A 115,343-nucleotide genomic window follows, 5' to 3' on the forward strand; every position below is an offset into this window, starting at 1 on the left:
CAGGGCGGTTCCGGCAAGCCCAACGAGCAACGGCGTGAGAATGCCCCCGAGACGGACCAAGCGCCCGAAAAGGAAGGCTGAGGTCAAAGCCGGCCTGCCCGCCCGGAGCGCTGTCTCGTTTTTCTAGAGCCAGCGGGGCGGGCGGGCCGGCGTTCATGAAACTGACGATATCATCGACGGAACGTACAGGGATTCAGATACGTACAGGGATTCAGATACGTACAGGGATTCAGATACGTACAGGGATTCAGATGCTCAAAGAAGACTGCCGTCTTCGGCGCGGCGTGCAATACGGATCGAAGACATCAAGCATTGGCGAGCTGCGTTACCCGAAGACGGTGGTGGTCGCTACCGGCATAGCCGTGCTTGCGGTCACGGCCCAGCCTGCTTTTGCGGGCGAGACCAGCGTCACACTGCACGAGGTGACAAAAGACGGGTTCAGCAAGGAGATCGGACGGGTGCAGCTCGAGGACAGCGAGTACGGCCTCCTGATCACGCCGGATCTGACAGGGGTAGAACCCGGGCTGCACGGCCTCCATGTCCATCAAAATCCGGACTGCGGACCGGTAAACAAGGATGGCGACGTGATTCCCGGGGGCGCCGCCGGCGGCCACTACGACCTGAAGGACACCGACCAGCACACGGGCCCCTACGGGGACGGCCATCTGGGTGACCTACCGAACGTGATGGTCGAACCTGATGGCTCCGTCTCGATCCCTGTCCTGGCGCCGCGCGTCAAGGTCGCGGACGTGAAGGGGCGCAGCCTGATGATCCACGCGGGCGCAGATCGCTACAGCGGCCACATGCAGCATTCGCACGGCAAAGGCGGCACCCGCATGTACTGCTGCGGCGTTGATCGAATAGACGGTTAGGCCGCTGAAGGTTTCCAAGGCGCCCTGGAACTGGAGAAAAGGTATGAGAAGCCTGCTCGCAATTCTTTCCGTTCTGACGCTAGCTGTGTTTGCGGCGATCTTGATGCCGGCCGGCGCGCATTCCATCAAGGACAAGGGCGAGCTCGACCGGCTGATGGGCGACAAGGAGAAGTACTTCCAGCCGCTCGACAAGGAGGCGCCGGACTTCACGCTCCTGGATGCCAACGGGAATGCGGTCAGCCGGGCTGATCTGCGCGGCAAAGTCACGGTCCTGCACTTCATCTATGCCGGGTGTCCCGATGCGTGCCCGCTGCACGCTGACCGGATCGCCGAGAGCCAAGAGATGGTGAACCAGACTCCGATGAAGGATCACGTTCAGTTCGTCACGATCACCACGGACCCCAAGAACGACACGCCCGATGTGCTGCGCGACTACGGTCCGGCACATGGACTCGATCCAGTGAATTGGGTGTTCTTAACGACGAGACCGGAGCAGCCGGAAGACGCGACCCGCCGGCTGGCCGAGGCCCACGGCCACAAGTTCACCACAACCGAGGACGGCTACCAAGTACATGGCGTGGTCACTCACATCTTCGACAAGCGGGGCCGCTGGCGCGCCAATTTCCATGGGCTGAAATTCGAGCCGACCAATCTCGTTACGTACATAAATGCCCTCACGAACGAGTCGGATGCCCCTCCGGGCCACGGTCATGTCGAGCAGAGCCTGTGGGACAGGGTGATGGGCCTGTTGTCATGGTGAAAAGCCCCGAACGCGCCAAAACGGAGACAGTCGCAGCACCAAAGCTTCGACAACGAAACCTTATGGTTCTCGCAGCCGTCCTCCTCGTACCGATGGCGATGGGCACGCTCGTCTACTACTCGGTGCCGCTCTATCGGCTGTTCTGTGAAGCCACGGGTTTCGGCGGAACGACGCGGACAGCGGAAGAAGGCTCCACGACCGTCATAGATCGGGAGATCACTGTCCGCTTCGACGCCAACGTGGCGTCCGGCTTGCCCTGGCGTTTCACCGCGCCCGAGCCGGTGACGCTTCGTCTCGGCGAAGAGCGCGTTGTCGCGTACAGAGGCAACAACATCGGCAACGAACCTTACCTCGGCACGGCGACCTTCAACGTCACGCCGTTCAAGACGGGTGAATACTTCAACAAGATCGAGTGCTTCTGCTTCACCAAGCAGCTTCTCCTCCCCGGGGAGGAGAAGGAATTCACGGTGAACTTCTTCGTCGACCCCAAGCTTGTCGAAGACTCCAACGCGAAGGAAGTTGCGACAATCACTCTTTCTTACACCTTTTTCGATCAGGGCAGGGAGGCCCGCGATCGATACATGCGAAAGCACAATGTCTCATATGTGCCGGGTTCGGCGAGCGACGACACAGCATCGGCATCTCGGAGGGCAACTGGCATTACTGCGGCCGCATCGATTCGGAGCGAAGGATCTCGCGATGCAGCGCCAGCTCGGCAATAGGCAAGCAACAGGTTGAGTAAGATTGAAGGATCGGCAAGCATGGAAATGACCTCGAGGCGGGCGGTGCCGAACGTTCTCGCACCGATTTTCGGCGGCATCCTTCTATCGCAGGCCGCGACATTGTCCGCCGAGAGCGACGAGCTCGCGCCCTCGCCTTTCGAAGGACATGCGCACGCGTTTGCGATCCACTCTGAAACGGGTGAGCTCCTTCTCCGCGCACGGCCGATCTGTTGCATCCGCGACGGCGGCGAGAGCTGGCACCTGTGAACTGATATCATGAAGAAGCCGAACCCGAAAAGCAAACGATCCAAGGCCACCAAGAAGGCTGCTGCAGCCCAAGCACCCGGCGGGCCGCCGGCCGCGAGCAGACATAAGTCTGTCCTCGCCGGTCTGGCCGCTGGCACCGTTCTCATCGTCGCTGGCACGCTCGGCTACGACGCGTTGACAGGCTTTCTGGTGCCGCAAAGCAGGACTCCGCCGCCGGCGGCGGATAGCGGGGCCGCATACATCGAGCAAGCCAAGGTGCACATCGTCAAGGAGGAGCGCGAGCTCGGGACGATGCGGGTTTCCGACGAGCGGACCGCTGAATTCTTCCTGCCTAACATGGGCGGCAAGCCTCTCGAGCTTTCTCAGGTCCGCACCTCATGCATGTGTACCTTCGCGCAGGTTGTCATCGACGACGAGAAGAGCCCGCTCTTCAACATGGAGATGCACAACGCGCCTGCCATCCAGAGCTGGAAGGGCGTTGTTGAGCCCAGCCTCACCCCGACCGTGCGGGTCATCTACAGGCCGTCCCTGATGCCAGTTGAGGGGTCGGTCGCAAGAAACGTGAAGTTCAACACCAACGACCCGAGCCGCCCGGATGTCGAGCTGGGTGTCCACGCCACGGTGCAGTGAGGCATGGGTGGGAAACATGGAACACAAGAGGAAACGGCCATGAGCCAGACCGCGGCAACGTCGTTCGATCCCCGCCTCAGACGGCGGTTCGGCGCAGCCCTGGCGGTCCTCCGAGTCGCGTTGGGCGTGTTCCTTCTCGTCTGGGGGCTCGAGAAGTTCATCGTGACGGAACGCAGCGTCGCGATCTTCGACTATTTCTATGGCGTGTCCGCCTCGACGGCTGCGACCTATGTCCTGGGCGCGCTCGAATCCGTCCTGGCCGTCGCGATCATTGTCGGGGCATTCCGGCGCTGGAGCTATGGCATCGGCCTGCTCGTCCACGCAGCCACGACGATCGTCTCGGCCCGCCTGATCATCGATCCCTGGGGCTTGATCTCGGGTGAGCCGCAGCATCTGTATCTTGCGGCCGTGCCTATCCTCGGCGCCTTTGCCGCGCTCTATCTCCTCCGGGATCTGGACTCCTTCAGCTTCGATGAGTGGCGGGCCGGTGCCGGGCAGCGCGTACCGGGGACTGTCTGACCATGAGACAGTCGCGTAGACACCTCTCCCTACCGCTGCTTCTCGTGCCGCAAAGCGCGAATCGCCTCTCTAGCGCTCGCTTAACTGAAATGGGTGAATGAAATGCCTACCGTCATCGTGAAACTGGCCCGCCAACTCGCCACGATCGTCATGGCCGCATCAGTGCTGGCCGGTCTTCAGGCTGCGCAGGCCGCTGGGGGCATGGATCAGGCGGTGAGCGCGCTTGCCTCTGCGCCGCAGACGGAGACCCTGTACAAGTCCGACGGACAGGCGCTGTACCGCGGTAATGGCGGCGGCAAGCAATGGACGAAAGTGCCGCTCGCAGCGCAGCCTGACGGCGGCAGGGTCGCGGCGGTCGCTGTCTCGGTGGGCGAACAAAGCCAGCTGTACGTGGCGGGCATCGGGCTAGGCGTGCTGAAGAGCGTCGATGCCGGCAAGAGTTGGAGCCACGTCGACCAGGGGCTCCCGGGCCGCGACGTAGTCGCCTTTGCGGCGCACAGCACCGCGCCCGATACTCTCTTCGCCGTGGTCGCGGGAGAAGGCGTCTACCGCAGCGAGGACGGCGGCGCTCAGTGGCGCATGGTGGACAAGGGGCCTGAAGCCGATATTCGGCGGCTCATCCATTCCAACCTCGAAGGCAGCATGCAATCCGGCTGGCTCTTCGCCGCCACCGACAAAGGCGTCTATCGCTCGATGGACTGCTTCTGCGGCTGGCGCCCTGCCGGCAGCTTGCCGGGCTCGGTCTCAGCCGTTGCGTACGACCCCAAGCAGCCGATGGAGCTTTATGCAGCCACGGGCCGAGAGGTGTTCCGCACCGTCGACGGTGGCGAGGAGTGGCAAGCGGTCGGCTCGCCGGGCGCGCAGGTCAATGCGCTCGCATATTCGCCTTCGGGCGTGCTCCATGCCCTGTTGTCCGATGGCCGTGTCGTGCAAAGCCGGGACAAGGGCAAGCAGTGGGAGTGAGTGGATGTGTGAGGTCATTGCTGAAAGGTGCCGTGATGCTGTTGGCGCTTAATGCGGGTGGTGTGCTGGCGGATGGCGGCCCGCCCCCGTTGGACCCTGAACGAGTAGAAGCGGGACGCAGGGTGTACCAAGAGCACTGCGCATCCTGCCATGGACCCCGCGGCGAAGGTCAGGCGAATTGGGAGAGGCCGAATGCCCGGGGTGAGCTGCCGGCGCCACCCCATAACGCGAAGGGCCATACCTGGAAGCATTCCGACGCCTTGCTGTACCGGATGGTCAGCGAGGGCTGGCGGGATCCCTTCAACAAGACCCGGCACCTCACAATGCCCGCTTTCCGAGACGAGCTCTCACCAGATGAGATCCGGAACGTCATTACGTATTTGAAGACTCTTTGGACATCGGAGCAGCGGCAGTTCCAGTGGGAAGAGACTTTGGTTCGCGGGGGGCTTCCCAGCGCCAAGCGCCACGTCGTCAAGCCACTCGGATGGTGGGAGGGAAACGAATGCGGACTAGGTCTCTCCGCCCCGTGGGCGTCATGATCGGCTTGCTCCTGGTGATGGCCGCGGCTCTCTCTATTGTTGCGAACTCTGTGACGGCGCACGGTGGGGAGGTAACGCTGTGACACCGTTGAAGATTGTTGGTTTGGGTTCCCTTGGAGCTGTGTTGGCCATCGGTGGATGGATTGCACTCGATATAGCTGGCATCGTCCTGACCGGAGGCCCTCGGCAGCAGGGGGACGAGTTTGAGCAGCGTGTGCGTAATTACCTGGTCGAGACCCCGCAGGTTCTTGTCGAATCGCTTCAGCGGGTGGAGCAGCAGCAGCGCGCGATGCAGACCGACGAACTCGGACGGATCATTTCGGCGCGTAGCGATGAGATTTTCAATGATCCTGAGACTCCCGTCGGCGGCAATCCCGAGGGTGATGTCAATCTCGTCGAGTTCTTTGACTACAACTGTCCCTATTGCCGGGGTGTGGCGTCGACACTCGTCGAAATCGAGAAAGGCGATCCCAAGCTTCGCTTCGTCTACAAGGAGTGGCCAATCCTCGGCCCGAACTCCGAGTTCGCGGCGCGCGCGGCTTTGGCCTCGCGGAGCCAGAGAAAGTACGTCGCGTTTCACAAGGGCTTGATGCTGGCCAGCGGGCTTATCAACGAGTCGAAGGTGCTCAAGGTGGCAGCGCAAGTCGGTCTCGACGTTGAGCGACTGAAGCAGGACATGGAGGCGCCGGAAATCAAGGCGGCGATCGAGCGCAACCGGGAGCTTGCCCGGGCGCTCCGGATCACTGGGACGCCGAGCTTCGTGATGGCGACGAGATGCTCCGAGGCGCCGCGGATGCAGAGGCCATCCGCGGGCTCATCCGGGCGGCAAGAGAGAAATGACACGGAACGAGGTGGTGAAGTCACGGAGCCCATGCCCCGAAGCGGCCCTCGCCGTTTCGAAGAAGAGGAGGCAGGCGGTTAGCCTGCAGGGTGATAGTCATGAATACCGGAGAAATCGCCAAAAAGAGACACGAATCCGGCAGTGAAACGCGCCGCGACTTCCTCTATGTGATGACCGGTGCGACGGTGGCCGTGGGCACGGGCGCTGCGCTGTGGCCGTTCATCGACAGCATGAATCCGGCAGCGGATGTCATTGCACTGTCCACAATAGAAGTGGACCTGGGGCCGATTGAGCTAGGCCAGCGGATAACGGTGAATTGGCGCGGGCAACCGGTCTTCATCGATCACCGGACGCCCGAGCAGATCGCAGCGGCACGGGCCGACGACGGCGCCGACCTGCGCGATCCGGAGCCGGATAGTGCAAGGGTGATCCGGCCGGAGTGGCTGGTGGTCATCGGGATCTGCACGCATCTCGGATGCGTGCCGCTGGGGCAGAACACCGGCGACCCGAAGGGCGGGTGGGGCGGCTGGTTCTGTCCCTGCCACGGCTCCCACTACGATGTCTCGGGCCGCGTCCGCAAGGGCCCCGCTCCCCGCAATCTGGTCGTGCCCCCGTATGCCTTCCTCGACGATGCGCGGATTCGGATCGGCTGACGATCAGATGGCGTGGCACTTCGATGACCGAGGGCGAAGGGCGAGCATTGGAAGAAAGGAGTGATCGAGCGATGAACATTGGAGCCGTTGCGGAGAAGTCGGGCGTTCCGCCCAAGACGATCCGCTACTATGAGAGCATTGGCCTGATTCCTTCGGCGGACCGTCGTCCGAACGGCTATCGCAGCTATGACGACATCGACATGCATACGCTCAATTTCATCAAGCGTGCGCGCGGCCTGGGATTCTCCGTCGACGAAGTGCGCGACCTGCTCGATCTATGGCACAACAGGCGCCGTTCCAGCGCCTCTGTGAAGGCGCTGGCGGTCGAGCACCTGGAGACGCTCGACCGCAAGATCGAGGAGCTGAGGTCGATGCGCAGGACGCTCGCCACCTTGATCGAACGGTGCCGAGGCGACAGTCGGCCCGATTGTCCCATCCTCGCCGATCTGGCAGACGGCGAGAAAATGTCGGGCGCGCGATGATCGCCCCGTCGCTCCTCCTAGTGGATTGAACCCGACAGTGGAGTCCCGATGGGGATTCCCATTGTCGGTTTTGGGTGCGAGTCTGCGGCATGCGCACGGGTATCAGCTTCGAAGTTTCTCCGGATGACCGCTGTCGTCTTGAGGCGCTCGTCCGGGATCGGAACGCCCCTCAGAACCATGTCTGGCGAGCCCGGATCGTCCTCTGCACGGCCGACGGTTTCGGCACCAACGCGATCATGCGGGAGACTGGCAAGTCCAAGACGTGCGTCTGGCGCTGGCAGGAGAGGTTCGCCGAGCAGGGCGTGGACGGGCTCTTTCGCGACAAGACGCGGCCGCCGGGCATCCCGCCGCTCGGTCAGGAGGTGGTCGACCGGGTGTTGGCACTGACCTTCGAGCCGCCGCCGAAGGAGGCTACCCACTGGACCGGCACGATGATGGCCGCGGCCAGCGGAATCAGCGTCAGTTCCGTGCAGCGTATCTGGCGTAAGCACGGCCTGCAGCCCCACCGCGTCCGCCAGTTCAAGCTCTCCACCGATCCCGAGTTCGCCGACAAGCTGCGCGACGTCGTCGGCCTCTACATGGACCCGCCGGCGCACGCGCTCGTCTTCTCGGTCGACGAGAAGAGTCAGATCCAGGCGCTCGACCGGACCCAGCCAGGGCTGCCGCTCAAGAAGGGCCGCGCCGGCACGATGACCCACGACTACAAACGCCACGGAACGACCACGCTGTTCGCCGCGCTGAACAGCCTGCCCCGGACCCGATCCGGGGTGCTCGACGGCACCGTCATCGGGCGCAACATGCAGCGTCACCGCCACCAGGAGTTCATCCGCTTCCTCAACCTGATCGAGCGTCACACCCCCGCCGACAAGAGCATCCACCTGATCCTGGACAACTACGCCGCCCACAAGCACCCGAAGGTCCGCGCCTGGCTCGCCCGTCATCCGCGCTTCACCTTCCACTTCGTGCCGACCTCCTGCTCCTGGCTGAACGCCGTGGAAGGCTTCTTCGCCCGGCTCAGCAAGCGCCGCCTGAAGCGCGGCGTGTTCCACTCTCTGGTCGACCTGCAGGCCGCCATCAATCGCTTCGTCGCCGAGCACAACCAGGCGTCCAGGCCGTTCGTCTGGACCGCCGATCCCGACCGGATCATCGAAGCCGTCAAACGCGGGGACCAAGAGTTGGATTCGCTCCACTAGACCGTTCCGCATTTAGATTGAAGCGTATCCGGCGTTTCGGATGTAGTTGGCGCATTCCCTTGCAGTGAGGTTGTCGAGGGTGTTTGCGATGGCGTTGCACAGGGTATCGCAGGTTCTCGCCTGCTGCCGGCGAAGCCAGTGCTTGAGCTTGGAGAAGAGCTGCTCGATGGGGTTCAGGTCGGGACTGTAGGCGGGCAGGAAGAGCAGGTGCGCGCCGGCGCGCCGGATGGCTTGCCGGACGGCCTTGCCCTTGTGGCTGCCGAGATTGTCCATGACCACGACATCGCCGGCCTTCAACTTCGGGACCAATGCCTGCTCGACCCAGGCGCGGAAGCGTTTTCCGTTGATCGGCCCGTCGAACAGGCAGGGCGCCTCGACGCGGTCGCTGCGCAAGGCGGCAAGGAAGGTGTAGGTCCGCCAGCGCCCATGCGGCGACTTGCCGATCAGCCGCTCGCCGCGTTGGCCCCAACCCCGGAGCGGGGCCATGTTGGTCCTGACGTGACCCCCTGATTTTCCTCCAATCTTGATTAGAGTCCGGCCCTTGGAGAAGGACGGACGAGATGAAGAGAGCGAAGTTCACGGAAGAGCAGATCATCGGGGTGCTGAAGGAGGCTGAGGCTGGCGCGAAGACCGCTGATCTTGCCCGTAGGCACGGCGTATCCGAGGCGACGATCTATAACTGGAAGTCGAAGTATGGCGGGCTTGAGGTCTCGGACGCGCGGCGTCTGAAGGCCCTTGAAGGCGAGAATACCAAGCTGAAGAAGATGCTGGCGGAGCAGATGCTGGACAATGCTGCTCTGAAGGATCTGCTGTCAAAAAAGTGGTGACGCCTGCCGCGAAGCGGGAAGCTGTCGCCCATCTCCGATCCTGTCACGAGATGAGCGAACGGCGGGCGTGCCGTGTGATCAATGCCGACCGCACGAGCGTGCGCTATCTGTCCAGGCGCGGTGATGATGCCGAGCTTCGCAGCAGGCTGCGGGAACTGGCGAACCAGCGGCGGCGGTTTGGCTACAGGCGGCTGCACATCCTGCTGCGGCGTGAGGGCGTGATGATCAACCGCAAGAAGACCCAGCGGCTCTATGTCGAGGAAGGACTGGCTGTCCGGCGGCGGCGCAGCCGCAGACGTGCTGTCGGGACCAGGGCGCCTGCTCCTGTAATGGCCCTGCCGAACCAACGGTGGAGCCTCGACTTCGTCCACGATCAGATGGTCTGTGGCCGACGGTTCCGCGTGCTCAATGTCGTCGATGACGTGACCAGGGAATGCCTTGCTGCCGTGCCGGACACCTCGATCTCCGGGCAGCGGGTCGTGCGCGAGCTCGACGCACTGATCGCACGACGCGGCAAGCCGGGCATGATCGTGAGCGACAATGGGACCGAACTTACCAGCAACGCCGTGCTGGCGTGGTGCAGCGAGGCGGATGTCGAATGGCATTACATCCAGCCGGGCAGACCCATGCAGAACGGCTATGTGGAAAGTTTCAACGGACGGATGCGCGACGAGCTGCTCAACGAGACGCTGTTCCTCAGCCTGGCCCACGCCCGGGTTGAGATTGCGGCCTGGGCGGAGGACTACAATCGGGAGAGGCCCCACTCATCCTTGGGATACGAACCACCGGCGGCCTACGCCGCTGAACTGGAAAGGCAATGGCCTGCTCCGCTGCGCCCTTCGGGCTCCGCTACGCAGCCCATTGCTTCAACCGCGCCTATGCGCAACAAACCCGCCCGGCTCTAATCCTGGTTGGTAGAAAGTTCGGGGTCACGTCAGTCCTGGTCCAGGTCTCGTCGACAAAGACCAGACGGGCCGGATCGATGCTCTTCTGGTGGCGTCTCCAGCGAACGCGGCGGCGTGCGATCTCAGGCCGGTCCTGCTCCGTGGCGAAGGCGCTTTTTTTTGAAGCTCAGCCCCTCGGCGTGCAGGAAGCGACGCACGGTGTCTTCGGCAACCACGATCCCCCGCGCGGCAAGATCCGCCCGCAGTTCCCGGACCGGCCGGTCCGGCCAGGCGGCGACCAGACCGCGGATCAGATCGCGGTGCGGCTCAAGAACAGGACGGCGGTGGCCTCCGTACCGATCCGGCGCGACATGGCCGCGGGCCCGCTGGCGCTGTCCCCAACGCACAACCGTCGCGACGGAAAGACCGAACCGGGACGCAACGGCACGGCAGCTGCCACCGGCTTCAAGGGCCGCAGCCACCCGCTCGCGGAGATCAAGAGAATAAGGTCGAACCATCACATGCTGGCCTCCTTCTCCAGCCAGCATGTTGAATCAGAACCCGACCGATCTGGGAATCCCAAATCGATTCAATCAAAACACTGAACGATCTAGTGACATGGGACTCGGAACTGCATTTGAATGCTTGAGCTTTCCAGCATCGGCGTCCTGACCGCCTTCGCCGCCGGGGCGATCTCCTTTCTGTCTCCCTGCGTCCTGCCCCTCGTCCCCGGCTACGTCTCCTACGTGGCGGGCGAGAGCCTGAATGGTCCGCGGACGCAGCGCGTTTCGGCGACGAAACTTCCGGCTCTGGGCTTGAGCATGCTTTTCGTGCTGGGCTTCAGCACGGTGTTCGTCGTCCTGGGAGCGAGTGCCACGGCGCTCGGCCAGCTGCTCCTCCAGTACCGCTATGAGACGAATATTGTCGGTGGCGCCATCATCATCGCCTTCGGGCTGTTCATGACAGGACTGCTCAATCCAAGTTGGCTCCACCGCGAATTCCGGTTTCATGCGAACATCCCGGGAGGCCGGCCGGTCGGCGCGTACGTCCTCGGCCTGGCCTTTGCGTTCGGCTGGACGCCCTGCATCGGACCGGTCTTAGGCGCGATCCTCACGGTCAGCGCGGCCACGGCCACCATGTCCCAAGGCATCACCTTGCTTGCCATCTATTCGCTCGGTCTCGGCGTTCCGTTTCTGCTGGCAGCAGCGTTTACGGGGGGCTTCCTCGCACAGATGCGCGTCATGCGCCGGTTCGGCCGGCCCCTGCAGATCTTCGCCGGCCTGGTCATGGTGGTGATGGGGGTCGCAATGATGACAGGCTATCTGGCGGCCTTCTCCTATTGGCTCCTCGAGACCTTCCCGGGATTGGCGACGATTGGATGACAACACCCATCGATCGAACGGCATGTCTCGTGGGGCATTCAAACCCCCATCGCCCGAGAACTTAGAGCCTGGGCCGTTGCAGTCGCCTGGCGGAGTCTCTTCGGTTGCGCAGAAAGCCGCGCCGCCGCAGCGCCGATCGGGGCAACGGCGGCTCCTGCATGTGTCGCTCGCGCTTCCGGTGACATTGGCAATCGTGGGTGGGGCCGGGCTCGGCCTCCTCCTTATCGGCGAGATGGAAGCGGAGATCTCGGTCCGGGCGTTCGAGGACGTCATCCTCGCCTGGGGACATTGGGGTGTCCTTGCTTCGATCGGATTGATGGTCATTCACTCCTTCGTGCCCTTCCCGGCCGAGCTCGTGGCCCTCGCGAACGGCATGCTCTACGGGCCGGTCTGGGGTACGGTCGTCACGTGGATTGGGGCCATGCTGGGGGCCTTCCTTGCGTTCGGCTTGTCGCGCAGTTCGTCGAGGTGATGGTGGCCCGCCGTCACTGGCAGCGGCTCGATGACTGGACGGGAAAGCATGCGGCGCAGATGGTCTTCCTCGCCCGCTTCCTGCCGGTAATCTCCTTCAACCTCGTGAACTATGCGGCGGGCCTGACCCGGATCTCGTGGTGGACGTTCGGATGGACGACCGGCCTCGGCATCCTGCCGATGACCATCCTCATGGCTGCGATGGGCGACCAGGCGGGAAGAATGCCCTGGCATTGGTGGCTTGCTCTCATGGGGGCCGCCGCACTTGCCTGGGTTCTCATCCAGCGATGGCTGCGCCGCCGCCGCTGCAGCGAACAGATCAACGACTAGGAACCCGCCCTCGAAGCTCGTCCAACGCCCGGCCGACGGCCCGACGCGCGGCGGGATCGAAAGACGGCGTGCTCGCAAGTTCTGCCGCCCGTTCGTAGGCGTGCAGCGCGCCCTTGCGGTCACCCAGCACGCGGTAGGCCCGGCCGAGCCGCATCCAGCCGTCGTAGTCGTCCGGCTCTGCGGCAAGCCGCGCAGCCAGACGGTCGACCATCGACCGGATGAAGGCGGCGCGCTCCTCATCGCTCATCTCGGCAGCTGCCGCGAGAGCCTCCTCCGAGGGTGGAGCAAGCCCTTTCTCGACGGAAGCCATTGGGATATCAGCGGACGCAATGCCGAGCTGGTCCGCGACCCTACGAATCTGCGCCTCCAGCGCGGCGCGCCAGGGCGCGGAGGCCGGTGTATCCGCGGCGAGTGCCAGCCATGTATCATAGGCGGTCCGCGAATCGCCCGCCTGCGCTGCCGCCAGCCCGAGATAGTAGCGCGCCCAAGGGTTGCCCGGATCGTCGGCCAGGGCCGTTTCAAAGGCGGCGCGGGCTTGGGGGGTGACCACACCTTGAGCCGCGGCGAACAGCGCCTCGCCGTAGGCTGCCAGAATCTCGGGCTCGCGCCCGCCGAGGTTGATCGCGCGCTGGTAGGCGCTGACGCTGTCGGCGAAGCGCCCGAGGCGTTCATAGGAGCGCGCCAGCAGCAACCAGCCGCGGGGATCGGAGGGGTTCGCCTCCATCCGTGCGGCCAGGCGGTCGACCAGAAACGTCAAGTCCTGCGAATGTTCCTCGGTTGGCGACCCGCGTTCGGCCAGCGGCGCGCTGGGGAGCCCAAGGGTCCCAAGTGCGAGATACAGGCCGATAGCGCCGATCATTGTCAACGAAACGAAGGCCATGGCATAGACCGGCCGACGCGCCAAGCTGCCTTGCTGATCCGGTGCCTCATCTTGGGTTGTCGCCAGGTGGGCATCGCCGGCCTTGAGGATCCGCCGTTCGATCTCCGCGCGGGCGGCTTTGACCTCGCCATCAGAGATGAGGCCCGACGAAAGATCCCGCTCGAGCTCTCTGAGTTGGGCGTGATAGACGGCGAGGTCGGGTCCCGTCATCGACGGAGCCTTGAGACGGTGACGCCGAATCAGAGGGGCGGCCAGGAAGACGGCAGTCAAGACGGTCATGGCCGCCACGATGATCCAGAGACTCATGACCTCGGCTCGCGGTCAACCAACTGAGCAAGCCGGGCGCGCTCTTCAGCGCTTAAGGGGACGGCTTCACGGTCCGGATTGTCACGCTCGCGGCGTACGATATAGAGCGCCACACCAGCCGCCAGGAAAAGTGCGAGAAATGGCCCGAACCAGAGCAGTACTGTCTTCAACTTCATGGGTGGCCGCAGCAAGACATAATCACCGTAACGTGCCACCAGGTAATCGAGCACTTCCTGGTCGCTATCGCCTGCCTTGAGTCGCTCGCGCACCAGGATGCGCAGGTCGCGCGCCAGATCGGCGTTGGAAGTATCGATGGACTCGCTCTGGCACACGAGGCAGCGGATTTCTTTGAACAACGCCCGAGCGCGCGTCTCCAACGCCGGGTCCGCAAGTTTCTCACCGGGCTCGATCGCTGCCATGGCCGGCGGAGCGGTAAGTAGCAAAATCAAGAGAAAAGCGATTCTCATTTTTCAATCCATCAGACCGATCAATCTCTATGCAGTCGTGGCCGTCGGCTTCAAACGCCGGAGCGGCGTCCCGACCCGAAGCCGGCGGTCGCTCAAGGAGAAGGCGCCACCGATGACCATGAGCGCGGCGCCGGCCCAGATCCAGGGTATCCCCGGCTGATGGTAAAGCCGGACGGTCCATCCGCCCTTGTCGTCGCTCTGACCAACGACCGCGTAGAGGTCGGCAAGGCCTGTGGTGTGGATCGCCGCCTCCGTCGTCTCGCGCTGCTGCACGAGATAGGATCGCCGCTCGGGTTCGAGAACGGTGACCGCACGTCCGTCCGTGGTAACGGTGAACGTGCCCCGGTCGGCGGAATAGTTCGGGCCCTCCACGCTTCGAACGCCATCGAACTGGTATGTGTACCCTCCGACCTCGACCGTTTCGCCCGGCCGCATCACGCGGATCTCTTCGACCTTCCAGGCGGTCGACGCGATCATGCCCGCGATCGCGACGCCGAGCCCGGCATGCGCCAGCGTCATGCCGTGTGCGGCGCGCGGCAACCCGGCTGCGCGCGCAAGACTGTGTCGCACCGGCACACGGAACAGCTTGATTTTCCCGGCCCACTCGACGAGCGCTCCGATAAACAGCCAAGCTGCCAAACCCATCGCGAGCACGGCCAACACCGAGCCACCGTCCGTCACGTAGGCAACAGTGAGAGCAGCAAGGAGGGTGATAATCGCCACTATCTTCAAACGCTCTGCCACACCTACCAGATCGGCGCGCTTCCATTGCAGGAAAGGACCCACGGCCATGACGGCGACGAGCGGCGTCATCAAGGGCACGAAGGTCGCACTATAGAAGGGCGGTCCAACGGAGACCTTGCCGCCACCGACGGCATCAAGAAACAGCGGGTACATGGTGCCGAGGAAGACGGTCACGGTGGCCGTGACCAGAAGCAGGTTGTTCAGCACCAGCCCGCCCTCGCGGCTGACTGGCGCAAACATGCCTCCCGGCCTGAGCAAAGGCGCACGCACCGCGAAGAGGATGAGCGAGCCGCCGATTGCGACAGAGAGCAAGGCTAATATGAAGACGCCGCGTTCCGGGTCGGTGGCGAAGGCATGCACGGAGGTCAACACGCCCGAGCGCACCACGAAGGTGCCGATGAGACTGAACGAGAAGGTCAGGATCGCGAGCAGCACGGTCCAGACCTTGAGCGTGTCGCGCTTCTCCACGACGATCGCCGAGTGCAGCAGCGCGGTGCCCAGCAGCCATGGCATGAACGAGACGTTCTCGACCGGGTCCCAGAACCACCAGCCACCCCAGCCGAGTTCGTAATAAGCCCACCAGCTCCCGAGCGCGACGCCGGCGGTCAAGAATATCCAGGCGATGAGTGCCCAAGGCCGCACCCAGCGCGCCCAGGCCGCGTCCGCCCGCCCCTCGATCAGACCGGCAATGGCAAAGGAGAACGCCATCGAGAAGCCGACGTAGCCGGCGTAGAGCATCGGCGGGTGGAATGCGAGACCGGGATCCTGCAGCAGGGGATTGAGGTCGTTGCCGTTGGCCGGCGGCGGGAACACGCGCAGGAACGGGTTGGATGTGAACACCGTGAAGGTGAGGAACCCTGCGGCGATCCAGGCTTGCACGGCGAGCGCCCGGGCTTTGAGGGTAGCCGGCAGGCCCTGTCCGAACAGGGCGACCGCGGCGCCGAAGCCCGCGAGCATCAGGATCCACAACAGCATCGACCCCTCGTGGTTCCCCCACACGCCGGTGATCTTGTACAGCATCGGCTTCGCGGAGTGCGAGTTCTCGACCACGTTCACCACGGTGAAGTCGGAGACGACATAGGCGTACATCAGGCTCGAGAAGGCGGTGCCGACGAGCAGGAACTGGGCTATCGCCGCCGGTCCGGCCACCGCCATGAGGGTGTCGCTCCGCCTCGCGGCGCCGATTGCCGGGAGGCTGCCCTGCACCGCGGCAACGGCGAGTGCGAGGATCAGGGCAAAGTGGCCGACTTCGGGGATCATTCAGGACTCCGTTGATGTCGCAGCGCGACGGATTCGATCCGAGGGGCTTGCCTAACCGCGTGGTTCTTCGTTCGCCCGCGGGGGGCGGTTCCAATTCGTTCGCCCGCGGGGGGCGGTTCCAAACGAAAGATCGACTATCCAGCTACTGGAATGTCAACGCCAAGTTCGCTATTCCGCCTCGCTCCAGTTTCACGAGATCGAGAGTGATGCTGGTGCCAAGAGCTCCGGGGTGGCGACCTGATACCTGATTAGCAAGGGTGCCTCCACCAAGTGACGTTCCGCGGCGAGCCCTGGCGACTAAGTTGCAAGTTGCGTGGCCTGCTCTCGTGCTTGACCTTCCAGTCGCTGGAATCCCTATGTAGAAGGAGCGAAAGGTGCCTAAAAGAGGTTAGCGGCGTCTTCAGTGAGGCCAATCGCCGCCTACGAAGGACATGACATGAACGAAGCCAGCACTGCCACCCGTAAGCGGGCCCGGGACCCGATTTGCGGCATGGACGTCGATCCGGCGAGTGCCGCGCATCGCGTCGATCACGACGGGACGACGTACTACTTCTGTGGTAGGCGCTGCGCCGAGACGTTCCGCAAGGATCCTGATGTAGCGCTTGCGGAGCGCGCCAAATCCGCGCCGGAGAACCGAGACACGAGCATCCGTCCGACAAGGAAAGGTCCAAACAAATATATATGCCCGATGTGTCCGGGTGTAGAGAGCGGGGGGCCGGCGGCCTGCCCGAAATGCGGCATGGCGCTCGAACCCGCGGCCCCAATGCCCGGGCAGCGGCAGGTCCAGTACACCTGTTCAATGCATCCTGAGGTGGTGCAGGATGAGCCGGGCGAATGTCCGAAATGCGGCATGGCGCTCGAGCCGATGACCGTATCGGACGAGGACAAGAACCCCGAGCTCGTCGACATGACGCGCCGTTTCTGGGTCGGTGCCGCACTGACGGTACCGGTCCTCGTTCTGGCCATGGGCGGCTTGTTGCCGGGGCTCGGACCTCTCTTGGAGCGTGTCGTCCCGCGCGAGCTCTCCCATTGGCTCGAGCTCGCTTTCGCGACGCCGGTCGTGCTGTGGGCCGGCTGGCCGTTCTTCCAGCGCGGCTGGAAGTCGGTGATGACGTGGAACCTCAACATGTTCACGCTGATTGCGATCGGTGTCGGGGCGGCCTTTGCCTATAGCGCCGTGGCGACCTTAGCGCCCGGGATCTTTCCAGTGGCGTTTCGCGGCCCATCCGGCGAGATCGGCGTCTACTACGAGGTGGCCGCCGTGATCGTCGTGCTGGTGCTCCTCGGCCAGGTGCTGGAGCTGCGCGCCCGCGAGCGGACGGGAGGGGCCTTGCGCGCGCTTCTCGACCTGGCGCCGCAGACCGCCCGGCGGATAAGCACGGGCGGTGACGAGGACGAGGTTCCGCTCGATCAGGTCCAGCACGGCGACCGCCTGCGTGTTCGCCCCGGCGACAAGGTACCGGTCGACGGCGAGGTGCTCGAAGGGCACAGCGCGGTCGATGAGTCAATGGTGACGGGCGAGCCCATGCCCGTGGAAAAGACCGCGGGCGGCAAGGTCATCGGCGGCACAGTCAACGGCACCGGCAGCTTCGTGATGCGGGCCGAGCGCGTGGGCAGCGAGACCATGCTGGCGCAGATCGTCCAGATGGTCGCCGAGGCGCAGCGGTCGCGCGCGCCGATCCAGCGGCTTGCCGACGTGGTGGCGGGCTACTTCGTGCCGGCCGTGGTGGGGGTCGCCGTGCTTGCCTTCATCGCCTGGGCGATCTTCGGGCCGGCGCCGGCCCTGGCGCACGCGCTGGTGGCTGCTGTTGCGGTGCTCATTATCGCGTGCCCCTGCGCACTCGGCCTGGCGACACCGATGTCGATCCAGGTCGGTGTGGGCCGCGGCGCGCAAGCCGGTGTCCTGATCAAGAATGCCGAGGCCCTCGAACGCTTCGAGAAAGTCGACACGCTGGTCGTCGACAAGACCGGCACGTTGACCGAAGGCAAGCCGCGTGTCGTCGCCGTCGAGACCGGCGACGGGATCGGCGAGGACGAGTTCCTGCGCCTCGCCGCAAGCCTCGAGCGGTCGAGCGAGCACCCGCTCGCAGCCGCCATCGTCGAGGCGGCGAAGGACCGCGGGCTCAAGCTTTCCGATACCGAAGGCTTCGACGCGCCCACCGGCAAAGGCGTCGTCGGCACAGTGGAGGGACGGCGGGTCGCGCTCGGCAATACGCGCCTTCTGGACGACCTGAGCATCGAGGCTGGGCGCTTCGGCGAAAAGGCGGACGAGCTGCGCCGCGACGGCCAGACGGTGATGTTCGTCGCGGTGGATGGCACGGTCGCGGGCCTGATCGGTGTGGCGGACCCGATCAAGGAGACGACGGCAAAGGCCATACAGGAACTCCGCGCGGACGGCCTGCGGATCGTCATGCTCACGGGCGACAACCGCACGACCGCCGAGGCTGTCGCCCGCAAGCTCGGTATCGATGAGATCGAAGCCGAAGTGCTGCCGCAGGAAAAGGGCGAGATCGTCAAGAAGCACAAGGCCGAAGGCCGCGTCGTTGCGATGGCCGGGGACGGCGTAAACGACGCGCCGGCTCTGGCGGAGGCCGATGTCGGCATCGCCATGGGCACCGGCACCGACGTGGCGATCCAGAGTGCCGGCGTTACCCTGATAAATGGCGATCTTTCCGGCATCGTGCGCGCGCGGCACCTGAGCCGCAGCGTGATGCGGAACATCCGGCAGAACCTGTTTCTCGCCTTCGTCTACAACTCGCTCGGCGTGCCGATTGCCGCAGGCGTGCTCTACCCGGTTTTCGGCCTCCTGCTGAGCCCCATTATCGCTGCCGCAGCGATGAGCTTGAGCTCGCTTTCGGTGGTCGGCAATGCGCTCCGACTGAGAGCGGCCAAGTTGTGATGAGCCAATACAATGGCTCTTCTGGCGAATGTTCGCCGTTGCGAACTGCAGACCGTTGCATCCAGTGGTTTGCGGACAACTCATGCAAGGTAAGGAGATACCATGTCACTACGCCTTAATGCCGACGCGCCGGACTTCACGGCGGAGACGACGCAGGGAACCCTCAACTTCCACGAGTGGATCGGTGACGGCTGGGCCATTCTCTTCTCTCACCCGAAGGACTTCACGCCAGTCTGCACTACGGAACTCGGATACATGGCCGGGTTGATGCCCGAGTTCCAAAAGCGCAACTGTAAGATCATCGGACTCAGCGTCGATCCGATTGGCGATCATACCCGCTGGTCCAAGGACATCGAGGAGACGCAGGGCCACGCGGTCAACTACCCGATGATCGGCGATCCGGATCTGAAGGTCGCTAAGCTCTACGACATGCTGCCCGAGGACGCGGGCGACCGCGCCGACGGACGGACTCCGGCGGATAATGCCACCGTGCGCTCGGTGTTTGTGATCGGGCCGGACAAGAAGATCAAGGCCATGCTGGCCTATCCGATGAGCACGGGGCGCAATTTCGACGAGGTGCTCCGCTTGCTCGATTCCTGCCAGCTGACGGCGAAGCACCAGGTGGCGACACCGGTCAACTGGCAGCAGGGCGAGGACGTCATCATCGTCCCGGCCGTCTCGGACGAGGAGGCGAAGCGGAAGTATCCCGAAGGCTGGAGGGCGCCCAAGCCCTATCTGCGCATCGTTTCGCAGCCCCGGGACTGAAGACACCCGGCCTAAGGTCAAGCGGCCTCTCTTTGCCCGCTGGTCGGGAGGTGACGACAAGCCCCGCTTTCATCGGCCACCTCCCGACGGCAGAGGCTCATGCTTCTTCATGGCAGGAGGGATGAGTGCTCAGCGATCGCGGCAGATCCGCCGCATCACCATGTGCCGACAGAACAGTGATGGCCGCGATCCCGAGGGTGCCCACCGAGTTTGGAAGAAGGGTATGAGAACCGATGATGCCGACTCTCAGGAGAGGGCAGAGGGTCGGGCCTCATTCGATCGACGCAAGGAAGAACATGATTGAGTCCTATTCAAATTGGCTGCAATTGTGGCCCTACGCGATCCTGATGATCGTCATCGCGTCGTGGGTGCTCTACCACTTCGTGGCGCCGGCAAGCTGGCGGGACTGGACCGGCGCGGGGCTCGTGCAAACCTTCATCATCGCGCTCTACGCCGAGATGTACGGCTTCCCGCTCACGATTTATTTCCTCACGAGCGTGCTGCCGATCGAGATTCCCCTGGTCCATCACAGTGGCCATCTCTGGGTGACCCTGCTGGGCTACGGCCAGGTCGGCGCGGTACTCGAAATGGCAATCGGCTACGCCTTCGTAATCACCGGATTGCTCATGATCGTCAAGGGCTGGATCAAGGTCTATTTCTACGGCAGCCGGCTGCTCACCGACGGCATTTACAGTGTCATCCGGCACCCTCAATACACGGGCATTTTCCTAGCCGTGTTCGGACAACTCGTCCATTGGCCGACCATCCCCACCCTGGCGCTTGGGCCGGTGATCGTCTTGGCTTACGTGCATCTGGCACGCCGCGAGGAGGCGCAGTTGATCCAGCGCTACGGCGACGCCTATCTCGCCTACCGGCAGCAGGTGCCCATGTTCTTTCCTCGATGGCAGGCCATCCGCAAGCTGCTCGCAGTCCAATGAGGCCGGCTCACCGCAGCGGTTCCTCGCAAAAATCCGTCGCTCGAGACACGCGTTCGGGCTCGACCAATCACGGTACCGGCGCGACGCGAGTAAGCATAGCGAAGGAAAGCGCACAGATCGCACGCATCGCGCCGCTCGTCTCGCGCCTCGTGGCGCTTTCGGTACTCGCGCTCTCCTTCGCGCTACCCGCATTTGGGAAGGAGCCGGTACTGCTTGCCGACCCGGCGGCGCCCCTAGGCGAGGCGTGGACGCACCAGAAATTCAACTCTGCTACTCAATACGACAGGGTCACAGTCAAGGGCGTCGCGGCGATCCGTGCCGTCGCCCGCGACTCCGCATCGGGGCTCTATCGCGATGTCCGCTACGACGTCGCTGAGCATCCCTGGCTCGCCTGGACGTGGCGGGTCGACCGCCTGCAGCAAACGGCGGATATCCGAATCAAGGCTCGCGAGGATTTCGCGGCGGCCATCTTTCTGATCTTCGGGCGCCCCAGCCTGCTCAACCGCGATGTCCCCACCCTCGCCTATGTCTGGACGGGTGGACGCTTCCCCGAAAACGCGGTCGTCGACAGCCCCTATCATCCCGGAACTGTCCGCAGCATCGTCGTGAGAAGCGGCAAAGAGCGCCTCGGCGAGTGGACACAAGAGCGTCGCAACGTTATCGATGACTTTCGCCGGGCATTCGGGCGAGAGCCACCGGAGACCGTCGAGGCCGTGGCCCTCTTCACGGATAACGACCGGACCGGCGAGCCGGCCGAGGCGTTCTACGGCGCGATCCGCGCCCTCCCGCGCTAGGATGACCGGCCCCGTGTCGCGTCCCTGCTAAACCCTCAGATGACGTTCAGCTTGTCACCGGCCGAGCCGCGGTGCTGCGCTTCCAGCAAGATGTTACGAGCGATCGGCGCGGCGGTGCGCGAGCCGCTGCCGGATCGCGCAGGAAGCGGCGCACCGTGTTGCGCGACACGCCCACCTCGCGCGCAATCTCCCGCACGCCCTTCCCATGCCTGACCAACCCCCGGATCTCCATCGACAACTCCACTCCGATCATCCGGGCCCTCCGCCATGCGCGTCGGGCCCAGCCTAACGGGGTGGATCAGTTCTCAAATCGGCACCCGAGTCAGTTTTGCAGCGGCGGCTACACCTCTGCCGGGCGGCGCGCTCGAACCATCAGGTAGAGCCCCAGAAGGACCATCGGGGCCGACAGGACCTGGCCCATCGTGATCGGGCCGAGGATGAAGCCCAGTTGGGCATCGGGCTCGCGGAAGAGCTCGACGAACGTCCGGGCCAAGCCGTAGCCGACGAGGAAAACCCCCGTAAGGAACCCGGTCCGGGCTCGCATCCCGGGACGACGGGCCAGGATTGCCAACACGGCGAACAAGACCAGGCCCTCGAGGAAGGCCTCGTAGAGCTGGCTCGGGTGCCTCGGCAGGTCGCCGCCGTGCGGAAAGATTACGGCCCAGGGCACGTCGGCTACGCGACCGAAGAGCTCGCCGTTGACGAAGTTTGCCACGCGGCCGAAGAACAGGCCGATCGGCGCCGCCGCCGCGACGAGATCGCCCATCGCCAGCGGCGAGAAGCCGCGTCGCCAGGAGAAGACCGTGATGGCGACGAGCACGCCGAGGAGACCGCCGTGGAACGACATGCCGCCGTGCCAGACCATCAGGGCGTCCAGCGGGTTCTCCAGATAGTAGGCGGCATTGTAGAAGACCACGTAGCCGATGCGGCCGCCCAGTATGATCCCAAGAACCGCCCAAACCACGAAGTCATCGAAATCGTGGGCGTTCGGCCGGATCGTGTCGCGTCTGGCAAGACGGAGACAGTAGCGCCAGCCGAACAGGATTCCGGCTATATACGCTAAGGCGTACCAGCGTATCGCCAAAGGCCCAACCTCGAAGGCGACAGGGTCGATGTTGGGGAACGGGATTCCTAGCATTCACGAGGTCCTATCTGCTTCGATTCAAAGGCTCCGCACCGCCCTCGCTGGAGCATCTGCTGCGCGTTCGACGCACCGAATTCCTGCAGCTCCAACGGAAAGAGGACACTATTTCTCGTCAGCTGGCCGCACCGAAAGCTAAGTTGGTGAGAGACATACACGTTCCAGCCACCGGAAGGTCAAGCCAGCGAACCAGCCCGCGCCAGTGCAGCGTTTGCCGTCAGGTCATCCTTGACCTTTCTGGAACTGGAATCATTGGCCTGACGCATTAGCTCGGGGCCGGTGCTGTCGAGAAAGCCCAACCGTCAGGCCGCGAGAAAGCACCAGCGGAGGCCAGGAAAGTGCCAGATCAAGGACGAGCGAACCACGCGTGCCACGAACTCGCGTCTGGGCGTGACTACCGCGTCACGAGACGGCCGGACTGCTCTCGAATATGAGCAGTTCAGACTGAGTCCGGCGACCATACAATAACCTTCTCAGCAGCATCGCCGGCACGTTTACGCTCAAACATGGCAGGTTTCTGTGGCCCGGCTATCGCCAGCCGTCATCGGAGACAGATAACTCCCCTGCGCCGGTCCTTCTCAAGCAACGCCGGAAGAGCTCGTCAGCTGCCTGGTTGCGGTCACCGCCGGACTAGGCACCGAGGCTGGCCAGTTTTCGCGCGCGCACCCGAACTCCGCCTCGATCAGCCCCGGCAGCCTGCCTTCACCAAGCTCCCGGGTCTCGTCCTTGCGGGCGAGAAGGTCGCCGATCACAGGCCGCACCTCTGCCGGTAGGTCGCTTTCGTCGACCAGCGTCCCGAACGCCATGGGCACGACAGCTTCGCCCGGGTGGTGGCGCATCCAGCGGAGCGCGATCGCCGGGCGCAGGACGTAGAATACCTTCTTCAGCGAGACGCTCTCCCTCCCTTCGAGGCTGCGCCGGTACTGGCGTTCGCCGAGATGGAGGTAACGGTTCGCGATCGCCGCGGGCTGCACGACCTCGCGCGCCAGGGCCAGCAGTTCGTCGCGGAAGGCGGGATCGCCTGCATAGGCATAGGGCGAGGTCAGCCATTCGATGACGACGGCATTGCCCTTGAGCAGCAGCTTCAGGGCTTTCTGGAGGTCCCAGCCATTGACGTCGTAGATCCCGTCCGGCGGGTACTCGATGACGTCCCGCTTCGGAAACAGACTCAGATAGTCGTCCCGGGGGCGGACATAGATGAAACGGCAGTCGTAGTCGCTGTCGGGTGAGGCAAAGCCCCAGCCGCGGCTGCCGCTCTCGATCGCCAACAGAATGCGGACGCCATGGTTGGTTTCGACCTCGCGCAGCTTCGCGTCGATGCCGGCGACGACCGCCGGGTCGAAACCCGGACTCAGACTGCGCAAGGTCGCCATCCGAATGCTCCATTCTCTGCCGGGTCGGGACCCTACTACGACGCCCCGAATGGCTTCCTTGGAGCGGCAAGTCCACTGCCAATAGCAGGGCCATGCGTCTCTCCCCAGCCGATTATCAGCTCAATCCATCGCCGCAGGCATGACTTGCCCGACCAGTTCCTTGATCTGGCGCTCCAGTTCGGGCGGAAGGGATTTCATCGCCTGCCACTCGTGCGCGAGACGTTCGCGCTCGGTCTCGATCTGTCTGGCGCTTTCACGCATGGGAAGGGCTGCGTAGCGCATCAGCGCCGACGTCATATCCTGGTCCGTCCACTGCAATCTTGGCGGCAGGCCGAGGTTCAGAACCTGGGCCAGGAGCAACCATCCCGATCGACCGGTCGCGATCGATGAACCGGACCTGGTCGCGCCATATCGGTCCGCATGAGCTGCCCGGTGAAGCAGGTGGGCGCGAAGAGCGATCCGATGGGCGCATCGCCGGGCCTCGGCGGCCGAAGAGGGGCCAATGACGCGCGCGTCCAGCGTATTGGGGTCGAGGATCACGTCGTCGGGATGCGGCAGAAGCTCGGGTTCGGGTTTGCCGCTTCGCCCGCAGGCCGCCAGAACCTGCTGCCCGTCTCGTTTGGCAGCTTCGAGGCGCCGGTATCGTTCGATCTTCAACTGCTGGCGGGCCGCCTCCTTCTGCTCCAGGTGCTCGATGACATAGCGCTGAGAAAGACGATTGCCCTTGAGCGCGGACATGATCGCGGAGCGGACGACGGCCTGGGATGCCGGGAGTTCCACTTCTTCGCCGTTCTCCCGGAACCTGAGCAAACGATAGGCCTCCTGTTCGAGGAAGTAGTCGGACGGCGCATCGGCAAGCTCGATGGGTCTCGGCTTCGGCTTTTTCGGCCGGCCACGCGGGTTGCCCGACTGGCCTTTCCGGAATTGCGTCGACCTGGGTGGCTTGCCGAAGCCGACCTCGTAGTCGTCGCCGTCGCCGTCGTCCCGGCGATCGCCTTCCGGCCTGGCACGGCCGTCATCCCCGGACCGTACATCGCGCTTCTGCGGACGATGCCGGCGCACCGGCCGCGCGCCCTTCCGGTCTTGACCGCCGCTCATCTGCCGCTCTCCGTCTCGGCGACGGCGGCCTGTGGGAGCGCCTCTTCCGCTTCGCCCTCTTGGGGCGCGTTCATGTCGGGATCGGGATCTTCCGGCCCCATCTCGGCCAGGCGTTCCTCCTCGACATCCTCGAAGTGCTGGCCGGTCGCCGCGAGGGTCGCGTGCTTGCCGGTGACGCGTTCCCAGCGCCGGACGATGGTGTCGCAATAGGCCGGGTCGAACTCGAGGAGCCGGGCCTTGCGGCCGACCTGGTCGGCGGCAATCAGGGTCGTGCCCGAGCCGCCGAAGCCATCGAGGACGATGTCGCCTCGTCTGGAGCAATCCCGGATCGCGTCCGCCACCAGGGCCACGGGCTTGACCGTCGGGTGCATGGCGAGGTCGGCGTCCCGGCTGACGCCAAAGCTGTTGATGCCGGCATAGTCCCAGACATTGGTGCGGTAGCGCCCGGTCTCGCCGAGGCCGAAGCTGTTCACATGGGGCCCGGTGCCCACCTTGAAGACGAAGACCAGCTCGTGCTTGGAGCGATAGAAGGCGCCCATGCCGCCATTGGTCTTGTTCCAGACGCAGAGGTTCTTCATCTCGTCGAAGACCGTGCGTCCGGCCGCCAGCAGTTCGCCCATGTGCCGCCAGTCCATGCAGACAAAGGCGATGGCGCCGTCGCGGCAGCGGTCGGCCGCCGCGCCCAGCGTCTCGGTCAGGAAGGCAATGAAGGCCTCCTCCGACATCTCGCCCGAGGCGAAGGCGAACTCCCGGTGGCGCACCTTGCCAAGCCCGGAGACATGGCCGTCGATCGGCACGTTGTAGGGCGGGTCGGTGAAGACGAGATCGACCTCCTCGCCTTCCAGCAGGAGATCGTAGTCGGCGGGCGACCTGGCATCGCCGCAGAGCACGCGGTGACGCCCGCAGCGCCAGAGATCGCCGGGCCGGCTGATCGCCGTGGTCGGCAGGTCCGGGATCTCGTCCTCGGGCCCGGCCGGGCCGGGCACGTCGCGTTCGCTCGCGGCATCGAGGGTAAAATCGATCTCGGCCAGCGAGAAGCCGGTGATCTCCACGTCGAAGTCGAGATCGACCAGGGCCTGCAGTTCGATCGCCAGCAGCTCCTGGTCCCAGCCCGCATTGAGCGCGAGCTTGTTGTCGGCCAGGATGTAGGCTCTGCGTTCGGCCTCGTTCATGTGCGAGAGGCGCACGGTTGGCACCTCTCTCAATCCCAGCTGCTTCGCCGCCAGTACGCGGCCATGGCCGGCGATGATGGTGTCGTCATCGGCGATCAGCACGGGGTTGGTGAAGCCGAAGCGGTCGATGCTGTCGGCGATCTGGCCGATCTGCCGCCTGGAATGGGTCCGGGCATTGCCCTGATAGGGGCGAAGCTCGTCGATGCGGCGCTCGGCGATCGTGGACGCGGCCTTCTCCCGGCTGCCGCCCCGGGTCTGGCGCGTCCGCCTGGCGCCGCCCGCGCGGCGCTGGGTTCTCGTGGTCATCTTCGGGGTCTCCGACATTGCGCTGGCGTTTTCGGAGCATGGCCGGTCACGTTCTGTTCCGGCCGCGCCCTTCATCCACGCTGTCGCTATCGGAGCTCGATTGTCAAAGCGGCTGATGCAGAATCCGGCGAAAATCTTTCAAAGACTTCTAATAGACTCTGATAGATGCAGCCCTCCCGCCGCTGCATGACTTTCCAATCCGCAAAAAACCGCCTCTTAAAAATGGCCAGAACGTTTTAGAGCCTTTTAAAAGCTTATCAGAACCTTGTCGGCGCATGTCCCCGGGGGTTGCCTGCAAGAATCGAAACCGTCCCCCGATTCCGACTGCAACTTGCTGGCATCGAGCGCCAGTTTGGCGAATCACCGGGTGAGGCGGTGCGATCGGCAGGCGTTGGAACCGCTCCTCGGGCAGGCTCAGTTGCCGGGATTCGGAGGTTGAACGGCTAGTTCCGGCCCGCCATGAAACAACCAACGGAGTACCGCGTGATCCTGATCTCTTCGAACGATGTCTCATCGAAGGTGGTCACCGTTGATATTTGAAGAGTGAGCGATAGACGTACTACGTCTATTGATCCCTGCGCTCATCATAACTGCAACGATCATCATCTTTTTGAATAAAATCGCTGCAAGGCACTATTGTCATTGGTCTTCGGATCGCTATTTTCCCGGCAAGGGTAAGCAGGCCTTTAAAATCCACAAGTGTCCCGACTGTCTTCGGGCCAGATCAGAGAGTGAGTATTGATGGACAAGAACGACGCCGCGAACGAGCCAACCAGCCGCCAGGACCTGATGGAGATGACCTCCGAGATCGTGTCGGCCTATGTCGGCCACAATGTGGTCCCGGCCGATGAACTGCCGAACCTGATCCGGCGCACCTTCGACGCCCTGGACGCCGCGGACAAAGGCGAAGAGGCGGCAGCTGTGGAGCCACAGAAGCCGGCGGTCAGCGTCAAGCGCTCCGTCACGCCCGACCACCTGATCTGTCTCGAGGACGGCAAGAGGCTGAAGATGCTGAAGCGTTATCTCCGGACCAATTACGACATGACCCCGGAGCAGTATCGCGCGAAGTGGAATCTGCCGGCCGACTACCCGATGGTCGCGCCGAACTACGCGCAGAAGCGCGCCGAGATGGCGAAGTCCATCGGGCTCGGCCGCAAGGGACGCCAGGCCAAGGCCGCCAGATAGGTGTAACCCAAGGCGCTTCGATTTCGACCGTATCAATCCACCATGACAACCCCGGCCGGCGCTATAGGGCGCTGGCCGGCTTCCTGCCCGACCGGCTGGCGAACCGACGGTCAATTCCGTCCCGCGCCCGTCCCGGAAATCGGCAGATCCGTCCCGCAATCATCGATTTCTGTCCCGAATCGCCCTGCCGCCGTCCCACTTCCGTCCCGCCATCGCGCGAAGCTGTCCCACTTCAGGCCCCTCCCGTCCCACATCCGTCCCGCTTCAGAGGTCGCCCGTCCCGGTTCCGGTGGCGCTTGTCCCGCATCCTGCGGTCGGCCAGCCTCGGCCGCAGATCTTTGGAATGGGCGAACCGGTCATCCGCGGAGAGGCCCCATGCGCCCCCAGCCGCTGCCGGAATCCCACCGGCTCACGCATGGCGCGGGCCGGCCGCCGACACCGGCGCTGCTCCGGGCCCGCGCCCGCGCACGGCATCATCGTTGGCGTCAGCCCGAAGCGCGGTGGACCAGGGGTTCGACGGGAATTCCCTGGGGAATTCGCTGATCCTGAAAACAGCGTTCCCTGCATTCAGTGTCGGATTCCCTGCCCGCGGATTCCGGTTCCCTGTTCCGGGACTTAAGTTCCCTGTTTCTGGTCACAGGGAAATCGCGCGAAAAGGAACCGGATTTCAGGGGGTTACGGCAACAGAAAGCGCCCCGCCAGGCCCGAAAAAGACGAAATTTCCCTGTTCTTCCCTGTAAACAGGGTAGCGATGCACGAGACCCGTTCGACCGGGACTGGCTACACGACCAACTCGTCTCCGCATTTCAGCAGCCCCGTCAGCCCCGCACCGGAACGCCGGAGTTCCGGGACTTTCGGGCGCTTTGGAGACGAATTTCCACCACGAGAGACAGTGAATCCGGCTCATTTCCCGCCCGTTTCGGCGAGCGTCTCTTTCGGGCCATTTCGGTAGCCCCACCATCGTTTGGCCGGCGGACAATTGTAGCCGGACACATGGTTCCGGAGTCGCGGACAGATGGTTTTACCGGAAGCGGTCGCCGTGTGATTGATCAAGCGAAGCCCAGCGCCTTCCGCTGCTCGGCCCAGTCGAGGGGGCAGCCCGGCCATGCGCTTCAGGCGATGCGCGCTCAACTCGGAAGGCTGTCGCCCATCGAGGATGGCCTCGGTGATGTCGGGGGCGAGATAAGCCAGCTGCAGCACGCGACCGATCTCGCTGCGGTCGATGCCTGCCTTGGCCGATAGTTCCTGGAGCGAGCCCGCCTCCCCGGTCGCCAGCATGTTGTTCCAGCGATGGGCGCGCGTGATCAGCCGCACCAGCGCTGCATCGGGCGCTCCGGCGTTGGCGTTATCGCCGGCCAGCACGATACGGCTTTCGACGCCGCGGCGGGCGACCCGAACCGGCAGTTCGATCGAGAGCTCTTCCGACCCTGGTTCGGCCTGTTCATCCATTGTCGCCCGGTCGAGTACCGATCGCGGTTCGGCACCGCCGGCCGGGGCTCTGCGCTACATCAAGGCTCCGCCCCCCGGCCTCTTGAAATCCATACTGACCCAAGGTCAGATCACACGAGGACACTACCTACGGCTGGATAAAAGTTGGGGTCACGTCAGCAATGCTGATTTATCGGTCTCTTGAGGCGACGATCAATGCGTCAAGGCTTGCTCTTGTCGCACGGTTCTTCCCGCTCAAGACGAGGTCCACGCTTTCCATGGAGGCCGACGGTCCAGCTGCTCCGTCCGCCATGATGGCATAGGCAAAGCCCTCATCGAAAGCTGGGTCAAATCGATAAAATCCGCCCAAGGGCACCATTGCAGGGTGAAGCGCATTCACTCGATATTCCCACGGCATGTAGCCCCTGACGGCTTCGCTGTCGGTGGCGTAGCAGCTTTCATCTTCAACGGGACGAGCGGCGTCCTCTTCCGTGCAGGGGCGGCTGTAATTTCCGGCCGAGATTAACTCGCGGCCCGCAGCCAAGGCCCGCCTACCCGCTTCTGCAATACGATCGGTGTCGTCCGCTTTCAGGGGTACGCCCGTGAGCGGGTGATAGGCGAAACGACAATCGACAAGGGGCAGGCCGCGGCGGAAGCAGTCTGGCAGTTCGACTGGAATCTCTTCGGTTATCGGACCGGGTTCACCGAAATAATCCGGCGACTCGACCTCCTTCAGGTCGACCATGATCACCGTCGCGAGCCGATGACCGTTCTCCGTATTGAACCGAATCCCGCTCACCAGACCCATGCACAATGTCGCCTTCGAGAAACCGCGGGAAACATATGCGTCCAGGAAGTCGTCGGAGACCGAAATCAGGTTCCCGCCATCACCATAGTAGAAGCACTTGTTCGGGAGCTCGGGTTCACCCCGGTAGGGTCCGTAATTGGCTTCCATGAGACCCAACTGCCGCTGCGACTCGACATCGCTCAGGAACACCGGGTAACGCGGGTCCGCCGGCGCCGGCTGGTCCCTCTCCACGTACTGCCAGAGTATCCCCCACAGCCAACCCTCCATCACGTCATGCTGATCGGCTCTGGTAGATTGTGCAGAAAGCAGAATGCCCACAACGGCAAGCATGAATGAGGCAAATTTTCGAAAGGCCGGCATGGGCGCTGCTCCGGAATCCGGTTCTGTTGTGTCGGACGGGTGCCGATGTTCGGGGAACTCACGGCTGTCGCCTGTCGGCGCTGGCGAGCCCTGACGGACCTGCTCTAGTTCAATTCCAACCGGTCTTCAATCTCGCCCATCAGTCCGTGTTCGATCCCGTGCTCCCGAAGAACGCTGAAATCGTCTGACACCAGCAGCGGCCAGGTACGGCCGCCGACGACCGTCCCGCGATGCTTCAGATAGATCGCCCGGGCATCCTCGGTCTTTCCCGACAACATCAGGGCATGGGCGCGATTCAGGGCGTAGGCCGCACTATCCGGCCGGAGAGACGTGGCTTCCCCGGCCGCAGCCAGGGCCCTGTCCGGCGTGCCAGCGAACAAGGCGTACCAGGCAACATTGTTGAGCGCAGCGGCCAGGTTTTCGGCCAGTTCGCCGGACTCGCGCAGGTCTTCGGCGTTCGTTTCGGCGACTTCGAGCGCTCCCCCGATGTCGCCGATGCTGAACCGCGCCAGCGACAGTTTCTGCGCCGCGCGTGACGCGGCATCGAGCTGGGTGGTACGGCCCGTAGCAGCGTTGGCTACCGAGCGCGCAACTTCGTAGGCCCTGGAAAAGCGTGCCTCGGCTTCCGTCACCGCGCCGGCGCGCCAGTAGACCTGGCCCAGCCGGTCCTCGCTGACCACCAGGTCCTCGGCCCACTCGACGCGGCCTGGATCGGATTGATAAAGCCGCCGCGCAATCTCCGCATCCGCCTGGAAGAAAACGAGCGCACCCTCCGCGTCGTTCTGGACAAGCCGGAGTTCTCCGATCTTCTGGTTGATCACCGACAGGTCACGCGACAGCCTGGTGTTCGACGGATCCTGGGCCGACAGTGTCCGGGTGATCGACAAGCTGCGCACATAGGCCTCTTCCGCAGCCTGGGCGGCCTGCCGAGCCAGGTGTGCCTGTCCGACCTTTTCCAGCACGACGGCGAGGCCGCGGCCCTCCGGTTCATACCTTTCGCGCAACGCCAGTGCCCGGCCGTAGTTTGTCAACGCCTCTTCAACGTCCTTGTCCCGCAAGGCCAGCGTGCCGATCTTTTCGAAAGCGACAGCGAGATTCAGGCCGAGCGCCGGGTCGTCGGGCCGTGCAAGAACCAGATCCTGGTTAAGGGCAAGACTTTCGGCAAAGACCGCCTCAGCCTCGGACCTGCGATCAAGCGACAGCAGGATATCCCCTAACCGGTCCAGGCTTGCAGCCCTGTCTATCCGCCATTGTTCTTCTTCGGGCTCTGCTGCCGATAGCGCCGCAAACCCTGACGCAGCATCTCTCGCAGCCGACAAGGCGGCCTCAAGGTCTCCCTGCCGCGCGAGGGTCACCGACATCTCCGTCAACGCAGCCGCCTTGCTTCGCAGCAGGTCAGGCCGGTTTTCGCCTTCCAGCGCCAGTTGATCGACGAGTCCGCGCGAGCGTTCCAGGATGTCCCTGACCAGCTCCTGGGGAATGCCTTCCCGGTCCCGGAATCTCTGCGCGAGATCGAAGACGAGGTCGTTGGCGGTCTGACTTCCGCGATCCAGAATTGTCTCTGCCCGGTCGCGTTGCTCGGCGGCCACCTGGCGGTTGAACTCCGCGAAAATGCCGAGGCCGATGGAAAATGCGGCAACCGAAAATGCACCGACAAGCCAGTTTCGCTGCCGCCTGTTCGCCGCGGCGCGGCTGACAGCGATCCACTCGCGGTGCAGGGCAGTCGGCGTTGGCGCGGTATCGGGTTGAACGGAAAGCCATGTCTCGGCCTCGCTGAGTTCATCTCCCCGCAGGATGCGGGTCCTCGACGATTTCCCTGCACGGTCCCATTCATGGGCGCGCTCACCGAACTTCGTATGGTTCCGAACCCAGTCGATGTCGGTTGTGCAGGCATCGCGAACCAGCAGAATTGCCGCATCAAGATCTCTGTCGGGCGTGGCAAAGATGTAGTTCAGCTTCTCGATTTCTGGCGGTACGAGCGAATTCTCGACATCGTCGATAACCAGGGGAATGATTCTTTTGTTCAGCCCGACCGCGGTTTCGATTTCCCAGGAACATACTTCTGAACGAACCGAGTTGGGTGACATCACAAAGACGATGCCGTCGGCTTGGGTGATCAGTCCCTTGAGACGCCCGCGCCAGTCCTCGGCCGGCAGGATTTCCTCCGTGTCGCGGTAGACCGTCAGGCCGACCGCTTCCAGGGCTTCATAGATCCCTTCTGCTCGCGTCTTGTCTCGACGGGCATAGGAGAAGAAAATTCTGGCGTCGCTCAACTTGTTCATTTCAAGAGAGGTTTAATGCCTGATTGGGCCTTGTCAGAGCAAATTCGGAGCGCATCCGGTTCGCGCCCGTTAGGCTGGCCGAATGCGCAATCCATTCCGCTATGAAAGCGGCATTGTCAGACCAATCCGGAACCGGCGTGTCAACGGCCGGTTTCCTTGACCTCAGGCTGCCAGCTGACGCCGCGCAGGTGGTCATCGAACAATGGCGCCGTCGCTACAACACGATCCGACCGCACAGCCGTCTCGGCTACCGACCACCGGCCCCGGAGGTCCTCATTCCGCCAGGCCGGCCGTCAGGCTCCGCTCCGCTTCTCCAGCCGGCCGGCCTGGCGGCAAAGCCGCCCATGCATAGACATCCCACCCGGACCAATCGCTGGGGGCTGGTCACGGGTATCTAGCTCCCAGGCTCAGTGCCATTTCTAATAAGAATCGCCCGCTCCTACCCAACCCCGAACTGCCCATACTGGCCCAACATACCATAATGGACGTCAGGCAATCAGATGCGTGCCCAGATTCGCCCGTCGTCGAACACCTGGCTCCGGGGAACGCAGCGCAGGGCCAAAATCATTCCGATATCGCACTAAATTCAAACAAATTGATACCATAACTTTCGATATTGTTATAATCTATGCTGCAACCCATCGGCCAGTGCCGCCCACGCAGTTGAGTTCTCTCCCGGGGGTTTTCGGGTGATCGCACCAATCGAGTGAGAAGGACCTTGAGCCTCAGGATCGGCCTATTTTATCCGAACTTCTACGCTGATCATGCGCTCTCCGGCGCGGTGGCGCGCGCCAACATGAAGCTGGAGGACTTCTCCACACACCAGGCCGTCGCACAGGCGTGCGAGGAAGCCCAGCTCGATTACGTCTTCATGGCGGACGGCTATGCTCCGTACGGGAAGAAGTCTCACGCAGCATGGATACGCGATCCGCTGCTGATGGCGCCTCTGCTGGCAATGACGGTACTTGGCGCGACGCGCCGGCTGCGCTGCATCACGACGCTCCACACGTCGTGGCATCATCCCCTGACGATCGCGCGGATGGGGGCAACTCTGGATGCGATGAGCGCTGGACGGTGGGGGGTCAATATCGTCACGGGCGCCGGCTCCTTCGGACCGCCGCTGGACCCCGACTTCATCGGACGCTTCGACCACGATGCGCGCTACGAGCGAGCGGCCGAGGCGATGGAAATCATGACTCAAGCCTGGTCCGGCGAACCAGTGGATTTCTCCGGCGAGTATTTCGAAGTTCGCGGCCAGGTGGTTCATCCCGTCCCGGTGCAACAGCCGCGCCCCTTGGTGGTCAGCGCTGGGGCCTCCGACGCTGGCCGCGCATTCGCCGGGCGCTACGCCGATTATACCTTCCTGCCCGGGCGGACCCAGAAGGACGAGCTGATGCGGCGCGTCGCCGACATGCGGCGAGTAGCAGCCGATAACGGTCGCGGCGACGAGGCCGTTCGCGTCCAGATTCATGCCAGTATTTGTGTACGCGAGACCGAGGAGGAGGCTAAGGAATACTCCGACTGGGTGGCGGGTTCGGTCGACCTCGATCTCGTGGTCGAATATCTCAACGCCGTACGATCCCAAATCAGCACATACGACGACATCTACGCCCAGATGGGCGACCTGCAGATGCGGGAGATCGGTTCGGTCAGCGGCGCGCGCCGGATTCACGGCTCCGCCGACGCGGTGGCCGACGAGATCGAGATGCTTTACCGGGACTACGGCGCCAGCGGCCTTGTCATCACCCTGCCCATCTGGTCGCCTGACGAGATCCGTCTGCTGGGCAGCCTGTTGATGCCGCGCCTCGCCGAACGCGGCATATGGGAACCGCCCGAGATCCGGGGGTATGGCTGGTGAGTGGTGGCCGACCTTGCGCGAACAATTGATACAATGATTTAATGCCATGGTGACATTGTCACCGGATCAGACGCTTGGGGAGACGACCGATGAACCAGCATGCGATGGAAGCGAAACGCGGCAAACCCGCTGAAGGCGACATCGAAATTCGCAGGCTTGCGCCGGCGCTCGGAGCCGAGATCCATGGTATCGACCTCGGCGCCGGCGTCGATGACGCCACCTTTGCCGTCATCCACGCAGCGCTGATGGAGCATCAGGTCGTCTTCTTCCGTGATCAGGACCTCTCGGTCGAACGACAGCTCGAACTATCCCGGCGGTTCGGCAACCCCACCTATTCGAAGAAGCTTCCGAAGTACGACGGTTACGATCATGTCTCGCTGATCCAGAGCGACGGCAGCAAGGTCAACGTCGGCGGCCGCTGGCATACCGACAACACCGATTTCGAACAGCCGCCGATGGGCGCCGTGCTCTATGCGGAGCAGACGCCAGAGATTGGCGGCGACACGCTGTTCGCCAGCATGTACGCGGCCTACGAGACACTGTCGCCGGGCCTGCGGCAGCATCTCGACGGGCTTGTCGCACAGCACGACAACAGCCTGACTGTTCTGAGGTTCGCGGGGACAGGCAACGTTAGCGCCGGCGGACTCGAGGTGGGGGCCCCGGTAGAGCATCCAGTCGTCCGCCTCCACCCGGTCACAGGACGGCGCGCGCTCTTTGTCAACTCCAGCTATACTCGCCGGATTGTCGGCGTGCCAGACGTGGAAAGCCGGCATCTCCTCGCCATGCTGATGGAGCATGTCATGAATCCGGAACTGCAGGTCCGATTCCGCTGGAAGGCGGGCAGCGTGGCGATCTGGGACAACCGTTGCACGCAGCATTTCGCGCCGAACGACTACACGGAAACCAGGCGCATGCGCCGCGTCCAGATCGACGGCGACATCCCGCGCGGGGTCTCCGGCTGATCCTCAATTGGCGGTACCGTCGCGCACGGGCACCTTTTCGGCCCGTTCTTTCAGAGCTTCAATCGCCATGTCGCGCAGCTTGAACTTGCGCACCTTGCTTGTCCCCGCAGTCAGTGGGAAATCCTCGACCTCGAAGACATGAGCCGGCAACTTGTAGGATGCCAGCCGGGGCTTGAGGAAGCTGCGGAGGGCCGAAGCATCGACCCGGCGGCCTTCCCTGGGGATGATGAAGGCGACCCCTATCTCGCCCGCCAGGCGGTCAGGCAGACCGACGACGGCCGCTTCGGCGACATCGGGATGATCGGCAATTGCCTTTTCAACCTCCGGCGTCGAGACATTGAAACCCTTGTGCTTGTAGCCGTCCTTGATGCGTCGCAGGAAGACCATGTAGCCCGTCGGCGTCATGTAGCCCAGATCGCCCGTTCGGAAGAACCCATCATCGGTGAAGACGGCGGCAGTCTCCTCCGGCTTGTTGTAATAGCCGATCATGATGCTGTAACCGCGGACGCAGATCTCGCCTTCCTCCCCTGCAGCGAGTTCAGCACCTGTGTCGATGTCTCGGATGGAGACCTCGATATCAGGCAGGGGCTTTCCGTGCGTCGTCTGGCGCACCTCGGGCGCGTCGGTGGAGTAGCAGCGCGTGACCGCCGAGGACGTCTCCGTCATGCCGTAGCTGGTGAAGTAGCCGGGCATATCGAGATCTTCGGCGACCCGCCGCATGACCTCGGTGTCGGTGCCGACAACTATTCCCGTTCGCAGGGAGCGTATCCGATCGGGCCGATAGTCCGGGTGCCCCAGCACCTGTTCGATCATGATGGGAAACAGATACGCCATCGTGCATCTTTCGCGCTCGATGATCTCGATAGCGCGGCCGGCATCGAAACGGCGCTCCAGCACCACGCAGGAGCCTCGGCTCCAGCACGTCAGAACACCGTTGATGTTGGCGAGAATGCCAAATAACGGCACCGAGAGGTACAATCTGTCATCCGCCGTCTGCTCGAAACGTTCGCCATGGTCCCAGGCCTTGCGGAAGCCGGCATGATTGAGCATCGCGCCTTTCGGAAGCGCCGTCGTACCGGAGCTGTAGGCAATCATCCCCGGCGCATCTGGATCGGTCACCAGGGGCGGAACAGCAAGTTCGGGGGCAACCGAGTCGGTCCACCGTTCGATGCCCGCCGCATCTCCCTTGACCGGATCCAGCGCGACAACGTGACGAAGCTTGGGAAGCCGTTCGCCGCCGTTTACTCCTAGCGGTCCGTCACAGAGTTCGGGACAGAGCCGTATTAGGTCTCCGACGAAATCATGGAACGCACCATCGCCCGGGACGATTGCCGCCACGCTCTCCGACTGGTCGATCTGGTAGGCCGCCTCGTCGAGGGCGAGGCGCGTGTTCAGCACAACCGGCACGATGCCGATCTGTGCGGCGCCCAGCCAGTACCAGATGAACTCGGGGCGGTTGGGCATCCAGATCGCCACCTTGTCGCCGCGGACCAGACCGAGTCGTCCCAGCCTTGCCGAAGCCCGGTCGATCTCGGCACGAACCTCGGTGAAACTCATGCGACGGTCCTCGAATACAAGCGCCTCGCGGTCACCAAATTGTTCGGCCATATAGTCGAGCGCCGGCCCGTAGCTCATGCCCTTGTAGGGGTTCATCGCCTTTCTCCTTCCGGCAACCGGGCGTAGATTGTTCCTATTCAAGGGTGCCCAAATCCATTGCATTGACCGCAAAGATGCTTCAGAAACACCCTATCCTCATGATTCGGCTGCAATCCGTCACCTATCCAACTTGTCAGCGTAGACCCATGCGGCGCCCGTACCAGAGATATTCGGCGGTCATTGGCAAGCTGCCCTGAAATGTCAGTTCGGATAGATGAGACCATAGCGGCCAGACAATGCTACTATGATCAGAGGCAATTTTGGGGTCAATAAGAGGATGCCAATAGGTACAATGCTAGGATTCCTGAATGTGGATGCCTGACATATCCCAGGAGAAGGGGCCAACATATCTGGCGGTGGCTAACGCCTATGCGGAAGCCATCGAGCGCGGAGACCTGCCCGCAGGGACGAGGTTGCCGCCGCAACGCGATCTCGCCAAGGAACTCGGCGTGACCGTCGGCACGATCAGCCGAGCCTATGCGCTGATGAGTAAACGGGAACTGGTCAGCGGTGAGGTCGGACGGGGTACATTTGTCCGCGGCACGCGCCAGGACGCGCCATACACCGATTTCTCCAGCGAGCGAACGGTAAGCAGAGCTATCGATCTCGCATGTTTCCGTGCGCCGGTTAGCAGCATCAACGCCATCATCGCCGAAGCTGCGGTTCAGGCCGCGAACCGGAGCGGCCCGCATCCGATGCACAAGTATCCGCCAGCCGCCGGGCTGATTTCGCATCGCAATGACGGCGCCGAATGGCTGAGCCGATACGGGCTAAAGGTCGGCGGCGATCAGGTACTGATATGCGGCGGTGCCCAGTTGGCGTTGAACGTTGCGCTCAACACCTTCATCCGGCGCGGCGAACGCGTCCTTGGGGAAGCGATCAGCTACGCCGGGTTGCGGGCGATCTGCGCAATCCACGAAATTGAGCTGCAAGGCCTGGAGATCGACGAGAACGGGCTCGTTCCGGCTGCGCTCGATCAAGCGTGTAGAGCGGGGCTCGGCAGCACGGTGGTCGTTCAGCCCACACTCCATAATCCGACCACGGCGCTCATGCCTCTGGAGCGGCGGCGCGAAATCGCCGAACTGGCGAAGAAGTACGACTTGCTGCTCATCGAAGATGACACCGCCGGCGGCATGCTGATGGACCGGCCGCCGCCGATCGCCACCCTTGCGCCGGATCACACCATCTACATCAACAGCGTTTCCAAATGCATGAGCCCCGCGCTGCGGCTCGGCTACATGGCGGCACCGCGCCAGTTGGTGGATCGGTTGGAGCGCGTACTCCACACGCTGTCACTCGGAGCGCCGCCCCTGGTCTCGGACGTGATGTCCGTCCTGCTTTCGTCGGGCTCGGCCGACAGAATCATCGACATGAACTTCAAGGAGACCCTGCAACGGCAGTCGATCGTCGCGGAAATACTGGGCCACAACGACATCCGCAGCCGTCCGGGAGCGTTCTTCGCTTGGCTGCAATTGCCTAGCTACTGGCAGGCCCACGAATTCGTGGCAAGCGCACTGCGCGAGGGGGTCAATGTCACCGACGGCGACAATTTTCTGGTCGACCGCGGAATTCCGTTGAATGCCGTACGAATCTCTATCGACGGCGCGCCGGGCCAAGATACGCTGCGGCACGGTCTCGAGATCCTTTCGCGGCTCTTGCACCAGGAACCAAAGGCCTGGATGGCGGTTGTCTGATTGGTCCATGGCGCGCTTCAATGCACGCCGAGGCTGCCCACAAAGAGATCGTTGACCCGGTCGGCGGCGTCATAAGCCACCCAGTGGCCCGCGCCTTTGACGATCGTCGTTCGCATGGCCGGGAACTCCCGGTTGAGGCGGCCCAGGCAGGCGGCGACGTTAGGCTGCAGATAGCGGTCGCGGTCGCCAGCGATCACGTGGGCCCTGGACGCGATATCCGGCATGACGTCCAGGGTCGCCGACGAGTCGGAAATCGGCATGCCGATCAGCCGCCGGCGGCGGGACGTCAGACGGAACTGGATATCGACGGCCAATTCATCGACCTGTGAGGGAACGCCGATCATGCTGACCCCGAGGTTGTGGCGAACGACTGCGCGCTGTTCAGCAACGGAGGCCCTGTAGGGGCGGCGCAGCATCCCTTCGCTATTGTCGGCCCAGCCTGCTCCCAGGCCCGCTGGTCCCAGCAGGAATACCTGTCGGACATATGTCCCCAGCGCCGCCGCGGCATGCGCCGTGATTACCGAACCGAGCGAGAATCCGCCGAGAACAAGGTCGCCTTCAGGCGCCAGTTTTCTGATGCCGGACACGACAATCTCCGCCAGGCGCGGGGCGTCTACCGGCGGCGAGAGGGGATCGGAATCGCCCAGTCCGGGAAGGTCTCCAGCGATGACCTTGCCATGTTTCGAAAGAGGCCCGATGTTGCGGATCCAGTGTTCCCAAGATCCATGGCCGCCATGCAGCAGCACGATCGGTCGACCCTTTCCCCATATCCGCCAGACCATTTCGCCGTCGCCGCAGGATGTTCCGACACGCTCGGCTTCCGAACCGAGACGAGCAGGAAGTTCCTGACCGGTCGTCAAGGGCAACTCAGAGACGGCCGTCGACAGCCGGCCCCGATCCCTCGACAAGTTCCACCTCCCATTTTAGGTAACGGAGCATGCCTTCCTTGCCCTGCTTGTAGGGCGGCAACACGTAGTCGTCGCCGCCATAGGTTTCGCCCGGCTCGCCTTTTTCGATCGCGCCTCCGGCCTTCTCCCAGGCGCGCGTTCCACCGCGCAGCACGGCGACGTCGCGATAGCCCTCGGCCGCGAGTGTGGCCGCCGCATAGGCGGCCTGGCCTTCATCGCGCGCCGTCACCAGCAGCGACCGGTCGGGCGCGGCGATCTCGCCGACCTTCAGTTCCAGCCAACCCCGTGGCAACCAGCGCGCGCCGGGAAGATGCCCGCCGGCGTACTGACGGCTCGGCCCGACATCGATGACCACGGGAGCCGCCTCACCCTTGAGCGCAGTCCGGGCATCGACGGGATCGACGAACCGCGCGGCCTGCCGGGCCTCCACCAGGCCCAGCGGTTCCGGTCTCGGTCGGCCGGTCTCGAGCGCCCGCCCTTCCCCGCGCCATGCGGGTACACCACCGGCAAGCCGGGCCACGTTGAGATAGCCCATCCGCCGCAGCCAGTAGCCCGTCATGGCTGCCCGTGCATCTCCGTCATCCACCAGCAGGATCTCACCCGACGGGACCGCGAAGAAGTCGTCCGCGCGCTGGATGGCCTGGCCGCCGGGTAGCGCCGAAGTGCCCGGGATATGCCCCTCCATGTAGGTAGCCAGGCTGCGGACATCGAAGGCGTACACGTTGGACGTCCCCCGCTTTCGCAATCGGCTGGCCAGGTCATCGGTCGACAAGACTTCGACACCCGCCTCGCCGGCCAGGCGCTCGGCCGCGTCGCGGGCATGGTGCAGCGACTCCTCGCTCGGTTCTTCCAGGCTGCGATGTCTGTCGCTCTCCAGCGACAGGTCTTCCAGCAGCCAGCCGGACGTGCCGTTCTCCATCGCATAGACATTCTCGACGCCGAGCAGGTGGAGCGTACGCGCTGCGATGATGCTTCGCGTGCGCCCGGCACAATTGACGACGACGGTCTCGTGTTTTCGGCCGAGGTCGAAGGCATTGAGGATCAGATCGAAGGAGGGCGCCTCGACGCCACTCGGAATATGGCCTTCCCGGTACTCCTCCGGCGTTCGCACGTCGCAGATGATCAGGTCCTCGCCGTCCTCCATGCGCCGCCGGATATCGGCGGCGGTCAGGGCCGGCGGATGCTCCTGCGTGTGAACCCGTTCGCCGAACGCCTTCGACGGCACGTTCGAGCCGGAAATGACGGGCTGTCCCGCAGCACGCCAAACGGGCAATCCACCCGTCAGAAAGCCGGCCCGGGCATAGCCCAGCCGCGACAGCGTCTCGGCGGCGAGACGGGCACGTCCGTCGCCGTCATCGTAGACGATGATCGTCGTATCGCGGGCCGGGACCAGATCACCGATCCGGTACTCCAACTGCCGACGGGGTAGCGAGGTGGCTCCGAAGATGTGGCATGCGTCGGATTCGCCGCGCTCCCGCACGTCGAGCAGGGCCCAGTCACGAGTCGCCTCCGCGTTTCTCAACTCCGCCAGTTGCTCCACCGAATACTCGATCATCGTCGTTTCCTCCCCGATAACCACAGTCTTGCGCCTGGCAGCATGCAACACGGCTACCCCGGCCAGTCCCTGCAGGATAAATGTCGTAGGTACAATTTGTATCATTATTGCTTGCATCATTGTGCACAATCAAGCCAGACTTGGCGTAACAACAAGTGAGACCGTCCCCGAGTTGCAGGGCCCTTCCCCGGATAGCCAAGCTGACCGGAATCTTGCGTGCGGACGGATCGTAAGGAGTAAACGGGAACCCGATGGACAAATCGTTGCTGGATGAACTGGAAGCCCGCCGGCGTGAGGGTAAGGCCATGGGCGGGCCCGAGAAGCTCAAAGCACATGAGGCCGCCGGAAAATTGAATGCTCGCGAGCGGCTCGACATCCTGCTCGATCCGGGAACGTTCGTGGAAATTGGCGTCCTCAACCGCAGCCAGACTCCGGAGCTCCACTCGCGCACGCCGGCCGACGGCCTCGTCGCGGGATACGGCAAAATCGATGGCCGAACAGTCTACGTCACTTCAGAGGACAAGACGATCCAGGCGGGAACCCGCGGCCGGGTCGCGGAAAAGAAGAGCAAGCGCATCCGCGAACTCGCGGTCAAACACGGCGCGCCGTACATCACGCTGATGGAGGCTGGCGCCGGGCGTTTCCAGGAAATGAGCGGCGCCCTGGCTGCCGATGTCGGTTACCGGTTCCTCGAGCACTACAACATGTCCGGCCGGGTGCCACAGTGCGCCGTGTTCATGGGCGCATGCTTCGGCGGTCCCTCATTCACGGCAATGCAGTCGGATTTCGTCAGTATTGTCCGCGGAATGGGACATATCGGCATGTCAGGACCACCGCTGGTCCGCGTCGGTCTGGGCCGCGAAGTCACCATGGAAGAACTGGGCGGAGCGACAAAGAGCGCCTCCGAAACTGGCCAGGCCGATCATCTGGCCGAAGACGAAAGAGAAGCACTTCAGTCCATAAGGGATTTCCTGTCCTTCTTCCCGTCCAATTCCGGGGAACTGCCACCGCCCGCTGAACCGGAACCGGCGCCCATTGATTCCGAACAGGGCCGGACCCGTATCACGGAGTTGGTCAGCGAAGACGGCCGCAAGGCCTATGACGGTCGCGAGTTGGTTCGGCTCGTCACCGATGGAGGCCGCATCTTTCCCTATCGGGCCGATTACGGCCGCAGTCTCGTCACAGCCTGGGGCCGCGTGAATGGCGAGTCGGTTGGGTTCGTCGCCAACAATCCGATATTCCTGGCCGGCACGATCGACGACAAGGCCGCGATAAAGGTCAGAAAGTTCGTGGATCTCTGCGACGCCTTCCATATCCCCATGGTTTTCTTCATCGATTGCCCAGGATTCATGGTGGGCCCCGAGATCGAAAGCAAACGCATGGTCAGCCATGCCTCGCGTCTTCTGAACTCCATGATCGGCGCGACGGTCCCCCGGGCGACAATCGTGGTCCGCAAAGGCATTGGCCTCGCCTATCTGGCCTTGGGTGGACGGCCCGTAAACCCGGATGTCATCGTCGGCTGGCCGACAGCACATTTTGATCCGATGGGGCCTCTGGCTGGCGTTGAACTGGTTCATGCCCGTGCCATCGCCCAGGCCGAGGACCCCGACGCCCATCGTTCCGAGCTGATCGAAAAGGCAAAGAAAGACGCTCTCGGTTACCGGGCCGCGGAAATGCATCTGATCGACGACATCATTCACCCCGCTGAGACCAGGGACGTGATCGCGGGAATGATCGAACGGGCGAAGGCCGACCGCCGGACCGGCTTCAAGCACCGCATCGATCCCTGAACGCTCCGGGGGAACCACGAGATCGGCACGAATGATCATGGAAGTCGACCAAGACGATAGCGCCTGGACACGAACGGTCGATGTCGCGGTCGTTGGCTTTGGCGCCGCTGGCGCCATTGCGGCGATTGAAGCTGCAGATGCTGGCGCCACCGTCGAGGTTCTCGAGAAGATGCCGTTCCCGGGCGGACTCTCGGCGGTTTCGGCCGGAGGACTTCGATATACGACCGACGCGGATGCCGCGTTCACCTATCTGCAATCGACCTGTGGCGGGAAAACGCCAGACGACGTTCTTCGCGTTCTGGCCGATGGCATGCTCGGGCTGCCAGACTATCTGGACGGACTTGCGGCAGCCTGCGGCGCGACGGTGAAACGGATCTCCGCGGTCGGTAACTACCCCTTTCCCGGCTACGAAACCCTCGGATTCTGTCAGGTTGACGAAGTGCCGTCACTTACCGGGGCGACGGCGTGGCACGCCGTCGAGGGCCCCCGTGACGGCGCAAAGCTGCTGGCCATTCTGGAAACGAACATGGCCTCGCGCCGCATCGCCACCCGCTTCGGCACGGCCGCGCGGCGGCTGATCCGCGACGGTTCGGGCCGCGTCCTCGGCCTGGTTGCCGAAAGAGGTGGCGAGACAGTGCGCATTCGCGCCCGCGGAGGCGTCGTCCTTGCCTGCGGCGGCTTCGAGAACAACCCGGCGATGCAGGCCCAGTATTTCGAGACGGGTCCGGTCGTGCCCGGCTCGTTTCTGGGCAACACGGGCGACGGCATCCTGATGGCGCAGGAGGTCGGCGCCGACCTCTGGCACATGTGGCATTATCACGGTCCCTACGGCATGCGGCATCCGGACCCTGAATACCGCCTGGGCTTCTTCATGAAGGCACTGCCGATGTGGACGCCGGGCCGAGACGACGCGGTCTCGAACCTGGGCGTCACCGACGCGGAAGGCCAACCCTCCCAACAACGGGCAGTGGTCGAGATTCCTTGGATACTCGTCGATCAGGACGGCCGACGATTCATGGACGAGTATCCGCCTTACATGAGCGACACAGGCGTCCGGCCATTCGATACCTTCGACCCAGTGAAGCAGCGCTACCCCAGACTGCCGGCTTTTGCATTGCTCGACGAACCGGGCCGGAAGCGCATCCCCATCGGCCGCGCGGTGGCCAACGACCTCGACCACCGCTATCGCTGGAGCGGTGACAACAGCGCCGAAATAGAGCTCGGTATCTTGAAACAGGCGTCGACGATCGCCGCCCTGGCCGAACGGATCGGTGTCCCGGCGGCGGCGCTCGAAAGGACGGTGGCGGCCTGGAACGACGCTTGCGCTCGGGGCGAAGATGACGCCTTTGGTCGCCGCGACGATACAATGGTACCGATCGTCACGCCGCCGTTTCTCGCCGCCGAGGTCTGGCCAATGGTGATCAACACCCAGGGCGGGCCCGTCCACGACAGCCGCCAGCGCGTGCTGAATCCGTTCGGCGAACCGATCCTGGGGCTTTATGCAGCGGGCGAACTCGGCAGCGTTTTTGGCCATATCTACCTGGCCGGGGGCAACCTGGCCGAATGCGTGGTTGGCGGCCGTATTGCCGGGCGCGAGGCCGCCCGCCTCGCAGACCACTAACCGCCATCCACCTCGATCACTCCGCCATTGACGAAACCCGCCGCGTCAGAGACCGCAAAAAGAACAGCAGCCGAGACCTCCGCCGCCGTGCCAAGCCGCCCGAGAGCGTTGGAGCTACGGATTCTCTCTGCCGCCGCGGCGTCGTCGCCGTCCGACGAAGCGGCCTGGACCGCCGCCAGCCGAGGCGACTGGATGACGCCGGGCGAAACCGCGAGCACCCTGATCCCCTCTCGGCCATAGACGCCTGCCAGACCGCGGACAAGGAGATTGACCGCAGCATTGACGCTGGAGCCCGGCAGGTGAACGTCACGGGGTATACGGCCGCCCTTTCCGGTGACGCAAACGATGCGTCCGCCGCCACGCGACCGCATGAGCGGCACCGCGGCACGAATCGCGCGGACATATCCCAGATACTTGGTCTGCAGGACCTCTTCCCAGTCGTCATCGGAAAGCAACAGGAAATCGCCAAAGGTCGGCACGGTCGTGGTGTTCACCAGGATGTCGAGTCCGCCGGCCGCGTCACCGATATAAGACGCGGCCCGGTCGACGCTTTTCCGGTCGGTGACATCGACGGCGAGGCCATGCACGCCACCTGGACCGTCGATGCCTTCGAGAGTACTGGCGATTTTCGCCTCGCTTCGCCCCGAACAAAAAACCGTCGCGCCGGCCGCGGCCAGATCGAGCGCCATCCGCGCGCCAAGCGTCCCGGTGGCGCCAACAACCCAGGCTATTTTGCCTTCCAGTCCGCGTTCCAGGGGGAGCCCTCCAGTGCGATCCGCCACGGCTACCTCTGCATTGTCGAGTCGAACTCTTCGCCGAGTTCGGCCTGACCGATAATCTGCGCCGTCCGGTCATGGCCGGCGTGCTGGATATGCGTCTGCACGTTGGCGATCGCCCGACCCAAAGGGAATTCCTCGAACAGGGCGGTCGAGCCTGAGGCCATCGTTACCTTCTCGCAGACGTCGAGCGCCACGCGCGCGGTCGTGAACTTTGCCGCCATCGCGAGCAGTTCCGCCTCGACCACGGACTTCGTCTTCCAGGCGCGGATCGCGTCATGGAACAGCGACTCGGCGTTCTGCAGGGCGATCTTCATTTCGCCGGCGCGCAGCAGGACGATGGGGTCCTTGCCCTTGCCCTTCTTGGTGATGTAGCCGCGGAACCACTCGTAGACGCCTTCGGCCACGCCCAGATAGTTGGCTGAAAAGCCGAGATGGAACTTGCCCTGCCAACGCTGGCGCGGGTAGTCGCCGGCGCTGCCGAGAACGTTTTCCTTCGGCACCTTGACGTCCTTCAGCGTCACCAGCGAACTCACAGCGGCACGCATGCCCATCGGGCGGTACCAGTCATCGTCGATTTCGACGCCGTCCTGGCCGGGCTCAATCAGGGTCATGAGGTGATTGTCCGCCCAGTGCTCGATCCCGTCGATCGAGGTGAAGACGATCGCCACCACCATCATCGGCGCATTGGTCGCGTAGTTCTTGACGCCGTCGACCACATAGCCGCCACCGTCCAGCGGTCGGGCCTTTGTCGTCATGATGTACATGTGGCGGCGATTTGGCTCGCTGCCAATGCCGGTAACGAGCACCGGACGTTCGGTCTGCGGCTTGATGTAGCGCTCGTGCTGGTCCGGCGTGCCGATCTGTTCCAGCATCCAGTTGTTGTGATTGTTGACCTGCAGGCAGTGGGCAGTGGAGCCGCAGCCCCTCGCAGTCACCCGGATAGCCTGGAGATAGGTCGCCGGATCGTCGGTATCGAGATTACTCCCCTTGCCACCAAGTTCCTTCGATACGGTAGACAGCAGATATCCGCGTTCAAAGAGATCGCGGATGTTCTCCTCGGGCATCCTGCATTCGGGCTCATAGCGGATACCGCGCTCCCGGAACGTCGACATGGCTAGCTCCGACAATTCCCGAATGCCGGGAGCGTTGAGCGCATCAACCGGATCGATGAACGCACCGGCGACTTTTTCGCCGGGTTTCGAGTATGTCATTTCTTCTCCTCCCAAGATGAGCTCCGCCGCCACCCCCGGCAGCAATTCAGGTGTCGGCGACCTTCTGCTCCACCAGACGCCGGGCCTCTTCCTTCAGTTCCAGTCGCCGCACCTTGCCACTGCCTGTCATCGGAAACGCGTCGACGATCCGGACATGTCGGGGCACCTTGTAACCGGCGATATGCTCACGGCAGTGCTCAATCAGGGCATCCGCGTCGACCGACTGGCCCGGGCGCGGCTTCACGAAAACGAAGGCGGCTTCGCCAAGCCGGCGGTCAGGCACACCGACGACGAAGGCTTCGCCGACGCCGGGATAGCGGTTGACGAAGTCCTCGATTTCCAGCGTCGCGACGTTGAAGCCAGAGGGCTTGATCATTTCCTTCAGCCGGCCGCGGAAGACGAGGTGGCCGTCGTCCGTCATCTCGCCGAGATCGCCGGTCCTCAGCCACCCTTCCTCATCGAACGCAGCCGCATTTTCCTCGGGGCGATTGTAGTAACCCGCCATGACAGTGTAGCCGGAAACGCGAATCTCGCCGATGGAGCCAGTCGGCATCTCGACGCCGGATTCAGCATCGACGATACGGACGGATACCCCCTCGACAGGCAACCCGTTGGTGTCCGCGCGCAAGTCGAGAGGTTCGTACCACCACGACCGGGCGATGGCGTTGGAGGTCTCCGACATGCCGTAGACGTTGCACATCTCGTCCGCGCCGAAGGCCTCAACGACCCATCTGAGACCGGCGGGAGAGAGAGGCCCTCCCGCCCCGGTCCGCAAATGCGTGTAGTCATAGCTCCCCAAGGCGTCGAAATCCTGGAGATCCCGAACCATGGTGTCGACGAAGAAGGTGAAAGTGATCTTCTCGTCCTGCAGAAGCCGGCAGAAACTCTCCGGCGTGAACCGCCGCCCGATTACGAAGGCGCCGCCCGCGAACAGGGTCGAAAGAGTGTAACCCGTCCCTGTGGCCGTGAAGAGTGGTACGGGCGCCAGAAACCGGTCGTCCGGGCCGAGCCTCAGCCGGTCGACCGTGTTGCGGTTGTTCTGGAGCAGAGCTCCGTGGCGAACCATGGCCCCTTTGGGAAGGGAGGTCGTCCCCGACGTGTAAAGAAGCTGGGCAATATCGTCGGGACGGACGCTTTCACGGCGGCTTTCCAGAAGGTCGTCTTTCGGAAGCTGTTCTCGTCCCAGGGCCTCCACCTTTTCGAACGGGACCATGCCTGGCGGCAGGTCGGCACCCAGCCCGACGACTTTCCGCAGCCGGGGGAGTTCGGAGACGCACCAGCGATCCGGCAACTGATCGCGCCAGTCGGGTACAAGCCGGGCCAGGATCGCGAAATAACTGATGTTCTCGAAACCATCCTCGACGATCAGCATGACGCTGTCGGATTGCTTCAGGATGTAGCCGGTATCGGCGTCGCGAAAGCGCGTGTTGAGCGGGATGAGCACGGCGCCGACATAGGGGACGGCCCAGCGGGCCACCATCCACTCGATGCGGTCCGACATCCACAGACAGACATGCTCCCCCGGCTCGACACCCAGATCGACAAGGCCGCGTGCGAAAGCCCGGACCCGTTCGGCCAGTTCGTCATATGTGATCCGCTGGCCTTCGCAGACCAACGCTTCCCGCTGGCCGTGAACCTCGGCGGCCCACTCGATCGCGTCCGCGAAGACTGCATTGCGCCAGATTCGCGAATCGGAATCGTCATGGACGGCACGTGCCGAGTTGTCCGTGGGATCGAATTCACCGGATTGACTGGAGTCCACAGCGCGGCGCTCAGGCGGCTCGGGCACGGGCGGCGACGCGGGCGATGTCAGCGAAGAAGCGGCCCATGTCGTCGACCTCTTCCACATGCATCAGCCGTGAACGCAGGGCTCCCGCACGGGCATCGTCAAGCGGATCGACGCCCCGGCCCGTACAGGCGCGGAACTTCTCCTCCAGGTCGATATCGGGTAGCGGCGCCTCTGGCGTACCCGGAAGATGGGCGACGTGCTCGCGCAACACGCGACCGTCCGTCGTTTCGATGACGACGGTGGCGGGCGCCAGCAAGGTATCCAGTTCATCATCGACCACGACCTCGATACGGCCGATCATCTCGCCGATGTCTGGGTCGAACATCGCCGGCGGCAGGATGTCCTCAACGCCGAGCCGGCCCCGCTGCAGAACGGATGCGATCGAATAAAAGATGTTGAACTGGGCATCGACCTGGGGCGTGTCGCCGGGCCGGAAGGGGCCGCCGGTGATCTGCTGCATGTAGGGCGTGATCGTGGCCGTCGCCCGCGCGATGTCACCGGGGCCGAGACGGTTCGAACGCACGATTCTCAACGCGGCCTCGGCAGCCGCATGGTTACAGGCGCAGCTCGGGTACTTCTTGAGTCTGATCTCGGCGTTGAGGTACCGCTCTCCGAGACCATCGAAGAGTGGTTCCGGGTCGCCCGCCTCGTAGAGATTCCAGATGCCGCATTCCCCCTCGAATATGGCCGCCGGACCCGTGACGCCGGCGGCGGCCAACAGGGCCGACTGAACGCCGCTCTGGGCGGCGAACGCCGTCTGCATGCGTTTGGTGAAGCGGCGCTCCAGGTTGGTTTGCCGACTGCCGCCCGTGCTGCTCAGGGCAATGCCCATGGCATTGCGTATGCCATCGGCGTCCAACCCCAGGAGCTTGCCGGCCGCAGCGGCAGCTGAGATGCCGCCATACAGCGAGGAATAGAACCACCCGCCGTTCTCACATGTCGTCAGCCCGAGGCGGCAGGCGAGGTCGTTGCCAAGCACCAGGGCCTCGAGAAATCCTTCGCCGCTGCTCTGTTCGCGCTCGGCAACCGCGAGAACGGCAGGCAGGATAGCGATGTCGCAATGCATGACCGACGGTTCGTGAAGGCAGTCGTAATCCAGAGCGCCCGCGAGTGTGCCGTTGACCAGCGCGGCCATGCCGGCTGGCACTCGGTCGCCGAACGCGAGCAGGGTGGCATCGGAGGCCCCGCCTTCCCGGGCTGCAAGCTCCCTCAGTTCTGCCGAACCCGGCGAGTCCGAAGCTGCCCAAGCTACCGCCAGGGTATCCAAGGCCACACGTTTCGCGGCATCGACAGCGTCGCGCGGAAGATGGCGTAGCGAAGTCGTAGCCATGTGCTCCGCCAGCCTGTGTGCATGGGTGGCTTTCGGATCAATTCGCTCTCGTGCCACTGACACCTCCCCGTCCGACCCGAAATTGAATCAATGTCGATTCAATTTGCACGATCCAATATTGATACATTATGTGCCAATTTCCCGCGGATGCAAACCCGAAGTATGCAGCAGCTGCCTCAGGCCAGTGCTTTGACTGACCCGGCTTCGATCAGCGTCACCGCCCGTTCGAGAAGTTTGGATTTCTGGACCTTCTGAGTGCCGGTCAGCGGCCAGTCTCCGTCGAATACAATGAAGCGCGGCACCTTGTACGAGGCCATGCCCGCGCGGCAGAGAGCATGGATACGGAGCGCGTCGGCATCGGCTCGGTCGGATATATCGATGAAGGCGAACGGAACCTCGACCAGACGGGCATCCGGCACGCCCACGACCGCCGCCCGCGAAACGCCGGGACAGGTCTCGAGAAAGGCCTCGATTTCCGCCGGTGCGATATTGAACCCGCCGACCTTCAACATTTCCTTCACGCGGCCAACGTAGACCAACTCGCCATGCGCGTTGATCATACCCAGATCGCCGCTTTTCAGGCGCCCGGCTTTGTCGAAGGTCGCCGACGTCTCCGCCGGCTTGTTGTAATAGCCGGGCATCACCGTGTAGCCGGAGATCCTGATCTCGCCGACTTCTCCGGGGTCGAGAACGGCCTCGGTCTCGGGGTCGACAATCGTTATCTCCACATCCGGCTGCGGCGGCCCGTTTGAACGCAGCCGCACTTCCCGCGGATCTGCACTGCGGCCGCGGGAGATGACGTTGGACGTCTCCGACATTCCGTAGATCAGCGTAAGTTCCCGGACGCCCAGATCGTCGACCAGGTACTGGACCGAAACATCTGACAGGGGGGCACCCGAACCGGTCCGCAGCGACGACAGGTCGAATGAGGCCAGCTTTGGAAAATTGCGGAGATCATAAACGATCGGGTCGGCGAAGAAGGCGGTCGTGACCCGTTCGCGTTGGACGAGATGGCAGAAACCCTCCGCGCTGAAGCGATCCATGAGCACCAGCTTCGCACCGTGCGTCAGGCACTGGCAGCATGCGGCCACACCGGACGCGCTGAATGACGGCACGGTCAGAAGATAGGCGTCGTTCGGCGTCATGGCCGTCCGTGAGGCGGAATGGTAGTTGTTTTCAAGGAGGGGCCCGTGACGCACCATCGCTCCCTTCGGCAGCGACGTCGTGCCGGAGGTGTAAAGAAGCTGCGCGACGTCGCCGGGCGCGACGGCGGCGCTCAGATTCCGGAAGGGCGCCCCGTCGCCTCGACGCGCGGCGCCGTGGGCCAGAATCGCGTCGAAGCTGTACATCGCGCCCCTTTCACCGCCGTCCCGCGCTATGATCGAGCGCTTCAACTTGGGCAGCCCGGCGGTCCGCCAGTCGCCGGGATTCTGAACGGCGTAGTCGGGCACGATGTGGGAGAGGGTGGCTAGATAGTCGTGGCCGCTGTGGCAGGCGTCCATGATCAGCGTCGATGCGTCCGACTGGTCCAGGATGTAGCGCAGTTCCTCTCCCCGCAATCGCGTGTTCACCGGTACCAGCACAGCGCCAAGGCTGGGCACGGCCCAACGCGCTACCATCCACTCCAGGCTGTCGGTCATCCAGAGCGCAACCTGGTCGCCATGGCAGACGCCGATCTCGTCCAGCCCGAGCGCGAAGGCTTCGACGCGTGCGAACAACTCTCTGTAGCTCAGGCTTCCGTCGACCGTGACGATCGCGGTCCTGTCGCCATGATGACCGGCAGCCCAGGCCAACGCCTGGGGAAAGGTCATGTCCCGCCAGCGAAAAGCGCTTTCCATGATATGCAGTCCTCCGGCAGAGGCGCCCGCGCGATCAGCGGCTTCGATTGAACTTGGGATCCAGCCGGTCCCGAAGGACGTCGCCCAGCAGGTTGATGGAAAGCACTGTGATCATGATCGCAAAGCCGGGGAAGGTGACCGTCCACCAACCGAGTTCGACGTAGGGACGGCCTTCAGCGACCATGGTGCCCCAAGTCGGCGTCGGCGGCGGCACGCCGACGCCGAGAAACGAGAGCGTCGACTCCAGCAGGATCGCGGCGGCGATCTGAAGCGTCGCCATCACGATGATCGTGTTTACCAAGTTTGGCAGCACGTGCAGCCAAAGCAGCCGGATCGGGCTGCATCCTACGGCATAGGCCGCCTGGACGTAGTCCAGTTCCCTGAGCGACAGGGCCTCACCACGGACCATTCGTGCGAACTGGGCCCAATAGATCAGACCGATAATCAGGATCACGTTCGGCAGGCTCGGGCCGACCGTGGCCGCCACAGCCAGGGCGATCAGAACGGCGGGTAGCGAGAGAAACAGGTCTGTCAGGCGCATCACCGCCTCGCCGAACCAGCCGCCGATCATGGCAGACATGATGCCCATGAAGACGCCGATCACGAGCGCCACACCGACGGAGCTGATTCCCACCAGCAGAGACACTCGCCCGCCGTGCATCAACCGGCTGAACACGTCGCGACCGAGGGCATCCGTGCCCATGAGATATTCGCCACCCGGTTCAGACAGAAATACACTGAGGTTGTGGGCGTTGGGGTCGAATGGCGCCAGCACATCTGCGAAGATCGCCGACAGCAGGATCAGAATGAGGAAACCACCGGGCAGGAGCGTGCGCACCGACAGTCGAGCGCGCCGCAGGCCAATCAGGCGACTGACGAGTGGCGGACGTGTGGTCGTCGTCATGCTCATTTCTTCAGATAACTGATTCGGGGGTCGAGCAGGACGTAGAGAAAGTCGACCAGAAGGTTCATGATCAGGAACACCACACCCATGAACAAGACGGCCGCCTGCACGAGCGGAAAGTCTCGGGCGTAGACGGCATCGACCGCGATCTTGCCAACGCCTGGCCAGGCGAAGACGGATTCGGTCACCACTGCGCCGCGCAGGATCGTCGCGGCCTGCAGTGCCGTAATTGTCAGGATCGGTATGGCGCCGTTCTTGAGTGCATGCACCATGACAACCCGCCATTCCGAAACACCCTTGCTTCTTGCCGTCCGTACATAGTCGGCTTCGAGCGCATCAAGCATGGAGGATCGCGTCACTCGCATGATTGAAGCCGCCACAAACCCGCCGAGCGTTATGCTTGGCAGCACCAAGTGTGCGGCGGAGCCGTACCCCGACGTCGGGAAGATCGGCACGTAGAGAGAAAAGACGAGAATCAGCAGGATACCGAACCAGAAGGTCGGCATGCTCTGCCCTGTCAGGGCCACGACCTTCCCGACATTGTCGAACCAGGTGTCCCGCTTGACGGCGGAGAGTATCCCGACAGGCAAGGCGAGCAGCAGGCCGAATATCATCGACGTGACCGACAGCAGTATGGTGGCCGGAAAGCGGTCAATGATAATTTCCGCGGCCGAGCTGTTCCATTTGATCGATGTGCCGAAATCGCCTTGGGCCGCATTGCTGACGAAGCGCCAGTATTGCACGAGGATCGGCTGATCGAGGCCGAGCTTGGCCCGCAGCAGGTCGAGCTCCACCTCGGAGGCCTCCGGTGGCGCCATGATCGCCACCGGATCCCCGGAGATCCGCGCGAGCGCGAAGACGATAACGCTTAGCAGAAGGATGGTAAGCAGGGTCTGCACCAGCCTCTGAGCTACGAAACGGCTGGACATGCCCCGCTTCTCCCCCCTCTTCCTCGTTGACCGTCAGTCGTTCAACTGCAGATTGTTGAGATTCATGTGGTAGCCGCTGCCCAGGCCGAGTTCCCAGTTCTTGATCCGCGGACCGACCGCGAACGGCGTCCCGCACCAGAAAAGCGGCACCGCACGATGGTGTTCGTCCTCGAGTTTCAGGAACTCCTGAATGATGGCCTCGCGCTTCGCGAGATCTGTTTCCACGAGTTGCCGATTGTAGATGTCCACATATTCCGGAACATCGACGTTGCCCGAGGACCATACCGAACTCGGAAGGAACCAGCCGTCCATTGTGAGCGATGCATCGTCGGGAATTGACGACGGACCGTAGAAGATGTCGGGCTGCTTGCCGCCACGATAGGTCTGCAGGAACGAGCCGGTCTCCATCGGCTTGCGATCAACCTTGAAGCCGACAGCTTCAAGATTGCCGGCAATGGCCTCCAGCGCTTGCGGCGCATTGGGCAAGGAGCCGAAAGATTCGGTGTGCAATACATACGTGACCTCGAACCCGGGTTCGATGCCCGCTTCCTTCAGCAGAGCCTTGGCCTTGTCCGGATCGTAGGGGATCTGTTCGAGCCCATCCAGATATCCGAACGTGCCCGGCGTCGCGATGCTGGTGGCCGGTTCGCAAACGCCACCCAGAACGGTCTCTGAAATCTCCTGGCGATTGAGTGCGTGGCCAATGGCGAGTCGAACCTTCGGATCCTGGGATTCCGGGAACGTCGTCTTGTTGAAGTAGAGTGCCGAGGTCCCGCTGTATTTCGCGGACACGATCCGGACATCGCTGTTGCCGCGGATCCGTTCGAGCAGCGGACCGGTAATGCCCATGACCACGTCCGCCTCGCCCTTGGTCAGCATGGCGTAGCGAGTGAATGGCTCCTTCACCAACACCTTGCGAACCTTCTGCACGTCGGGAGCGCCATTCCAGTAGTCCTTGTTGGCCGTGAACTCGGTCCATTCGCCGGCCTTCAGTTCCGCGAGCTTGAATGGGCCGGTGCCGACGGGGGCCTTCTGGAAGCCTTCCGCGCCCACCTTCTCGTAGTAGTTCTTGGGCGCGATCGAAATCAGCGCGTTGCGGGAGCCGGTGAACAGACCCGGCCAGGGCGCCTTGAGCACGAAGCGGGCCTCGTGCGGGCCCAGAACCTCGACCCCTTCCAGGGCAGCCTGGAAGGGCTTCCGGTAGGAATGCGTGCTATCCGGCGAGAGGAGTTTCTCGAAGGTGAACTTCACGTCCTCGGCCGTAAAAGGATCCCCGTTGTGGAACGTCACGCCCTCGCGGAGCTTGAAGTCCACATGCTTGCCTTCGTTGGAAATCGTCCAGCTCTCGGCGAGCGCCGGTGTGATGCCATCCTCGGTCAGATTCATCAGGCCATCGAAGAGCATGTCCTGAATAAGGAAGTCCGTCGTCGCCACGACTGCAGTTGGATCGAACTGCTGCCGGAGAACCGGCTGGGCAATGACGATTTCGCCTTCCTCGGCGATGGCCGGCGCCTCGGGCGCAGCCAGAACGGCCCCGCCAATAAGGACCGCGCCAACGGTCAAACGGAATCTATGCATTGAACTCCTCCCCTTTGTAGCAACATCTTATTTTGACACAATCTACATCTGCATGATGCATTTTTGCACCTATTGCATCCATCACAATGCAGCAAAATGTTATCATTTGTCAATCTATGTATAGAGTCGATTGTGCGCTAGGTTTCAGGGTGAAGTGCCCGCAACGACCTAGATCGCGGACGTTGTGCGGTTGGGTGCCAGGGGGAGGATCGGCTATTGACCATTGGGACAATGCAGCGGCCCGAGGCGGCCACAGGCGCGGCGAACGACGTGGTTCTGGAGGTCAGCGACCTTGAGACCCATTTCTTCACGCGTCAGGGAATTGTACCTGCCGTGGACGGTGTATCATTCAAATTGCACCGCGGTGAAGTGCTCGGGATCGTCGGCGAGTCCGGTTGCGGGAAAAGCGTCACTTCGCTTTCGATCCTACGGCTCATTCCGCCACGGTCAGGAAAGATTGTCGGCGGGACGATTCAATATGGCGACCGTGACCTGGTCCGCGCCAGCGAAGCCGAGATGCGCCGAATTCGTGGCAACGACATCTCCATGATCTTTCAGGAACCCATGACCGCACTCAATCCGGTCATGACCGTAGGGCAACAGATCATCGAGCCCCTCCAGCTGCACCAGGACATGTCTCTCAAAGAGGCGCGGAACCGAGCGGTCGAGATGTTGAAGCTGGTCCACATTCCCGAACCTCTGAAACGGGTCGACGCCTATCCGCATGAGCTTTCCGGCGGCATGCGGCAGCGTGCGATGATCGCCATGGCACTGTCGTGCAATCCCAAGATCCTGATCGCCGACGAGCCGACGACGGCGCTCGACGTCACAATTCAGGCTCAGATCCTGGAATTGATCCAGGAATTGCGCGACGTCCTGGGAACGGCGGTGATCATGATCACACACGACCTTGGCGTCATCGCGGAAATGGCACAGCGGGTCGTCGTCATGTACGCCGGCCGGAAGGTCGAGGAAGCCGAGGTCGGAGAGCTGTTTGAAACGCCCCTACATCCCTATACGCGCGGCCTGCTCCGGGCAGTCCCGCGCCTCGGCATCAAGGATGAGGGAAGGCATCGCGCCAGATTGCAGACTATCGAGGGCACCGTCCCTGCGCTCAACAATCTGCCTCCAGGCTGCGCGTTCGCGCCACGTTGCGCCAATGCGACCGACTTGTGCCGCGTCCAGCGGCCGGAACTGGAAGACAAGACGAATGGCCACATCGCAGCCTGCTGGCACAGCGGGTCGGTCGCGGCCGTGTGACTGCTGGGGAGATACAGATGGAAAGCCAAAAGACGATGCCCCTGGAGGCAGAAACCCATCCATTGCTCGCGGTGACAGGGCTGAGCAAGCATTTTCCCCTCCAGCAAGGTCTGCTGCCTAGTTCCAAGGAATTCGTCTACGCCGTCAACGACATCACCTTTCACGTCGACAAGGGGGAGACACTCGGGCTGGTCGGCGAATCGGGTTGCGGAAAATCCACGGTGGGCCGCTCGGTCCTCAAGCTGATCAATCCCACGGCTGGTTCGATCCGGATCGGCGGAGAAGAGATATCCAATCTCTCGAGGCGTCAGATGAGGCCATATCGGCGCCAGATGCAGATCATATTCCAGGATCCTTATTCATCATTGAATCCACGCATGACAGCCGGCGATATCGTGGGTGAACCGCTGGCGGTCCACGGCATCGCCAAGGGCAAGGAAAAGGATGACCGCGTCGAGGCGCTTTTCCGGAAAGTGGGTCTGCGCAACGACCAGATCACGCGGTTCCCGCATGAATTCTCGGGCGGACAGCGGCAACGTATCGGCATCGCCCGGGCGTTGGCCCTCGAACCCCGGCTCATCGTCGCCGACGAGCCGATTTCGGCCCTTGATGTCTCGATCCAGGCCCAGGTGATCAATCTGTTGATGGACCTGCAGGACGAGTTCGGCCTGTCCTACCTGTTCATCGCGCATGATCTGTCGGTCGTCGAGCATATCAGCCACAGGGTGGCGGTTATGTATCTCGGGCACATCGTCGAGCTGGCCGAGCGCAAGTCGCTGTTCGAGACACCGCAGCATCCCTACACGGAAGCGCTGCTCTCGGCAGTCCCGGTCGCCGATCCGAAGCGCAAGCGCGGGGATCGCATCATTCTAACGGGCGATGTGCCCAGCCCTGTAGCGCCGCCAAGCGGCTGCCCGTTCCACACACGCTGCCCGGTAGCCGTTTCGGAATGCAGCGTGACCCAGCCGGAATTGCGAGAGGTGCGCCCCCGTCACTGGACGGCATGCCACCTGCGCTGACGCCATCCCAACGACAACAGGAGCAAGACCAAGATGGCCAGATTGCCCTTATTGAGCGATGTCGATCTGGGACTCGCACACGATCCGCACCTCAACGCGAACTACGGGGTCTTCCGCACACTGAGCCACAGTCCCGGAGCCGCCGCTGCTTTCTGGGGGCCTGTCCGCTACGCCCTGCACGAGAGCGCAGTGGACGCGCTGGTCCGCGAAATCGCAATCCTGACCGTCGCCTACGTCACCCGGACCGCCTATGCCTGGTCCCATCATATTCGCGTCAGCCGGAACGCCGGAATACCTGACAGCGACATCCGGGCCCTTGTCGACTATCTGGAAGCGCGGCCGAGCGCGCTGGACGAAAAGAGCAAGGCCGTCGCGGATGCCGCGCGGGAAATGACGGAGACAGTGCGGCTGTCGGACGAGACATTCACCCGCCTCGAAGCCGTATTCGACGCTGCCCGCCTCGCCGATGTGATCTTCATCATCGGGAACTACAACGCAGTCATGCGCGTGCTCAACGGACTGCAGGTCGACACCGAACAGGATTTCCTGGGCTATCTTGAGGAGTTCCCGCTACCTCCCGCGGACTGACCGTTTCGGCGGACGAGACCATTCGGCGAAAGCGGGAAGCGGAAGCCAGCCGGTTTATGATCGAGTTGCCGGCGCCGCGGCGACGCCTCAAACCACCCGCCGCACCCGCACCGCGCCCGATCTGGCGGGCGAGGAAGACGACATTGGCGGGGCCGAGGACGCGGCGGCGCGGTTCGGGCGCTTCAACCACCGGACATGAGCATTCGCTGATCCGGCATTCGTTCTTCCCTGCTCTTCGCTGATCGTTCCCTGTTGCGCGCGAATGAATTCCCTGTTCCGGGCGCAGGGAATTCGCGCCCGAACCCCCAGAAATCTGCGGCTTCCCAGGGCAAGTCGAAGGCCCCTGAACCCCGAGAACGAAGGATTTCCCTGTAAATTCCCTGTAAATCAGGGACCGGGATGCAGGAGACCGGTTCGACCGGGACTGGCTACACGACCAACTCGTCTTCGAGAATCGTCGGCGCGGCGCTGTCAGAGCCCAGTCTTCGCCGGTGAAATTGGCTGGCTGGATGCGCAACCCCTTGGTTCTGGAAGTCCATGTCACCAGGACGCGCGATCGCAGGGGTGGGCCGGCCTTACTGAGGCGAGCACTCAAAAGGTTCGGTTCACCTCGCATCATCGTCACCGACCGCGTCCGCTCCTGCCGTGCGGCCCTTTCAGTGCTGGGCATCCGCGGCCGGCAGGACACCACGAATTGGCTGAACAACAGGGCCGAAAAATCACATCAGCCGTTCCGACGACGGGACCGCTCGATGCAGCGCTCGCTGACCGGCATCGTCTGCCAGTCTGAAATCGGGCACACCGCCCGTTGGCGCGCCCGACCCGGAATGGCCTGACAATGCATCATCTTGTTTTCCTCTTTGCCTTGAGTGAACTGGTTGGTGTTTCGGTTCAGAGTCCAACGGGGCGGCAGCTCAATCGACGGTGCCGAGTTCGCCGGCCTCATGAGCGGCGATCACTTCTGCCAGTTGGTCGGCGTTACTCATCGCGAAGGGGCCTTTTTGCACGAAAGGTTCGCGCAAGGGGGTGCCGCCGAGGAGCACGGCCTGGCCGCCTTCATCACTCAGCAGGCGGATCTCGGCGGCGCCATGGGCGGCCAGCGCTGCGTCGCTGCTGAGCCGGTAGCGGGTTTCGTCGAGTTCGACCTCCATCTCACCGCCGATGACGTGCAGCCAGGTGGCGTCTCCGAGATCGGGGCGATGGGTGAAGCTGCCGTTGGCCTGCAGGGCGACATCGAGGATGGTGAACGGCAGAGTGGGCGGGGTGGCGCCGACGACGCCATTGGTTTCGCCAGTCATCACCCGCACCCGATGGCCCGGGCCTTCGATCGCCGGCATTTCCGAGGCGGGTACATGTAGCGCACTGGGCACCTCCAGCTTCTGTGCTGCCGGCAGGTTGACAAAGATCTGCAGGGCGTGAGTGCGCGAACCGGGGGTGGGCGCCTCGTCATGTACCGCGCCGCGGGCGGCCTTCAGCCAGTAGAGATCGCCCGGGGCCAGTTCGATGTCATTGCCCAGCGAATCCCTGTTGCGGAAGCTCCCAGTGCTGTCCTCGAAGAGCACGCTCACCGCCGAGATCCCGGCATGGGCATGGGGTCCGAAGGTCGGCTCGGTCATGGTGAAGTGATCGACCATGATCAGCGGGTCCATCAATCCGTCAAGCTGGCGATGGATGAAGCTGAGCGCTTCGAAGCCGTCGCCTCTGGTCATCTTCTCCCCTTGCTGGAATTTTGTGATGACGGCCTGGGGACTTGTGGGCTCGAACTAGGTGTTGAACGGTCATATTCGCCTCCTTTGCTGAATATGAACCTATGGCCAGAACGACACAGGGAAAATTCGTTGATTCTGGAACTCTGCGTTCTGTATTTGGAACAAATGCCTCAAGGAAATCGTCGGACCATGGACCTCAATCAAGCCTATTACCTGGTGAATGTCGTTGAGAAACAGGGGTTCTCGGCAGCAGCGCGGACACTGGGCATTCCCAAATCGCGGATCAGCCGGCAGGTAAGAAACCTCGAAGAGGCCCTTGGCACGCGACTCGTGAATCGGGATTCAAGACGGATGTCGCTGACGGAGGCGGGCGAAGCCTATTATCGTCATGCCAAGGTTGCGCTGGAATGCATGATGGCCGCCGAAGCTGCAGTGCGCAAAGACAAGGACGCGCTGGAGGGTACCGTCACACTGTCCTGTTCGATCGGCGTTGCGCAGTTCGCGCTCAGCCCGATCTTGCCGCGTTTCCTGTCCGAGAACCCTCGCGTCGTTCTGCGACTTCAAGCCTCCAACGACTATGCCGACCTGATCAGTGACGGCATCGACCTGGCCATTCGGGGACATGTCAGGTTGCTGCCTGACTCGGGGCTGATCCACCGGCACCTTACCGAAGTCCCGTGGCACCTGTTCGGCTCACCCGGCATTGCGCAACAGATCGGTGCATCGGCGTCACCGACCGAACTCGAGGGCCAGCCCGGACTCGCGCTTGGCTGGCGACCCGGGGGCAACTCCTGGTTGTTGCAGGGGCCCGGCGGAAGCAGTGCCTCCGTTCCTTTCGCTGCGCGAATGCGCAGCGATGACATGGTCACCTTGAAACAGGCGGCCGCGGCGGGGCTCGGGGTGGTGGCTCTGCCGGCCTATGTCTGCGCTGAGGATGTCGCGGCAGGACGGCTGAGCCGCCTCTTGCCGGAATGGATCGCCGGGTTGCCGGAGATCAGCCTTCTGATGCACGAGAGGAGGGGGAACCCGCCACAGGTCGACGCCCTCGCAACCTTCCTGCGCCGCGAACTGCCGGATGTAATGAACGGTGTCAGCAACTCCTAGCGCGGCGTTGTCAGAGCAGATTCGGGGCGGATATGAACTACTCCCGGTTCAAGGAATACTCGTAAATACAGGCGCCGGCAAATGCGGCTCTCAGGCGGCGCGCTGTGACGTCTGAAGGCCCGCGACGCGCTCGATGTCGTGCAGCAGCGCGATCGCTTCCGACGGCGTCAACCAGTGCTGCAGCGCGGTCAGGTCGTCCGCCAGTTCCGCCTTGGCGCGCGCCACCAGCGCTTCGGCATCGAAGGCCGGATCCACGGCCCCGCCCGGCAGTTGCGCAAGGTGCCATTGGCGCAGCGCCGCATCGTCGGCGAGTCTCTGGAGCGCAGGGGCCGCCGGGAAATTCTCCCGAAACCCGGCGTGACGCTCCACCTCGGTCAGGATCGCCGGCCGCGCCGGCCCCTCCTCGGGCGTCAGCAACAGCCCTGCGCGGCGCAACGCGCTGCCGAGGCGTACGCTGCCGCTCGCCCACTCGAGCACTCCCGCGGAGATCAGGCCGCCGCTTACCGGCGCCAGCCAGAGCAGGAGATCGGGATTGAGCTGGAAGGCCAGGGCGCCCAGGCCGGCGCCGGCGGCGATCTGCAGGCGATGCGCCTTCAGCGCCGCTGCGAACGGGACCCGGCCGTCGTCCCGGCGCTGCGGCTTCCAGCCGCTGTCCCGACCACTCAGCACCTCCGCGACGAGACGGCTCTGCGCGATCATCATCACAGGCGCGTAGAGCGCCGAGAGAACGGTCTCCGCCAGTGCGCCGCCGACCAGCCGGAAGGGGCCGCCGAAGGCCCGCCGCTGGCCGGCGTCGAGCAGGGCGACGACGACGCCCATCGCCTTCGGCGCAAGCAGGATCGCGGTCGAGAAGAGAAACAGTTCCACCGCGCGTTCGGAATCGAAGACCGGCCAGACGGGAAACAGGGACGGACCGGCGAAATAGCCCGGCTGACCCACCAGGGCCTGGGCCGCGAGCACCAGACCGACGACAACCAGCATCAGCCATAGCGGCGAACTGAGATAGGCCATTATCCCGGACAGGAGATGCAGCCTCGACGGCAGCACCAGCCCCCGCGCCGGCAGAAACCGCGCATGCTGCAGGTTGCCCTGGCACCAGCGGCGATCGCGCACGATCACGTCCTGCAGCGCGGGCGGGGCCTCCTCGAAGCTGCCGGCGAGGTCCGCGTCGAGACGGACGCCATAGCCCGCCCGGCGCAGCAGCGCGGCCTCTATGAAGTCGTGGCTGAGCACGTGCCCGCCGAAGGGCGGGCGTCCGCGCAGTTCCGGCAGGCGCGCCGCCGCCGCGAAGGCGCGGGTGCGGATGATCGCATTGTGGCCCCAGAAATTGCCGTCGCGGCCGTGCCAGGCCGCCAGGCCGCGGGTCACGACGGGGCCGTAACAGCGGTTGGCAAATTGCTGCATGCGGCCGTAGAGGCTTTCGGCGCGCCATACCGCCGGCGCGGTCTGAAGCAGGCCGAGACCGGGATCGGACTCGATCCGCCGCGCCATCTCCACCAGCGTCTCCGGCGCCATCACGCTGTCGGCGTCGAGCACCGCCATCGCCTCGTAACCGCCGCCCCATCGCATCACCCAGTCCGCGATATTGCCGGCCTTGCGCTCCGTGTTCCGGCGGCGATGACGGTAATAGACAGGGCAGCGCGGATCGGCTTCGCGGACCAGCCCCGAATAGACGACTTCCTCCTCGACCCAGGCGTCCGGCCGGTTGGTGTCGCTCAGCACGAAGACGGCGAAACGATCCGGCGCCGCGGCGGCCAGTCCGCGGGCGATCGCCCCGATCGAAGCCGCAACACGGCCCGGCCGTTCGCAATAGACCGGAAACAGCACCGCGGTCCGGATGCCGGGGAGCGCCCCGCCAGCCGCGCGGCGCAACCGCCGCGGCGCCGGTCCGAGCAGCGCGATGAAGCCCACCACGGCCTGACAGCCGGCGAAGCTGATCCAGGCGAAATTGACCGCGAAGAGCGCAAGAAACAGCCACTGCAGGCTGGTGACGCCGTCGGTCGCCAGAACCCGGTACATCTCGTGGACGCCGAATGCCGTCAGCGCCACCGAGCCGGCCGCGACGAGAACGCGGGCCAGGAAGACGGACAAGGTATTGCGCCAGCCGCCGACCCGCGGCGCCCGCGTGCCGTCAACCGCCTGGCGGGGCATGTCGAGACGCTGCTCCGGCGGCAGGGCGGGCGCCGTCTCCGGCGCCTCGGGCTCAACCTTCGGCCGTCCAACGGTAGAGCCAGGTCTCGCCGACAGGGACATCATCGCGCTTTGGCTGGACACGGATTTCGCTCAGGGGCTGTCCGGAGGGATCGAACCGGACGGCAGCCCTGAGCCCGCCGGTGATCTCGTTGACGTGGACGGTGGCCTGCCGCAGGACACCGGGGGCGCAGGTAACGTCGAGGCTCAGACCCGCCGGATCCAGACCGGGCACAGGCGCGTAGTCGATGACGATCTCGCGCTCATCGGATTCGAAGGCCATGCCCTGGGCGCTGCGGATGACGCGGGCCAGGCCCGGCGGCGGCGGAACGTCGTCGGGGAAGCTCACCTGCCAGGAATAGGCATAGGTCTCCCCTTCCAGCAGCGGCTCGGCCGGGCGCCAGTAGGCGACGATGTTGTCGTTGGCCTCCGAGTCGGACGGGATCTCGACCAGCACGACATGCCCGCGCCCCCAGTCCCCGACAGGCCGGACCCAGGCCGACGGGCGGAGTTCGTAGCGCGCTTCCAGATCCTGGAACGCCTCGAAGCTGCGTTCCCGCTGGATCAGGCCGAAGCCCTTCGGCGACTGGTCGACGAAGGCGGCGATCTGGAGGGCGCGCGGGTTGGCCAGGGGCCGCCAGATCCGCTCGCCGCGGCCCGTCAGCATCGCCAGACCGAGCGAATCATGCACCGCCGGCCGGTGGTCGGGACGGCTGTCCATGTCCATTGGGCCGTGCATGAACATGGACGTCAGCGCGCCGAGCCCGACATGCTCGACCGTCCGGCGGGGGAACAGGGTCGCCTCCACGTCCATCGTCGTCGGATCGCCGGGCCGGACCGTGAAGTGATAGGCGCCCGTCAGGCTCGGGCTGTCCAGCAAGGCGTGGACGACGACATGGCTGGCGCCCTTCTGCGGGCGCTCGATCCAGAAGCGGCGAAAGGTCGGGAACTCCTCCCCGCCGGGCTCGGCCACGTCGACCGCGAGGCCGCGGACCGACAGGCCATAGCGCTGATCCCTGGATACGGCGCGGAAATAGCTGGCGCCCTGAAAGACGATAAACTCGTCCGCATAGTCGTCGCGGTTGATGGGATAGTGCACGCGGAAGCCGGCAAAGCGGCGCACCCGATCGAGCAGCGCCGCGATCTCCGGCGTCGGCGTCTCGAAGGTCGCGGCGCTCGCGGCAACCGGCAGTGCGACGCCCTCCTCGACGAGGAACAGGTCGACACCCTCGTTGTAGAGGAACCCGGGCGCAAAGAGCTCGACGGAGAAGCGCGAGGGCGCGGTCGCCCATATCGCCTCGCTCTTGCGGAAGCGGATCCCGCGATAGGTCGAGTAGTCCAGCCGCGACAGCGCTTCCGGTATGCGCTCGGGCGGCGTGAAGTCCCGCCGCGCCAGGGCCGCGGCTTCCTCGATCACCACCTGCGGCGAGAACGCCGCCTGGCTGGCCAGCGCGCGCGGGACGGCAAGCAGGCTGAGACCGGCCGAGAGCGCGGCGAGAAAGTCGCGCCGCGTCGACTGCAACAAGGAAACTGGCATCGGATGGGTCTCGTCGATCCCTGGAAGGCCGGCGGACTTCAGCCACGCACCGGCACGGCCGCCGCCGCGGTCCATGCCGGCTTCCGGGTCGATCGGCTTTTCCGGATTGCCTTCCTGCCGCGTGGCCGTAGAGGCCCTCGGCGCGCGCTATAACATGGTCAGACCGCGCCGCCTTGCAAGAGGGTTGTGCGAAACGCCGCGGCGTCACGCATCGACCTCTCATCGGCCGCCCGGTGGCACAGCGGACAAGCAAAACCAGTTCCCGATAGCAGGTCACTACCGCCGCAAGCCGGCCGGTCAGAACTTGATGCCGTGGTGCAAGCCGTCATCCGCGTCCCTCGCATGGGTCGTATCGGAAAACAGGCACCTAAAGATGTATTTCTGCCGAGAGAATTCCTGCTAGCCTGCATGAATATTCTGAATAACAGAGCCAGAATTTACCGGGTGAGCACATCACCACACCGTTACTGGACGCAATAGCGCCGCAGAACGTCATTGGAGATCGGAGCATGGTCGCGACGCCACGACCCAAGGTGCCAGCGAGTTCTCCGACGTCCCGGCGTGGCTCGGCCCCATCGGACCTTCCACAGCGGACCCGACGTAGCGCAAATCAGCTCAAGAGCATCGTCGACAGTATGCCCGGCTTCATTTTCCGCCGCGTGCAGGGGCCGGACGGATCGGTGACATACCCTTATGTCAGTCCGAATTTCCACGAATGGTGCGGGGTGGCCGCGAACAGCAAGGCTCGGCCCGCGACGTCCGTGCACGATTACATTCATCCCGATGATCGACAGCGCTACCTGGATGCCATGGCGCTGTCCGCGAACGAGATGACACCTGTCGAGATCGATGTTCGTCTCGATACAGCGGAAAACGCCGTGAGATGGGTGCGTACAGTGTCGTATCCGCACGAGCTGCAAAACGGCGATATTCAGTGGGATGGCATAGCGCTCGACGTCACCAAGGCAAAGGCCCTGGAGACGCACCTGGCTCACCACGATCTGTTGACCGGACTGCCCAATCGCACTCTGTTCGTCGACTGGTTCGGCCATGTGCTCGAACGACCCAGGCACACCCAATCTCCGGCTATCGTCATCGCCCTGGAACTGGCCTCTCTCGCGGATATCCGGGAGAATTCCGGCTTCGATGCCGGCGACGCCAGCATCTGCGAGACCTGTGCGCGGCTGCAAGGTTCCATACAGGGCGGCGACACGGTTGCGTATATCGGTGGCGGCGGCTTCCTGATGGTCCTGATGGGAAAGCGGAAGGAAAAGGACTTCACTGCGCCAATCCGCTCCATCATGCGACAATTCGAAAGGCGTTTCGAACTGGAAGGCCAGGACTATCCGCTGGACGTCCTGATGGGTATCAGCGTCGCACCCGCCGACGGAAACGATGCGGAGACACTCATCCGCAACGCGACGACCGCGCTCAACAAGGTCAAGGATGCGCCCGAGCGCCCCTATCAGTTCTACGATGCGCAAATGACCGAGAGTGCGGTACAGCGGCTGGGTATCGAGTCCGACCTGCGCCGGGCGATCGACAGGAACGAACTCATCCTCTTCTTTCAACCGCAGTACAGTACGCAGACGCTGGAAATCGTCGGTATCGAGGCCCTGATCCGCTGGCAGCACCCCGAGCATGGGCTGATCCCGCCTGACGACTTTATTCCGATCGCGGAAGAGAGCGGCCTGATCGCGCCGATCGGAGAATTCGCCTTGCGGCAGGCCTGCACCCAGGTGCGCGATTGGCAATGCCGCAACGTGTTGGATGTTCCGATAGCCGTCAATCTCTCGGCCTGGCAGCTCGTCGAGAAGGACCTCGGCGACCGCATTCTCGCCATCCTCGAAGAAACCGGCCTCGCGCCCGACTGCCTCAAACTGGAGTTGACGGAAAGCTCCATCCTTCGCGACGTCGAAACGGTCACGCGTACGATGGGACAATTGGCCGATGCCGGCGTGCGTTTCGCGGTGGACGATTTCGGCATCGAGCATTCCGCCCTCAGCCATCTGAGCCGGCTTCCTATCGAGACGCTCAAGATCGACTACTCGTTCATTGCCCTGATGACGAGCGATCGGGTACATGCCGCTCTGGTTCAGGCCATCATCATGATGACACACGCCATGGGCATGGTCGCCGTTGCCGAGGGCATCGAGACTCCGGAGCAGTTCAGCTACCTGCGAGCCTATCAATGCGATGCGCTGCAAGGCTTTCTTTTGAGCAGACCGTTGCCGGCCGGGCAACTGGAGGCACTGATCAAACGCGAGAAGACGAAGCACGGCAGGGCATCCAGCGCTGCCGCAAGACTCCTGTCGGCGACTGCCTGAAGGCATTCAGTGGATCGCGCTTGCGCCTGACTTGACCGCAGCGCCCAGCCGCGACGGCTTCACCTCCTGTCAGGCGGCGGCCGCCAGGCTCGGCCCGGCGCCGTCATCTCCACGCCAGGCGCAGATCAGGTGCGGGGCAGAAGCTGGGTGGTTTCAATCAACCGGCTGTCGGCCAGAGCCGCTGCACGGATGGGTGAAATCGCCCGGTAGTCAGGGTCATTCATCATCTCGACGAACTGCCGCCTGGTGGGATAGCGCACGAGCATGACCACGTCCCAGGCCTCATCGCCGATCACGGTCCGGCCGCTCCGCCCCATCCAGATCGGCTCGACGCCGAAACGCGGATTCAGCTTCATCAGGCGACGTCCGTAGACATCGAACGCCTCCCGGCCGCTGAGACCGTCCACGCCATGACCCGGTTCCGCTACATCGCGGTAGCGCAGCAGGTTGAGCATCACCACGGGCTCGTCCGGATCGCCACCTGACATGGCCTCCAGCGCCGCCGCATCGAAATCCACCAGTCCCACGTGCCCGTCCCCCTAGTCGTTCCCCCTCGTCCGGAAACGACGATAGGAGGATAATTCGGGGCCACCAAGACAATGCGCGCCGCCGCTGCGCTGCCACCGCCCGTCGGAGCGGCCGCCGGCGCCCTGGCCTGACGGCGCCCCCTACCCCGCCTTCCGCTTTTCCGTTTCGTACTCGTTCAGCTTCGCCTCGCGCGTCATCTCGAACAGGTCGACATTGCGGTAGGGGAAGTTGACGGTCACGCGGCCCTTGTCGTTGCGGTAGTAGGTCTGCATTCCCGGATGGGTCCAGACCATGTTCTCGTGGGCCTTCTCGACATGCGCGTTGTAGGCGTCGTGGACATCCTTGCGGATCTCGGCCGCGCCGATGTCCTTCTTCGTCATCTTGCGGATCAGATCCATGATGTAGTTGATCTGCATCTCGATCACGAACAGCAGGCTGCCGCCATGGCCCGGCTGCGTGTTCGGCCCGTAGAGAATGAAGTAGTTGGGGAAGCCCGGGACGAGCGTGCCCATGTAGGCGCGCGCGTCGTCGTCGTCCCAGACCTCGCGCAGCGACTTCCCGTCCCGGCCCCGCGCTTCGTAGGTGTTGATGAAGCGCAGCACGTCGAAGCCGGTGGCGATGATCAGGACATCCGCCTCGCGGCGCTCGCCGTCCTCGGTCACCAGCGCATTGCCGTCGATCTTGCCGATCCGCTCGGTGACCAGTTCGACCTTCGGATTGCGCAGCATCCGGAACCAGCCATTGTCCATCAGCATGCGCTTGCCGAAGGGCGGATAGGGCGGCACGACCTTCTCCAGCAGGTCCTGGCGGTCACCCAGTTCGTCACGGATGTACTTGGTGAAGTACTTGCGGTGGCCGTCGTTGATGGCGTTGAGCGAGCGCTCCTGATCGGGCCAGGCCGGATCCTTCTGCAGCGCCGGGTGAACCCGGTCGTTGAACGTCCAGCCCAGGCGGCAGCGGTACCACGCCTGATAGAGCGGCACTTCGCGGATCAGGAAGCGGAGCGCGTCCGGCACCGGCTTGCGGAAATGCGGGAACGGCGCCGCCCAGTGCAGGGACCGCTGGTAGATCGTCAGCGATCCGACGGTGTTCTGTATCTCCGGGCAGATCTGCATGGCGCTTGCGCCGTTGCCGATGATCGCCACCCGTTTGCCCTTCAGGTCGAGGTCGTCGGGCCAGCGCGAGGTATGGAAGGACGGCCCGTCGAAGTCGTCGATCCCGGGGATGTCGGGAAAGACCGGCGGGTTGAAGATACCGGCGGCGCTGACGACGATGTTGGCGTACTCGACCGCCTCGCGGCCCGAGGGATCGCGCGTGGTCACCTTCCACTGCTGGCGGTCCTCGATCCATTCGGTCGAGACGACTTCCGTCTGGAAACGGATGTGGTCCCGCAGTCCGAAATGATCGGCGACATGATTGAGATAGGCCTTCAGTTCGTCGCGGAGCGCGAAGAACTTCGACCAGTCCCACATGACGAAGGAGAAGGAATAGAGGTGGTTCGGCGTGTCGACGCCGGCGCCGGGATAGCGGTTCTCCAGCCAGACGCCGCCGACTTCCGCGTTGCGTTCGATCATCTCGAAGGGAATGCCGGCCGCCTTCAGGTGCACGCCCATGCACATGCCCGAGGCGCCCGCACCGATCACCAGCGCGCGGAAGCCTTCCGGCACCTCGATCGGCGCCTGTTCCACCGGCCGAAGGCCCAGCTGCGCCTTCGTCATCTCGCCATATTCCTCCGGCACCGGCTCGCCCATCGAGATCGACAGCATCTTCACCAGCAGTTCCGGGTCCGGATCGGGCAGCGCCACCGGCTTGCCGGCCCGCCAGTCGAGAATCGCCTGGAGCGACGCCTCGCGGATCTCCCGCTGAACGTCCTCGGGCAAGCCGCCGCTATCGTTGTCGTCGAGGCCCTGCCCGCGCGACGGCCGGTAACGCGGCTCCAGCCAGCCGAGTTCGCCGGTGAGCTGCACCAGCACCATCAGCAGCGTCGGAATGTTGGCGACGGCGACCGCCTCCTCGAACAGACGGGCTTCGTCGGTGTTGCGTTCCATACTCGATGACATGATCAATCTCTCCCAGATGTGCGGGCTTGAATCCGAAGGGCGCGGCGCGGCCCTAGGCCGAACTGCGGGCCGTCCCGCCTGAATTCGCGTCGCCGCGCGCGAAGCGGTGTCCGCGTACGCGCATTCCGGCCGCTTCCCTGTCGAAGGTGTCCGTGGTGACACCCTGTTCGCGCAGCACGACCTTGCGCACCTTCATGGTCGGGGTGCGCGGCAGTTCGTCGACGATGCGGACATAGCGGGGCACCATGAAATGGGCCATGCGCGGCACGAGGAACTTCACCAGCTCGGCTGGCTCGAGTTTGCGGCCCGCGGCCGGAATCACGACCACCATGACTTCGTCCTCGCCATGCTCCGAGGGCACGGCGATCGCGGCGGCCTCCTGCACGTCCGGGTGGGCCGCGACTTCCGTCTCCACCTCGTACGAGGAGATGTTCTCGCCCCGGCGGCGGATCGCGTCCTTCTTGCGGTCGACGTAGAAGTAGTCGCCGTCGGCGTCGCGCATCACCGCGTCGCCGGAGTGGAACCACCCGTTCGTCCAGGCCTTCGCTGTCGCGTCCGGGTTCTTGTGGTAGCCGGAATTCAGCGCCCAGGGCTCGTCGTCACGAATTATCATCTCGCCGACCGCGCCGGCGGGGAGTTCGTTGTCGTGATCGTCGACGATGCGGACCTCGGCCCCTTCGCGGAGACGCCCGCAGGTGCCGGCCTTCTCGGGATTGCGCCGGGAGATCAGCGGCACGCTGATCTCCGACATGTTGAATGTGGTGTACCAATCGACGCCGACCCGCCGGGCGAAAGCGATCGCCTCGGTCGTAAGCGGCGCCACAAGCATCGATTTGAGCGGCGTCGCGCGTTCGTCCTCGGTTTCGGGCAACTTGGCCAGAAGGGACGCCATCGACCCCATCATCAGCGTGTAGGTCACGCCCAGCCGGCGGATCATCGGCCAGAATTCCTCCGTCCGGAAGGAATCGACGACGGCCAGGGAGCCACCGGTCTGCAGGGCGCGCGTCGTCAGCGACGTTCCCGAAATGTGGAACATCGGCAGGTTGAGCAGAATGCGGTCCGAACCGTCGAGCCAGTAGTAGAGCACGGCCGACGTGATCGCGAGTTGCTTGCCGGACGACAGCACACCCTTCGACGGCCCCGTGGTCCCGGACGTGAATATCAGGCACTGGGTGTCCCAGACCTCGATCGGGCGATCGAGCGGCGGCGGCGCTTCGCCGGCGGACGGTTCCTCGCCGGGGGTCAGCGCATCGCTCCCCAGGACATTCAGTCCCGGCACGTCCCGGGCCGGCCCGCCCATGGTGACGACGGTCTGCAGTTCATGCGGTTTCACTTCGCCGAGGCGGTCGAGCAGGTCGGCGTGGACGACCGCGACCTTCGCGTCCGACAGCCACACCACGTGTTCCAGCAGGCCGCCGCGGTAGGCCGTATTGAACGGGACGTAGACGGCGCCGAGATAGCTGACGCCCAGAAAGGTGCGCAGGGCATCGGCCCCCGTCGGCTGCCAGGAGACGACGTGATCGCCCTGCCCCACCCCCAGCGCGGCAAGCCCGCGGGCGACGTGCACGGCCTTCGCCCTCAGATCCGCATAGGTCCAGGCGCTGCCATCATCGAAGACGGCGAACACCCTGTCAGGATGTTCCGCCGCGCGGCGGTCGATCAGTTCCCGGAAGACGATGTCCTCACGGGCCTTCGGATATGGAATTTCCAGCTTCAACGGGATCTCCCATTCAGTGCTGCGCTACAGGAGGCTTCCGGGCCGCCCCCGAGACTGACTCGGGCGCGGCCCGGACCGTTCCTCAGAGTCCGTAGGTCTTCGGATCGATCTTGCTCCAGACTTCGGTCCAGAGCAGTTCGCCGAACGCCTGCGGGTCCGTGCGGTCGATGTCGGCCGTGAGCTTCTTCCACTTCTCGATCAGAGCGAGATAGCGGTCCGCCTTGGCCTGGGCGTTCTCGAGCCCGGTCGTCCGCTCCGCTTCCTCAAGACCGAGTTTCACGTCGGTCGCGATATAGGCCTCGGATGCCTTCTTCAGTTCCTCGGAAGGCTCGACGAGTTCGATGCCACGCTCCTTCGCGACTTCCCTGGCTTTGTCCTCGTCGCGGACATAGCCGGTGACGATGGTCGCCACGCCATAGGGCGCCACCCGCAGGATGGCGGCGCGCTGATCGTCGGTCAGGTCCGCCCACTGGGGCGCGCCGAAGCTGAAGGGCGAGTTGCCGTTGAAGACGCCCACCGGCAGCATGTTCACGTGGGTGTTCACCTCGGCGAGGTTGAGGTTGAAGAACTCTGCCAGCGCAGCAAGCGTCACGTCGATGGTCCCCGTGGAGATCGCCTCGAACGCCTCGGTGCCCGAGATGGCCACGCGCACCGCGCCGAAATGCTCGGCCCAGCGGCCCTGCGCCGCGGTCGCGGTCCGGACTTTGGTGCCCCTCAGTTCGTCCAGCGTCCTGTAGGCCTTGCGGCCCTGGCCGTAATAGGGCGTCGCCGAGTAGGAACCGAGATAGACGTGCCCGTGGCGGGCATGCTCGGCGAGGCACGGCTCACAGGTGGTGATGTACTCGTGGATCGCGCCGGTCATCGCCAGCGCATCGTCGCCGACGATCGCCATGTTGGCGGCCAGATTGAATTCAGGAAACTCCGCCGGGAAATAGGGCGGAAGCAGGAAGCCGACATCGCCGACGCCGTCCGGCAGGCCGGACAGCATCTGCAGCGGGGTCAGCAACACGCCGCCGTGGAGTACCTGCACGGTGACCTCGCCGTTGGTTTCCTTCTCGACCTGTTCGGCAAAGTAGTTGTAGCCGTCGGCCCCTGCGCCCTGGGGCGCCAGGATGCTGGACACCTTCAGTTCTGTCGCGACCGACGTTCCGGCGAACAGGCCGGCCGCCAGCGCGGTTGAGGCGATCATACGTCCGAGTTTCATTGACGTTTCTCCCAGTGTTTGAGCGGTTGTGTGTTTCGTCCGATCATTCGGCTTCGCGTTATTCGATGAGGCTTGGCAGGAAGAGGACGATCTCCGGGAAGGCCATCAGCAGGCCCACCACGATGAGATCGGCGAGCAGGAACCAGAGAACGCCCTGAAAGATGCGTGTCGTCGTCGTCAGTTCGCCGACAACGCCCTTGATGACGAACACGTTCAGGCCGACGGGCGGCGTGATCATGCCGATCTCCAGGAACTTGGTCAGGACGACGCCGAACCAGACGAGGCTCAGTCCGGTCGAATCCATGACCGGCAGCAGGATCGGGATGGTCAGCAGCATGGCCCCGATCGGCTCCAGGAACATGCCGAGCACCAGGTACATCAGCGCGATTCCGAGCATCAGCATGAGGGGATCGGCGCCGAGCGAGATCACGTAGGCGGACAGGAACTTCGACGCGCCCGAGAGTGTGAGAAAGCGCGTGAGCAGGCTGGCGCCGATGGCGATGACGAAGATGGCGGCCGTGGTCAGAGCCGTCTCCCTCAGCGCGTCGCGGAAGGCGGTCCAGGTCAGCGTCCGCTTGAAGGTGGCGATGATCATCGAGAGCAGCGCGCCCGCCGCCCCGGCCTCGGTCGGCGTGAAGATGCCGCTGAACAGGCCGCCGAACACCCCGGCGATCAGCAGCAGGACCGGCCAGACCTCGCCCAGCGCCCTGATACGCTCTTCCAGGCTGACACGTTCCTCCACCGACGGCGCCATCTCCGGCTTCAGCAGGGCGACTGTGACGACCACTGCGACATAGCCGACCGCCGTAAGCAGGCCCGCCGCGATGCCGCCCAGGAACAGCTCGGTGATCGGCACCTGCGCAAAGATGCCGTAGATGATCATGATGATCGAAGGCGGAATGAGCGCGCCGATCGTGCCGGCGGCGGCGACAGTGCCCGTGGCCAGCCGGCTGTCGTAGCCGTAGCGCATCATCTCCGGCACGGCGATCTTGCCCATCGCCGCCGCGCACGCCACGGACGATCCCGTCACTGCCGCGAATCCGGCCGAGCCGAAGATGGAGGCGATGGCCAGCCCGCCGGGCAGCACCGACAGCCACTTTCGGGCGGCGTCGAACAGGCCGGTGGTCAGACCCGCCTGGTAGCAGAAGAATCCCATCAGCAGGAACATCGGCACCGATGTCAGCGCCCAGCTGGAGGCGAAGTCGTAGGGGATCGCCGTGAGGATTCCCCAGGCCGGCCGCGGGCCCAGGAGCATCCAGATGCCGCCGAAGGATACGGTGATCAGGGAAATGCCGATCGGCACCCTGAGCAGGATCAGTACGAGCAGGACGGCGATCCCGCCCAGGCCGATTTCGGTACCCATGCGCGCGGCCGCCTAGCTGCGCTTCGCGCCGGCGGATTCCGCCGGCCCGTCGCCCGTTTCCAGGCCCAGATGGTCGGGCTTCCGGAACAGGGTGATCGCAATCTTGTAGAGGAGCACGAGCGCGATCGCCGCGAAGCCGACCGGCAGCACATAGTACGAAGGCCAGGTCATGAACTGGTAGCCGAAGTCCAGTTCGAAGGCGCCGATCCGGGTCTTCTTCAGCGCGTCCAGCAGGGTCTGATAGGCCAGCGTCGCGAAGACCGCGGTCGCCAGCAGCCAGGCGAAGACCTCCAGCGCCTTCTGCACGCGGCGCGGCATCACCTGGGTCAGGACCTCGACGCTGATGTGGTTTCCCCGCCGTTCGGCCATCGCCAGCGGCAGGAAGACCACGGCCGGGAGATAGTACTTGGAAACGAGAGTCAGCGTACCCGGCACCGAGATGCCGAAGACGTAGCGCATCATCACCTCGAAGGCGATGTGCAGCATCATCAACGCCACAAGCGCGTCCGCCACGATGGCGAGACCGGATGTCAGATAGCGCAGCCAATGTCCCAGCTGCCGCGTCATCTTCCGGACCCGCCTGCCGTGACACCGCAGACATGCGCCGGGCCTCTCCTCCACCGTCTCGCTGACATCGCATCCTCCCCGTAACGACCGCAGCAACGTCATCATAGGTATGCGCGCCAAAATATCCAATGATTTAATCTTATAAGAATTTTAGAGTGAGACCTCGCAGCGGGCCCTCGCCGTCTTTACGTTCGCGGAACCACGCGGTAATGGGCGGCAGCCCGACATCGCCGGAAGCTGGCGCAATGGCGCGAAACAGGTTGGAAGCGGGCCGAAGAGAGGCGTCTTGACGGATATTGGCAGGATAGAGGCCAGAAAGGGGTTCGAGACCCTGGCCGAGGAGCTGCGGGAGCAGATGCTGGACGGGCGGATCGCCCCGGGTCAGGTGCTGAACGAGCGCGAGATCGTCGAGAAATCCGGACTCAGCCGCGGATCGGTGCGCGAGGCCTTCCGCGTGCTGGAGACCGAAGGTCTGGTATCGACCCGCCGCGGCCGCCATGGCGGCCGGGTCGCGCTGCAACTCGACGGCGACGTCCTCAGACGCTCCCTCGACCTGTTCATCCGCGGCCAGCAGGTGCCGACGTCGGTGCTGGCGGAAACCATCCAGGTCTTCGAGCCGGCGCTGGCGGAACTCGCTGCCCGGCATCGCAGCGACGAGGACATCGCCATCCTAGAGGATCTTCTCGAAAAGCTCGACCGCGCGGCCGATTCGCCGCGTTTCGTGCGCGGCAACATCCAGTGGCACCTGGCCGTCGCGCGCGCCAGCCACAACCCGATCCTGGCCTCGATCTACCAGGTCATCGGTCCCGACCTGCTGACACCGAAGCCCGAGGGTTTCGCCAACAGGCAGATCCGCACCGACACCATCAACGCCCAGCGCCGCGTCCTCGACGCCATCATCGAACAGGACTGCGCCCTCGCCCGCCGGCGGATGGAGAAGCACATCATCGCCTACAACCAGCAACTCGAGCTGAAGTCCGCCTGATTCGGGAGGCCCGCCTCCGCCGCCCGCCCCGCCGCGCTCTGCCCTCTCGGGCCGGGGCGGCATCTTCATACCTCAGGGATTGTGTCGACCGTCACATTTCCCGACAGGTCCGCGCCCAGGCGGAAGTTTCTGCCGCCGCGTGCTGGATCGCCCGGGAGCACGCGTATAGGATGCGCGACGGGGAACGGGCGTGGGCGGCGAAGTGGCAGACCAGACCGAAAAGAAGGACGAGACCGGTACGCCGGTCCCGCTCGGGGCCGGTGCTTTACCGATGTACATCCCGACGGATCCGCTGTTGGGAGAACAGATCCACATCGTTCCGGGCGACTATGACGACGTCGATATCAACATCACCGACATCTGGGACGAGTATAGAGGTACCGGCATCGTCATCGGCATCGTCGACGACGGCGTACAGTGGGACCACCCGGACCTGATCGCCAACTATGATACGACAATTGATTATGACGGTTACGGAGGCGACGACGACGCTGCAGCGGAGGGGGAAGACTGGCACGGCACTGCTGTTGCAGGCCTGATTGCCGCCGACGACAACGGCTTCGGCGTTGTTGGTGCCGCGCCGGACTCCACTATCACTGGGTATCGATTGAGTTTCGGCGAAGATGCCACACACGAAATGTATCTGGAGAGCCTGTTTCTTCAGTCACAGGTCGATATCTCTAACAACAGCTGGGGCTTCCCCTTCTATTTCCATGACAACTTCAATGATCCGGTGTTTTCAGAGTACGAAGTTGCCCTTCGAAACGCAGTCGAAAACGGGCGTGACGGGCTAGGAACCATTTGGGTATTCGCAGCCGGTAATGGCCATCGTATCGGTGACGATGCAAATTTCCATAATCTGGTAAACTCGCGCTACACCATCGCGGTCAGTTCCTCGTCGGAGGATGGCGGCGGCTCAGTGGAGGGCAACCAGGGCGCGCCGCTGTTTGGCGTGGTGCCGGTCGACGGCGGGTCATTCGGAATAACCAAGACAACCGACAGAACCGGTGTTGACGGAATCAACACCGATGCGGATGGCGACTACATAGAGTTCGGCCACTCATCTGGCGCAGCGGCGGTGACCAGCGGCGTCATTGCGCTGATGCTCGAGGCAAATGGGGATCTCGGGTACCGGGACGTCCAGGAGATCCTGCTCTACAGCTCGCATCGGTCGGAGCATTATTCCACCTTTTTCGGCCGGGACGAGCAGTTTGCCGTAAAGGACTGGAACGGTGGGCGTCTCGGTTGGCACGGTGAAACCGGGCCCGGGGTGATTGATGCCCATGCTGCCGTGCGGTTGGCCGAGAGTTGGCAGAAGCAGTCAACCCTGGCCAATGAACTTTCCGTCGAAGCAAGCGACGACACCTCAAGGTCAATTCCAGACCATGGCTGGAGTCAAAGTTCACCCTCCGGACGAATTGAGCCGTCCGTCATCATTGAAGACAGCTTCCGGGTTCAGTGGGTCGAGGTCGTGACCAGCCCCCAGCGATTGGTCCGGGTGGAATGTTAGTGCATGGGCGGCTTTGCCGCCAGGCCGGCCGGCTGGTGAAGCGGAGCGGAGCCTGACGGCCAGCCTGGCGGAATGATGACCTCCGGCGCCGGTGGTCGGTAGCCGAGACGGCTGTGCGGTCGGATCGTGTTGTAGTGACGGCGCCATTGTTCGATGACCACCTGCGCCTCCTTCAGCGTGTAGAAGATTTCCCCGTCGAGCAGCTCGTCCCGGAACCGGGCATTGAAGCTCTCGATAAAGCCGTTCTCCCAGGGTGAGCCCGGCTCGATGAACGCCGTTCTGGCGCCCACCGCTGATATCCAGCGCCGCACGGCCTCGGCGACGAACTCGGGGCCATTGTCGGAGCGAACGAAGGCCGGTGGACCGCGGAGAATGAACAGGTCCGTCAGGACGTCGATCACATCGACCGACGAGAGCTTCCGGCGAACCCGGATCGCCAGGCTCTCGCGCGTGAACTCGTCCAGCACGTTCAAGGTCCGGAAGGTCCGGCCATCATGTGTCCGGTGGTGGACGAAGTCATAGGACCAGACATGGTTGGGCCGTTCTGCCCGCAGCCGCATGCAGGATCCGTCGCCCAGCCACAGCCGCCGCCTCTTCGGCTGCCGGGCCGGTACCTTCAACCCCTCGCGCCGCCAGAGGCGCTCGACCCGCTTGTCGTTGATCTGCCAGCCGGCCTCCCGAAGCAAGGCCGCGATCCGGCGATAGCCGTATCGGCCATACTGACGGGCCAGCTCGATCATGTCCGCCACCAGCCGGGCCTCGTCATCACGTCCACGCGGGAGATGGCGCTGCGTGGAGCGGTGCTGGCCGAGAACCCGGCAGGCCCGGCGCTCCGATATCCGGAGACGCCGGCGGACATGATCGATGCAACGTCGGCGGCGCGAGGGGCTCAGAAGTTTCCCTTCGCAGCTTCACTCAGAATCTGCTTGTCCAGGGTCAGGTCGGAGACCGCCCGGCGCAGCCGCTCGTTCTCCTTCTCGAGCTCCTTCAGACGCCGCAGCTGATCGCCGCTCATCCCGCCATATTCCCTGCGCCATCGGTAGAAGGTGACTTCGCTGATACCCAGCTGCCGGATCGCATCCGCCATCGACATGCCCTGGCTGTGCAGGACGTCCGCCTGGCGGAGCTTGCCCACGATCTCCTCAGGCTTGTGACGCTTCCTTGCCATCTCTGATCCTCCTTGTTCCAAAACATCAGGATGGACCAATTCAATGGGGGAGGCTCAGTCGAACTGGATCTCAGCCATGAATGGCTCGGCGACCTGACAGTATATCTTCGTGACCCGGATGGCATCGCCTATCATCTTTTCCACCGTCCGGGCGACAGCAGCCTCCTTGAAGGCGGCCTGCCCGGAATGGATTTACAGTTTACGTTCACCAGCAACAGGCATTGGGGCATCGACAGTGCTGGTGAGTGGACGCTTGAAGTGCTCGATTCCGAGCATCTCTATACGGGTACCCTGAACAGCTGGACGCTGCGATTGTTCGGTGAGCAGGCAACCGGCGACGACGATCTCATCTACACGGACGACTTCGCCTACGCTTACGAGCGGGCGAGGGCTCACAGGACCGACAACGACCGCGCTCATATCCGCGATTCAGGTGGCCATGACCGGATCAACACGGCGGCGGTGAGCAGTGATGTCGTTCTCGACCTGCGAAGCGGCGGCAGAATTGATGGCGTACTCGTCCATGTTGAAGACGGAACAGTCATCGAGGACATATATGCGGGCGATGGCTCGGATCTACTCGTTGGCAACGGTTCCGCGAACGCCATAACCGGCGCGCGCGGCGACGATACCATCGACGGCGGTTTCGGCGACGACACGTTGACTGGGGGTGCCGGTAGCGACCTGCTCCGTGTGAGGGTGGGCGACGAATTCGACAGCGCACGCGGGTTCAGCGGCCACGATGTCATTGCCGGACTGAGCGGCGGTGACGACGTTGTCGAGATCGACGCCTCGGGCTTTGCCGATCTGAATGATTTTCTCGATGCGGGGCAGGAAACGTCGGACGGATTCAGAGTCGACCTGGCCGACGGCGGCTCCGTCACGTTTGCAGGCCTGACACGCGCCGAGGTGGCGGCGGCCGACATCCGCATGACCGATCAGTACCGGTTCTTCAGCGATTCCGGCGGTGACAGTCTGTCGGGCACCTCAGAGGGAGACCGTTTCTTTGGCGGCGCAGGCGACGATGCGTTTGCTGGAATCGAAGGTGACGACGCGCTCCTTGGTGGGGCTGGCAGCGACCGGTTGTTTGGCGGCACGGGCCTCGACACGATCTATGGCGGCGAGGGCGACGATTTCCTCGCGGTCTACGCTGCTGTACCCGAATATTACGGCGACAGCTTCGGTGCCCTGATGGATGGTGGAGATGGCCAGGATACGCTGAGGGGAGGTGACTTCAACGACTCGCTTGCCGGTGGTGGTGGCGAGGATTGCCTGAAGGGTGCCGCCGGCGCTGATACTCTCGTTGGCGGCGCCGGCCATGACCTTCTCCTGGGCGAGCGCAATGACGACAAGCTCTACGCCGATGGCGGCGATGTGCTCGTTGGCGGCGAAGGAACCGACAGGCTGTACGGCGGCGCGGGCGCGACCGACATCTTTTACGTCACCTCCGGTACGGACGTGATTTACGGCTTTGAAAGCAACGGCATACACGCCGATCTGATCGACCTGTCATTCTACCAATCTCTCGCCGGTTTCGATCAGCTCATGGGTAGCGCCCGTCAGTCGGGGTCGAATCTGGTCCTGACCCCGGACGGCACTGACAGCATCGTCATCGTCGATAGAACCGCCGACCAACTCACAGCTTCGAATTTCGTGTTCCATCAGTCCGGCACAGACTCGCGCTTCTGGGAAAGTATCCAACTGGAAGGTGGCGCGGGACCTGATCATCTCATGGGCTGGATGGGCAGCGACACGCTCTATGGCGGCGATGGCGAGAATGTCCTGCTGGGCGGCCACAGCTTCGATCGCATCTACGACGGAGCGGGCGCGGGCTATCTTGATCTCAGGAATGGATACGGCCACCTGTTCGGCGGCGATGGCGACGACACCCTCGTGATGGGCGAAATGGGAGGCAGCGGAGAAGGCGGACTTGGCGACGACCTGATTGTACTGAAGGGAACGGGTGAGGGCGTCGAGGGAGGAGGCGGTCAGGACATGTTCCGGCTCACGGAAGGGTTCGCTCAGGCAAAAATCTACAGGTTCGAATTTGACAGGGACCGTGTCGACATCTCCGAACTCGGCTTGTCCGCGGACGATATCCGCATCGAGAACGTATACAGCCGCAACTGGTCACTGTCTCTCGGCGACACCGCGACCCTGAATTTGGATCAGGTCTATGGCGACGTGCCCGATCTGGACGAGATCATTGCCAAGGTGCTCATCTTCGACGCGCCTGCGCTCGAATTCCCGCCTCTGGTGCTCGGAGGCGCATTTGCCGACAGCCTGTCAGGATCGAACGATGCAGAGCGTGTGCTGGGCTTTCTCGGCAATGATACGCTTGTCGGCGGAACCGGCGATACTCTGGACGGCGGACTCGGCAACGATCACCTCGATGGCGGCGACGGGGCGCAGACGCTGTTCGGCGGGGCGGACAACGACATCGTTTTCGGCGGAAACGGCAACGACATCGTCGCCGCCGGCAGCGGCGACGACAGTCTCTACGGCGGCGCCGGCGACGATATCTTCTTTCTCACCGGCGGCAACGACGTCATTGGCGATTTCGAGGACGGAGACAGGATCGACCTGTCGGCCTTCGAGGGTATGGCATCGCTCGCGGCCGTTCAGGCCATAGCCCGGTCAATCGGTGGCAACCTCGTTCTGGAGATCTCGGAGAACGCGGAGATCACCATTGTCGGCTCGGGGATCGACGATCTGTCCGAAGGGAGTTTCATCTTTTCCCGGCGCGGCGCCGAAGAGGCGGACTGGCGCGACGAACGTCATGAACAGACGCCGGGCAATGACCTCGTCAACCTGATCGCCGGGGGCGATACCGTGCTTGCCGGCGATGGTCATGACACCGTCAATGGCAGCAACGGACGTGATTCGGTCTACGGTGGCGATGGGCACGACGTCCTCGCAGGCGGCGAACTGAGCGATACACTGGATGGCGGTGACGGCGAAGACACACTGTCCGGCGGCGCAGGCGTCGACTGGCTCTATGGCGGCTACAAGGAAGATGTCCTGCTGGTGACCGACGGGGCCGACCGCCTCTACGGCGGCGAACATGATGATGTGCTGGACGCCTCCGGGGCCATGTCACTGGCCGGCGGCTATCTGATTGAGATGTATGGAGGCGACGGCAACAACAGACTGATCGGCTCGCGGTTCGACGACTCGCTGTCGGCCGGCGTCTGGCACGACATTCTCTACGGCGGCGACGGCGACGATACGATCGAAGCCGATGTCGGTCACTACGGCGGGTTTGACCTCATTTTTGGCGGTGGTGGCGATGACTCCCTTAGGGGTGGTGACGACGCGGATTACATCGCCGGCGGCGAGGGTACTGACATTGCCTGGGGCGGCGATGACGCCGATACATTCGTGGCGGACGGCGTACTTGTCATGGACTTCGATCCCGGCACCGATGTCCTCGAGTTCTCCAGAGACGATACAACTTCGGCGGACCTATCCATCTCGGAGACAGAGGAAGGTCTGCTCATCGAGGCCGACAGCAACCACTGGGCATTGCTTCGCGGCGTTTCGGCATCCGAGTTCTCCTTGAACTACATCACAGGGCTGCAGGACACGCCGGTAGTCGTCTACGAAGGCACCGATGAATTCGACGTTCTGCCCACTCGTCGCTTCACACGAGAAAGCGTTCTTGGCGGCGGTGGAGACGACTACCTCGTGACCCACGAAGGCGACGACACGGTGTTCGGTGGCGCCGGCGATGACCGGATCCTGCTCGAGGATGGCGGTCGCGACTTCGCTGATGGGGGCGAGGGGAATGACAGTATTCAGGCATGGGAAGGCTCGACGACGCTGATTGGCGGCGCGGGCGACGATACGCTCCGCGTTGAATTCGGCTTCAATTCTCTGGATGGTGGGGTTGGGGCCGACACCATCATTGGCGGCTCTCACGATGACACCCTGTTCGGCGGCGGCGACAATGACCGCATCATCGGCAGAAGCGGTCGTGATCTGATTGAAGGTGGCGCAGGGGACGACAGTCTGGAGGGTCAATACGGCCCTGATACGCTAAGGGGCGGTGAGGGTGCCGACAGTCTCTATGGCGACTGGGGCAGCGACTTGCTCGATCCCGGCCGAGGAGGTGGCGTAATCGATGGCGGCGACGGCGTCGACACGGCCGATTTTTCCTTTGCCGATAATGCAGTTCTCTCCGATGACGGCCAGACGGTGACTGCCGACGGCGACATCTATCAGATCACGAGTATCGAGAATTTCATCGGTCTCACGGACCCCATTACCGACAATGCCGACACTATCGCCGGCTCCGACGCCGCCGACACCATAGACGCGCTGGGCGGTGACGATGTGGTCGACGGGCTTGGCGGCGACGACAGCCTGCTGGGCAATGACGGCAATGACACGCTGAACGGCGGCGCGGGCGCCGACAGTCTTTATGGCGGGGCCGGCGACGACATGCTGAACCCCGGCGCGGGCGGCGGGCTGGTCGACGGTGGCGAAGGCGTCGACACGGCCGATTTCTCCTTCGCCGCCGAGGCGATCTTCGATCCCCTGACGAACACGGTCATCGCCGATGGCGAGACCTATACGCTGTCGGGGATCGAACATCTCGTCGGCACGGAGCTCGCCATCAACGACGCCGCGAACCTGATCGACGGCACGGAGGCCGGCGAAGCGATCGACGGCCTGGGCGGCAACGACACGATCGACGGTGCGGGCGGCGACGACACGCTGACCGGCGGCGCGGGCGACGACCTGCTGCGCGGCGGCGGCGGCACGGACACCGCCATCTTCGCCGGCGCGGTCGGGAACTATGTCATCGCAGCGAACGCGGACGGTTCGCTGACGGTGACCGACACGGTCGGCGGCGACGGCAGCGACACGGTGGCGGCCGACGTGGAAACCGTCCGCTTCGGGGCCTGGACCGCGCGAACCGACGGCCAGACGGGCGGCGGCAATCACCTCCGCGTCGGCGGCGCGGGCGCCGAGACGCTCACCGGGGAGGCCGGCAATGACAGCCTCTCCGGCGGTGCGGGCGACGACTGGCTTGCCGGCGGGGATGGCCCGGACACACTGGATGGCGGCGACGGCATCGACACGGCCGACTATTCCGGCGCGCCGGGCGCGATCTTCGTCAACATGTTCGGTGGCCAGGGCGGCGGCGGCGACGTGTTGTTCGGCATCGAGAACGTGGAGGGCTCGGCCGCCGGCGACACGGTCTATGGCGGCAGCGACGGCAACCGGTTCCGCGGCAATGACGGCTGGGACTTCATCCTGGGCCGCGGCGGCGCCGACGAGCTTCACGGCGACGGCGGGCGGGATTCTCTCTACGGCCAGGAGGACAACGACATCCTCTATGGCGGCGGTGACGCCGACTATCTCCGCGGCGATCAGGGCGACGACCGGATGTGGGGCGGTGCCATTCTCGATTTCATCTATGGCGGCGGCGGCGCGGACGAGATCTTCGGCGGCGACGGCAATGACCGGGTCCAGGGCGGCGACGGCGCCGATACGCTTGCCGGCGAGGCCCACAACGACGTCATGGCCGGCGAGGCCGGAGCCGATACGCTTTTCGGCGGCGCCGGCGGCGACCGACTCGACGGCGGCACCGAGAACGATCTGCTCGACGGCGGCGACGGCGGGGACCTGATCTGGGGCCGCGACGGCGACGACACGCTCGATGGCGGCGCGGCGCTGGACCGGATGTACGGCGGCGCGGGCCACGACCTGATCCGCGCAGGCCTGGGGAACGACTACCTCCGCGGCGGCGCGGGCGACGATACGCTGGAAGGCCAGTTCGGCGGCAACGTGTTGCAGGGCGAAGAAGGTAACGACCTGCTGACGGGCGCCGAGGGCATCGACATCATGGAAGGCGGCACAGGCGCCGACACCTTGAGCGGTATGGCGGGCAACGACCGACTCTACGGCGAGGACGGCAACGACATCCTCGATGGCGGCGACGGCATCGACCGGCTCGACGGCGGCGCCGATGCCGACAGCCTGAAAGGCGGCGGCGGCAACGATGACGTGCTGGGCGACCTCGGCGCAGACACCCTCTCCGGCGGCGACGGGTCCGACCGCCTGTTCGGCCAGCAGGGCGACGACCAGCTGTTCGGCGGCCTGGGCCTGGATCGGCTTGACGGCGGCGCGGGCAACAACCTTCTCTCCGGCGGCGGTGACAACGATGTCCTGATCGGACGCGCCGGGGCCGACACGCTGGCAGGTGGCGGCGGCGACGACCGGCTCTATGCCAATGAGGGCATCGACAGCCTCGACGGCGGCGATGGCGACGACCTTCTCATGGCCGGCGATGACGGCGACGCGGCCCATGGCGGCGCGGGCGCCGACGGTGTCTACGGCGAAGCGGGAGACGACACGCTGGATGGCGGCGCCGGTGACGACCGGGTCGATGGCGGAACCGGCAACAACCTGATCTCCGGCGGGCTGGGCAATGACACGCTGATCGGCCGCGACGGGCTCGACACGATCGACGGCGGCGACGGCAACGACCGCGTCTATACAGGCGGCGGCGACGACAGCGCCTCGGGCGGCGCCGGCAGCGACTGGATGGTCGGCCAGGCGGGCAATGACACGCTGCACGGCGGTGATGGTGATGACGGACTCGAAGGCCGCGCCGACGACGACAGGCTCGACGGCTGGATCGGCAATGACAGCATCTTCGGTGGCGACGGCGCCGACACCTTGATCGGCCGCCACGGCGTGGACGAACTCTACGGCGGCGCCGACGCCGATCTGTTCTATGGCGGCCTCGATGCCGACACGGTCTATGGCGGCGCCGGCGACGACCGGGCTGTGGGCGACCAGGGCGACGACCTGCTTCTTGGCGAGGCGGGCAACGACATCCTGGAGGGCCGAGACGGCGACGACACGCTCACAGGCGGCAGCGGCGCCGATCACTTCCGCTTCTTCACCGCCGATGGGGTGGAGAGCAACGACGTGATCACCGATTTCGCGGTCGGCGAAGACGCGCTCTGGCTCACCGACATCGCCATCCAGTCTCTCGCCGCCGCGGACGCGGACGGGGATGGACAAACCGACGACACGATCATCACCTTCTCCAGCGGCGCCACCGCCGCCCTGCTCGGCGTCAGCGGCGTGGACGAAGCCGACCTTTTCTGAGCCCCCTCCCCGGTCGCTGCAAACGCCTCGCCGTACATCAGCCGGCCTGCTGCCGGGCCGACGACGCATTCCCCGCGCCATTTGATACAGGTCAAGTCGGGCCGTCCGGAGATGCGTCACGATCTGCGGGCAATGCCGCGATGAACCGGCCAGCGGAGGAGAGTGAGATGCAAGCCGCAGATGTCATGACGCCGAACGTCATTACCGTATCGCCGGACGCCACCGTCCGGGAGATCGCCGAACGGCTGCTCGCCAACCGGATCAGCGCCGTCCCCGTTGTCGACGCCGACGGCGGGCTCCTCGGCATCGTCAGCGAAGGCGACCTGATCCGCCGCGCCGAGACCGAGACCGAACGCCGCGAGAACTGGTGGCTGAGGGTCTTCGCCACCCAGGACGAGGAAGCCAGCAAGTACGTCAAGGAACACGGCAGGCTGGCCCGGGAGGTGATGACCCGCGACGTCGTCACCACGACGCCGACGGCGACGCTGCGCGAGATCGCGGACCTTCTCGAACGTCACCACGTCAAGCGCCTGCCCGTCGTCGACGGCGGGCGTCTCGTCGGTATTGTCAGCCGCGCCAATATCCTGCGCGGGCTGATCGCCGCCCCGGACCCCCAGATCAAGACCGCCTCCGATGACCGCAAGCTGCGCGAGGACGTGCTCAAGGCCATCTCCGAACAATCGGGCCTGGTGATGCCGACGATCGACGCCATCGTCCATGACGGCGTCGCCCAGCTCTGGGGCCTGGCCAGATCGGATGCGCGCGCAAAGGCGGCTGCCGTCGCCGCGGAGAACGTGCCGGGGATCCGCAAGGTCGAGAACCACGTGCGGCACGTGCCGGGCTGGTACTACGGCCTGTAACACCGGAGGAGACGGCCGGCTTCGCCTTCCGCAGGACGGTGTCGCCGCTGGCCGACGGGAATTGCCGGGCGTAGAATGAGCCTGATCACGCCCCGCCGGGGACGGGCTGTGGGAGGGGATAGCTCGGCATGGAAGCGGAACAGGAACCCATCAGTGAGTCGCCGATCCGTCTGGAGGTCGGCGTCGCCACATTCTCGGACGTCCGGGGCGCGCTTGGCGCCGGACTCCGCGATTTCGCGCGACGGCCCGCGCTCAGCCTCTTTTTCGGCCTCGTCTACGCCCTGTTCGGCGCCGCCCTGATCGCCGGTCTCACGGTCTTCGACCAGATCTGGATCGTGATCGCCACCGCCGTGGGCTTCCCGCTGGTGGCGCCCTTCCTTGCCGCCGGGCTCTACGAGATGTCACGCAGGCTGAAGCTCGATGAAGCCTTCACGGCGCGCGACATCTTCGGCGTGATCTTCACCCAGCAGCGCCGCGAATTCGGCTGGATGTCCTTCATCGTCCTGTTCGTCTTCTGGATCTGGGCCTATCAGGTCCGCCTCGTGCTCGCCCTGACGCTCGCCTATCAGGGTTTCCGTTCGCTGGATCACCTGCTCTCCGTCCTGTTCACCACCAGTGAAGGCGTCACCTTCCTGCTCGTCGGCTCCGCGGTCGGCGCCGTGCTGGCGACCATCCTCTTTTCGATCACGGTGATCTCGATGCCGCTGCTGCTGGACAAGCGGGTCGATTTCGTCACGGCAATGATCACCAGCGTGAAAACGGTGATTCAGAGCCCTGTGGTCATGCTGGGATGGGGTGCGGCAGTAGGCGCGCTGACGCTGCTCGCCATCGCGCCCCTGTTCGTCGGCGTCATCTTCGTCTTCCCCCTTCTCGGCCATACGAGCTGGCATCTCTACGAACGGCTCGTCCGCGAGAAGTGATAGAGGCGCCTCGGCGCGCCGGGCCGCCCCACGATCGCCTCCATTCCGATATGCTGCCGCTGTCGGCCGGCACGGCCCGGACCGACCGGAATGCGGGAGAGAATCATGCAGAAACCGATCTACGTGCTGAACGGCCCCAACTTGAACCGCCTGGGAACGCGGGAGCCCGAAATCTACGGTCGCGACACCCTGGCCGACATCGAGGCCATGTGCCGCGAGGCGGCCGGCGAGCGGGCGGTCGAGTTCCGCCAGACCAACATGGAGGGCGAACTGGTCAGCTGGGTACAGGAGGCCATCGACGAAGGCGCCGGGATCGTGGTCAATCCGGCGGCGTATACGTTCACCTCGCTCGCCCTACTCGACGCGCTCAAGATGTTCCCCGGCCCGATCATCGAACTCCACATCTCCAACATCCACCGGCGCGAGGAAATCTACCACCGCTCCTACGTCTCCCGCATCGCGACAGCGGTCATGGCCGGGTTCGGCGCTCAGGGCTATCGTCTGGCGATCGAAGCGATGCAGACCATGCTTGCCGCGCGTGGCGAATAGCGAAACAGTGTGGAGGAACGGGAGAGCGGAGAGGACATGGACTGGATGGACGGCTTCAGACCGAGGGATCGGGCGCATCAACCGCCAGCCCTTCATCCGGCCTACAGGACCAGCCTGACGCGTTCGCCCCGCCATCCGCCGGTGGCGGTCCCCACCGGCCTGACAGAGATGACCGGCCCGGTCTTCGGCGCCGCCGGGATCGACGCCCTGGAGGCCGATCTGCTTCGCAACGGCCGGGTCGACGGTGACCCGATCGGCGAACGCGTCCTGATCCACGGTCGGGTCCTGGACGAGGACGGGCGTCCTCTGCGCCGCAGCCTGGTGGAGATCTGGCAGGCCAATGCCGCGGGCCGGTATCGCCACGTCAACGATTCCTACCTGGCGCCAGTCGATCCCAACTTCACCGGCGGCGGACGCTGCCTCACCGACCAGGACGGCCGCTATGCATTCATGAGCATTCGGCCGGGCCCCTATCCCTGGCCCAACGGCCCCAACACCTGGCGCCCTGCGCATGTCCACTTCTCTCTCTTCGGCGAGGGGTTCGCGCAGCGCCTGGTCACGCAGATGTATTTCGAAGGCGATCCCCTGCTGCCGCTCTGCCCGATCTTCAACTCGGTGCCCGACAAGGCCGCGCGGGACCGGCTGGTGGCGACGCTGGACATGGAGGCGGCGAAGCCCTTCGACCATCTGGCCTACCGTTTCGACCTGGTGTTGCGCGGCCGCGCCGCCACGGTGTTCGAAAGCCGGCAGGAAGAATGACGCCATGAACCTGAAAGAAACCGCGTCGCAGACCGCCGGTCCGTTCGTGCACATCGGGCTGGCGCCGGAAGCCGCCGGCATTCCGACCGGCCGCAATGCGCGCGAGAACCTGATGGCCCAGCCGGGTTGCCAGGGGGAACGCATCCGCATCGAAGGCGTTGTCACCGACGGTGAAGGCAACGCGGTCAAGGACGCCCTGATCGAGGTCTGGCAGGCCGACGCCGAAGGATGCTTCCACCACCGGGATTCCCCCGGGAGGGCCGATCCGAAGGTCAGCAACTGGGGCCGCTGCGCTGCTTCCTTCGAGGACGGAACCTGGTCGTTCACGACCGTGAAGCCCGGTCCGACGCCAGCCGCCGACGGGCGCCTCCAGGCGCCGCACGTCGATCTGCTGATCCACGCCCGCGGCATCAACTTCCACCTCATGACGCGCGTCTACTTCGCCGACGAGGCTGTGGCCAACGCCGAGGATCCGCTGCTGCAACTGATCGACGACGAAGACCGCCGGGCGACGCTGATCGCCGGGCGCTCGAACCGCGCCGGTCAAACGGTCTACCGCTTCGACATCCGACTCCAGGGCGAAGGCGAAACCGTCTTCCTCGACTTCTGAGCGCCCGGACCTTGACCACCTCCCCCCTGGACAGCGCAATCTATGGCGACCTTTTCTGCGACCCGGCGGCGAGACGATTGCTCGACGACCGGGCGCAGATCGAGGCCATGCTGCGTTTCGAAGGCGCCCTCGCCGAGGCCCAGGGGGAGGTCGGCGTGATCCCGCAGGACGCCGCCGCGGCGATCGCGCGCGCCGCGTCCTCGCTGGCAATCGAGCCAGCCCGCCTTGCGGCCGAAACCGCGCGCGACGGCGTGCCCGTACCGGCGCTGGTCGCTGCGCTCAGGCAGGCGACCGGGGGCCAGGCGGCCTCCTACGTGCATTGGGGGGCAACGTCGCAGGACGTCATGGACACCGGGCTGGTCCTGCGCCTCCGGGACCTGCTCGACCTCTATCGTGAACGCATGGCGGCGACGGCTTCCTCGCTCGCCGCGCTGGCGCGCCGCTACCGCCACCAACCAATGGCGGGCCGCACGCGCTCGCAGCAGGCCACGCCGACGACTTTCGGGCTCAAGGCGGCGGGCTGGCTGGCGCCAATGGTCAGGCACCGCGATCGCCTGGCCGAGCTCCGTCCCCGCCTGCTCCGCCTCTCCCTGGGTGGGGCGTCCGGCACGCTCTCGGCCATGGGCGAGCGGGCGCCCGCTGTGGAGAAGGCCCTGGCCAGGCGGCTGGACCTGGGCATCGCACCATCGCCCTGGCACGCGCAGCGGGACGCATTGCTGGAACTCGGCGGCTGGCTCTCGCAGGCGACCGCCAGCCTCGGCAAGATGGGCCTCGATCTGACGCTCCTCGCCCAGAGCGAGGTCGGCGAGGTCCGGCTGGCCGGCGGCGGTTCGTCCACCATGCCGAACAAGGCGAACCCCATTTCGGCGGAAACCCTCGTGTCCCTGGCCCGGTTCAATGCCGGCCAGATTGGCCTGCTGCACCAGGCGGCGCTGCAGGAACATGAACGCGGCGGCCCCGGCTGGGCCCTGGAATGGCTCACCCTCGCCCCCATGGCCGCGGCGACCGCGGGCGCCTTCTCGCAGGCTCTCTCGTGCCTCGAAGGCCTCACGGTCCGCCCCGGGCGCATGCGCGCCAATCTGGACGCAGCGCTGAGCCTCCCACTGGCCGAGGCCGCGAGCTTTGCGCTTTCGGTCCACCTGCCGCGGGAGGAGGCGCAGCGGCTGGTCAAGGCAGCGTGCGTCCGGGCGAGCGATGAGGAACGCGATCTGTTCGAGATACTGCCTGAGCTCTCCGATGCCCCCATCGACTGGAAATCGCTGGCCGATCCGGCAGGCGCGCTGGGCATGGCCGACGCCTTCGTCGACCGCGTTCTGGCGGCTTGGGAAGAAACGTGGAAAGGAGGAGCCAGCGATGGCGCTTCGCAGTGACGCCGCCATGGTGCTGTTCTACGACATCGAGGGCGACAGCGCCGACCACGACGACTGGCACAGCAACGAGCATTTTCACGAAAGACTCTCTGTGCCGGGCTTCATTCGGGCGACGCGCTGGGTTTCGACCGGCTCGGCGCCCCGGTACATGGTGACCTACGAGGTCAGCGGCGTCGACGTCGCGACGTCGACGGCCTATCTGGATCGGCTGAACGACCCGACGCCGTGGACACGCGAGATGATGCCACGCTTCCGCGGCATGATCCGGGGGTTCTGCCGCGTCGTGGAGAGCCATGGCTTCGGCCTGGGCGCCGCCGCGGCGGTGCTGCGTTTCAGGCCGGGCGAAGGCGCCGACGAGAATCTCGCCGACTGGATCCGGCGCGAAGTCCTGCCGCAGCTCGTCCGCCGGCCGGAAGTCGTCGGCGCGCATTTTCTGCAACCGTCGCCGCCGCCGCCGATGACACGCGAGCAGTCGCTCCGGGGTGCCGATGACCCGATGTCCTGGCTGGTGCTTGTCACGGCCTTTGACGGCGCCGCCCTGGCGCGTGCCGCCGCAGCACATCTCGACCCCGCGGTGTTCCGCGAACGGGGCGCGACGGCCGGAACCGTCCTCGGAGAATATGCGCTCCACCATATCGCTGACGAGGAAGAGGCGGCGCGGGTGCGCGACTGAGACGCCAATGCCCGTTCGGCATAGCTCTGGTCGCCGGCCTCGTCATGTTCGACCAGATCCGGATCGTTGTCACGACGGCCGTCGGCTCGCTGGTCGGCGGGCCCCTGCCCCAGTCCGGTGGCCTACTATCGGTGAATCACCGTCCCGTCCGTCAGAATCACGCTGTCCATGGGCACGTCCCAGGGCATCGGGAAGATCGTCTTCATCCGGCAGAAGGCATGACCGACGCCGACGATCTTCGGCATCGGGCGCAGGCGCACGAGCGTCCGGTCGTAATAGCCGCCGCCATTGCCGAGCCGGTAGCCCGACTCGTCGACGCCGAGGAGCGGCACGATCACCGTGTCAGGCGTTTCGGCCTCGCCGTCGACGGGCACCGGTATGTCCCAGACTCCGGGCGCCATGGCGCAGCCGGGACGCCACCGGCGGAAGACGAGGGGCGCCTCCTTCGCCGCCACGACCGGCAGCAGAACACGCGCGCCGGCGGCGTCGGCGCGCGCCATCCAGTCCCGCAGATCGGGTTCGCCGCGGATCGGCCAATAGACGGCGATCCGCGTCCCCGCTTCCACGGCGACATGCTCATCGAGCCGTCCCATGAGTTCGCCGGCCATGGCGCGCCGGTCGCGTGCGGACAGTTTTCGCCGCTCGGCCAGCAGTCTCGTACGCTCGGCGCGCCTGAAGCGCGCGACGTCCCGCGCCGCTTCCGGATCCACGGGGTGACCGTCGACCAGCATGTGCGCAAGGCACGGGACCGATCCGGCGCGCTCGTCGTCGTCGTTCATCATGACTGCCGATCCTACATCCGCGCGCCGTTCCGCGGCCAGCGCAGCGCAGGCGACTAACGTGTCAGCCCGCGCTCAAGGCTGTGCCAGATGATGGCGCGGGCTTCCGGGTCGCCTTTCATCAGCGCCTTGACGTAGCTCTTCGCCTGGCTCCGGGTGATGTGGGACGGCAGGGTGGGCACCGTTGGATCGACCAGGGCATCGATCACCACCGGCCGGTCGGCGGCCAGCGCCGAATCCCACGCCGGCGCAATGTCCTCCGGCTTCTCGATGCGGATGCCCTTCAGTCCAAGCGTCCCGGCATAGTGAGCGTAGTCGAAGGCGGGAACGTCCTGCGTTTCCTCGACCTTCGGCGTCTTTGCCTGTGCGCGCAGTTCCCAGGTGACCTGATTGAGGTCGCCATTGTTGAGCACGCAGATGATGGCGCGCGGGTCTTCCCATTGCCGCCAGTACCGGGCGATGGTGATCAACGCGTTGAGACCCAGCATCTGCATCGCCCCGTCGCCGATGAAACCGATCGCCGGCCGGTCCGGATAGCAGAACTTCGCCGCCGTCGTGTAAGGGACAGCCGGACACATGGTGGCCAGCGTGCCCGACAGCGATGCCTTCATGCCGCGCCGCACCTTCAGCGCGCGCGCGAACCAGTTGGTCGAGGTGCCTGAATCGGCCGACAGGATGACGTCGTCCGGCAATCTGGGCGACAGCTCCCAGAACAGCAATTGGGGGTTCACCGGGTCGGCCTTCTGGTGCGCCCGCTTCTCCGCGCCCTTCCACCAGTCGTCGATATTGTCCTCGACCTTCCTGCGCCATTTGCGGTCGGTCTTGCGTTTGAGCAGCGGCTTCAGGGCCCGAAGCGTCGCCCCCGCATCGCCCTGAAGGTTGACCTCCATCGGGTAGCGCAGGGACAGCATCCCCGGGTCGATATCGACCTGCACCCCGCGCGCGTTGCCTTCCTTCGGCAGGAACTGGGCATAGGGAAAGCCGGAGCCGATCATGAAGAAGGTGTCGCAGTCACGGACCAGTTCCCAGGAAGGCTTGGTTCCGAGCAGCCCCGACTGGCCGGTCACGCCCGGCTCGTCGTCGCCGACGGCGGCGCGGCCGAGCAGCGCCTTGGCGACGCCGGCGCCCAGGATGTCCGCAATCTCCATGACTTCGTCGCCCGCGCCAAGCGCGCCCGCGCCGACGAACATCGCCACCTTCTCGCCCTCGTTGAGAACCGCCGCGGCGCGTTCCAGCTGCGCCTGGTCCGGCGTCACCACTCCGGGCGTGTAGCCGACCCCGCTGTGCATCGTGCCGTGGCCATGCCGCGGCTCCTCCACCGCGTCCGCTTCCTGCACGTCGGCGGGCACGATCAGCGCGGTGACCGTCCGATAGCCCTTTGCGATCCGGAATGCACGATCCAGCAGATGACGCATCTGCTCGGGCGATGCGCACATGTGGACGTATTCGTGGGCCACGTCCTTGAACAGCGCCGGCAGGTCCACCTCCTGCAGGAAGTCGCCGCCCAGGGCGGGCCGCGGCTGCTGTCCGACGATGGCGACGACCGGCTGATGGTCCAGCTTCGCATCGTAGAGGCCGTTCAGCAGATGGATGGCGCCCGGTCCGCTGGTCGACATGCAGACGCCCACCTCGCCCGTGTACTTGGCATGGGCGCAGGCCATGAAGGCGGCTTCCTCCTCGTGCCGGGGCTGGATGAAGTCCAGACCGTCGCCATCGGCGCGTTCGACCGCACTGAGAATACCGCCGATGCCTTCGCCACTGTAGCCATAGACCCGTTCCACGCCCCAGTCGCGCAGGCGCTCCAGCATGAAATCCGCGACGGTCTTCGCCATCTTCCCGATCCTCCATCGTCCGGCCGCGACGGGCGTGGAAAAGCCCGGTGCATCGGGACATGGGGAAAACCGTCTGGATATGAACCGCGGCATTCCGTCGACGCTGTCTTGTGCGTCGTGGAACAACGAAGCCGCGGTGGTGGCAAGTGCGTCGCGGGCAGCCGGCTCAGGCCGATTCGCGGTGAATCTCGCCATTGGCGGGCAGCGGCGCCTCTTCGATCTCAACGGCGTCAAGCATCGCGGCGACGCGCTCGAGCGACGCGATCAGCTGAGCCTGTTCCCAGTCCGCGAGGGCCTGGAATGCGCGGACGAAGCGTTGCGGCAGGGCGCCCGCGGCCTGCTGCAGGCGTTCATGGCCGATCGGCGTGCTGACGATGTGGGTCTGCCGCCGGTCGGCCTGCGACGGCAGACGCCGGACCATGCCGTGCGCAACCAGCTTGTCCACCAGAGATGTCACTGTCGCCTGGCTGACCCGCATCTGCTGCGCCAGGGCCTTGGGTGTGGCACTGTCCTGGCTGTCGACGATCTGAAGAACGCGGAGCTGCGTCGGCGTCAACCCGGCGGCCTGCGCCAGATCGCGGGAATACAGCTCCGTCGCGCGCACGATCCGGTGCAGGGCGATCAGGCTGTCATCCGTTCTGTGTCGGGACGCGTTGTTCATGATTCTCTCACGGCATTGAGTCCTATTTGCTTCAGCACGTGAAGATTTTCAATATAAAATTTGCTTCGGCTAAGAGCGTCCATCCGCGACATGCTTAGCCTGTGCGCGCCCTGGCGGCGGCTAAATGTACGTATATATGCGGCATATTCCATCCGCTGGCGGAAAAATATGCTTTGATGGTTGAAATTTCAGCAGCCCCCATATAGTTAGCTTCATCGAAGTTAGTGTGGAGGCGCAGGTACAATGCCCGAGATCATCGGAGACGAACCCAAATCCAAACCTCGAACTCGTGCGCCCCGTCTGCGCAAACCGAATGCGGAAGACGGGGCGGAAATCTGGGCGCTTGTGCGTGATTGCAAGCCGCTGGACGAGAACTCGATGTACTGCAATCTGATCCAGGCCGATCATTTCCGCGACACGTGCGTGGTGGCGGAACTCGACGGTGACGTCGTCGGCTGGATATCGGGACACATGATTCCCAACGAAGACGCGTTCTTCGTCTGGCAGGTGGCGGTGAGTCCGAAGGCCCGCGGCCTCGGTCTCGGCAAGAAGATGCTGCTGCACCTGCTGGAGCGCGACGCCTGCGCCGACGCGGCAGAGCTCAAGACGACGATCACCGAAGACAACGACGCTTCCTGGGCGCTGTTCCGCAGCTTCGCCCGCGCGATCGGCGGCGAACTCACCGATGAGCCGCATTTCGACGAAGAGGCGCACTTCGACGGTCGCCACGACACCGAGCACATGGTGACGATCACCCTGCCCGAGGAATTCGATCTCAAGCAGGCGGCCTGACCGCCGCAACGAAATTCCCGAATCTCCGAAAGGACGTACGCCATGCCCAATGACATGGACCAGAAGACCTCTGTCTTTGCACGCCGCGAAAGCGAAGCGCGCTCCTACTGCCGCTCCATCCCCTCGCTGTTCACCGAGGCCCGCGGCTCCGAACTGTTCGACGACGAAGGCAACCGCTATATCGATTTCCTGGCCGGCTGCTCGTCGCTGAACTATGGCCATAACGATCCCGACATGAAGCAGGCGCTGCTGGACTACATCGCCGGCGACGGCATCGCCCACGGCCTGGATCTGCACACCGAAGCCAAGGGCGCCTTCCTGACCGCCTTCGAGGAGCACATCCTGAAGCCGCGGGACATGGATCACCGGGTCATGTTCATGGGCCCGACCGGCGCCAACGCCGTCGAGGCGGCGATGAAGATCGCCCGCAAGAAGACGGGCCGCACCAACATCGTGGCCTTCACCCGCGGCTTCCACGGCGTGACCATGGGCGCGCTGGCCGCGACCGGCAACGGCTACCACCGCGGCGGCGCCGGGATGGACAAGTCCGGCGTCACCCGCATGCCGTACGACGGCTTTGCCGACGGCGTCGACAGCGCCGCGCTGCTGGAGCAGATGCTGACCGATCCGTCGGGCGGCATCGACGCACCCGCGGCGATCATCCTGGAAACCGTCCAGGGCGAGGGCGGACTGAACGCCGCTTCGACCGAGTGGATCGAGAACGTGGCGCGGATCGCCCGCGACAATGGCGCGCTGCTGATCATCGACGACATCCAGGCGGGCTGCGGCCGCACCGGGACCTTCTTCTCCTTCGAGAACATGGACGTGCAGCCGGACCTCGTGACCATGGCCAAGTCCATCTCCGGATTCGGGCTGCCCATGGCGATGGTTCTGGTCCGCCCCGAGCACGACGTCTTCGGCCCCGCCGAGCACAACGGCACCTTCCGCGGCAACACCCACGCCTTCGTCACCGCGCGCGTCGCGATCGAGAAGTTCTGGGCCGACGACAGCTTCGAGAAGGCCCTGGAAGAGAAGGCCACGCGCCTGACCAGGGCGCTGCGCAAGCTGGCCGAGACAGTGCCCGGCTCCCGCCTGAAGGGCCGCGGCCTGATGCAGGGGCTGGACGTCCATTCCGGCGAACTGGCCGGCGCAATCTGCGCCCGCGCCTTCGAGCTCGGCCTGGTGGTCGAGACCTCGGGCTCGAACGACGAGGTGGTCAAGATTCTGGCGCCCCTGACGACGCCGGCGGCGCTGTTCGAGGAAGGCTTCAACATGCTCGAGCAAGCGGCCGCGGACGTTACCGGCGGCATGCAGATCGCAGCGGAGTAGACGTTCATGATCATCAGGGATTTCAATGAGCTGAAGGGCACCGACAGGGCCGTCTCGGACAAGGAATGGACCTCCGTGCGGATGCTGCTGGCCGACGACGGGATGGGATTTTCCTTCCACATCACGACGCTGAAGGCCGGCTCGGAGCATACCTTCCACTACAAGCACCACTTCGAGAGCGTCTACTGCATCTCCGGCCGCGGCTCGATCACGGATCTCGGAACCGGCGAAACCCACCAGATCAAGCCGGGCGTGATGTATGCGCTCAACCTGCACGACCACCACACCGTCCGCGCCGAGGAAGACCTCGTCATGGCCTGCTGCTTCAACCCGCCGGTGACGGGCAAGGAAGTGCATCGCGAAGACGGTTCCTACGCGCCGGCCGACGAGATTTGAGGGCAAAGTAGAGTAGTACCATGTCACATACAGTCGAGAAGATCGGCGGGACGTCCATGTCCCGCCTCAACGAATTGCTCGAACCGCTGTTCCTTTCGGGCGGCGACGATCCCTATGGCCGTGTCTTTGTGGTCTCCGCCTTCGGCGGCATCACCAACCTGCTGCTGGAGCACAAGAAGACCGGCGAGCAGGGCGTCTATGCGCGGTTCGCCAACGCCGACAACGACCATGGCTGGCACGAGGCTCTGGACCGGGTGGCCGAGGCGATGCGGTCGGCGCACCGGGAGGTTCTGTCCCACGCAGGCGACGTCGAACGGGCCGACGAGTTCGTGCGCGACCGCATCGAAGGCGCACGCAACTGCCTGATCGACCTGCACCGGCTCTGCGCCTATGGCCATTTCCGCCTGGCGGAGCACATGCTGCAGATCCGCGAACTGCTTTCCGGCCTGGGCGAGGCGCATTCGGCCTTCGTCACCACGCTGATGCTGCAGCGCGCCGGCCTGAACGCACGCCGCGTCGATCTGACCGGCTGGCGCGACGACGGCGACGTCAGCCTGGACGAGCGGATCACCTCGGCGATGGAAGGCGTCGACCCGATGTCGGAGATGCCCATCGTCACCGGCTACGCGCAGTGCGTCGACGGCCTGATGAAGGAGTTCGACCGGGGCTACTCGGAGGTCACGTTCTCCCGCATCGCCGCGCTGACCGGCGCGCGCGAGGCGATCATCCACAAGGAGTTCCATCTCTCCTCGGCCGACCCGAACATTGTCGGCCAGGACGCGGTGCGCAAGCTGGGCCGGACCAACTACGATGTGGCCGACCAGCTTTCCAACATGGGTATGGAAGCGATCCACCCGAAGGCGGCGAAGACGCTGCGCCAGGCGGACGTGCCGCTGCGCGTGACCAACGCCTTCGAACCGGGCGATCCGGGGACGCTGATCGACGATCAGCCGGCGGAGACGGCCGCGGTCGAAATCGTCACCGGCCTCGACATCATCACCCTGGAACTGTTCGAGCAGGACATGGTCGGCGTGAAGGGCTACGACGCGGCGATCCTCGACGTGCTCAAGCGCCACAATGTCCGCATCGTCTCCAAGGTGTCGAACGCCAACACCATCACGCACTATCTGGATTCCTCGCTGAAGACCATGCGCCGCGTGGAGCGCGACCTTCAGGGGCTCTACCCCGCCGCCAGCATTTCGGCACGGCCGATGGCGATGGCCGCGGTCATCGGTCGGGACCTGAACGGCCTGTCCGTGCTCACCCGGGGTCTGCAGGCGATCGCCGGTGCGGATCTGGAGGCGGTGGGCGCAAGCCAGGGCCCGCGCAATGTCGATGTCCAGTTCATCTTCGAACGCGACGCCCTGCAGCCGGCCATCAAGGCGCTCCACGCCGCTTTCATCGAGAACCAGCCGACGGAACTGCGCCGCGCGGCCTAGCCAGCCGCGCTGGACGCCGCCCGTCCATCGCCGGCGGTGTCCGTCGGCACGGTGAGCGGCAGGCGGACCAGGGCCACAGTCCCTTCCCCGGGGCGGGAGCGGAGTTCGAATTCACCGCCGAGCAGCGCCACGAGTTCCCGGGTGAGCGGCAGCCCCAGTCCCATACCGCCATGGCGGCGGTCATAGCTGTCGGCGGCCTGGCCGAAGGGCGAGAGCACCTTCTCCATGTCGTCGGAGGCGATGCCGATGCCGGTGTCGGCGATCGATATCTCCACCGGCCAGTCGCCGCCGCCCGGCGCGGCCTTCACGCGGACCCGGCCACCGGCCTCCGTGAACTTCACTGCGTTGGACAGCAGGTTGATGATCACCTGACGCAGCTTGCCGGAATCGGACCACAGGGCCGGCAGCGTGCCAGCGGTCTCGTCCACCAGTTCGACGCCCCTGTCCTTCGCCATCGGCGCAACCATCGCGATGGCGAAGCCGATGCTTTCGGCGACGTCGGTATCCTCCAGATGCAGCTCCAGCTGGCCCGCCTCCGAACGGGTCAGCAGCAGGATCTGATCGACGAGCTGCAGCAGGTGCCGTCCTGCGTCCCTGATCGCGCGCGCGTGTTCGTCATAGGCGCCGTCATGGCCGACCGGACCCAGCAGCCGGTCGGCCATGATGTCGGCGAAGCCGATAATGGCGCTGAGCGGCGTGCGCAATTCGTGGCTCATATTGGCGAGAAAGCGGCTCTTGGCGCGGCTGGCCTGATCGGCCTCGTACGCCTTGATGCGCAGTTGCTCGCCCGACTGCTGCATTTCGCCGAGCATGCGGTTGAACGCTTCCGACAACGACCGGATCTCCCGCGGCGTCGGCTGCGGCAGGCCATCGACCCGGGCCTCGGCATTGCCGCCTTCGACCTCGCGCGCCACCGCCGCCACCGTCTCGATGGGTCGCGCCAGATGCCGCGCCAGCACCCAGGCCAGCGCCAGCGCCACCAGCAGACCCAGCGCGCCGATCAGCAGCGAGGCCATCTGAACCTGGTTGGCGTGGCGCTCCAGTTCCCGGATCGGCTGCGGCACCATCACGCCCCAGCCCGTCCTGTCGACGCTGGTGAAGCCGGCGATCATGTCGGCCTCCATGGCCGGCGAATAGAAGGTCTCGACCCCGGTTTCTCCGGCGACCATCCGGGCCACCGGCAGAATGGCCGATATGTCCTTCATTTCCAGCCGCCAGGACTCGTTCGGATGCGCCAGAACGCGGCCGAACTGGTCGACGATGGCGGAGTGGCCACGTTCGCCGAAGGCGATCTCCTTCTGGAGCCGCAGAAGGTAATTCATGCCCAGGACGCCAAGCGCAGTGCGGCCATCGTCGAGTTGCCGCACCACCACCAGCTTCGGCTGGCCCGCCCAGTTGGCCCTGACGCCGGTGAAGACCACGTCGCCGTCCGCCGCCTTCGCGGCCGCCTGCAGTTCGCTCATTTCCGCCGGCGTGTAGTAGCCCTCGCGGTCCTCGATATTGAGGATGATGCTGATGGGCCGGCCCGTCTCGTCGACGATGCAGTCATGCTCGAAACCCATCTCCACCAGCAGGCGGGCGACGCCGCCGTCGATGGTCGTGCCGCCGTCCATCGCCGCGATCGAGAGCTGGAACACCGCCTCCACGTCGCGGGCGTAGCGGTCCAGTGCATGCGACAGGTTCTTCGCCAGCAGCAGATGGCGCTCGCTGACCTCGTCGAGTTCCTTCTCGTAGGCCGACCGCTGCGTCCAGAAGGCCAGGAGGCCGACGGGGATGACAGCGACCAGGAAGAAGGCGACAAGCAGCATGCTGCGCAGCGAATCACCCCGCTGGCGACGCGCACCTGCCTTCCGCTTGCTGTCCGCATCCGCCATTGCATGCTCCCGGGCCCTTGCGGCCGGTTGTTCCATGCAGTCTACGCCATGCAGGACCGCGCAGGAAACAAGCCGGCATCACACCGGGCATCATCAGGAATCGACCCTGTTGCCCGGATCAGCACGCCGGTAAAGATCGGATCGGCGGCAGTCGAAGCCACGGAGGCATGAAGATGGCGGATGGCGAGGGCACCGGCATGGCGGGATGCATCGGCGGCGGCATCGTTCTGGGCGGCTGCGCCGTGGTGCTGCTGGCGGCCCTCGCCGGAGGCGTCATCGCGCTCGGCCTCTTCGCCGCGGTCAACCCGATCATCACGACGACCGTTCTCGTCCTGTTGGCAGCGGGCGGCATACGCGCCTGGCAATTGCGCCGCCGGCACCGCAGCGATGCCGAAGGGGACGAGCCGCCGACCGACCGCTAGGCGTGCGGCGCGACGTCCTCCATGAAGGCGCGGAGCGCGTCCAGCCGAGCCTCCACCCCGCCGCGGGCGACCGGATCGAGCAGGATGTGGGTCACGCCCACCTCCGCCAGGGCGCCGATGGTCTCCAGCATCTCTTCCGGCGAGCCGGCGATGGACTTCTCCGGGTCCATCGCCTTCGCCGGATCCAGGAAGACGCGCAGCGAAAGCGTCAGTTCATCCGGGTCACGCCCGATCGCCTCGCAAGCTTCGCGGCACTGCCGCCACTCGTCGGCCACAACCGTCCGCGGCTGAAAGGCGGCATGGAAGGCGTGGCCATAGCGGGCGACACGGCGGAACGCGGGCGCGCTGGAGCCGCCAATCCAGATGGGCAGCGGCTTCTGGACCGGCTTCGGTTCGAATCCCACTTCCGGGAAACGGTAGAACTCGCCCTCGAACGAAGGGGCGGCATCTTCGAACAGCGTCCGGAATATCTCGAGTTGCTCGTCCGTCCGCCGCCCGCGGGCGTCCCAGGGCATGCCCAGCACGGCAGCCTCCTCAGCCATCCAGCCGACGCCGGCGCCCAGGATCACGCGGCCTTCCGACAGCACGTCCAGGCTCGCGATCTGCTTGGCGGTCTGTACCGGCGGACGGTAGGGCAGGATCAGCACCGTGGTGCCCAGCCGGATCTTCTCCGTACAGGCCGCGACGAAGGTCAGCGTGCTCATGGCGTCCAGCCAGCTCATGTCCGGCGACGGGCCGAACGAGCCGTCACTGGTATACGGATATTTCGACGCGAACTCGGCCGGCCAGCAGATGTGGTCGCTGACCCAAGCCGAATGGCAGCCCAGCCGCTCCGCTTCGCGTGCAAACCCGATCAGTGTCCGCCGGTCCACGTTCCGCCCCAGATGCGGCAGATGAATGCCCCATTCCATGGCTCCCCTCCATGTCCGTTCTCTCCCACTCGCGCCAGTCTAGCGGGGCCGCTAGGATCGTGCGCGGGGAGAAATCGCATTCGGGGAGACAGGGAATGCGCGAGAAGACGATTACCGGCTACTGCAATCCGTTTTCGGCAACGCCGGGCGAGACCATCGGATTCATGGTCTCGACCTACGCGCCGGGCGACTACGAGGCCGAACTGGTGCATGTGCGCGCCGGCGATGATTTCAGCGACGCCAGCGTGGGCGTGATCGAGGATGTGCTGGCGGCCGATTTCGCCGGAACCTATCCCGGCCGGAATCAGCCGCTCCGGCCAGGTTCATCTGGTGTCGTCGAATCCGGCGCCCCCATCGGCCCCATGGACGGGCTGACCGTCGCCGCATGGATCTGGCCGACCCTGCCGGGCGGCCGGCCGCAATCGATCCTCGGCTGCTGGGATGCGGACCGCCGTGCCGGGTTCCGCCTGCTGCTCGACGCCGACGGGGCGCTGGCGCTGGAAATCGCCGACGGCAAAGGCGGCGGCCGAATGATCTCTACCGGCACACCGGTCCTCCAGCGCCAGTGGTACCGCGTCTCGGCCAGCTACGACGCGGGAACCGGAGAGGTCCGCCTGAGCCAGCAGCCGGACGGCCTTTCACCGGGCCAGAGCGTGGCCGCCGGGGCCGCCGAGGCGCAAGCGACGCTGGAGCAAGGCCTGCGGCCCGATGCGGGCGAGGCCCCGGTCATGTTCGCCGCCAGCGCCGGCGCCGAGGGTCCGGTCGATCACTACAACGGCAAGATCGACCGACCGCGCATCGCCGCGCGCGCGCTCGACCAGACGGATGTGGATCGCCTCATGGCCGCCGGTCCGGACGAATCCCTCCGCGGTGACCTGATTGGATGCTGGGACTTCAGCTGCGACATCCGGACGGACCGTATCACCGACCTCGGCCCGGGGGGCCGGCACGGCCGGCTCATCAACCTGCCCGCCCGGGCGTCGACCGGCTTCAACTGGACCGGCGAAGCCCACGACTGGCGCGAGAAGCCCGGGCACTACGGCGCCGTGCACTTCCACGACGACGACCTCTACGACGCGGGCTGGGAGCAGGATTTCTCCTTCACCGTACCGGCGGACCTGCCGAGCGGGCTCTACGCGGTGCGCCTGCGCCATGGCGGCGACGTCGACCGCATTCCCTTCGTCGTCCGTCCTCCGGTCGGCACTGCGACGGCGCCCGCGGTCTTCCTGATGCCGACGGCCTCTTACCTCGCCTACGCCAACTACCGCCTGCGCCTGAAGGCCAATCCCATCTTCGGCGACGGACGGCCGAAATGCGTCAATGACGCCTTCCTCGGCGCCCATCCGGAACTGAGCGGCTCGACCTACGACCTGCACAGCGACCGCTCCGGCGTACAGTACTCTTCCCGGCTCAGGCCGGTGACCAACATGAAGCCAGGCGACAACCGCCCCTGGGGCCTGCCGGCGGACTGCAACATCCTCGCCTTGCTCGACCATGTCGGCGAACCCTTCGACATCGTCACCGACGAGGACCTTCACCAGCATGGCGCCGCCCTGCTGGCGCCCTATCGCTGCGTTATCACCGGCTCGCATCCGGAGTACCACTCGACCGCAATGCTCGATGCGCTGGAGACCTTCACCGGCCAGGGCGGGCGGCTGATGTACATGGGCGGCAACGGCTTCTACTGGCGCGTGGCCTTCCGCGACGACCTGCCGGGCGTGCTGGAAGTCCGCCGCGCCGAGGACGGCACCCGCGCCTGGATCGCCGAGCCCGGCGAGTACTACCACGCCTTCAACGGCGAATATGGCGGGCTCTGGCGGCGGCAGGGCCGCCCGCCCAACCGGCTGGCGGGCGTCGGCTTCGCCGCCCAGGGCTTCGAGCGGAGCACCTATTACCGCCGACGGCCGGAGGCCGACGACCCGCGAGCGGCATTCATCATGGCCGGTGTCACCGACGAGGTCATCGGCGATTTCGGCACCGTCGGCGGCGGCGCGGCCGGCGAGGAGATCGACCGCCACGACGTCCGCCTGGGTTCGCCGCGGCATGCCCTGGTGGTCGCGACCTCAGAGGACCACGGCGAACAGATGCTGCGCACCAAGGAAGAGTTCCTGTCGACCATTCCCTGGTTCGACGACCCGAAGGTACGTGCCGATCTCACCTTCTTCGAATGTCCGAACGGCGGCGCGGTGTTCTCCACCGGATCGATCAGCTGGGCGGGCAGCCTGGGCCACGAGAACTGGAACAACAACGTGGCCCGCATCACGACCAACGTGCTGCGCCGCTTCATCGATCCGACGCCCTTCGAACTGCCCGGCGAGACCGCGAAGGGAGACCGCAGATGAGCCAGCGCAATGCGTTCCGTTTCGCCCACCCGTTCCGCGTCCGCTATGCGGAGATCGACGGCCAGGGCATCGTCTTCAACGCTCATTACCTGACCTATTTCGACACCGCGATCACCGAGTATCTGCGGCATCTGGGCTATGACTACGAGGCCGAGGTCAAACGCACGGGCGACGACTTCCACATTGTCAAGACGACGCTGGAGTACAGGGCGCCGATCCGCTTCGACGAGGAGATCGAGGTTGGCGTCCGCGTGCCGCGGATCGGGCGGTCATCGCTGGTGTTCGAACTCGGCATCTTCGGCAAGGGCGAGACCGAACCCCGCGCCGCGGGCGAAAACATCTGGGTCAACACGAACCAGTCGACCCACAAGACCGTGCCGGTGCCCGACGCTCTGATCCGCCTGATCCGCGATCTGGAAGGCGAGGCGCTGGAACTGGCGCGGCCGGTATGACGGCTGGCGGTTCCGGCCCCGGGCCGGGCGCGCTAGACTGCATTCTGCAGAACAGCCTTTGGGGGGAGGAGGCCATGGAAGCCGTCCGATATGTCGACCGTCTGAACGAGAAGTACCAGTCGCTGGGCTTTCCGCCGTACCAGTGGACCATCAACGAAGATGCGCCGCTGACGCCGCTGGAAAAGCCGCTCGGCGCGTGCCGCGTTTCCATGCTCACCACCTCGGGCGCTTCGTGCCGCGGGGAGCCCGGTTTCGACCCGGACGCGCGCAACGACCTGCGGCTTGACGCAGTGCCGTCGGACTGGCCGGCGGACGGCTTCGAGATCAACGACAATTATTACGACCACACGGACGCCAACGCCGATATCAATTGCCAGTTCCCCATCGAGCGGCTGAGGGAACTGGCGGCGGATGGCGTCATCGGCAGCGTTGCGCCCCGGCTCTGGAGCGGCTTCATGGGCCGCATCTACAAGCGCCAGGCGACACTGGAAAAGGCCGCCTGGCTCGCCGACGAACTGAAAGAGGACGGCGTCGATCTGCTGATCCTGGTGCCGGCCTGCCCGCTGGACCATCAGACCGCCGGGCTGGTGGCGCGCACGATCGAGGAAGCCGGTATTCCGACGGTCTGCGTCTCCACCGGTCGCGATCTCTCGGCGCAGGTGAAGCCACCGCGCACGGTCTTCGTCAATTTTCCCATGGGCAACGCCTTCGGCCGGCCCGAGGACCGGGCCCAGCAACGCCGGATCCTGATCGACGCGCTGGAGCTGGGCGTGAGGGGCACAACGCCGGGCGAACTGGTCGACCTGCCCTATGACTGGGGTCGGCCGGTGACGGTCTTCTTCAAGCAAACCACGCGCGAATACCAGTTGAAGAAGTAGCGGCGCGTTGACCGCGCCAATGCCGAACGGAACCGGCAACCCCATGGACGCCTATACGCCGGCCGAGATGGCCGTGCGCGTCCGCACTGTCGGTGTCGCCAAAGCCAGGCTCCCCGCCGTCTCCGTCCTCACCCTGGGCGTGCTGGCGGGAGCGTTCATAGCCTTCGGCGCGGTCCTCTACACCATCGTCATGACAGGCTCGCCGCTGGGGTTCGGGCCCGCGCGGCTGCTCGGCGGCGCGGCTTTCTCGCTGGGCCTGATCCTGGTGGTCGTCGGCGGCGCGGAGCTGTTCACGGGCAACAGCCTGATGGTCATGGCCTGGGCGGCGCGGCAGGTGAGCACGGCGCGTCTGCTGCGCAACTGGGCGCTGGTCTATCCAGCCAACCTGGCCGGGGCGCTGGGCACTCTTGGCCTCGTCTGGCTCGCCGGAACCCACGACATGGCCGGCGGCGCGGTCGGCGACACCGCGGCGGCGATCGCCGCCGCCAAGCTGTCCCTGTCCCCCCTCGAGGCCTTCGCCCGCGGCGTACTCTGCAACGTGCTGGTCTGTCTCGCCGTATGGCTCTGCTTCGCCGCCCGCGACGTCGCCGGCAAGGTGCTGGTGATCGTGCCCCCGATCACCGCCTTCGTGGCGCTCGGCTTCGAGCATTCGGTCGCCAACATGTACCTGATCCCGGCCGGGATGCTGGCGGGCGGCGAGTTCGATCTTGCCGGCCTGCTCGGCAACCTCGTTCCCGTGACGCTGGGCAACATCGCCGGCGGCGGCCTGCTCGTCGCTGGCGTCTACTGGATCTGCTACCTGCGCGGCCGTACCGACGAGACTGACTAGGTGCGGCGATCGCTCAGTAGCAGGTTGGCCAGTAGGCCAGCGGGTTGGGCTGCCCCCAGGGCTTCGGCTTCACGCGCAGTCGGCGGATCTGCGACTGCAGCCAGCGCTTGGTCTCGGCCGGGTCGACAATCTCGTCGACGCCGAGAATGCCGGCGCCGTCATAGGGGTCGGTATCCTCCGTCCACTGCTCGATCAGAGCCGCACGCTCCGCCGCCGCGTCCTCGGCCTGTTCCAGCCGCCCGCCGTGCACGACATTGACGCCGACGTCCGGGTCCATGAAGGAGAGCTCGGCCGACGGCCAGGCCGCGACCACGTCGGAGCCCATGTTGGTGCCGCCCATGGCGAAGTAAGCCAGCCCGAAGGCCTTGCGGAAGACCAGCGAGATACGCGGCACCCGGCAGATCGACAGCGCCTCCACCATCATGATGGCGCGGCTGAGCAACCGGTCGTGCTCCACCTTCGAACCGACCATGAATCCAGGGACGTCCTGCAGGAAGACGAGCGGGATGTTGAAGGCGTCGCAGAGGCAGATGAAGGCCGTGATCTTGTCGCACGCGCCCGGTGAGAGCGCGCCGGCGTAGTGCAGTGGCTGGGAGGCGACGAAGCCCACCGTCCGTCCGCCCATCCGCGACAGAGCCGTGATGATGCTGCCGCCGAAGCGGGGTTTCAGCTCGAAGATCCGGTCGTCGTCCGCCAGGTAGCGCAGCACCCGGCGCATGTCGTAGGCGCGCGTGCGCCGCATGGGCACCAGGTCATAGATCGTCTCGTCGACATCCGCGAGGCCGGGCCAGTCATGCTCGGGCGGCAGTTCCCAGGCGTTCGACGGCAGGTAGGAGAGAAAATCCCGGATCAGCTGGAAAGCCTCGTCCTCGGTTTCCGCGACCCGGTCGATCATGCCGGTGACCTTCTCGTGCACCTCGGTACCGCCCAGCGCCTCGAAGCTGATCTTCTCGCCCGTGGCGATCTCCACCACGCGCGGGCTGGTTACCGCCATGCAGGAACCCCTCAGCTGCACGACGAAGTCGGAGAAGGCCCCCTGGAATGTGCCCCCGCCGAAGCAGTTGCCCAGGATCGCCGTGGCCAGCGGAATCGAGCGGTTGCGGCGGTGGGTCTCGACGCTGGGCGTGACCTTCACGAAGCCCTCCGAGCCCAGCGTGTCGGGAATGCGCGCGCCGCCGGTCTCGGCGAAGAAAACGAAGGGATGGCCGTGCTCCACGGCCTGCTGCAGCATGCGCGTCTTCTTGCGGCTGCCGACCACCGAACTGGAACCGCGCTTGACGGTCAGGTCATCGCCACCGACCCAGACGGTGCGGCCATCGACCGTGCCATAGCCGCCGATCTTGCCGTCGCCGGGCGAGTTCGCGGCGTCCTCGGGCCGCTCGGAACGGGCGAAGGTGCCGAGTTCGATGAAGCTGTCGGGATCGAGAAAGCGGTCGATACGCTCGCGTGCGGTCAAAGCGCCGCGATCATGCAGCCGCGCGATGCGCTCGGCGCCGCCCATCTCTTCGCGGATCTTCCGCCGCCGCTCCCGGAACACGCCGGTCACGCTGCCTACATTCTCGTCGCCGGTTTCGCCATCGGCCATTGCCGTCCTCCCCTTGGATCGCAGTTGCCGAACGGCCTCCTCCGCCGTCCGCGTCGCCCCGGATTAATGAAGGGGGCCGAGGACGCCCGCAAGGGCCGCACACGCGCAGCATGGCGGCCCGCGCGTGACGGGCGGCTCAGCGGCCACTTTCCGACGCGCGGCCGTCCACCAGTTCGACCGCGCTCGAGACGTCGGCGCTCAGCTTCCAGCCATTGTCCAGCACGGCCGAGCGCGCCGCCTCCATCGCGGCAGTGCGTATGAGGGCGAAGTCCGTGCCGCGGAAGGTGTCGATCCAGACCCAGATCTCCAGCATGACATGGGTGGCCTCATAGCTGGCGATCGTCACCCGCGGCTCCGGCGTTTCCAGAACGCCTTCCAGTCCGGCCACCCGGGCGACGATCGCCGCCCGAACCTCCGGCAGCGGTGCGCGGTAGTCGACGCCCAGGGTGAAGGTCGGCCGCCTCAGCCCGTCCCGGGTAAAGTTGATCAGCGGCGAATTGAAGATGATCGAATTCGGTATGTAGATGTCTCGCCCGTCGGCGGTGCGGACATGTGTATTCCTCAGGTCCACGGCGGTCACCGCGCCTTGCGGCAGGTCGCCCGACTGTATGAGGTCGCCGATGCGGAAGGGGCGGGAGAAAACAAGAAAGAATCCGGCGAGGAAATTCTCCCCGACGCCGCGGAAGGCAAAACCGAGAGCCAGCGCTGTCATCCCGCCGCCGGCGAGCAGACCGGCGGCCAGATTCTCCCAGCCCAGCAGATCGGTGGCCAGCAGTACGCCCAGGAAGGCGAAGAGCCAGACCGGCAGACGGCTGACGAAGTTGGCGTGAATGCGGTCGCCCCGGCGGCGGACCAGCGACCCGAGCGCACGGCCGATGATCCAGCCGACGAACACCATGATCAGGAAGACGGCAACAGCCCCTGCCAGATCTGGCAGGAAGGCCGTCACGCCTTCAAGATGGCGATCCAGTTGCCGGCCGATTTGCACCCCCGGTTCGTCTTCCATGGCCGCGCCGCGCGTCCTCCGGTCTCGTTTGGATGATGAGCTTCGACCCTAGGTCGAGACTCCCGGGCGCGGGCGCAAGGTGGCGGCAGCGACTGTCAGACGCGTTCGATCACACCCATGCGGCCGGACTGGTAGTCGCGGACGGCGGCGTGGATCTCCTCCTCCGAGTTCATGACGAAGGGACCGTAGCGCGCCACGGGCTCGCCGATGGGGGTGCCGCCCAGCAGCAGGAAACGCCCGCCCTCGCCGGTCCCGGACACGGTCAGCGAGGTTCCCGGCCCGAAGACGGCCATCTGGCCGCGTTCGACTGTTTCGCGTTCCGGACCGAAGGATACCGCGCCGTCGAAGACATAGGCGGCGGCGTTGAAGTCCGTCGGGATGGCGATTTCCGCCTCCGCGCCGGCTCCGACGCGCCAGTCCTGCAGCCAGATCGGCGTACGCGTGCCGATCTTCGCCGCCACGCCGAAGGCCTCGCCGGCGATGACCACCACTTCGATGCGGCCGTCCGGGCTCGCCGCCCGCGGAATCTCGGCGCCGGCGAGATGCTGGTAGCCGGGCTCGGCGAACTTCTCCCGGGCCGGCAGGTTGACCCAGATCTGGAAGCCGTGCGCCGTGCCGCCCGCCCGCTGCATTTCAGGCGAAGGCAGCTCCGAATGCACGATGCCGGCGCCGGCGGTCATCCACTGCACGTCGCCGGCGCGGATGAGCTGCGTCTTGCCGGTCGAATCCTCGTGCAGCTTCTCGCCCTGCAGGATGTAGGAAACCGTCTCGAAGCCCCGGTGCGGATGATCGGGCGCGCCGAGCGCCTTCCCGGGCCCGTAGTCGACGGGACCGACCTCGTCCAGCATCAGGAACGGGTCGACCTGGTCCAGCCCCCTGGTGGGCACGGGCCGGCGGACCAGGAAGCCCGCTCCCTCGCGCTGCTGGTGCGCGGTAACGGTCTGCGCGATGCTGCGGCTCAACTCATTTCTCCTCGACGGCGACCTTCGCCGCATAGTCGGGCGGCGTGTAGCCGGCCTGCTTGTAGAGATGCACGGTGCAACCGCCATCGGCGCGCGCCGGATCGGAGAAGACCCACTGCGCCCGGCCGAACCAGCGCAGGGTCGCGGAGCCGTTCCAGATCGGACAATGCGTGCAGTAGACCGGCAGCCGTTCGCGGCCGAAGGTGAGCGGCCCGGCTTCCTCGACGAAGGGCAAATCGCCGCCCTCGCCCGCATAGCCGCCGGAGCGGCGCAGACGGCCGCCGCTGCCGCAGGGATTCATCTCGATGGTGAAGCGGTCGGCCTCCTCGCTGACGGCGACATGGCTCATGTGCTGCTTGAGCAAAAAGGCGCTGATCCGGGCGAACTCGGCCGTAGGCAGTTTCTCCCACGCCTCGAAGCCGGCCCGCTGTCCCTCCGCCAGATCGAGCTGGAAGCGGAGCAGTTCGTCTTCGCCGTAATGCCGCAGCGCCCAGGCGAAGCTGTCGGCCATGAAGCGGATGATGCGGTCGTGGAAGGGCACGTAGTGATCCGTCTCCCGACGCCGCAGCACGTCGCGGGCGCCCTCTGCATCGCCGTCGTCGATGCGGGCGACGATCTCCTGCGCCAGCGCGCCATGCTTCTCGTGGAACGCTTTCAGGCAGGCGGCATAGGTCTCGGGCAGCGCCGCCGCCTCCCCCGCCGCGCCGTCTGCCGCGTCGACACTCACGCCATACATGTTTCCGATGTCCTGCCTGAAGCGGAGGATCAGCGCCGTCATGCCACTGGCCGCTTCGGCATCCGGGCGGCGTTCCAGGGTCGAGACGGCGAGATCGGCGATGATCCGGACCGTGATCCCGAGACCACCCACCATCATGGCGTATTCCTTGGCCAGGCTTCGGGTTTCCCCGTCGCCATCCTGTACCAGCCGCAGCGCCGCCGCCAGATCGCCGGCGGCCAGCGCGTCGTCGACCTTCTCGCAGAGCCTGACGCCCCATTCCCCGATCGGTATGCTCATGGCCGGATCTCCCCTGTCCTTGCCAGATATCTCCCCACGTTCAAGCGTGCGTCCCGGCCAAGCTGCTGTCAAACGGCACATCGCCGCCCGCCGGGCCGTCTTTCGGAGTGACTGCCCACTTCCTATACTGACGCTGCAGCGGGTTTCACCCGCCTGACGACTGGGGAGGCGTCGGATGACCAACCATGACCTGAAACCCGTCCGCGGCCGGAGCGTCTGGCACGGCCGCGACCTGGAAGCGGACCGCAGCTTCGAGTTCGGCCTGGAACCGGCAGATGTCCGCGAACTGGAAGACGCGCTGGCGAAGGCGAAGGCCCAAGGGCTCGCCTATGCCGATCTGACGGCCGACAATTTCCGCCTGCCGGGGCTCGGCGCGACGATGCGGCGGATCGTGTCGGAATTGCGCGACGGGCGCGGCTTCGCGTTGATGCACGGCTTTCCGGTCGACGGCCATGACCTTGCCGATCTCGACATGCTCTATTTCGGCCTCTGCGCGCAGCTCGGTCAGCCGCTGACCCAGAACAGCGACGCGACGCTGATCCACTACGTCACCGACGGCGCGCTCCGGCCCAACCAGGGCACCCGCGGCGTCGGTCTGCCGAAGGAGTCGCGCCTGCATGTCGATCTGACCGACGTGGTCTCGCTGTTCTGCGTCCGCCAGGCGCCGGATTCGCCGCACAGCCGGGTCGGCAGCGCCGGACAGATCTACAACACGATGCTGGAACGCGCGCCCGAGGCGCTGGAGCGGCTGATGGCGGGCTTTCACTGGTCGCGCATGGGCGAGCAGCTCGACTGGGAAGCGCCCTGTTCGGAATACCGCGTGCCGCTGTTCTCCCTCGCGGCGGGGCGGCTTTCCTGCCGCTACAACCGCAACTGGATCGAAAGCGCCGCCACGAATGGCGAAAGCCTGGTTACGGCGGAGGAGCGCGAGATCTTCGACCTGATCGACGAGATCGGCCATGAGGCGCGCTTCGAGTTCCCCTTCGAGAAGGGCGACATCCAGTTCTGCAACAACCTGACCGTCCTGCACGGGCGCGCGGCCCACGCGCCGATCGAATCCGAAGCCGAGAAGCGCCTGCTGCTGCGCATCTGGCTCGATCTGCCGGACTTCCGTGACACCACGGACCCGGCGGTGGTCCGGTATGGCATCGGCCGCCACGGCCTGATCGGCTTCACGCCCGAGGAAATGGCCGCCGGTCTGCACCGCCAGCCGCGGCCCCGCCGCGCCGACGGGGCGATCCGGCTGTGAGCGGGGAAATGCACTGGAAATCGGCGGCGGAACTTGCCGACGATTTCCGCAGCGGCGCGGTCTCGCCCGTCGAGGTGACGCGCGCCATGCTGGACCGGATCGAGACGGTCGACCCGCTGCTCCGCAGCTACGACGAAGTGACCGCCGAGCGGGCGATGGCGCAGGCGTCGCAAGCAGAGACGGCCTGGCGCTCGGGCGAGGCCGGGCCGATGGTCGGCGTGCCGGTCGCCGTCAAGGCGCTCTGCGACATGAAGGGCGTGCGCACCGCCGCCGGAACCAGGGTGATGCGGGAGCGGGTCGCCGAGACGGATGCGACGGTCGTGCGGAGGCTGGAGGAAGCCGGCGCGGTGATCCTGGGCCTGCTGGTGATGACGGAGGGCGCCAGCGCGGTGCACCACCCCGAGACGCCGCAGCCGAAGAACCCCTGGAACCCCGACTACTGGTCGGGCGCGTCGTCCAGCGGCTCCGGGGTCGCCGTGGCCGCCGGTCTCTGCTTCGGCGCGCTGGGATCGGACACCGCGGGCTCGATACGCGCGCCGTCGCACTTCAACGGCGTGACCGGCCTGAAGCCGACCTATGGCCGGGTCTCGCGCGCCGGGGTGTTCCCGCTTTCGGCGACGCTGGACCATGTGGGACCGATGACGCGGAGCGCCGAAGACGCCGCGGCGATGCTGCGCGTCATCGCCGGACCCGATGAAGCCGACCCGTCTGCTGTACGGCGTTCGGTCAGCAACGATCTTGCCGGTCTGGATGGGGGGATCGAGGGACTCAGGATCGGCGTCGACGAACGCTGGATCACCGACGGGGTCGATCCCGAACTCGCCGAAGCGGTTCTGGAAGCGGCGGCGGAAATGGAACGGGCCGGCGCCGTCCGGGTAAATGTCGATGCCCCCGACCGCGGAGAGGCGATCCGCGCCGGCGCGGCGATCCTGCACGCCGACGTCGCCTTCGCGCACCGCGAGCTGTTTCCGGGACGCGAGGACGATTATGGCCCACACCTCGCGGAACTCATTCGCATCGGGCAACGCCTGACGGGCGTCGAACTGGCCGAGGCCCACGATTGCCGCAGGAACTGGATCGGCCGCATGGGCGCGCTGCACGAGGATGTCGATCTGCTGATCCTGCCGCCGACGCCAGCGCCTGCGCCGCCGGCCAGGCTGACGCACGCGCTGTCAGGCGACTTCTTCGACCAGGGACAGGTCTTCCGCTTCACCCTGCCCTTCACACTTTCCGGACAGCCGGCGCTCACCCTGCCCTGCGGTTTCAGCCGCCTGGGTCTGCCCCTGGCGTTCCAGCTGATCGGCCGGCCGTTCGAGGAGGCGGCGGCGTTGCGCGCCGGCATGGCCTGGCAGGCGCGGACCGACTGGCACCTGCGCCATCCCGACGATTCCGCCTGGTCCCAACGCGTCGGCTGAAACGCGAAACGGCCGGCTCCCGAAGGAACCGGCCGTCTGCAACGCTACAGAGGGCAATTGGCAGTGCCGTCAGTCGGCGGCGTCGCCCACGCGCTGGGCGTTCAGGGCCGCGGCGTAGGCCTCGCCGGAGGTCATCTCGATGCCCTCGTAGCCGGCGCCGGCGACCTGCCTGATGCGCTGGACATATTTCGGCGCCCCGCCGTTGTAGACCAGATAGCGCGGATTGCCGTGTTCATGGCCCTCGACATTCGAGTTGTAGCCGGTGAACCAGGACTTGGCCTTCCGCATCAGCATGACCGAGTACATCTGGACAACATGGTCGGTCCATTCCTTCTCGGCCTCGGCGCTCGCCTCGACGCGGGTGTAGCCCCGCTCCTGGACGTATTCCAGCATGTCGCTGACCCAGTTCACGCCGGTCTCGATGCCGCGCGGGTAGTTGGTCGACGCGGAACCGGACTGCGGACCGGCGGGCAGGAACATGTTCGGGAAACCGTGGATGAACATGCCCAGATAGGTCTGGATCGCCTCGTCCCACTTGGCTTTCAGCCGTTCGCCGCCGACGCCACGGATATCGATGTGATCGTAGGCGCCGGTGATGGCGTCGAAGCCCGTGCCGTAGATGATGATGTCGAACTCGCGCTCGACGTCGTCGGAGGTCATGATCCCCTTCTCCGTGATCCGCTTCAGCGGCGTCTCGGAGAGGTCGACCAGGCTCACATTGTCCCGGTTGTAGGCCTCGTAGTAGTTGGTCTCCAGCGGCACGCGCTGGACGCCGAAGCCGTGATCGCGCGGAATCAGCTTCTCGGCCAGTTCCTTGTCGTCGACGCGCTGGCGGATACGGTCGGCGATGTACTCGGAGAACTCCGCGTTCGCCTTCTCGTCGGTGAAGATCTCACGGAAGTTCTGCAGCCAGATGCCGAAGCCCGGCTCGTCATAGAGACGGTCCCAGAGCTGGATCCGCTCCTCGCGCGTGACTTCCCAGAAGCCGCGCCGGTCGGGCTGATGTTCGAAGCCGCCCGGCGACTTGGCGCAGTTGGCGAAGATCTCGTCATAGCGCGAGCGGATGTCCGCCATCTTCTCGTCGTCGATCCGGTAGTTGTTCAGCGGCGCGGCCCAGTTCGGCCGGCGCTGGAACACGGTCAGCTCGCCCACCTTGTCGGCGATCTCGCCGATCACCTGGATGGCGGTGGCGCCGGTGCCGATGATACCGACCTTCTTGCCCTTCAGGTCCACGCCTTCGTGCGGCCAGTAATAGGTGTGGAAGGACTGGCCCTTGAAGTCGTCGATACCTTCGACGCGCGGCATGGTCGGCTGCGACAGCAGACCGAGGCCCATGACCAGGAAACGGGTGGTCAGGGTGCGGCCGTCGTCAAGGCCAAGACGCCAGAGGTTCTCCGCCTCGTCCCAGTGCGCCGACTTCACGAAGACGTTGAACTGCATGTACTTGCGCAGGTCGAACTTGTCGGCAACGAAGTTCAGATACTTCAGGTTCTCCGGCTGCGGCGAATAGGCCTCGACCCAGTGCCACTCGTCCAGCAGTTCCTGCGAGAACGTGTAGCCATAGGTGTAGCTCTCCGAATCGAAACGGCAGCCCGGATAGCGGTTGAAATACCATGTGCCGCCGAGGTCGCCCCCGGCCTCCAGCACGGTCGCGTCCATGCCCATTTCGGCGAGGCGCTTGATCTGATAGATGCCGCACACGCCGGCGCCTATCACAATGGCCTCATAGTGTGTCTTGTTCTTGTCTGTCACCATCTGCTCCTGTTCCTGAATGCTTTGCGGCCATCATCGGCCGATGCGGACCAGCCGTCGCATCTGGAGCGCGGCAGAGGGTCCTCCCCACAGTTTCTGGTCGTTAATATACTCATCGGTAGCTTTTTCTGTCAAGTAGTAAACCACACATCGTTGCATGAAATGCTACGCTGCGTCACGCAACGCCCGCGCGCGGCGGATCGCAAAGCCGACCCTGGGAAAATGCACCGCCACCTCGCCCACCCTGTCGTCTTCGCGGACCAGGGTAATTCCTTCCGGACCGTACCCCCTCAGCGTGCCGGCGACCGGCTCGCGGCCATAGTCGGTCGGCGTCACTTCGACAGGATCGCCCTCGCACCAGCCTTCGGCATTGGCCATGACCCCGGCCGCGGGTTCCGGCGTCGCTTCACGCGCGGCGTCCAGGGCCGCCTCCGCGTTCATCTCCCGCATCTCGCCATGGCCGATCGCCGCGACCCGGTCCATGAACGCCGTCAGCGCCGGATGCGGTTCGAGAACGCGCGCAACGCCGGTGCCGTTGATGCGGATGAACCAGAGCGGATGGTAGAGTGTGAAATCCGCCAGCCCCGGCCGGTCGCCGGCAACGAACGGGCGGCCGTCGCGGAACAGGTCCGCCATCCAGGCCAGCCGCGGCCGAAGCTGTTCCAGGTGGCGCGGCACCGACGCCTTGATCCGTTCGATGTCGGCGCCTGCCGCGCCCCGCATGCGGGCGCGATCCTGATGAAAGGACCCGGGCACGGCATCGGCATTGGCGCCC

98 protein-coding genes and 1 pseudogene (2 of these 99 running past the window's edge) are annotated in these 115,343 nt (G+C 64.8%); 54 read left to right on the forward strand and 45 right to left on the reverse strand.

Going from position 1 to position 115,343, the window contains the following annotated elements; all coding sequences use genetic code 11:
* From TEF_14360 to TEF_14395, 8 genes are all read left to right on the forward strand, one after another.
* On the forward strand, positions 1-81 hold the 3' end of the coding sequence (locus TEF_14360; GenBank protein ID ANK81846.1) for a hypothetical protein. 207 nt of this gene lie to the left of the window's left edge; 81 of the gene's 288 nt are visible here — the last part of the coding sequence; its start codon lies off the left edge, out of view; its stop codon occupies positions 79-81.
* A gap of 257 nt (positions 82-338) precedes the next feature.
* Positions 339-872 carry a superoxide dismutase gene (locus tag TEF_14365; protein ANK83497.1) on the forward strand — a complete coding sequence of 178 codons (534 nt, stop codon included), beginning with the start codon at positions 339-341 and terminating at the stop codon, positions 870-872.
* Between the two features lie 43 nt (positions 873-915).
* Positions 916-1,632, forward strand: coding sequence for a cytochrome-c oxidase (locus TEF_14370; protein ID ANK81847.1), 717 nt, complete (start codon positions 916-918; stop codon positions 1,630-1,632).
* Positions 1,626-2,354 carry a cytochrome c oxidase assembly protein gene (locus tag TEF_14375; GenBank protein ANK81848.1) on the forward strand — a complete coding sequence of 243 codons (729 nt, stop codon included), beginning with the start codon at positions 1,626-1,628 and terminating at the stop codon, positions 2,352-2,354. Before TEF_14370 ends, TEF_14375 begins: the two co-directional genes overlap by 7 nt.
* Positions 2,355-2,393: 39 nt before the next feature.
* Positions 2,394-2,621, forward strand: coding sequence for a hypothetical protein (locus tag TEF_14380; protein ANK81849.1), 228 nt, complete (start codon positions 2,394-2,396; stop codon positions 2,619-2,621).
* 9 nt (positions 2,622-2,630) lie between these two features.
* On the forward strand, positions 2,631-3,251 hold the full coding sequence (locus TEF_14385) for a hypothetical protein (GenBank protein ANK81850.1): 621 nt from the start codon (positions 2,631-2,633) through the stop codon (positions 3,249-3,251).
* Positions 3,252-3,290: 39 nt separating this feature from the next.
* The gene (locus TEF_14390; GenBank protein ID ANK81851.1) at positions 3,291-3,770 is read left to right on the forward strand and encodes a hypothetical protein; all 480 of its coding nucleotides are present in this window, start codon (positions 3,291-3,293) and stop codon (positions 3,768-3,770) included.
* A 150-nt stretch (positions 3,771-3,920) separates the two neighbouring features.
* Positions 3,921-4,733: a hypothetical protein gene (locus tag TEF_14395; GenBank protein ID ANK83498.1), complete on the forward strand. Its 813-nt coding sequence runs from the start codon at positions 3,921-3,923 to the stop codon at positions 4,731-4,733.
* A 14-nt stretch (positions 4,734-4,747) separates the two neighbouring features.
* Here TEF_14395 and TEF_14400 read toward each other — a convergent pair whose 3' ends face one another.
* Positions 4,748-4,972, reverse strand: a complete 225-nt coding sequence (locus tag TEF_14400) for a hypothetical protein (GenBank protein ANK81852.1) — start codon at positions 4,970-4,972, stop codon at positions 4,748-4,750.
* 421 nt (positions 4,973-5,393) lie between these two features.
* On the opposite strand from TEF_14400, the gene TEF_14405 reads away from it, so the two are divergent.
* The 4 genes from TEF_14405 (at position 5,394) to TEF_14420 (ending at position 8,441) form a co-directional block, all read left to right on the forward strand.
* Positions 5,394-6,194, forward strand: a complete 801-nt coding sequence (locus tag TEF_14405) for a hypothetical protein (protein ID ANK81853.1) — start codon at positions 5,394-5,396, stop codon at positions 6,192-6,194.
* A gap of 17 nt (positions 6,195-6,211) precedes the next feature.
* Positions 6,212-6,766 carry a ubiquinol-cytochrome c reductase iron-sulfur subunit gene (locus tag TEF_14410; protein ID ANK81854.1) on the forward strand — a complete coding sequence of 185 codons (555 nt, stop codon included), beginning with the start codon at positions 6,212-6,214 and terminating at the stop codon, positions 6,764-6,766.
* 71 nt (positions 6,767-6,837) lie between these two features.
* Positions 6,838-7,248: a Cu(I)-responsive transcriptional regulator gene (locus tag TEF_14415; GenBank protein ID ANK81855.1), complete on the forward strand. Its 411-nt coding sequence runs from the start codon at positions 6,838-6,840 to the stop codon at positions 7,246-7,248.
* Positions 7,249-7,337: 89 nt separating this feature from the next.
* Positions 7,338-8,441 carry a DDE endonuclease gene (locus TEF_14420; GenBank protein ID ANK81856.1) on the forward strand — a complete coding sequence of 368 codons (1,104 nt, stop codon included), beginning with the start codon at positions 7,338-7,340 and terminating at the stop codon, positions 8,439-8,441.
* A 12-nt stretch (positions 8,442-8,453) separates the two neighbouring features.
* Here TEF_14420 and TEF_14425 read toward each other — a convergent pair whose 3' ends face one another.
* Positions 8,454-8,927: a transposase gene (locus TEF_14425; protein ID ANK81857.1), complete on the reverse strand. Its 474-nt coding sequence runs from the start codon at positions 8,925-8,927 to the stop codon at positions 8,454-8,456.
* Between the two features lie 74 nt (positions 8,928-9,001).
* On the opposite strand from TEF_14425, the gene TEF_14430 reads away from it, so the two are divergent.
* The 6 genes from TEF_14430 to TEF_14455 all read left to right on the forward strand — a co-directional run bounded on the left by TEF_14430 (position 9,002) and on the right by TEF_14455 (position 12,335).
* Positions 9,002-9,268 (forward strand): transposase, encoded by a 267-nt coding sequence (locus tag TEF_14430; GenBank protein ID ANK81858.1) that lies wholly within the window; start codon positions 9,002-9,004, stop codon positions 9,266-9,268.
* Positions 9,262-10,173, forward strand: coding sequence for an integrase (locus tag TEF_14435; GenBank protein ID ANK81859.1), 912 nt, complete (start codon positions 9,262-9,264; stop codon positions 10,171-10,173). Before TEF_14430 ends, TEF_14435 begins: the two co-directional genes overlap by 7 nt.
* A gap of 140 nt (positions 10,174-10,313) precedes the next feature.
* The gene (locus TEF_14440; protein ID ANK81860.1) at positions 10,314-10,757 is read left to right on the forward strand and encodes a hypothetical protein; all 444 of its coding nucleotides are present in this window, start codon (positions 10,314-10,316) and stop codon (positions 10,755-10,757) included.
* A gap of 36 nt (positions 10,758-10,793) precedes the next feature.
* Positions 10,794-11,534 (forward strand): cytochrome C biogenesis protein, encoded by a 741-nt coding sequence (locus tag TEF_14445; GenBank protein ANK81861.1) that lies wholly within the window; start codon positions 10,794-10,796, stop codon positions 11,532-11,534.
* 160 nt (positions 11,535-11,694) lie between these two features.
* On the forward strand, positions 11,695-12,006 hold the full coding sequence (locus tag TEF_14450; GenBank protein ANK81862.1) for a hypothetical protein: 312 nt from the start codon (positions 11,695-11,697) through the stop codon (positions 12,004-12,006).
* A complete protein-coding gene (locus TEF_14455) occupies positions 12,006-12,335 on the forward strand; it encodes a hypothetical protein (GenBank protein ANK81863.1) in 330 nt (109 codons plus the stop codon). The genes TEF_14450 and TEF_14455 overlap by 1 nt, the downstream gene beginning before the upstream one ends.
* On the opposite strand, the gene TEF_14460 is transcribed toward TEF_14455, so the two are convergent.
* The 3 genes from TEF_14460 to TEF_14470 are packed head-to-tail and all read right to left on the reverse strand — an operon-like array spanning position 12,325 to position 15,992.
* Complete coding sequence (locus TEF_14460) at positions 12,325-13,521, reverse strand: c-type cytochrome biogenesis protein CcmI (protein ANK81864.1); 1,197 nt, start codon at positions 13,519-13,521, stop codon at positions 12,325-12,327. The two genes, TEF_14455 and TEF_14460, sit on opposite strands and share 11 nt — an antisense overlap.
* On the reverse strand, positions 13,518-13,988 hold the full coding sequence (locus TEF_14465; GenBank protein ID ANK81865.1) for a hypothetical protein: 471 nt from the start codon (positions 13,986-13,988) through the stop codon (positions 13,518-13,520). The genes TEF_14460 and TEF_14465 overlap by 4 nt, the downstream gene beginning before the upstream one ends.
* A 27-nt stretch (positions 13,989-14,015) precedes the next feature.
* Positions 14,016-15,992, reverse strand: coding sequence for a c-type cytochrome biogenesis protein CcmF (locus TEF_14470; protein ANK81866.1), 1,977 nt, complete (start codon positions 15,990-15,992; stop codon positions 14,016-14,018).
* 799 nt (positions 15,993-16,791) lie between these two features.
* Between TEF_14470 and TEF_14475 the strand changes: the two genes are divergently transcribed.
* The 4 genes from TEF_14475 to TEF_14490 all read left to right on the forward strand — a co-directional run bounded on the left by TEF_14475 (position 16,792) and on the right by TEF_14490 (position 21,388).
* Positions 16,792-18,891: a copper-translocating P-type ATPase gene (locus TEF_14475; protein ID ANK81867.1), complete on the forward strand. Its 2,100-nt coding sequence runs from the start codon at positions 16,792-16,794 to the stop codon at positions 18,889-18,891.
* 102 nt (positions 18,892-18,993) lie between these two features.
* Positions 18,994-19,656 (forward strand): peroxidase, encoded by a 663-nt coding sequence (locus TEF_14480; GenBank protein ID ANK81868.1) that lies wholly within the window; start codon positions 18,994-18,996, stop codon positions 19,654-19,656.
* A gap of 296 nt (positions 19,657-19,952) precedes the next feature.
* Positions 19,953-20,594 (forward strand): isoprenylcysteine carboxyl methyltransferase, encoded by a 642-nt coding sequence (locus TEF_14485; GenBank protein ANK83499.1) that lies wholly within the window; start codon positions 19,953-19,955, stop codon positions 20,592-20,594.
* Between the two features lie 149 nt (positions 20,595-20,743).
* Entirely contained in the window at positions 20,744-21,388 is a 645-nt protein-coding gene (locus TEF_14490; GenBank protein ANK81869.1) for a hypothetical protein, read from the forward strand.
* 340 nt (positions 21,389-21,728) lie between these two features.
* Here the strand turns inward: TEF_14490 and TEF_14495 are convergent, their stop codons facing one another.
* The 4 genes and pseudogenes from TEF_14495 to TEF_14510 form a co-directional block, all read right to left on the reverse strand.
* On the reverse strand, positions 21,729-22,526 hold the full coding sequence (locus TEF_14495) for a prolipoprotein diacylglyceryl transferase (protein ANK81870.1): 798 nt from the start codon (positions 22,524-22,526) through the stop codon (positions 21,729-21,731).
* Between the two features lie 531 nt (positions 22,527-23,057).
* A pseudogene (locus TEF_14500) lies at positions 23,058-23,902 on the reverse strand (hypothetical protein).
* Positions 23,903-24,022: 120 nt separating this feature from the next.
* Entirely contained in the window at positions 24,023-24,964 is a 942-nt protein-coding gene (locus TEF_14505) for a hypothetical protein (protein ID ANK81871.1), read from the reverse strand.
* 32 nt (positions 24,965-24,996) lie between these two features.
* Positions 24,997-26,496 (reverse strand): DNA methylase N-4, encoded by a 1,500-nt coding sequence (locus TEF_14510; GenBank protein ANK81872.1) that lies wholly within the window; start codon positions 26,494-26,496, stop codon positions 24,997-24,999.
* Positions 26,497-27,219: 723 nt separating this feature from the next.
* Between TEF_14510 and TEF_14515 the strand changes: the two genes are divergently transcribed.
* Positions 27,220-27,663, forward strand: a complete 444-nt coding sequence (locus tag TEF_14515) for a transcriptional regulator (GenBank protein ANK81873.1) — start codon at positions 27,220-27,222, stop codon at positions 27,661-27,663.
* Positions 27,664-28,566: 903 nt separating this feature from the next.
* Here TEF_14515 and TEF_14520 read toward each other — a convergent pair.
* The 3 genes from TEF_14520 to TEF_14530 form a co-directional block, all read right to left on the reverse strand.
* Positions 28,567-29,112 (reverse strand): hypothetical protein, encoded by a 546-nt coding sequence (locus TEF_14520; GenBank protein ANK81874.1) that lies wholly within the window; start codon positions 29,110-29,112, stop codon positions 28,567-28,569.
* Between the two features lie 169 nt (positions 29,113-29,281).
* Entirely contained in the window at positions 29,282-30,229 is a 948-nt protein-coding gene (locus TEF_14525) for a hypothetical protein (GenBank protein ANK81875.1), read from the reverse strand.
* A 134-nt stretch (positions 30,230-30,363) separates the two neighbouring features.
* On the reverse strand, positions 30,364-32,541 hold the full coding sequence (locus TEF_14530) for a hypothetical protein (GenBank protein ANK81876.1): 2,178 nt from the start codon (positions 32,539-32,541) through the stop codon (positions 30,364-30,366).
* A 718-nt stretch (positions 32,542-33,259) separates the two neighbouring features.
* On the opposite strand from TEF_14530, the gene TEF_14535 reads away from it, so the two are divergent.
* Both TEF_14535 and TEF_14540 read left to right on the forward strand, forming a co-directional pair.
* Complete coding sequence (locus TEF_14535; GenBank protein ANK81877.1) at positions 33,260-34,399, forward strand: hypothetical protein; 1,140 nt, start codon at positions 33,260-33,262, stop codon at positions 34,397-34,399.
* Between the two features lie 104 nt (positions 34,400-34,503).
* Entirely contained in the window at positions 34,504-35,361 is an 858-nt protein-coding gene (locus tag TEF_14540; protein ID ANK83500.1) for a hypothetical protein, read from the forward strand.
* Between the two features lie 3 nt (positions 35,362-35,364).
* Here TEF_14540 and TEF_14545 read toward each other — a convergent pair whose 3' ends face one another.
* Positions 35,365-37,014, reverse strand: coding sequence for a hypothetical protein (locus TEF_14545; protein ID ANK81878.1), 1,650 nt, complete (start codon positions 37,012-37,014; stop codon positions 35,365-35,367).
* Between the two features lie 311 nt (positions 37,015-37,325).
* Here TEF_14545 and TEF_14550 point away from each other — a divergent pair, with 311 nt between their 5' ends.
* Complete coding sequence (locus tag TEF_14550; protein ID ANK81879.1) at positions 37,326-38,711, forward strand: hypothetical protein; 1,386 nt, start codon at positions 37,326-37,328, stop codon at positions 38,709-38,711.
* A gap of 17 nt (positions 38,712-38,728) precedes the next feature.
* Here TEF_14550 and TEF_14555 read toward each other — a convergent pair whose 3' ends face one another.
* Together TEF_14555 and TEF_14560 are read right to left on the reverse strand one after the other, a co-directional pair.
* A complete protein-coding gene (locus tag TEF_14555; protein ID ANK81880.1) occupies positions 38,729-39,493 on the reverse strand; it encodes a hypothetical protein in 765 nt (254 codons plus the stop codon).
* Positions 39,494-39,578: 85 nt separating this feature from the next.
* Positions 39,579-41,174 (reverse strand): hypothetical protein, encoded by a 1,596-nt coding sequence (locus TEF_14560; GenBank protein ANK81881.1) that lies wholly within the window; start codon positions 41,172-41,174, stop codon positions 39,579-39,581.
* Positions 41,175-41,425: 251 nt separating this feature from the next.
* On the opposite strand from TEF_14560, the gene TEF_14565 reads away from it, so the two are divergent.
* Both TEF_14565 and TEF_14570 read left to right on the forward strand, forming a co-directional pair.
* Positions 41,426-42,964, forward strand: coding sequence for a hypothetical protein (locus tag TEF_14565; GenBank protein ID ANK81882.1), 1,539 nt, complete (start codon positions 41,426-41,428; stop codon positions 42,962-42,964).
* A gap of 37 nt (positions 42,965-43,001) precedes the next feature.
* Positions 43,002-44,585, forward strand: coding sequence for a fumarate reductase (locus TEF_14570; GenBank protein ANK83501.1), 1,584 nt, complete (start codon positions 43,002-43,004; stop codon positions 44,583-44,585).
* On the opposite strand, the gene TEF_14575 is transcribed toward TEF_14570, so the two are convergent.
* The 8 genes from TEF_14575 to TEF_14610 form a co-directional block, all read right to left on the reverse strand.
* Positions 44,582-45,274 (reverse strand): hypothetical protein, encoded by a 693-nt coding sequence (locus TEF_14575; GenBank protein ID ANK81883.1) that lies wholly within the window; start codon positions 45,272-45,274, stop codon positions 44,582-44,584. The genes TEF_14570 and TEF_14575 overlap by 4 nt on opposite strands.
* A 95-nt stretch (positions 45,275-45,369) precedes the next feature.
* Entirely contained in the window at positions 45,370-46,476 is a 1,107-nt protein-coding gene (locus TEF_14580) for a hypothetical protein (GenBank protein ID ANK81884.1), read from the reverse strand.
* Positions 46,477-46,621: 145 nt separating this feature from the next.
* Entirely contained in the window at positions 46,622-48,364 is a 1,743-nt protein-coding gene (locus TEF_14585) for a hypothetical protein (GenBank protein ID ANK81885.1), read from the reverse strand.
* On the reverse strand, positions 48,348-49,499 hold the full coding sequence (locus TEF_14590; protein ANK81886.1) for a hypothetical protein: 1,152 nt from the start codon (positions 49,497-49,499) through the stop codon (positions 48,348-48,350). The genes TEF_14585 and TEF_14590 overlap by 17 nt, the downstream gene beginning before the upstream one ends.
* 371 nt (positions 49,500-49,870) lie before the next feature.
* Entirely contained in the window at positions 49,871-51,532 is a 1,662-nt protein-coding gene (locus TEF_14595; protein ANK81887.1) for a hypothetical protein, read from the reverse strand.
* A 34-nt stretch (positions 51,533-51,566) separates the two neighbouring features.
* Positions 51,567-52,436 (reverse strand): hypothetical protein, encoded by an 870-nt coding sequence (locus TEF_14600; GenBank protein ANK81888.1) that lies wholly within the window; start codon positions 52,434-52,436, stop codon positions 51,567-51,569.
* 2 nt (positions 52,437-52,438) lie between these two features.
* Complete coding sequence (locus TEF_14605) at positions 52,439-53,365, reverse strand: ABC transporter permease (protein ANK81889.1); 927 nt, start codon at positions 53,363-53,365, stop codon at positions 52,439-52,441.
* A 33-nt stretch (positions 53,366-53,398) separates the two neighbouring features.
* A complete protein-coding gene (locus TEF_14610; protein ID ANK81890.1) occupies positions 53,399-54,928 on the reverse strand; it encodes a hypothetical protein in 1,530 nt (509 codons plus the stop codon).
* Positions 54,929-55,174: 246 nt separating this feature from the next.
* Here TEF_14610 and TEF_14615 point away from each other — a divergent pair, with 246 nt between their 5' ends.
* From TEF_14615 to TEF_14625, 3 genes are read left to right on the forward strand one after another with little or no spacing between them, the layout of a single operon-like run.
* Positions 55,175-56,203 carry a peptide ABC transporter ATP-binding protein gene (locus TEF_14615; protein ANK81891.1) on the forward strand — a complete coding sequence of 343 codons (1,029 nt, stop codon included), beginning with the start codon at positions 55,175-55,177 and terminating at the stop codon, positions 56,201-56,203.
* A 17-nt stretch (positions 56,204-56,220) separates the two neighbouring features.
* The gene (locus TEF_14620) at positions 56,221-57,222 is read left to right on the forward strand and encodes a peptide ABC transporter substrate-binding protein (GenBank protein ANK81892.1); all 1,002 of its coding nucleotides are present in this window, start codon (positions 56,221-56,223) and stop codon (positions 57,220-57,222) included.
* A gap of 33 nt (positions 57,223-57,255) precedes the next feature.
* Positions 57,256-57,810, forward strand: a complete 555-nt coding sequence (locus tag TEF_14625) for a hypothetical protein (GenBank protein ID ANK81893.1) — start codon at positions 57,256-57,258, stop codon at positions 57,808-57,810.
* A gap of 914 nt (positions 57,811-58,724) precedes the next feature.
* On the opposite strand, the gene TEF_14630 is transcribed toward TEF_14625, so the two are convergent.
* Entirely contained in the window at positions 58,725-59,519 is a 795-nt protein-coding gene (locus tag TEF_14630; GenBank protein ID ANK81894.1) for a hypothetical protein, read from the reverse strand.
* A 189-nt stretch (positions 59,520-59,708) separates the two neighbouring features.
* On the opposite strand from TEF_14630, the gene TEF_14635 reads away from it, so the two are divergent.
* Complete coding sequence (locus TEF_14635; protein ANK81895.1) at positions 59,709-60,623, forward strand: LysR family transcriptional regulator; 915 nt, start codon at positions 59,709-59,711, stop codon at positions 60,621-60,623.
* A 90-nt stretch (positions 60,624-60,713) separates the two neighbouring features.
* Here TEF_14635 and TEF_14640 read toward each other — a convergent pair whose 3' ends face one another.
* Together TEF_14640 and TEF_14645 are read right to left on the reverse strand one after the other, a co-directional pair.
* Positions 60,714-62,876, reverse strand: coding sequence for a glucan biosynthesis glucosyltransferase H (locus tag TEF_14640; GenBank protein ANK81896.1), 2,163 nt, complete (start codon positions 62,874-62,876; stop codon positions 60,714-60,716).
* Entirely contained in the window at positions 62,827-64,350 is a 1,524-nt protein-coding gene (locus tag TEF_14645) for a glucan biosynthesis protein D (GenBank protein ID ANK83502.1), read from the reverse strand. The genes TEF_14640 and TEF_14645 overlap by 50 nt, the downstream gene beginning before the upstream one ends.
* A 635-nt stretch (positions 64,351-64,985) precedes the next feature.
* Here TEF_14645 and TEF_14650 point away from each other — a divergent pair.
* A complete protein-coding gene (locus TEF_14650) occupies positions 64,986-66,677 on the forward strand; it encodes a hypothetical protein (protein ANK81897.1) in 1,692 nt (563 codons plus the stop codon).
* A 125-nt stretch (positions 66,678-66,802) separates the two neighbouring features.
* On the opposite strand, the gene TEF_14655 is transcribed toward TEF_14650, so the two are convergent.
* From TEF_14655 to TEF_14680, 6 genes are all read right to left on the reverse strand, one after another.
* On the reverse strand, positions 66,803-67,198 hold the full coding sequence (locus TEF_14655; GenBank protein ANK83503.1) for a hypothetical protein: 396 nt from the start codon (positions 67,196-67,198) through the stop codon (positions 66,803-66,805).
* 147 nt (positions 67,199-67,345) lie between these two features.
* Positions 67,346-69,265 (reverse strand): monooxygenase, encoded by a 1,920-nt coding sequence (locus TEF_14660; protein ANK83504.1) that lies wholly within the window; start codon positions 69,263-69,265, stop codon positions 67,346-67,348.
* A gap of 52 nt (positions 69,266-69,317) precedes the next feature.
* Positions 69,318-70,982 carry a hypothetical protein gene (locus TEF_14665; protein ID ANK81898.1) on the reverse strand — a complete coding sequence of 555 codons (1,665 nt, stop codon included), beginning with the start codon at positions 70,980-70,982 and terminating at the stop codon, positions 69,318-69,320.
* Positions 70,983-71,064: 82 nt separating this feature from the next.
* Positions 71,065-72,171, reverse strand: coding sequence for a hypothetical protein (locus tag TEF_14670; protein ANK81899.1), 1,107 nt, complete (start codon positions 72,169-72,171; stop codon positions 71,065-71,067).
* Positions 72,172-72,244: 73 nt separating this feature from the next.
* Positions 72,245-73,549 carry a C4-dicarboxylate ABC transporter gene (locus tag TEF_14675; protein ID ANK81900.1) on the reverse strand — a complete coding sequence of 435 codons (1,305 nt, stop codon included), beginning with the start codon at positions 73,547-73,549 and terminating at the stop codon, positions 72,245-72,247.
* A 12-nt stretch (positions 73,550-73,561) separates the two neighbouring features.
* Positions 73,562-74,116, reverse strand: a complete 555-nt coding sequence (locus TEF_14680) for a hypothetical protein (GenBank protein ID ANK81901.1) — start codon at positions 74,114-74,116, stop codon at positions 73,562-73,564.
* A gap of 355 nt (positions 74,117-74,471) precedes the next feature.
* On the opposite strand from TEF_14680, the gene TEF_14685 reads away from it, so the two are divergent.
* On the forward strand, positions 74,472-75,101 hold the full coding sequence (locus TEF_14685; GenBank protein ANK83505.1) for a hypothetical protein: 630 nt from the start codon (positions 74,472-74,474) through the stop codon (positions 75,099-75,101).
* 190 nt (positions 75,102-75,291) lie between these two features.
* On the forward strand, positions 75,292-76,611 hold the full coding sequence (locus TEF_14690; protein ANK81902.1) for a hypothetical protein: 1,320 nt from the start codon (positions 75,292-75,294) through the stop codon (positions 76,609-76,611).
* On the opposite strand, the gene TEF_14695 is transcribed toward TEF_14690, so the two are convergent.
* Both TEF_14695 and TEF_14700 read right to left on the reverse strand, forming a co-directional pair.
* Positions 76,608-77,450: an integrase gene (locus TEF_14695; GenBank protein ANK81903.1), complete on the reverse strand. Its 843-nt coding sequence runs from the start codon at positions 77,448-77,450 to the stop codon at positions 76,608-76,610. The two genes, TEF_14690 and TEF_14695, sit on opposite strands and share 4 nt — an antisense overlap.
* A 50-nt stretch (positions 77,451-77,500) precedes the next feature.
* Positions 77,501-77,779 carry a transposase gene (locus TEF_14700; protein ANK81904.1) on the reverse strand — a complete coding sequence of 93 codons (279 nt, stop codon included), beginning with the start codon at positions 77,777-77,779 and terminating at the stop codon, positions 77,501-77,503.
* Positions 77,780-78,037: 258 nt separating this feature from the next.
* On the opposite strand from TEF_14700, the gene TEF_14705 reads away from it, so the two are divergent.
* The 8 genes from TEF_14705 to TEF_14740 all read left to right on the forward strand — a co-directional run bounded on the left by TEF_14705 (position 78,038) and on the right by TEF_14740 (position 90,648).
* Complete coding sequence (locus TEF_14705) at positions 78,038-84,907, forward strand: hypothetical protein (protein ID ANK81905.1); 6,870 nt, start codon at positions 78,038-78,040, stop codon at positions 84,905-84,907.
* Between the two features lie 167 nt (positions 84,908-85,074).
* Positions 85,075-85,767, forward strand: coding sequence for a hypothetical protein (locus TEF_14710; GenBank protein ID ANK83506.1), 693 nt, complete (start codon positions 85,075-85,077; stop codon positions 85,765-85,767).
* 128 nt (positions 85,768-85,895) lie between these two features.
* The gene (locus tag TEF_14715; protein ANK81906.1) at positions 85,896-86,687 is read left to right on the forward strand and encodes a hypothetical protein; all 792 of its coding nucleotides are present in this window, start codon (positions 85,896-85,898) and stop codon (positions 86,685-86,687) included.
* 105 nt (positions 86,688-86,792) lie between these two features.
* Positions 86,793-87,236, forward strand: a complete 444-nt coding sequence (locus tag TEF_14720; protein ID ANK81907.1) for a 3-dehydroquinate dehydratase — start codon at positions 86,793-86,795, stop codon at positions 87,234-87,236.
* A gap of 36 nt (positions 87,237-87,272) precedes the next feature.
* Complete coding sequence (locus tag TEF_14725) at positions 87,273-87,995, forward strand: protocatechuate 3,4-dioxygenase subunit beta (protein ID ANK81908.1); 723 nt, start codon at positions 87,273-87,275, stop codon at positions 87,993-87,995.
* 4 nt (positions 87,996-87,999) lie between these two features.
* Positions 88,000-88,605, forward strand: coding sequence for a protocatechuate 3,4-dioxygenase subunit alpha (locus TEF_14730; GenBank protein ANK81909.1), 606 nt, complete (start codon positions 88,000-88,002; stop codon positions 88,603-88,605).
* Between the two features lie 11 nt (positions 88,606-88,616).
* On the forward strand, positions 88,617-89,975 hold the full coding sequence (locus TEF_14735; protein ANK81910.1) for a 3-carboxy-cis,cis-muconate cycloisomerase: 1,359 nt from the start codon (positions 88,617-88,619) through the stop codon (positions 89,973-89,975).
* Positions 89,959-90,648, forward strand: a complete 690-nt coding sequence (locus tag TEF_14740) for a hypothetical protein (protein ANK81911.1) — start codon at positions 89,959-89,961, stop codon at positions 90,646-90,648. The genes TEF_14735 and TEF_14740 overlap by 17 nt, the downstream gene beginning before the upstream one ends.
* A 125-nt stretch (positions 90,649-90,773) precedes the next feature.
* Here TEF_14740 and TEF_14745 read toward each other — a convergent pair whose 3' ends face one another.
* The 3 genes from TEF_14745 to TEF_14755 form a co-directional block, all read right to left on the reverse strand.
* Positions 90,774-91,427: a 5-formyltetrahydrofolate cyclo-ligase gene (locus tag TEF_14745; protein ID ANK83507.1), complete on the reverse strand. Its 654-nt coding sequence runs from the start codon at positions 91,425-91,427 to the stop codon at positions 90,774-90,776.
* A 56-nt stretch (positions 91,428-91,483) separates the two neighbouring features.
* Complete coding sequence (locus tag TEF_14750) at positions 91,484-93,259, reverse strand: thiamine pyrophosphate-requiring protein (protein ID ANK81912.1); 1,776 nt, start codon at positions 93,257-93,259, stop codon at positions 91,484-91,486.
* 166 nt (positions 93,260-93,425) lie between these two features.
* Positions 93,426-93,920: a MarR family transcriptional regulator gene (locus tag TEF_14755; GenBank protein ANK81913.1), complete on the reverse strand. Its 495-nt coding sequence runs from the start codon at positions 93,918-93,920 to the stop codon at positions 93,426-93,428.
* A gap of 243 nt (positions 93,921-94,163) precedes the next feature.
* Here TEF_14755 and TEF_14760 point away from each other — a divergent pair, with 243 nt between their 5' ends.
* Genes TEF_14760 through TEF_14775 form a run of 4 tightly spaced genes read left to right on the forward strand, consistent with a single transcriptional unit; the run spans position 94,164 to position 97,876 of the window.
* A complete protein-coding gene (locus TEF_14760; protein ID ANK81914.1) occupies positions 94,164-94,712 on the forward strand; it encodes a diaminobutyrate acetyltransferase in 549 nt (182 codons plus the stop codon).
* Positions 94,713-94,754: 42 nt separating this feature from the next.
* On the forward strand, positions 94,755-96,041 hold the full coding sequence (locus TEF_14765) for a diaminobutyrate--2-oxoglutarate transaminase (GenBank protein ANK81915.1): 1,287 nt from the start codon (positions 94,755-94,757) through the stop codon (positions 96,039-96,041).
* A 6-nt stretch (positions 96,042-96,047) separates the two neighbouring features.
* Entirely contained in the window at positions 96,048-96,437 is a 390-nt protein-coding gene (locus TEF_14770) for an L-ectoine synthase (protein ANK81916.1), read from the forward strand.
* A gap of 20 nt (positions 96,438-96,457) precedes the next feature.
* Positions 96,458-97,876, forward strand: coding sequence for an aspartate kinase (locus TEF_14775; protein ANK81917.1), 1,419 nt, complete (start codon positions 96,458-96,460; stop codon positions 97,874-97,876).
* On the opposite strand, the gene TEF_14780 is transcribed toward TEF_14775, so the two are convergent.
* Complete coding sequence (locus tag TEF_14780; protein ANK81918.1) at positions 97,873-99,750, reverse strand: hypothetical protein; 1,878 nt, start codon at positions 99,748-99,750, stop codon at positions 97,873-97,875. The two genes, TEF_14775 and TEF_14780, sit on opposite strands and share 4 nt — an antisense overlap.
* A gap of 167 nt (positions 99,751-99,917) precedes the next feature.
* On the opposite strand from TEF_14780, the gene TEF_14785 reads away from it, so the two are divergent.
* On the forward strand, positions 99,918-100,172 hold the full coding sequence (locus TEF_14785; protein ANK81919.1) for a hypothetical protein: 255 nt from the start codon (positions 99,918-99,920) through the stop codon (positions 100,170-100,172).
* On the opposite strand, the gene TEF_14790 is transcribed toward TEF_14785, so the two are convergent.
* Complete coding sequence (locus TEF_14790; GenBank protein ANK81920.1) at positions 100,169-101,083, reverse strand: hypothetical protein; 915 nt, start codon at positions 101,081-101,083, stop codon at positions 100,169-100,171. The genes TEF_14785 and TEF_14790 overlap by 4 nt on opposite strands.
* A 95-nt stretch (positions 101,084-101,178) precedes the next feature.
* On the opposite strand from TEF_14790, the gene TEF_14795 reads away from it, so the two are divergent.
* The 4 genes from TEF_14795 (at position 101,179) to TEF_14810 (ending at position 105,584) form a co-directional block, all read left to right on the forward strand.
* On the forward strand, positions 101,179-103,425 hold the full coding sequence (locus TEF_14795) for a hypothetical protein (protein ANK81921.1): 2,247 nt from the start codon (positions 101,179-101,181) through the stop codon (positions 103,423-103,425).
* Complete coding sequence (locus tag TEF_14800; GenBank protein ANK81922.1) at positions 103,422-103,877, forward strand: thioesterase; 456 nt, start codon at positions 103,422-103,424, stop codon at positions 103,875-103,877. The genes TEF_14795 and TEF_14800 overlap by 4 nt, the downstream gene beginning before the upstream one ends.
* Before the next feature lie 74 nt (positions 103,878-103,951).
* Entirely contained in the window at positions 103,952-104,755 is an 804-nt protein-coding gene (locus TEF_14805) for a hypothetical protein (GenBank protein ID ANK81923.1), read from the forward strand.
* 19 nt (positions 104,756-104,774) lie between these two features.
* Positions 104,775-105,584, forward strand: a complete 810-nt coding sequence (locus tag TEF_14810; protein ID ANK81924.1) for a formate transporter FocA — start codon at positions 104,775-104,777, stop codon at positions 105,582-105,584.
* 13 nt (positions 105,585-105,597) lie between these two features.
* On the opposite strand, the gene TEF_14815 is transcribed toward TEF_14810, so the two are convergent.
* From TEF_14815 to TEF_14830, 4 genes are all read right to left on the reverse strand, one after another.
* Positions 105,598-107,169 carry a hypothetical protein gene (locus tag TEF_14815; GenBank protein ANK81925.1) on the reverse strand — a complete coding sequence of 524 codons (1,572 nt, stop codon included), beginning with the start codon at positions 107,167-107,169 and terminating at the stop codon, positions 105,598-105,600.
* Positions 107,170-107,305: 136 nt separating this feature from the next.
* Positions 107,306-108,175: a hypothetical protein gene (locus TEF_14820; protein ANK81926.1), complete on the reverse strand. Its 870-nt coding sequence runs from the start codon at positions 108,173-108,175 to the stop codon at positions 107,306-107,308.
* 95 nt (positions 108,176-108,270) lie between these two features.
* On the reverse strand, positions 108,271-109,170 hold the full coding sequence (locus tag TEF_14825; protein ID ANK81927.1) for a pirin: 900 nt from the start codon (positions 109,168-109,170) through the stop codon (positions 108,271-108,273).
* Positions 109,139-110,152: a hypothetical protein gene (locus TEF_14830; protein ANK81928.1), complete on the reverse strand. Its 1,014-nt coding sequence runs from the start codon at positions 110,150-110,152 to the stop codon at positions 109,139-109,141. The genes TEF_14825 and TEF_14830 overlap by 32 nt, the downstream gene beginning before the upstream one ends.
* 175 nt (positions 110,153-110,327) lie before the next feature.
* Here TEF_14830 and TEF_14835 point away from each other — a divergent pair, with 175 nt between their 5' ends.
* Positions 110,328-111,401 (forward strand): hypothetical protein, encoded by a 1,074-nt coding sequence (locus TEF_14835; GenBank protein ID ANK81929.1) that lies wholly within the window; start codon positions 110,328-110,330, stop codon positions 111,399-111,401.
* Between the two features lie 8 nt (positions 111,402-111,409).
* Positions 111,410-112,816 (forward strand): hypothetical protein, encoded by a 1,407-nt coding sequence (locus TEF_14840; GenBank protein ANK81930.1) that lies wholly within the window; start codon positions 111,410-111,412, stop codon positions 112,814-112,816.
* 69 nt (positions 112,817-112,885) lie between these two features.
* Here the strand turns inward: TEF_14840 and TEF_14845 are convergent, their stop codons facing one another.
* A complete protein-coding gene (locus tag TEF_14845) occupies positions 112,886-114,571 on the reverse strand; it encodes a cyclohexanone monooxygenase (GenBank protein ID ANK81931.1) in 1,686 nt (561 codons plus the stop codon).
* Between the two features lie 162 nt (positions 114,572-114,733).
* A protein-coding gene (locus TEF_14850) for a hypothetical protein (GenBank protein ID ANK81932.1) crosses the window boundary here: on the reverse strand, positions 114,734-115,343 show its 3' portion. 329 nt of this gene lie beyond the right edge of the window; the window shows 610 of its 939 coding nt (coding positions 330-939); the start codon falls outside the window, past its right edge; it ends in the stop codon at positions 114,734-114,736.

The organism is Rhizobiales bacterium NRL2 (assembly GCA_001664005.1).
Lineage (GTDB): Bacteria > Pseudomonadota > Alphaproteobacteria > Minwuiales > Minwuiaceae > Minwuia.

Coding starts and splice junctions, on each gene's coding strand:
- TEF_14785 (ANK81919.1), top strand. CDS start 99,918: ATGAAGATGGCGGATGGCGAGGGCACCGGCATGGCGGGATGCATCGGC.
- TEF_14595 (ANK81887.1), bottom strand. CDS start 51,532: ATGGAAAGCGCTTTTCGCTGGCGGGACATGACCTTTCCCCAGGCGTTG.
- TEF_14605 (ANK81889.1), bottom strand. CDS start 53,365: ATGTCCAGCCGTTTCGTAGCTCAGAGGCTGGTGCAGACCCTGCTTACC.
- TEF_14465 (ANK81865.1), bottom strand. CDS start 13,988: ATGAGAATCGCTTTTCTCTTGATTTTGCTACTTACCGCTCCGCCGGCC.
- TEF_14530 (ANK81876.1), bottom strand. CDS start 32,541: ATGAACAAGTTGAGCGACGCCAGAATTTTCTTCTCCTATGCCCGTCGA.
- TEF_14710 (ANK83506.1), top strand. CDS start 85,075: ATGCAAGCCGCAGATGTCATGACGCCGAACGTCATTACCGTATCGCCG.
- TEF_14745 (ANK83507.1), bottom strand. CDS start 91,427: ATGAACGACGACGACGAGCGCGCCGGATCGGTCCCGTGCCTTGCGCAC.
- TEF_14395 (ANK83498.1), top strand. CDS start 3,921: ATGGCCGCATCAGTGCTGGCCGGTCTTCAGGCTGCGCAGGCCGCTGGG.
- TEF_14615 (ANK81891.1), top strand. CDS start 55,175: ATGCAGCGGCCCGAGGCGGCCACAGGCGCGGCGAACGACGTGGTTCTG.
- TEF_14780 (ANK81918.1), bottom strand. CDS start 99,750: ATGGCGGATGCGGACAGCAAGCGGAAGGCAGGTGCGCGTCGCCAGCGG.
- TEF_14420 (ANK81856.1), top strand. CDS start 7,338: ATGCGCACGGGTATCAGCTTCGAAGTTTCTCCGGATGACCGCTGTCGT.
- TEF_14410 (ANK81854.1), top strand. CDS start 6,212: ATGAATACCGGAGAAATCGCCAAAAAGAGACACGAATCCGGCAGTGAA.
- TEF_14510 (ANK81872.1), bottom strand. CDS start 26,496: ATGTCGGAGACCCCGAAGATGACCACGAGAACCCAGCGCCGCGCGGGC.
- TEF_14460 (ANK81864.1), bottom strand. CDS start 13,521: ATGAGTCTCTGGATCATCGTGGCGGCCATGACCGTCTTGACTGCCGTC.
- TEF_14485 (ANK83499.1), top strand. CDS start 19,953: ATGATTGAGTCCTATTCAAATTGGCTGCAATTGTGGCCCTACGCGATC.
- TEF_14575 (ANK81883.1), bottom strand. CDS start 45,274: ATGGCGCTCGATCTGGCCGCGGCCGGCGCGACGGTTTTTTGTTCGGGG.
- TEF_14590 (ANK81886.1), bottom strand. CDS start 49,499: ATGGCCGCGCTGGTCAACGGCACACTCGCGGGCGCTCTGGATTACGAC.
- TEF_14580 (ANK81884.1), bottom strand. CDS start 46,476: ATGTCGACGTTCCGGGAGCGCGGTATCCGCTATGAGCCCGAATGCAGG.
- TEF_14800 (ANK81922.1), top strand. CDS start 103,422: ATGAGCCAGCGCAATGCGTTCCGTTTCGCCCACCCGTTCCGCGTCCGC.
- TEF_14760 (ANK81914.1), top strand. CDS start 94,164: ATGCCCGAGATCATCGGAGACGAACCCAAATCCAAACCTCGAACTCGT.
- TEF_14430 (ANK81858.1), top strand. CDS start 9,002: ATGAAGAGAGCGAAGTTCACGGAAGAGCAGATCATCGGGGTGCTGAAG.
- TEF_14565 (ANK81882.1), top strand. CDS start 41,426: ATGGACAAATCGTTGCTGGATGAACTGGAAGCCCGCCGGCGTGAGGGT.
- TEF_14380 (ANK81849.1), top strand. CDS start 2,394: ATGGAAATGACCTCGAGGCGGGCGGTGCCGAACGTTCTCGCACCGATT.
- TEF_14805 (ANK81923.1), top strand. CDS start 103,952: ATGGAAGCCGTCCGATATGTCGACCGTCTGAACGAGAAGTACCAGTCG.
- TEF_14620 (ANK81892.1), top strand. CDS start 56,221: ATGGAAAGCCAAAAGACGATGCCCCTGGAGGCAGAAACCCATCCATTG.
- TEF_14645 (ANK83502.1), bottom strand. CDS start 64,350: ATGCCAGTTTCCTTGTTGCAGTCGACGCGGCGCGACTTTCTCGCCGCG.
- TEF_14740 (ANK81911.1), top strand. CDS start 89,959: ATGGCGCTTCGCAGTGACGCCGCCATGGTGCTGTTCTACGACATCGAG.
- TEF_14795 (ANK81921.1), top strand. CDS start 101,179: ATGCGCGAGAAGACGATTACCGGCTACTGCAATCCGTTTTCGGCAACG.
- TEF_14570 (ANK83501.1), top strand. CDS start 43,002: ATGGAAGTCGACCAAGACGATAGCGCCTGGACACGAACGGTCGATGTC.
- TEF_14385 (ANK81850.1), top strand. CDS start 2,631: ATGAAGAAGCCGAACCCGAAAAGCAAACGATCCAAGGCCACCAAGAAG.
- TEF_14555 (ANK81880.1), bottom strand. CDS start 39,493: ATGGTCTGGCGGATATGGGGAAAGGGTCGACCGATCGTGCTGCTGCAT.
- TEF_14720 (ANK81907.1), top strand. CDS start 86,793: ATGCAGAAACCGATCTACGTGCTGAACGGCCCCAACTTGAACCGCCTG.
- TEF_14520 (ANK81874.1), bottom strand. CDS start 29,112: ATGGATGAACAGGCCGAACCAGGGTCGGAAGAGCTCTCGATCGAACTG.
- TEF_14775 (ANK81917.1), top strand. CDS start 96,458: ATGTCACATACAGTCGAGAAGATCGGCGGGACGTCCATGTCCCGCCTC.
- TEF_14820 (ANK81926.1), bottom strand. CDS start 108,175: ATGGAAGACGAACCGGGGGTGCAAATCGGCCGGCAACTGGATCGCCAT.
- TEF_14600 (ANK81888.1), bottom strand. CDS start 52,436: ATGACGACGACCACACGTCCGCCACTCGTCAGTCGCCTGATTGGCCTG.
- TEF_14840 (ANK81930.1), top strand. CDS start 111,410: ATGCACTGGAAATCGGCGGCGGAACTTGCCGACGATTTCCGCAGCGGC.
- TEF_14625 (ANK81893.1), top strand. CDS start 57,256: ATGGCCAGATTGCCCTTATTGAGCGATGTCGATCTGGGACTCGCACAC.
- TEF_14725 (ANK81908.1), top strand. CDS start 87,273: ATGGACTGGATGGACGGCTTCAGACCGAGGGATCGGGCGCATCAACCG.
- TEF_14415 (ANK81855.1), top strand. CDS start 6,838: ATGAACATTGGAGCCGTTGCGGAGAAGTCGGGCGTTCCGCCCAAGACG.
- TEF_14640 (ANK81896.1), bottom strand. CDS start 62,876: ATGTCCCTGTCGGCGAGACCTGGCTCTACCGTTGGACGGCCGAAGGTT.
- TEF_14765 (ANK81915.1), top strand. CDS start 94,755: ATGCCCAATGACATGGACCAGAAGACCTCTGTCTTTGCACGCCGCGAA.
- TEF_14375 (ANK81848.1), top strand. CDS start 1,626: ATGGTGAAAAGCCCCGAACGCGCCAAAACGGAGACAGTCGCAGCACCA.
- TEF_14650 (ANK81897.1), top strand. CDS start 64,986: ATGCCCGGCTTCATTTTCCGCCGCGTGCAGGGGCCGGACGGATCGGTG.
- TEF_14680 (ANK81901.1), bottom strand. CDS start 74,116: ATGACGCGGCAGCTGGGACATTGGCTGCGCTATCTGACATCCGGTCTC.
- TEF_14675 (ANK81900.1), bottom strand. CDS start 73,549: ATGGGTACCGAAATCGGCCTGGGCGGGATCGCCGTCCTGCTCGTACTG.
- TEF_14685 (ANK83505.1), top strand. CDS start 74,472: ATGCTGGACGGGCGGATCGCCCCGGGTCAGGTGCTGAACGAGCGCGAG.
- TEF_14525 (ANK81875.1), bottom strand. CDS start 30,229: ATGCTTGCCGTTGTGGGCATTCTGCTTTCTGCACAATCTACCAGAGCC.
- TEF_14550 (ANK81879.1), top strand. CDS start 37,326: ATGTGGATGCCTGACATATCCCAGGAGAAGGGGCCAACATATCTGGCG.
- TEF_14815 (ANK81925.1), bottom strand. CDS start 107,169: ATGGCCGATGGCGAAACCGGCGACGAGAATGTAGGCAGCGTGACCGGC.
- TEF_14545 (ANK81878.1), bottom strand. CDS start 37,014: ATGAACCCCTACAAGGGCATGAGCTACGGGCCGGCGCTCGACTATATG.
- TEF_14455 (ANK81863.1), top strand. CDS start 12,006: ATGGTGGCCCGCCGTCACTGGCAGCGGCTCGATGACTGGACGGGAAAG.
- TEF_14400 (ANK81852.1), bottom strand. CDS start 4,972: ATGGCCCTTCGCGTTATGGGGTGGCGCCGGCAGCTCACCCCGGGCATT.
- TEF_14700 (ANK81904.1), bottom strand. CDS start 77,779: ATGGCAAGGAAGCGTCACAAGCCTGAGGAGATCGTGGGCAAGCTCCGC.
- TEF_14475 (ANK81867.1), top strand. CDS start 16,792: ATGCATCCTGAGGTGGTGCAGGATGAGCCGGGCGAATGTCCGAAATGC.
- TEF_14810 (ANK81924.1), top strand. CDS start 104,775: ATGCCGAACGGAACCGGCAACCCCATGGACGCCTATACGCCGGCCGAG.
- TEF_14770 (ANK81916.1), top strand. CDS start 96,048: ATGATCATCAGGGATTTCAATGAGCTGAAGGGCACCGACAGGGCCGTC.
- TEF_14660 (ANK83504.1), bottom strand. CDS start 69,265: ATGTCATCGAGTATGGAACGCAACACCGACGAAGCCCGTCTGTTCGAG.
- TEF_14445 (ANK81861.1), top strand. CDS start 10,794: ATGCTTGAGCTTTCCAGCATCGGCGTCCTGACCGCCTTCGCCGCCGGG.
- TEF_14470 (ANK81866.1), bottom strand. CDS start 15,992: ATGATCCCCGAAGTCGGCCACTTTGCCCTGATCCTCGCACTCGCCGTT.
- TEF_14630 (ANK81894.1), bottom strand. CDS start 59,519: ATGACCAGAGGCGACGGCTTCGAAGCGCTCAGCTTCATCCATCGCCAG.
- TEF_14825 (ANK81927.1), bottom strand. CDS start 109,170: ATGCGGCGAAGGTCGCCGTCGAGGAGAAATGAGTTGAGCCGCAGCATC.
- TEF_14370 (ANK81847.1), top strand. CDS start 916: ATGAGAAGCCTGCTCGCAATTCTTTCCGTTCTGACGCTAGCTGTGTTT.
- TEF_14715 (ANK81906.1), top strand. CDS start 85,896: ATGGAAGCGGAACAGGAACCCATCAGTGAGTCGCCGATCCGTCTGGAG.
- TEF_14495 (ANK81870.1), bottom strand. CDS start 22,526: ATGCTAGGAATCCCGTTCCCCAACATCGACCCTGTCGCCTTCGAGGTT.
- TEF_14755 (ANK81913.1), bottom strand. CDS start 93,920: ATGAACAACGCGTCCCGACACAGAACGGATGACAGCCTGATCGCCCTG.
- TEF_14670 (ANK81899.1), bottom strand. CDS start 72,171: ATGATCGCCTCAACCGCGCTGGCGGCCGGCCTGTTCGCCGGAACGTCG.
- TEF_14635 (ANK81895.1), top strand. CDS start 59,709: ATGGACCTCAATCAAGCCTATTACCTGGTGAATGTCGTTGAGAAACAG.
- TEF_14515 (ANK81873.1), top strand. CDS start 27,220: ATGGACAAGAACGACGCCGCGAACGAGCCAACCAGCCGCCAGGACCTG.
- TEF_14750 (ANK81912.1), bottom strand. CDS start 93,259: ATGGCGAAGACCGTCGCGGATTTCATGCTGGAGCGCCTGCGCGACTGG.
- TEF_14835 (ANK81929.1), top strand. CDS start 110,328: ATGACCAACCATGACCTGAAACCCGTCCGCGGCCGGAGCGTCTGGCAC.
- TEF_14480 (ANK81868.1), top strand. CDS start 18,994: ATGTCACTACGCCTTAATGCCGACGCGCCGGACTTCACGGCGGAGACG.
- TEF_14560 (ANK81881.1), bottom strand. CDS start 41,174: ATGATCGAGTATTCGGTGGAGCAACTGGCGGAGTTGAGAAACGCGGAG.
- TEF_14425 (ANK81857.1), bottom strand. CDS start 8,927: ATGGCCCCGCTCCGGGGTTGGGGCCAACGCGGCGAGCGGCTGATCGGC.
- TEF_14790 (ANK81920.1), bottom strand. CDS start 101,083: ATGGAATGGGGCATTCATCTGCCGCATCTGGGGCGGAACGTGGACCGG.
- TEF_14845 (ANK81931.1), bottom strand. CDS start 114,571: ATGGTGACAGACAAGAACAAGACACACTATGAGGCCATTGTGATAGGC.
- TEF_14730 (ANK81909.1), top strand. CDS start 88,000: ATGAACCTGAAAGAAACCGCGTCGCAGACCGCCGGTCCGTTCGTGCAC.
- TEF_14830 (ANK81928.1), bottom strand. CDS start 110,152: ATGAGCATACCGATCGGGGAATGGGGCGTCAGGCTCTGCGAGAAGGTC.
- TEF_14390 (ANK81851.1), top strand. CDS start 3,291: ATGAGCCAGACCGCGGCAACGTCGTTCGATCCCCGCCTCAGACGGCGG.
- TEF_14540 (ANK83500.1), top strand. CDS start 34,504: ATGGAAGCGAAACGCGGCAAACCCGCTGAAGGCGACATCGAAATTCGC.